The sequence below is a fragment of the Paucibacter sp. KBW04 genome, from assembly GCF_003852425.1.
In the GTDB taxonomy this organism is placed as follows: domain Bacteria; phylum Pseudomonadota; class Gammaproteobacteria; order Burkholderiales; family Burkholderiaceae_C; genus Paucibacter_A.
In genome coordinates, this window is record NZ_QAJN01000008.1 from 285087 (window position 1) to 396136 (window position 111050).

A 111050-nucleotide genomic window follows, 5' to 3' on the forward strand; every position below is an offset into this window, starting at 1 on the left:
GCAGGCGGAGCTGTTTGACCGCGGCGGCGGCATGATTTACGACAGCACGCTCAATCTCACCTGGCTGGCCGACGTCAATTACGCCAAGACCTCGGGCTATGCGGCGGCCCACGCGGGCGGCTCCACCAGCAACGGCACTTACATCGAGCCCGGCGGGCAAATGGGCTGGCATGCGGCCCAGACCTGGGCAGACGGCTTGGTCTACGGGGGCTTTGATGACTGGCGCTTGCCCACCATCAATCCCACCGACAGCAGCTGCGCGGCCCTGGGCGCCTACGGCTGCAGCGGCGGCGAGATCAGCCATCTCTTTGTGGTCGATCTGGGCGAGAAGGCTTTCGAGCCCGTCTATCAGCAGACCGGCGACACGCCCCAGCAAATCGCCAACCAGGCCTTGTTTCTCAATCTGGGCAAGGATGGCAACGGGGTGTTGACCTTTTGGACCGGCAACAACTACAACGGCAACCCCAATCTTGCCTACTACTTCAGTGCCTACCAAGCAGGGCAGAACTTTCAGTCCGCCAATTTCGGCGGGGCCTATGCGATGGCTGTGCGCGTGGGTGATGTGGCGGCGGTTCCCGAGCCCAGCGCGTTGGCTTTGATGCTGGCGGGGCTGGGTCTGCTGGGCTTGCTCAGCCGGCGCCGACTCAAGCCCTGAACTTGACGCGGAACAGCTCCGGGATGCTCATCTCACGTGGGCCGGGGATCAGCTCAAAGGCTTCACCGGCCTGCAGCGTGCCCGGCGTCTTCACGCTCAGGTAAAAGCCGCACCAGCCGCTTTGGCCCATCATCTTGACGGCCTGCTTGAAGCCCATCACCGCGTTGAACTTGAAGCAGGGAAAGCGCGGTTCGCTGACTGTTAACTCGCAGTCGGGGAACTTGAGCACATCGCCGATCCAGACCTGGTTTTCCAGCAGGCCGCTGAGCGTCAGGTTTTCTCCCATCGCACCATGTGGCAAGGCCTCGCTCCAGCCAGCGGCCTTGGCCTGAGCACGCACCGTCTGCCAAAAAGCGTAGTGCTCCAGCGGGTAGGCGTAGACGGCTTTGGCCGTGCCGCCATGCACGCTCAGATCGGCCTGCTCATCACCCGCGACGCCTAGGGCTTGCACGGCCAAACGTTCGGTTTGGCTCTGCTTGCGTATGCCGCTGAGCACGGTCTTGCCGCCCGGCACCTCAAGCGGCTGAGCGGTGGCGGTGTTGAGGCTGATCAGCTGCATGGGGTGGGACTCGCGCAAAAAGTGAATTGCGCGCAAGTCTAAAGCGCTTCAGAAGGTGCCTGGCAGCAAGATGCTCTTGTCCACATTGCGGATCTGGGTGTGGCCGCAAAAAGCCATGGTCAGGTCCAGCTCCTTGTGGATGATTTGCAGCACCTTGTCCACTCCGGCCTCGCCCATGGCGCCCAGGCCGTAGAGGAAAGCGCGGCCGATGTAAGTGCCCTTGGCGCCCAGGGCCACGGCCTTGAGCACGTCCTGGCCGCTGCGTATGCCGCCGTCCATATGCACCTCGATCTGCGAACCCACCGCGTCCACTATTGGACCTAGGGCCTGGATGCTGCTCTGCGCCCCGTCCAGCTGGCGGCCGCCGTGGTTGCTGACGATCAGCGCGTCCGCGCCCGAGTCCACCGCCAGCCGCGCATCCACCACCTCCTGAATGCCTTTGACGATGATCTTGCCGCCCCAGCGCTTTTTGATCCACTCCACATCGCCCCAGTTCAGCGCCGGGTCGAACTGCTTGGCCGTCCATTCGCTGAGGCTGCCCATATTGTCGACACCCTGCACATGGCCCACGATATTGCCGAAGCCGTGCCGCTTGGTGCCCAACATTCCTAGACCCCAACGCGGCTTGCTCATCATGTTGACGATGTTCGGCAGCGTTAGCTTAGGCGGCGCGGAAAGCCCGTTCTTTAAGTCCTTGTGGCGCTGGCCCAGGATCTGCAAGTCCAGGGTGATGACCAGGGCCGAGCAGCGCGCGGCGCGGGCGCGTTCGATCAGGCGCTCGATATAGGCGCGGTCCTTCATCATGTAGAGCTGGAACCAAAACGGCTTTGTGGTCGCCGCCGCCACATCCTCGATGGAGCAGATGCTCATGGTCGAGAGCGTGAAGGGCACGCCAAAGCGCTCGGCCGCGCGCGCCGCCTTGATCTCGCCGTCGGCGCTTTGCATGCCGCAAAAGCCGGTGGGCGCCATGGCCACGGGCATGGCCACGTCCTGGCCGATCATCTGGGTGGCGGTGCTGCGGTTTTCCATATTCACCGCCACGCGCTGGCGCAGCTTGATGCTTTGGAAATCCGCCTCATTGGCGCGGTAGGTGGACTCCGTCCAGGAGCCCGAGTCCACATAGTCATAGAACATGCGCGGCACGCGCTTCTGGGCCAGGCGGCGCAGGTCTTCGATGTTGGTGATGACTGTCATGATCGTGGCTCCTTAGTGGATGACCATCAAGGTAAAGGGCCAGACATAGGCCTGCATGGTCACGTACAAGCCCACCAGGCAAGCCAGGGCCACCGAGTGGAAGAAGACATAGCGCAGGATGTCGCCCTCGTGGTTGAACCAGCGGGTGGCGGTGGAGGCCACGACGATGGACTGCGCGTCGATCATCTTGCCCATCACCCCGCCCGAGCTATTGGCCGCACCCATCAGATTGGGGCTCAGGCCCAGCTGCTCGGCCGCCACGCGTTGCATGCCGCCGAACAAGACGTTAGACGCCGTGTCCGAACCCGTCATCGCCACGCCCACCCAGCCCATCAAGGTGCCGAAGAAGGGGTAGAGAGGGCCGGTGTTGGCGAATGCCAGGCCCAGCGTCGTGTCGGTGCCGGAGTAACGCGTCAGCGTGCCCAGGCCCAGCATCAGCACAATGGTCAGCAGGGAGTAACGCACCATCCACAAGGTCTCGCCAAAGGTCTTGAGGATCTGCAGCGGCCGGTACTTCATCACCAGGGCGCTGATCACCGAGGCCAGCAAGATGCCGGTGCCGGTGGCCGAGAGCAAGTTGAGTGTGTAGACCGCGCTCTCCTTGGTGGGGTGGCTGACCACGGGGGCCATCTTTTCCACCATATTGTGCAGACCAGCCATGGGGAAGGCAGGCGCGAACAAGCTGTTCAGATAGGCCTTCACCGGCGGCAGGCCCCAGACGAAGACGAACACGGTCAAGATGGCCCAGGGTGTCCAGGCGCGGATCAAGGCGCTGGCGGAATGCTGGGGCCGCAGCACTTCCGCGCGGGCTTCGCCGCCATCGGTTTCATGGCCTTTCAGCGAGGTGGAGCGCCACACCTTTTTGGGCTGCCAGACGCGCAGGAAAGCGATCAGGCAGATCATGGAGACGATGGCCGCGATGATGTCCACCAGCTCCGGGCCGATGAAGTTGGACACCAGGAACTGCGGGATCGCGAAGCCCAGGCCCGTCACCAGAATTGCCGGCCAGATTTCCATCATGGCCTTGCGCCCCGCAAAGGCCCAGATCAGCCAGAAGGGCACCAGCAGCGAGAAGAAGGGCAGCTGGCGGCCGATCATGGCCGTCACCTCCATCAAGTCGTAGCCATGCACCTTGGCCAGGGTGATCACCGGCGTGCCCAGGGCGCCAAAAGCCACCGGCGCGGTGTTGGCGATCAAGCTCAGGCCCGAGGCCGCAAGGGGTGAGAAACCCAGGCCGATCAAGATGCCCGCCGTCACCGCCACCGGTGTGCCAAAGCCCGCCGCACCCTCGAAGAAAGCACCGAAGCAAAACGCGATCAGCAGCAGCTGCAAGCGCCTGTCATCGGTGATGCCCGAGAGCGAATCCTGCAAGACCTTGAAGCTGCCGTTCTTCTCCGCCAGCTGTTGCAAGAAGATGATGTTGAGCACGATCCAGCCAATCGGCAGCAAGCCGGTGAAGCCGCCCAGCAGCGCCGCCTTGCCCGCCATCTCCGCCGGCATGCCATAGGCCAGGACGGCAATCGCTAGTGCACTCAGCAAGCCAAGGCCTGCCGCGATATGCGCTTTGATGTGAAGAAAGCCCAGGCAAACCAACATCACCGCCACCGGCACAGCGGCCAAGGCGGTGGAGATCACCATATTCCCGAACGGGTCGTAAATTTGCTGCCAGACCATGTTTTGTCTCCTCAGGTGAAGCGGATGTCACTGAGGAGCGAATGTGTCAGTCTGGCGATTTGGCGGCGTGAAAGCTCTTAGCCCGCCGTTTGAAAAAAATTCAAAATCCGGGTTTGCCCTTGGCTGGGTGAACACCCGAAGGCAGCGCCTCCCGCAGCCAATCCACAAATGCCGCGCATTCCCAGCGCTGCAAGGTGCCGGGCTTCCAGCACAAGAAGTAATGGTGAGGCGAGGGCGCGTTCTTGGGGCTTAGGCGCAAGAGCTGCCCGCTGTCCAGCCAGCTGGCGCCCAGCTGCAGCCGCATCAAGGCCACGCCAAAGCCGGCCACCGCGGCGTCCAGCACCAGGCCAATGTCGTTGAACTGCGAGCCTCCCGCTGCATTGCCGCCAAGGCTGTCATTGGGCTCGGCCAGCGCGATATTGCAGGCGCTGAACCAGCTGCGCCAGGGCTCCAGCGGGCAGCGGATCAGGCGGGCGCGCGAGATGGTCTCAATCGTGTCAAAGCCATCAAACGGCCCCATCTCCTGCAGATAGGAGGGGCTGCAGACGGGCGTCACCTCGTCCGACTGCAGATGCAGGGACTCGCGGTCAGGGAAAGGCCCGGTGCCAAAGCGCAACTCAATGTCCGCGTCCTCCGCCGTCACGTTCAAAAACGGGATGGTCACCTGCAAGACCAGATCAATCTCCGGGTAAGCCGCCCGAAAAGCCGCCAGCCTTGGCAGCAGCAACTGGCGCGAAAAGGTCGGCGTGACGGCCACCCGCAAGCGGCTGCGCCGCCCCTCGGGTACACCGGCTGGCACCTGCTGCAGGGCCGCAATCGCCTCCCGGACCCGGGCCAGATAAGAGGCGCCCTCGGTCGTCAGGCTGAAGTCCAAATTGCCACTGCTGCGCGCAAACAGCTTCACCCCCAAACGCGCCTCCAACTGCCGGATGCGATGGCTCACCGCACTCGGCGTCACGCTCAACTCCTCACTCGCCAAGGTCACGCTGCGCAAACGCGCCAAGGCCTCAAAGGCCAACAAACCTTGGATGGGCGGGATGTGATGGGCGGCGATGGTGGGCTCCGAGGTGTGGCGGGGGTCGGAGCGAGTTTAGGGCGAGCGCGCCGCTTGGCCACAGGGGTAAAACGCGAGCATCGAGCGAGGGCTGCACTTGTTTGCGTTGCCGCCTGACGGTGTCAAAAGCAGGGGCTAGATCTAACCCCTGCTGTGAGCCAGAGCGGTCAATCAATGCTGGGCTTGCTCCGGCGCCAAGCGGCTAGACCACAAGGGCTGTTGTGCCAGTTCCTTGGCGGTGGCTTCGTCGGTGGTCACCGCATATTCGTTACCGCTGCGCTCAACGAAGTAGGCCGAGCGAAAGCGCTGCAGCAGCCCCCCGAGTGCTTGGCGAGCTTGGGTTTCGGGGCCGTTGAAGGTGAGTGTCAGCGTGGTCATGGTCGAGGTTCCGTCAAGAAAAAGGCCGATAACTTCTTGCTACCGGCCTTGTTTGAACGCCAGGGCGCTGGCGCGGTTGACGGGGGAGGTGTTTCAGCTTGTGTCCGTCAAGGCTAGGGCTTTGATGCACTTGAACCTGCCCCAGCCGCAAGTGGTGAGGACGTAGGCACGCAGCTTGCACCCTCTCGAGTCGCGACCGGTGAGTTTTCGAAGCCTTACCTTAGGAGGCCTAGCTTGCGCGGTAGTCATCGACATGTTCAAGCGCCATATGAATTGCCGCTTGAACTGCCGCCCTTGCCTGTGGGCTGTTTTTCCAGCATGACGATCCCGAGAGCAAAGCGCCTTGAGTGAGGATGTCATCCGCATCTGCGTCCGCCAACTGCGCCAGCGACGAGAACCCCATCTGCTCCAGGCGGGCGATCACCGTGGGCCCGACACCTTTGACCGCCAAAAGGCTTTGTCTTTCTTCGGTTGAGAAGCGCATTGTGCCGATCCTGTTTCACTGTCTGGGCGTGTTCATGCCTTCTTACCCGAGGCCAAGAAGGCAACGCTGACCTCCCCACACTCAAAATCTTCATCTTCAAAAATCACCAGATACCAAAACGACTGATCCACTGCACCGAGTTCGGGCTTGAGTTCAGCCACTGGCTTGGCGAGCTTGAGGCGCAGATCGAGTGGCAATTCATCGGCATCGGCCAAGCGCTGGCGGGGCAGGGCTTCCAGCCCGGGGACTTCTTCTCTGAAGTCCAGCAGCACGACCAGATCATTCGTACCGAAATGGCGCTGCGCGCCCTGGGCGAAGTTGAACACCCGTTCGTCAACAAACTCCAGCAGGCGAGGGGGGATGGGCGTGCTCATGAGAATCCTTGGCTGCGGCCCTGAGTTGGCAGATCAGGCCGTTTGATTGAGTGATTGATGTTTTGAAATTGGCGCCAATCGTAGACGAGGCATGCCTGCCACCAAGCAGGGTAATTAGTGCCGCGAGACAATTCCCGCCATGAATTCCCCCGCAACACCTGACCCCGATCCCAAGCCTCAGCCGCCTGTGCAGCCCGACCTCGATGCCTGCTGCGGCAATGGCTGCGATCCCTGCATCTTTGATTTGTACGACTTGGAGATGGACGGCTACCGGCGAGCACTGCGGGCTTGGGCGGCAAGGCACCCTGAAGCTGAGGGGTCGGCGCCGGCCGCCTGAACAAACCGGCGGGTGCTCACGTGGCCTCAGCCGCTTTCTTCCTCCAAAACCCCACATCAATCGCCTGGCTCGCCCCGCTGCGTTCGTTGACGAGCCAGAGCGCTTGGCCGTCGGGGCTGAGGTGGCTGACTTCGCCGGTGTGGCGGCCGGCGCTGACGCGGCGGCCCAGGGCGTTGGCGGGGAAGTTGGGCTGGCGGGCCAACTCCAGCAAAGGCGTCACTTCGCGCGCATCGCCGGCCAGGCGCAGGCGCTGCAGGATGGCGGCGAGCCAGGGGTTGCTGGCGTCGGCCGGTGACAGATAGACGATGACCTTGGCCTGGGCGCGGCTGAGTGCCACATTGATCAGGCGCTGCGCTTCCTCGGTCTGCAAAAAGGGCTGGCTGCCGTCCGCCGGGTCGAAGAGCAGCACCGGCGCCTCACTGCCCTGGGCGCGGTGCACGGTGCTGACCTTGACGGACTCGGGCACGCCGCGCGCCCGCAGGCGCTGGCGGATCAGGGCGCGCTGGGCGCGGAAGGGGGTGAGCACGATCAGCTCCTGGGGCTGCCAGGCGCCGGCTTCGCCGCTGGCGCCCAGGCCCAGCGCGGCGGCCACCGTCGCGGCAATCGCCTCGGCGGATTCGGCGCGCACCGGCCCGCGCTCGGCGGCGGACCAGGCGCCGTCGTTCTTCACCTGATGCACATGCACATGCGTGTCCGCAGCGATGCTGCCCAGGGCGCGGTGGCGGGCCTGGGCCCAGGCGGGCGAGGCTCGCGCATCGGCCGCCACGCGCAGGGCACCGTCGTAGAACAAATCGCTGACCAGCTCGCTGATGGGCCCGGCCATGCGGGACTGCTCGTCCAGCAAGGCGACTGAGGGGCCTCGAAGGGGCTTCTCAGAGAACGCTGATCTACCCAGCCATTTACGCGCAGCCCGGTCGGCGCTGCGCTGCACGGGCGAGAGCTGCTGGGGGTCGCCCGCAAACAGGCGGGCGCGGCCCAGCGGCATCAGGGCCAGGGCGTGGGCGAGGCTGACCTGGCTGGCCTCGTCAAACACCAGCAGGTCAAAGGGCGGCTCCTCATCGGCTGAGAGTTCGCGCAGGGTTTTGAGCGTGAAGGCGGCGCGCGTCGTCGTCATGCTGGCCAGGCGGCAGCGTTGCAGCACTTGCAGGCTGGAGGCGCGCAGCTGCTCGCGCAGATCGGCCACGCGGTCGGCCCAGGCTTTGAGGGCCGCCGCGTCGCGGGCCGTGGGGCGAGCGGCTTCGGCGCGAGCCAGGGCGGCGATCAGGCCTTGGTCCTCGGTGGGGATCAGGTGCTCGCGGCCGGCATAAGCGGCGGCGTCGAAGCGGGTGCCCAGGCGTTGCACGGCGGCGCGGCAATGCTCGCGCCGGCCCTTTTGCAAGGCCTTGTCCACGGCCAGGGTGGCCAGATCCACCGCCTGGTTGGTGGTGGACAGCAGCAGCACGCGGGCCTGCGGGCGCGTGTCCAGATACTCGGCCAGCAGCACGCCCAGGGTGGTGGTCTTGCCGGTGCCGGGCGGCCCCCACAAAAAGGCGCTGCTGTGCTCAACCAGGCTCAAGGCCTGGCGCTGGGCACTGCGCAGCCAGCGAAAGGGCGCGCCGCTCAGGGGCGGGGCGGCGCTGTTGAGCGCCTGCGGCTGAGCCAGATCGGGCAGGCAGGCCAGGGCGCGTTCGGCCCAGGGCGTGTCCCACCAAGCATCGGCCACGGCGTTCAGAAATCGGGTGGGGTAGAGGCGGATCAGGCAGTCTGGCCCTGGCGGCGGGCAGCTGGCGTTTTGCAGCACGAGTTGGTCGTCCTCGGGCACCAGGGCCAGCACGCTGGCGCCGCCCTTGACCGGCGCGCCCCACCAGGCGGAGGCGCCGTCCAGGCTGTCGTCGAGCAAGGTCTGGGCTGAGCTTTGGCCGGGGCGCTGGCCTTCGGCGAACACATAGCCAGGCTCCAGCGTGACGCGCCAGAGCGAGCCCTCGCGCTCGCTGCGCAGCACCTTGAAGTCGTAATACTCGGGCGTGGCCGCCAGCTCGGCGTTCAGCGCCGCCCGCAACTCGGCCAGCAGCACGGGCGGGCTCAGGGTTTTTCGTCAGCGGCCTGCAGCTGGACCTTGACGCCGTAAAGCGCCAGCATGCCCAGCACATGGCCAATGGCCACGCCGGGCTCGCCTGATTCGATGCGGCCTATGGTTTGCACATGCACGCCCAGGAGCGCAGCGGCCGCGGCCTGGCCCTCGCCCGCACGGCCACGTGCCAGTTTGGCGGCTGCCCCCATGTCCTTGATCGCCTGGAGGGCGTCACCGTCAATGTCTACAGAAATCCGTTTACCTTGAGCCATGGGGCGCATTGTCGCCGCATGTGAGCGAGCGAGAAATTGCCGGTGCTCCTAACGCTTCATCTGGGCGGAGATTGGTGCTCAAATCAGGGCGCACCAGGAGATTCAGATGTATATCCACTGGACCCCCGATCTCGAAACCGGCCAGCCCTTCATCGATGCTCAGCACCGTATGCTGCTCTTCCTCTTTCGCAAGATGGATGTGGCGATCAAGACGCGGGCCACGGAGTCCACGCTGAAGAACATCATCGACGAGTTGAAGCGTTTTGTGCGCTTCCACTTTGCCAGCGAAGAGAACCTGATGCGTGAGACGGCTTACCCGCATATGGCCAATCACGAGGCGCAGCACGAGGACTTGCTGGTCAAGCTGGACCTGGTGGCCCAGCGTGTGCTGACCCGCCACGAGTTCCCCGAGGACATGCTCTACTTTCTGAATGAGTGGCTGACTAACCATATCGCCAAGCATGACCAGGACATCGCCCGCCACATCCGCGCGGCCGCGCATCGACCCATCGGCGAATTCGCCTACTTTGAATACCTGGCCACGCCCGGCAGCAGCCACACCGACTTTGGTACGGATGTTTGAAAACAGTTCCAAGATGACGCTGACAACACAAGACGACGCCTGTTCATTGCAAGACTTCAGCAGCCTGAGCGAGGCGGAGCTACGCGCGCTGGACACATCGCTGCAAGCACAGGACAGCCCGCGTTGGGATGCCTTCTACCAAGACCGTGCCAAGCCCATACCCTTCTTCGGCGAGCAGCCGGATGAGAGCCTGGCCGCTTGGCTTGATGACGGGCACTTCCCCGTCAACCGAGGCCGGGCCCTGGACCTGGGCTGCGGCAATGCGCGCAATGCCATCCATCTGGCGCGCAGCGGCTTCCAAGTCGAGGCGCTGGATTATTCCGCCCAGGCCATCGCCTGGGCGCGGGAGCGGGTGGCGGCGTCGGGTACCGAGGTGACGTTGCGGCAGGGTGACTTCTTTGAGCTGGCGCTGCCCGAGGGTGCTTACGACCTGGTCTACGACTCGGGCTGCTTCCATCACATCGCCCCGCACCGGCGCGCTGGCTATGTGGCGCGGGTGCTGCGCGCGCTCAAGCCTGGCGGCCACTTTGGGCTTTGCAGCTTCCGCCCCGAAGGCGGCAGCGGCTTCAGCGACGCCGAGGTCTACGCCCGCCACAGCCTGGGCGGTGGCCTGGGCTATAGCGAGGCGCAACTGCGCGCCCTCTGGTCCCCGGCGCTGCAGCTACGCGAGCTGCGCCAGATGCGCAAACCCGCCGCCGACAGCGGGCGCTTTGGTGAGACCTTTTTGTGGGTGATGTTGGGGCAGAAGCAGGCTTGAGCTGCGTCACTGCAAACGAATCGCCATATCGAAATGCCAGCTGCGGCGGATCTCGATCACGTCGTAATCGCGAGCCAGGGCGGGCGTGAAGGCCGGGTAATTGGCCTGGCTTTGAATGATGCGCTGCACCGCCTCATCAATCGCCGGCACACCGCTGGAGCGGACGAAGGTGATGGATTCAACCGAGCCGTCGGCGCGTATCGCCACCGTCACCAGTGGGTCGACATGGGGCTGTTTGGCCGCCTCGCGGACCATCTCGAAAGTCCGGTTGAGTTGAATCTTGCGCGCCCATGCCTCGGCGTAGAGCACCATCTCGGCATTCGAGTCGATGCGGCCGAATAGGCGGCCCCGGCGCAAGGGGCTGGCCGAGGGGCCGGCCAGCGGACCTTGGCGTTTGGCGGCTGCGGCGGCCTCGGCGGCGGCGCGTTTGTCGGCCTCTTCGTTCAGTTGGCGGCCTATGGCCCTGAGCTTTTCTTCGCGCAAATCGGCTTCTGCTTTGATGGCCTCCAGGCGCGCGGCCTCGGCCCTGGCGGCCTGACTGCGGGCGGCTTCTTGCTGGGCCGCTGCTGCTGCGGCGGCGGCAGCGGTTTGGCGTGCCGCCGCTTCCTGTCGTGCGGCCTCCTGCCGGGCGGCCTCTTGTTTGGCGGCATTGGCTGCTGCCGCAGCTGCCGCCGCGGCTTGTCGTGCGGTTTCTAGCCTGGCCGTCTCTAGCCGCTCGGCCTCGGCTCGCGCTGCGGCCTGTTGGCGGGCCACTTCCTGCCGGGCCGCTTCTTGGCGTGCGGCTTCAAGTCGCGTGGCTTCTGCCCGCGCAGCTTCCAGCCGGCTGGCTTCGACGCGCGCCGCTTCTTGCTGGCGAGCCGCCTCCAGCCGCTCGGCTTCCTGCCTAAGCGCTTCGGCCTTGGCGGCCAGTTGGCGGGCGGCTTCTTGCTTGGCGAGCTCCTGTTTGAGTGCCTCTTGTTTGATCGCCTCTTGCTTGGCCGCTTCCTGCCTCAGTAATTCCTGCTTGGCTGCAGCGGCCTGGCGCTCTGCTTCGAGCTTCAGCAGCAGTTGCTGTTGCTGTTGCTGTTGCTGCAATTGCAGCCTTGCTTGAGCCGCGGCTTCTTCGCTGAGATCGGGTGGGGCGGAGGCTGCGGCATGGGGGCTGGATGCGCTGGGTACCGGGCTCAAGGGCGCGGGCGGCACGACCCAGCTGGCTTGCTCGGTCTTGGCCATGGCAATGACCGGGGGCGGGACGGGCGCCGGTGGCGGGGCAGGCGCAGCGGCTGCTTCGCTGAGTTTTTCCCTTGGCAAGCCTTTGAGCGCAGGCGCTGGGGTCGGAACCGGCGCGGCTTGCTCGGGCTGGGCCTGGGCTTGCACCGTGGTGAGCGGTGCGAGGCGAGCGCTCATCTCGCCTGGGGCGGGCGCTGGCTCGGGTGCGGGGGGCGGCGGATCTGTCTGCGCTGCGGCTTCGGCGGGCAAGGGCAGGGCCGCGGTCGCGCCGGTTCTGGGCGGAACGAGGATCACCCGCAGATCTGGCACCTCGGCTCGCCGCTCTTGCCAGGGCAGGCTCAAACCCGGCAGCCCCATGTCCTGGCCGCCGAAGGAGAGGCTGAGGATCAGCCCGTGCACCGCCAGCGAGACCAGCAGAGCCAGGCCCGGGCGGCGGCGATCCGCGCGTGTGCTGCTCGCACTTGAGTCGAGGGCAAGCGTGCTCATCGAACGTGCAAGTCCAAGCTTGTACGGGCTCGAGGTCTGACCATGGCAAAGAGTCCTGGCAGTGAGCGGCGGGTGAATTGCATGCGCCCCATTGTCAGGTCCAAACGGCGGATTTCTGGTGACGATTCGGCCGTCTTGGCCGCTCGAACAGGGGATGCATTGGCCTCGGCACATCGCTTCTTGTGCTGCTGCGGCGCAGCTGGCATGGCTTGGTCATAATCCGCCCGACGATCTGTGCCTCGCCGCTTGGCCGCGCAGCTCGGCATGTGTATCCAGGCTCGGCGATTGCCAGGTGATCGCCATCGCAGGAGTTCGACTTGGCCCGTGTGTTTCTCAGCTATAGCCGTGTGGACCGCAGCCGTGTGGCGCCCTTGGCGAAGTTTCTACAGGAGCAGGGCCATGTCTTGTGGTGGGACTCCGTTATCGAGCCTGGCGATGAGTTCGTGGGCAGGATTCACGAGGCGCTGGAGGCTGCGGAGTTTGTGCTGGTGGTCTGGACCCGTGCCTCCCTGGCCAGCCGCTGGGTACGCGATGAGGCCGAGGAAGGGCTCAGGCGCGGCATTCTGATTCCCTTGCTCTTGGACGAGATCGAGCCGCCGCTGGGCTTTCGTTCGGTGCAGGCGGCCCAACTGAGTCAATGGCGCCCGGGTGAGGCGCATGCGGAGATGGCGCAGGTGCTCGGGCGTTTGAGCGGTCGGCAGCTGGGCGCTCGGCCAGCGAACCTCCAGCCCAAGCGGCGGGCTTGGGCACTGCCGTTTGCAGCGGTGTCCTTTCGAGGCCAGCGCTGGGCGTGGATAGCCGCTGGGGTGGCCGGTTTGGGTTTGTTGGGCCTTGCTTTCTGGCCCGCAGAGGGCCCCGTCGCGGGGGCGAGCGGCGACAAGGACGGGGCGGGTCAGCTCGCAGACGCAAGCCCACCCGCCAAGGCCGGGTCGGCCGTGGCCGAAACTGCGGCTTCCGCACCCGTTTTGCCCGCGCCGCCGTTGGAGGACATCAAGGTCGAGTTCACAGCTGAGCGCTTTCCCTACGCGGCTGCCGCCGGGAATATGGAGGCCGTGCAAGACCTGCTCAAACGAGGCGCCTCGGTGCAGCAAAGCAATGTGGATGGGCACACGGCCCTGCATCTGGCCGCGCGGGCTGGCAATCTGGAGATGGTGCAGTTGCTCGTCGCCAAAAAGGCCACGATTGACGCCCGAAGCAAGGCCGATGAAACCCCGCTGTATCTGGCTGCCGAAGAGGGGCGGACGGCGGTGCTCAAGTTCTTGCTCGGCAAGAATGCCAACCCGAACGCAGCCGCCTCGCAAGGCGGCGCGCTCTTCACCAGCTACTACGAATCCCCCTTGGCTGCGGCGGTGCGCGGCGGCCATAGCGAGATCGTGCAGCTCTTGGTCGCCAGCGGCGCGGCGGTGAATGCGGAGTCAAGCAGCAATGCGGGCCTGGGTACGCGGGCCTATACCGATCCTTTGACGGCAGCTTTCCGGCGCGGGGACTTGGCCGTGGCCGAGTACCTGCTCAAGCATGGCGCGAAGGCGGAGGACAGTCACCTCATGAGCGCCGTGAATGCGGGCGCCTCCCTCGCCTTGGTTCGTGCTTTGCTGCAGGCCGGCGCAAGTGCGGATGCGCGCGACTATCAGGGCCAGTCTGCCTTGAAGCTCGCCCAGGATGGCAAGCGGGCCGATCTGGTCGCCTTGCTTCGGTCCAGCGGCGCCAAGTAAGACACCAGGAAAGTCCCTTCGCAGCCACGCCCGAGCGCTGGGTTCTGCGCGCATCTGCAAGCCTGCATATACTTCGCATGCGAAATAAATCTGGAGAGCGCCTTGGCCCGACCCCGTCTTGTCTTTTTGCTGGGCAGCGCCCAGCGTCGGCTGCAGCAGTGGATGGCCGCCGAGCAGGCCCGTGCGGCGCGGCAAGGGCAAAGCCCGCCGTCGCCTGTGCAGGGCGGCCTGCTCTTCATCCTGGCCCGGCAGGACGGCGTGACCATGGGCGAGATCGCCCAGCAGCTGGATCTGGCGCCCTCGGCCGTGTCCGGCTTGGTGCAGCGCATGGAGGCGCTGGGCTGGCTGAGCCGGCGGGCCTGCGAGCTGGATGCCCGCACCCAGCGGGTCTGGCTGACCGAGGCCGGGCGCGCGCAGATGCCTGCGCTGCGCAAGGCCTTGGGCCATGTCAACGAGCGGCTGACGCAGTCCTTCAGCGAGGCCGAGCTGCAAACCGTGGCGCGCTGGCTGGAACATGTTCAAAACCTGGGAGTGGATGAATGAGCACGATGAGCCAAGCAGCGAAGGCGCAGCCCAAGCCCGAGCCTGTGGATTTGCTCTGTGCCGACGGCCAGCGCCTGCAAGCCCATTTCTTCGCCGGTCGTGGCAAGCCACAGTCGCTGCCGGTGTTGATCTCGCCTGCGACCGGGGTGAAGCAGCATTTCTACTGGCGCTTTGCCGACTGGCTGGCCGGCCACGGCTACGAGGTGATGGTGTTTGACTACCGCGGCATCGGCCTGTCACTGGAAGGCAAGCTCGCGGCCAGCTCTGCGCAGCTGGTGGACTGGGGCCGCCAGGATCAGGTCGCCGCCCTGCAATACCTGCTCCAGCGCAGCGGCGCCGAGCAGGCGGTGCTGGTGGGGCATAGCGCGGGCGGGCAGATGATTGGCCTGCTGCCCAACCACGAGTGCATCGCCCGCCTGGTGGGCGTGGCCGCTTCCACCGGCTGGTTCGGCGGCATGCGGCCCGCGTTTGCCTTGAAGGCCCGGCTGGGGCTGCGCCTGCTGGCACCCTTGGGCGCGCAAGTCTTGGGCTATGCACCGACCTCGTGGTTAGGTCTGGGCGAGAACCTGCCGGCCGGCGTCGCCCGCCAATGGGGCCAGTGGTGCGCGGCGGGTGGCTACGCCACCAATGCCGTGCGCCTGCAGGCGGCACCGGACTTCCATGCCCAGGTGCGCACGCCCATCACGGTGCTCTATGCCTCGGATGACGATATCGCGAACACGGTGACCGTCCAAGACCTGCTGCGCACCCTGCCTGCGGCCGCCAGCGCGGCCCACAAAATCCACCCGCAAGACCACGGCCTGCAGAGCATCGGCCACCTGGATTGGTTCCGCCAGTCTCATCAAGCGCTCTGGCCCTTGATGCTGAATGCGCTGCGGGGCGAGGCGCTGGCCTGAGTGGCCGTGCCCTCGATCAATCAGCTACTCACTCACTCGGGAATGCCAGGGCCGCGATCCTTCAGCTCCGCGAATTTGGCCGCCATGGTCGGGTTGCCTCGGGTCAGCTTCTTGATCGTCACGTCCTGCGCCTTGTCATTCGCCAGGCGCAGATTCCGGTCGGTGCCCAGGAGCGCGTCCTTGGTCTTTTGCAGGTGGTCGATGGACTTGTCGATCTCTGCAATCGCCTTCTGAAAATGCCCCGAGGCCAGGTCGTAGTTGCGCGCGAAGGCGGCCTTGAAGGTGTCTAGCTCGGTCTCGAACTTGGTGATGTCGATGTTCTGCGCCTTGACCAGGGCCAGCTCTGATTTGTATTTGAGCGAGTTCATCGCCGCATTGCGCAGCAAGGTGATGATGGGCAAGAAGAACTGCGGCCGCACGACGTACATCTTCGGGTAGCGGTGGAACACATCGACGATGCCGGTGTTGTAGAGCTCGCTCTCCGGCTCCAGCAATGACACCAGCACCGCGTACTCGCAGCCTTTTTCATTGCGGTCCTTGTCCAGCTCCTTGAGGAAGTCCTCGTTGCGGTTCTTGCTCGCCGTGCGGTCGCTCTCGTTCTTCATCTCGAACATGATGGAGACGATTTCGGTGCCGGCCTCATCCAGGTCGCGGAAGATGTAGTCGCCCTTGCTGCCTGTGCGTGCGTCGTTGTCTTTCTCGAAATAGGCTTTCGGAAAGGCCGTCGCGCGGATGCGGTTGAACTCGGTCTCGCAATGCTGCTCCAGCGTCTCGCCCACCATCTTGGTGGACAGGCGGGCCTTCATATCGCGCAGGCGCTCGATGGCATCGTCGCGGTCCTTGATCTGCGTCTCATACCTGTCCTTGAGGGACTTCTCCGCCAGTTGCTTCTCCAGCGCGGCACGCTCCAGCCCGTTCTTCAACTCGTCGCGCTCCTTCAGGACCGGGCTGACCGCTTCCGAAATCGCCAGCTGCTGGGTCAGCGCCACCGCATCGAGCTTGGCCTTCAAGGCCTGGATCTCGGCATCTTTGGCGGCGGCTGCTTTTTGCAGCTCGTTCATCAGCAGGGCCTCGGCCAATTTGGACGCGGCCTGTTGGTCTTGCTTGGCCTGCGCGAGCTCGTTCGCGAGGCTGTCGCGTTCCTTTTCGATGGCGCTGGTTGCCTGGGCCACGGCCAGCTTTTGCGCGACCTCCTTGGCATTGAGCGTGGCCTGCAGGCCTTGAATCTCGGCCTCTTTCGCGGCGGCGGCCATCTTCAATTCGCTGGCGAGCTTGGTCGTAGCCAGCTCGACGGCATTGCGCTTGTCCTGCTCCGCCAGCTCCAGCCGTTCATGCAATTGCTGCTCAAACTCACCGTCTCGTACCTGCTTCAAGATGTCGGCATAGCCGGTCTCGTCGATCTTGAAGGCCTTCCCGCAGTGCGGGCACTTGATGTCTTGCATGGTTTGGCTACTCCCGCCCTTGTTCGATTCCGCTCATGCTACGGCCTGAGGCGTCCTTGCCTGTACCCGCCCGCATCATGGAGGCAACAAGATTCGAGCTGTGGCAGCGTCAATTTCACGGCTCAGGCCCTCGATCAACGGTGACGCAGACCGGGCATGCTGCCAGTACAGCGGCACGTCCAAAGGGCTATCGGGTAGCTGGCTGCGGACGGCTCAATCGTCTAGCAAGCCGGCGACGAGGCCCAGGCCTACGCGGAACAGGTCCACCGTCAGGAAGCCAACGGCCGGGGCGGGCGGGCGGCCGTCTTCGCGTTGCGCGCGGGAGCGCTCCTTGGCCAGCGCGACGAGCGCGTCGGCCACGTCGGTTGGCTGGCCCCAGCTCTGCCGCGTCGGCACCTGGGCGTAGTTCTGCAAGGCTTTCTCGACGGCCTGCGGGTCGAGCAGCGACAGCGCCGAGCGGCAGTGCGCGCACGCGTCTTCCTTGCGCAAGTCCACCGGTGCGCCGCAGTTGCTGCAGTTGATGACGCCAACCTTGGCGGCGATGTCTGCGATCTCGGGCTTGGTGAGCTGCCGCACGAAACCTTTCTCGATCATGAAGGAAGAGAAGCTGCTGAAGCGCCCATGCCGGCTCTCGCAGCGGTGCGTGATGTAGCGGCCGGTGCGCACAATGTCGAAGCCCTGCAAGAGCCTGGTCTGGCAATGCGGGCAGCCCAGGCGCTGTGCCAGCGGCTGGTGCTGAGCGTCGCGGTGTCGGTGGATTTCCTTGAACATCGTCGCGATGGCTTCGGGCGCCAGCTTGAGGTTCTCCATGTGGTCGAACCAAAGGCCCTGGCAGGCGAAGCAGAAGTCGATCTCCACCTCGCCTCTGTATTGGCCGGGAAGGACATGCACCTGCATCGCGTCACCGCAGGATGGGCAGGGTCTGGCGAAGGGAGCTGGCATCGTTGGAATAGAGGTGGCGTGCTGGCGCCGATTTTGGCGCCGTTTTGCAACCGAGGGATGTCGCCGCCGGTGATGTCCGGCGCGTGGTGTAAGTTCGCAGCACAGAGAGGCTGAGGTGCGCGGGAGTAGCGCCTCGCGGAGGTCAATCACGAGGGCCCGCTGACGGTCAGCCTCCGCACCAATTGCTTCCGCCAATTCTTCGGTGGATTCCTGGGGTGTGTGGCGCTTTACTTCTTCTTTCCCAGTTATCCCTCTTCTTTCGGCTCGGTTCCACCGCGAGCGAATCGAAAAGTTCAGAGAAGCACGAACAAAGTTCAGAGTTGATTGGTTTTCGACACCCGAACCAATGCCTCCCCGCCCCAAGCCGCCAACAAATGCCGCCCCGGGCATAACTTCATTCGGCAAATGCATAAACCCGGGTTCCCCGCGAGTTACGGCATGGTTACATTGGGGTGACAATCGAAGCTGCGGTGCCTTACCTGGCGCCTAAGAGACTGTTGAAGACCGAAGTCATCCCGCGTCGGCTTTGCCTTTTCTGTGCTTTGAGTCGCCTTTTCCTGGGCGAAGCCATGAGCTGCATTGGGTCAGGCCCGACCTGCAGCACTGACCTTTGAGGTGAGTGCCTGCTGACGAGCTTGACCCAATACGACTTAACTTTGATTGGGAAAGCTATGAACCAGCCCGTGATGGAAGGCCTGCGCTTGAATGTGCCGGCATACGTGAAACACCAGCGTTTGATCGCCTGGGTGGCCGAAGTCGCCGCCCTGACGCAGGCGCGCGATGTCTACTGGTGCGACGGCAGCGAAGCCGAGTACGACCGCCTCTGCGCCCAGTTGGTGGCCGCCGGTACCTTCAAGAAACTCAACCCCGAGCTGCGCCCCAACAGCTATCTGGCTTGCTCCGACCCCAGCGACGTCGCTCGCGTCGAAGACCGCACCTTCATCTGCTCCGCCAAGAAGGAAGACGCCGGCCCGACGAATAACTGGATGGCGCCCGCCGAAATGCGCGAGCTGCTGCAAACCGGTGACAAGGCGCTGTTCAAGGGTGCCATGAAGGGCCGCACGCTCTACGTCGTGCCTTTCAGCATGGGTCCCATCGGTTCGCCCATCGCCCATATCGGCGTGGAACTGTCGGACAGCCCTTACGTGGCCGTGAATATGCGCACCATGACCCGCATGGGTCGCGCGGTGTTGGATGTCTTGGGTGAGGACGGCGTCTTCGTGCCCTGCGTGCACACCGTCGCCGCGCCGCTGGAAGCCGGCCAGGCCGACGTGAAGTGGCCTTGCAACCAGACCAAATACATCGTGCATTTCCCCGAAACGCGCGAAATCTGGTCTTACGGTTCGGGCTATGGCGGCAATGCCTTGCTGGGCAAGAAGTGCTTCGCCCTGCGCATCGCCTCCACCATGGGTCGCGACCAAGGCTGGTTGGCCGAGCATATGTTGATCCTGGGCGTGACCTCGCCCGAGGGCAAGAAGTACCACTTCGCCGCCGCCTTCCCCAGCGCCTGCGGCAAGACCAATTTCTCCATGCTGATCCCGCCGGCCGCTTTTGAGGGCTGGAAGGTCACCACCATCGGTGACGACATCGCCTGGATCAAGCCAGCAGCCGATGGTCGCCTCTACGCCATCAACCCCGAAGCGGGTTACTTCGGCGTGGCGCCGGGCACCAACACGCTGACCAACTTCAACTGCATGGCCAGCCTGAACAAAAACGTCATCTTCACCAATGTCGCACTGACCGACGATGGCGATGTGTGGTGGGAAGGCATGACCGACACCCCGCCCGCCCACCTGATCGACTGGCAGGGCAAGGACTGGACGCCCGCCATTGCCAAGGAAACCGGCGCCAAGGCCGCGCATCCGAATGCCCGCTTCACCGTCTCGGCCATCAACAACCCGGCCCTGGATGCCGAGTGGGACAACCCCGCCGGTGTGCCCATCGACGCCTTCATCTTCGGTGGCCGCCGCTCCACCACCGTGCCCCTGGTGACCGAAGCGCGTGACTGGGTGGAAGGTGTTTACATGGCCGCGACCATGGGCTCCGAGACCACCGCCGCTGCTGCAGGCCAGCAAGGCGTGGTGCGCCGCGACCCCTTCGCCATGCTGCCCTTCATGGGCTACAACATGGCGGACTACTTCCAGCACTGGCTGGACATGGGCAAGAAGCTGCAAACCCTGTGCGCCAGCTCGGGCGCCAAGCTGCCCAAGATCTACTGCGTCAACTGGTTCCGCAAGGGGGCGGATGGCAAGTTCGTCTGGCCCGGTTACGGCGAAAACATGCGCGTGCTGAAGTGGATGCTGGACCGCGTCGAAGGCACGGGCCAGGGCGAAGAGCACGCTTTTGGCGTGACCCCGCGCTACCAGGACATCAACTGGAAGGGCCTGGACTTCAGCCAAGAGCAATTCAACATCACCACCCACATCGACAAGGCGGCCTGGGCCACCGAGATGAAGTTGCACGAGGAGTTGTTCCAGCAACTGGCCTTCCACCTGCCGGCTGAACTGCCCGCTACCAAGGCCAGCATCGAAGCGCGCCTGAAGGCCGAGTAAACCGAGCGGATCGTTTGCACTCGGCAAGAGTGCAAGCGCCCAAGAAAAAGCCCGCCTATTGTTCAATCCAATCGGCGGGCTTTTTTCTGGTCTGGGCGCCGGTTAGGCGCCTTTGTCTTGTCTTAGCGGTGGTTTAGCGGCGGCAGTAAGCGGCGCGCAGTTCGGCAGCGAAGGAGGGCATGCTGCTTTCGTATTCCTTGGCCAGGGCCAGGATTTCGCGTTCGGCGCGGGCATCGGCGGCGGCGGCCATGCGGGCCTTGACCGAAGCGATCAAGCGCAGCCAGACGCGGGCGCCGATGGAGGCCACGGAACCGCCGTGACGCACATTGTTGCGAACGTTATAGCTGAGGGGACGACCGAAGGTTTGGGTAGCGACGCTCATGATGATTCTCTTCCTTGATTTGAGTTCGTTGATCAGAGGACGGGTCGGCGTTATCTGGGCAATCGGACTGCGGTGATGGGTGGTTTCTTGAACCGATGGACGAATTATGGGGTTTACCCTAGGAATGTCGCCAATGAATTGTTTGAATCTAAGATATAAGCAACGCGCATAGCGTCACACAGCCAACCCTAGGAGTCTGTCGGACTTGGAATCCGCCGGCGGAAAATCGGCCGCAGCGTCCCATTTCTCACCGGATTTGCAGCCCCATAGCCTGGCTATGGGGCTGCAAATCCGGCAAGAACTGGCCTCGCTGGGGCCGATTTCCGCTTTCGGCGGCCCAAGTCCGACAGACTCCTAGAAAACTCAGGCGGAGCGGCACGATGAACTTCCTAAATCTGGATCTGAACCTGCTGCGGGTCTTCGACGCCGTGATGGCTGAGCGCAACCTGACCCGTGCCGCCGAACGCCTGGCCATGAGCCAGCCGGCCGTCAGCCATGCGCTCAAGCGCTTGCGCGAAGCCTTGGGCGAAGAGTTGTTCGTTCGCCAGGCCTTTGGCATGAAGCCTACTTCGAGGGCCGAGGGCTTATGGCCCGAGGTGAGGTTGATCCTGCAGCGCCTGCAAACGCTCTTGGTGCCGGGCGACTTCAGGCCCGAGATCGAGGAGTACACCTTCCGCATCGCCATGGCCGACGCCACTGCCGCCCTGCTGCTGCCGCCTCTGGTGGCCCAGCTGGAAGAAGCGCGAGCCCTGGCCAACGTCCATGTGCTGCCGCTGACCACCCGTGATCCGCGCACGCTGTTGGAGCAAGGCGAGGTGGACTTCGCCGTGGGCTACTTCCCCGGCGCGGTGGCGGCCCTGCAATCGCAGGGCAATCAGTCGGCCATACGCCAACACCGCCTGTACGACAGCGAGTACGTCTGCGTGATGCGCCGCGATCACCCCTTGGGCCAGCAGCCGCTGGATTTGGATGCTTACTGCTCGGCCCACCATCTCTTGGTGAGCTTTTCGGGCCGGCCCCACGGTTTTGTGGACGAGGCACTGAATGCCTTGAACCGCAGCCGTCGCATCGTGCTGACGGTGAACCAGTTCTTTACCGCCGGGCGAGTGGTGGCCCAGTCGGATCTGTTGACCGTCTTGCCCGCCACTTTTGTCGAGGCCACGGGCTACCAGTCGCAGTTGCTGGAGCGGCCCTTGCCGGTGGCTTTGTCCAAGGTGCATGTGGATATGTTGTGGCATTTGCGCAGCGAAAGCCGCAGCGCCCAGCGCTGGATGCGCGAGCGCTTGATCGAGGCGGCACGCCAAGCAGGTGCAACAAGTGCGCCATCTGCGGCGACAATTGGGTCATGAGCACCGATCTGACCGAATCCGAGTTCGCTGAACTCGACGAACTTCTTGCCACCACACCGGCACCCTTGCAGCCCCTGGATGCCTCCATGCTGGATGGCTATCTCTGCGGTGTGCTGGTGCAGCCGCGCCTGATCGACATCGATGAATGGCTGCCCAATATCTTTGACTACGACGGCGGCGTGCTGCCCGAAGAAGTCGACCAAACCTGGCTGGCCCGCATTCGCGAGCTGACCGAGAGACGCCACACCGCGCTGAACCGCGCCATGGTGGAAGACGGCTGGTTTGACCCGGTCGTGTTGGATTTGACCGAGCCCGAGGATGCTGAAAAATCGGGAGAAGATGCGACTGCTGTTGCTCTTGACACGGAAGAAGACCCCGACCAGATCGCCGCCCGCGCGACCTACGAGGGCATGAGCCTGATCTCGCGTACCTTGATGCCTTGGGTGGCCGGCTTCCAGCACGCGGCGCTGTGCTTCCCCGAGTTGTCCGAGATGGACGACGATGCGGTGATGACGGCCCTGGCCCGCCTTTACCGCCATCTGCCGGCCGAGACGCCGGAAGAAAAAGAAGTGGTCGCCACCCTGGACCGCGAGCATCCGCTCAAGGATCTGGACGACGCCATCGAAGAGATGGTGGTGACCGTGGCCGACCTCTGCGACCTGACGCAAGAGCAGCGCTACCGCGTCGAAACCCTGCGCCGTGAAGGCCCCAAGCTGGGCCGCAACGACCCTTGCCACTGCGGCTCGGGGCGCAAGTACAAGCAGTGCCACGGGGCCAACTGATGGTTTTGGGGACTGACCTTTGAGCGAAGCGAAAAGCTCTGTCCCCAACTGACTAGAGAGTGATCTCAACTTTGCCCGCCCCTCGTTCGGGTCAGTTGAGCTTCCCCCTTCATGCACCTCCAACTCCTCTCCGACCTCCACCTGGAGACCGAGGCCTTCGACCCTGAGCCGGCCGAGGGCGCGGAGCTATTGGTGCTGGCCGGCGATATCGACAGCGGCTGGCAGGCCTTGCATCGCTTCAAGGACTGGCCTGTGCCGGTCTTGTTCGTGCCGGGCAATCATGAGTACGACCAGCGTGATTTCGATGCGGCCCGGGCGGGCTTGCGCGACTTGTCCGCACAACTGGGCTTCACCCTGCTGGACAACAGCAGCTGCATCCGCAGCGACGCCCAGCGCCGGCGGGTGCGTTTTCTGGGCAGCACGCGCTGGAGCGATTTCGACACCTTTGGCGAAAGCCAGCGCGAGCGCGCCATGCGGGCCGCCGGTTACTTTCAAAAGGTGATGGGCGCCAGCCGCAATGGCTCGCCCTTCGATGCCGCCGCCGTGCGTGAGGAAGGCCTGCGTTGCCGCGACTGGCTGGCCGCCGAGCTGAGCTTGGGCGAGCAGGGCCCGGACTGGGAGGCCACCGTGGTCATCACCCATTTCGCACCCTCGCTGCGCAGCGCCGACCCGCGCTACGGCAAGCAACCGGGCACGGCCAGCTTTTGCAACGATGACGAAGCCTTGCTGCCCGGCGCCCGCCTGTGGCTGCATGGCCATCTGCATTTCCAGAACGACTATCGTGTGCCAAACGCAGATGGCTCATCGACCCGGGTGATCTGCAATGCCCGTGGTCATGCCCGCAAGGGCGAGCCGGCGGGTTTTACGCCACGCGCACGGATCTCTGTTTTTGATTGATGCGGATCAAGCGCAGCGGCTTGAATCCTGCCAGACTGCCCACACGCTAATGGTTTAGCGAAGGAGGCAAAGTCCATGAAGATTCTCGTACCCGTTGACGGCAGCAGTTACACCAAGCGCATGTTGGCCTATTTGGCCGCCCATGATGAATGGCTGGGCGATGCCCACCAGTACACGGTATTGCATGTGGTGCCCGCCGTGCCGCCGCGCGCTGCTGCTGTGCTGGACAAGGAAGTCCTGAAGGGCTACTACGAAGACGAAAGCGAGAAGGTCTTGAAGACCCTGCGCACCTTCTTCAAGAAGCAAAAGATTCAGGCCGAGTTTGTGACCAAGGTCGGCGCGGCCGGTGAGGTGATCGCCGCCACCGCCGAAAAAGGCGACTTTGATCTGCTGATCCTGGGCTCGCATGGCCAGAGCGCCCTGCGCAATCTGGTGCTGGGCTCGGTGGCCACCAAGGTCATGGCCAATTGCAGCACCCCCGTGCTGCTGATCCGCTGAGCGAGTAAGTCGCGCTAGCGATCTGATCAGTTATGCCGCTTGGCGCTCAGCCAGGCCAGTGGTGACTCTTGCGTGCGCGCCAGGCGTTGAGACTCCAGTTCGGGCTCGGCGCTGGCGTAGCGGTAGTCTTCGCTGCCGTCCAGGCTCGCTTCCATGCCGAAGGCAGTGCCCATATCGGCAGGGTCGGCGTCGGGCGAGGTGGCCGGATTGCGGCGGAAAAAACGCAGTGATGGCGTGAATCGCATATCAAACCTCGCTTGTCTCTGAACTACTCCGAGCGCCGCTTTTATTGCGATCTAGTCTTGGCGAGTTCAGTGTGCGACAGACGGCTCGATCTCGAATCCCTAAGCTGGGGGTGAATTTGAGCCTAGTTGGCAAAATGTCACGCGGCCCCCTTTTGTCGGCTGGCGCCCGCTCAAGCCAAGGCCGTCTTGGCCCCCGCCGCCAGGGCTTGACCGATCAAGTCCAGCAAGGCCACTCGGGCCGGCGCGGAGGAGGACTCCGACAAGAGCTTCCACTGATGCCAGAACAGGGCCACGTCCACGCCCACCTCGGGTCGTAGTTGAATCAGCTCGCCCCGGCTCACCAGTTCGCGCACCTGCAACTCGGGCACCACGCCCACCCCCCATCCCATCAGGGCGGCGCGGACAATGCCTTCGCTGGAAGGTACATAGCGCTCCTGCAAGCGCGGGCTGCGCAGGCCCAGGGCCTTGCTGACCCAGAGGGCTGGCGTGTCGTCCTTGCGGTTGTAGACCAGGAATGGCGTGTTGGCGAAGCTGGATTCGCTCAGGCCCGCTGGCAGCCGGGCCTGCAGATAAGCCGGGCTCACCACGGCCACATAGCGCATCACGCCCAGGGCTTGCACCACACAGCCACGCAAGGCCTGGCGCACCGTGCTGACGCAGCCCAAGACCTCGCCTTGGCGCAGCCAGTCGTGGGTGAAGTCCTGGTCGTCCACCACCAACTCCAGGCCAAAGCCTTCTTTCAAACCGGTTTGCACAACGCCGTCCAGGGCAGGCAGCACCCAGGTGGCCAGGCTGTCGGCATTGACGGCGATGCCAATGCGCTCATTGGCCGAAACCCGGCTGCCCAGTTCGCGGGCCATATCGGTACGCATGGCTTGCAGCTGGCGGGCATAGCGCAAAAGCACCTTGCCCGGCTCGGTCAGGCGCAGCGGCCGCGAGCGCACCACCAGCAGCTGGCCGACTTGCGACTCCAGGCTGCGCAGGCGCTGGGAAACGGCGCTTTGGGTGATGGCCAGGCGTTGGGCGGCCCGCTCGAAGCTGCGTTCATCGGCCAGGGCGGCCAGGCAATCGAGGGCGGACGAATCGAGGTCTTTCATAAGTCTGGCTAATGTACGACTAGAGATATGAATCCGCCTTCTAGTTTGCCCTGATCATGGCCACAATCCGCGCCCAATGACACCCGAGCAGCCCCTTCCATTCAATGCGCTGATGCAAGGCTGGCTCACCGGGGCCAGCTTGATCATGGCGATTGGCGCGCAGAACGCCTTGGTCCTGCGCCAAGGCTTGATGCGCAGCCATGTGGCGCCGGTAGTGTTCTTCTGCACCCTCTCTGATGTGCTGCTGATCTGCCTGGGCGTGTTCGGCCTGGGCGCCGTGATCGCCAGCAGCCCCCTGGTCTTGAATCTGTTTCGCTGGGGCGGCGCCGTCTTCTTGATTCTGTACGGCCTGCGCGCCGCCCAAAGAGCTTGGGTCGGCGGGGCCGCCTTGCAGGCGGGCGCGAACGCCGCCGCATTGCGCGCCACCCTGCTGACTGCCGCCGCGCTGACCTTTTTGAACCCCCATGTCTATCTAGACACGGTGGTCTTGCTGGGCACTTTGGGGGCGCAGATCGCCGCCGAACAGCGCTGGGCCTTCGCCCTGGGCGCCAGCCTGGCCTCGCTGATGTGGTTCAGCCTGCTGGGCTTTGGCGCCGCCGCGGCCGCCGATGCCCTGCGCAAGCCCTGGGTCTGGCGCGCCATCGACGCCATGGTGGCTGTGCTGATGCTTGTCTTGGGCTTGCAACTGGCTTTAAAGCCGGTGGCCTGAGCCGAAAAGAATTCTTGAAATCTAAGTCTTTGGAGTTATCGCAATGAAAGTCGTCGTCCTGGGAGCCGGAATCATCGGCGTGAGCACTGCCTGGTATTTGCTGGAGCAGGGCCATGAGGTGATCGTCGTGGACCGGCAGAAAGACGCCGCCCTGGAGACCAGCTTTGCCAACGGCGCGCAAATCTCCGTCAGCTTCTGCGAGCCCTGGGCCAATGCTGGTGCGCCCTTCAAGGTTGCCAAATGGCTTTTGCGCGACGATTCGCCCCTGCTGTTCCGCCCCAAGCTGGACCCCAAGCAGTGGATCTGGGGCCTGTCCTTTCTGACCCAGTGCACCACGGCCGCCTTCGAACGCAATGTGGAGCAGCTCGTCCAGCTGGGCCGCTACAGCCACGCCAGCCACAAGGTTCTGGCGGCCAAGACCGGTATTGAATTTGAGCGCTTGGAGCGCGGCATCCTGCACTTCTTCTCCTCGCAGGCCGACTTTGAAGCGGGTGCGGCCGGTGCCGAGGTGATGCGTCGCCACGGTGTGGATCGCCGCGTCTTGAATCGCGAGGAGGTCTTGAAGGTCGAGCCGGCCTTGGCCGCGTTTGGCGCGAACATCCACGGCGGCACCTTCACGCCCAGCGATGAGTCGGGCGATGCCAAGGTCTTCACCCAGAAGCTGGCCCAGCTCTGCCAAGCGCGCGGCGCCCAGTTCCTGTGGGAACACGATGTGCTGGCGCTTTCCCGCCAGGGCGATGCCATCGACCAAGTGCAGATCGCCTCCTTGCTGACGGGCGCCAAGCAAAACCTCAAGGCCGACGCCTTTGTGGCGGCCATGGGTTCCTACACCCCGGCCCTGGTCAAGCCCTTGGGCGAGTTCCTCAATATCTATCCGGCCAAGGGCTATTCCGCCACCCTGAAGCTCAAGAAGCCCGAGGCCGCCAGCGTGGTCAGTCTCTTGGACGACACCCGCAAGATCGCCATCTCCCGCCTGGGCGACAGCATCCGCATTGCCGGCACGGCCGAGCTGGTGGGCTTTGACACCAACTTGAACAGCCCCACGGCCAAGGTGCGCTGCGACGCCCTGGTGCGCCGTTATGAAGAGCTCTTCCCCGGCGTGGCCGATCTGAGCGAGCGCAATTACTGGACCGGCCTGCGCCCCAGCACGCCGACCAACATCCCCTATATCGGCCGCAGCCGCAAGGCGAGCAATCTGTGGATCAATGCCGGCCACGGCACCCTGGGCTGGACCCATGGTGCCGGCTCCGGCCTGGCCCTGGCCGAGCTGATGGCGGGTCGCCGCCCGGAGATGGACTTCACCTTCTACGGCCCCAAGGCCTAAGCTTCAAAGCCCATGGCCGGGCGCGGGTCGGCTTAGGCAGATCGGGAAAAAAGGCGTCGGCCGCTACAATCCGCGCCCCCTCTCCCGTCTTTCGCGCAGGCTCCTGCCTGCGCCTGCTGCCGCCTCCATGAGTTCATCCGTCCCGCAATCCGCCTCTTTCTGCGCCATTGACTTTGGCACCTCCAACTCGGCCATCGCCATCCCGCGTGCGGCCGGCGGTGCGGCGCAGCTGGACGTGAGCCAGTCGCCCATGGCCCTGGTGGAACTGGAGCCCGGCCATCTGACCATGCCCACGGCAGTGTTTTATTACGTCGACGGCAAGCATGATGCCGACGGCCCGCCGCGTGCCTTCGGCCGCGCGGCCGTGGCGGCGTACATTGAGGGGGCGGACGGGCGCTTGATGCGCTCGATGAAGAGCATTCTGGGCTCGGGCCTGATCGACCAAACCACCGATGTGGGCGGTGGCCGTGGCGTTAAGTATGCCGACATCCTGGCCGGTTACTTGAAGCGTCTGCGCAGCAAGGCTCTGGCCGCCGGCGCCGCCGCGCCGCTGAACAAGGTGGTGCTGGGCCGGCCGGTGTTTTTTGTGGACGGTGAGCCCGCGCGTGACGCGGCGGCCCAGGCCTCGCTGGAGGCGGCTGCGCATGCGGCCGGATTTGACGAGGTGCATTTCCAGTTCGAACCCATTGCCGCCGCCTTCGACTTTGAAAGCCAGTGCAGCAGCGAGCAGATCGTGTTGGTGGCCGACATCGGCGGTGGTACCTCGGACTTTTCCGTCGTCCGTGTGGGGCCACAGCGCGCCCAGCGCCTGGACCGCCGCGACGACATCCTGGCCAATCATGGCGTCCACATCGCCGGTACCGACTTCGACCGCCATGTCGAGCTGGCCAGCGTGCTGCGCGAGTTCGGCTACCGCTCCCTGGGCCCGGAGCGGGTGGGTTCGCCCGCGCGCGAAGTGCCCAGCGGCGTCTACTTCGACCTCGCCACCTGGCATCTGATCAACACCGTCTACAGCCCGCAGCGCGTCGCCGAGCTGCGCAATATGCGCAGCTTCTATGGCAATCTGCAGCATCACCAGCGCCTGATGACGGTGGTGGAAGACCATCTGGGCCATGAGTTAGCGGCGCGCGCCGAGGGCGCCAAGATCGCCGTCTCCGGGGGCGGCGACACCGTCATCGACCTGGGTGTGGTCGAGAACGGGCTGAAGATTGAGCTGTCGGAACAAGTGGCGGTGGCGGCCTTGGATGGCGATATCAACCGCATCGTCCAGGCCGGCCGCGAGACCGTGACCCAGGCCGGCCTGAAGCCCGAGCAGATCAACGCGCTCTATTTCACCGGCGGCTCCACCGGCCTGCGCCTGTTGGCCGAGCGCATCGCGGCCGACTACCCCCAAGCCACCCTGGTGCGCGGTGACCGTTTCGCCTCGGTGGCCACGGGCTTGGGCCTGCACGCGGCGCGCTTGTTTGCGCGCTGATACAGGCGTTTGCCAAGCAAAAGGGCCGCATCATGCGGCCCTTTTGCTTTCAATCGAATTTCAGTAGCGGCCGCGCGGCGGCGGCCCACGCCGCGCCGGTGGGCGCTGAGGCGCGGCGGCGCGAGGCTGTGGGCGGCTGATATCGGCCAGCATCAGCGTGGCGACGACCAAGCCTTCGACCGCTTCGCTTACATCTTTGGGCGGCTCCAGGGTCTCGATCTCTTCCAACAGATCGTCCGCGTCTTCCAGATCCTCGGGGTCCAGATGCATGAAGAGGGTGGCCAGGGGCTCCAGCAGATCGGCCGCGTCCTCGCGCAGCAGATCAGGGAAGACGTCGGTGGCCAGGGCAAAGCCCGCCACCCAGGAGAAGACTACCTCGGAGGGGTTGGCGTCGTCATCGGCCTCTTCGTCTTCTTCGTCGAAGGCCAGCTCAAACACCCAGGGATCGAACCATTGGCGATCGACGATGGCCTGGTTCAGCTCCTGGTAGCGACGCTTGACCAGGCTCAGCAGCTCGCGGCTGTCAAAGCCGGCGGGGGCAGGGCGGCCCTCGCTGTCCAGCACATAGCGCGTCCACTGAAAGGCCTGCACGGCCTTGGGCTGCAGCAGCACCCCGACCAGATAGCCGTCCAGCATGGAAATATCCAGCGGCTCCAGCGGCGCAGGCACGCGGTCCAACATTTGCTCGAGTTGCGCCATCTCCGCCTCGCTGAGCGGCTGAATCTGCGGCTTGGCTGCAGGAGCAGGCTTGGCCGCCTGGGCCGGGCGCGCGCCTGCGTGTTGGCCAGGGCGCTGGCCAGGGCGTGCGCCGCCGGGGCGGCCGGCGGCCGGTCGGTGTTGGGAAGGCGAGCGTGGGGGCTTGGGTGAACTCATGGCCGTATTGTCCCGCCGATTGGGGATGGCCGCGCGTCAACGCCTCTCTAGAGTTCGAGCCATTGCAGCGCTGGCGCTGCTCAGTTGACCCAACGATGTCCTCAACAGGACTTCTTCCGCCCAAACGGCCTGCCTGTTTGGGCGTCTTTTTTGGGCGCGAGCGCAGGCTCAGAAGCCCTTCTTCATGCCCTGCTGCAGATGCGCGATCAGCAGCTTGACCGGCCGTGGCGTCGTGCTGCTCCAGGGGTGGATGGCATAAACAGCGTCGCCGAAAAAGCCCACCGGCCGCCAGTCACTCAAGACCTCGACCAACTCGCCACCTTGCAGGGCCTGGCTCGCGGTGAAGTCGGGCAGGAGTGTCAGGCCCAAGCCGGCCAGGGCGGCGTCACGCAGGATCTCGCTATTGCTGGCGCGCAGCGGGCCAAGGACTGGGATGCGCTGGCGTTGCCCATTCGCTGAGCGCTGCTCAAACAGCCAGACCGCCGGCCCCGGCCGTAAATAAGCCAGGCAGGCGTGCTGGCCCAAATCCTCTGGGTGCTGTGGTGCCGGGTTTGCATGCAGATAGGCTGGGCTAGCCACCAGCAGGGCACGCGAGCTGCAGAGCTTGAAGGCCACATGGGTGTCGGGCGGGGCGCTGGTGTGGCGGATGGCCAGATCAAAGCCTTCCTGCGTCAGCGGCACCAGGCGGTCACTCAGGTCCAACTCGACCCGGATCTCGGGGTAGCGGGTAAAAAAACTGTTCAGCAAGGGTGCCACATGCTGGCGGCCCAGGGCCACCGGCGCGGTGACGCGGATCAGGCCGCGCGCCTGGCCCACGGCGTCGCGCGCTGCGCCCAGGCTGCGGGTGATGTGGGCAAAACTGGCCTCGGTTTCTTCCACCAGGCGCTGGCCGGCCTCGCTCAGGCGCACCGAGCGGGTGGTGCGCGCCACCAGGGTCTGGCCCATGGCCCGCTCCAGCTCGGCGATGCGCTGGCTCACCGCCGCCTTGGACAGGCCCAGGCGCTGTGCCGCCTTGGTGAAGCTGCCCAGCTGGGCGATCACGGTCAAGGCGTGGAGCTGGCCCCACAGCACGTCGTGGCGAATCTCGGGAGCTGGCGTTTTCATGATTGTTCATCTTATCGAACAATCAAATCGGCGAAAGCGGATTGGCAGAAGACCAGGCCCTGCCTAGACTCAGGCCAAACCTGGAGACCTTGATGAGCAACAACCCCACCGCCCCCTACACCAGCAGCGCCGCACTGACGCATTTCATCAACGGCCAGCCGCAGGCCGCGACCTCGGGCCGCAGCCAAGCCGTCTACAACCCGACGACGGGTGCCGTCGCCCGCCAGGTGCAGCTGGCCAGCCAGGAGGATGTGAACGCCGCTGTCGCCGCTGCCCAAGCCGCCTTCCCGGCCTGGGCCGATGCGCCGCCGCTGCGCCGCGCGCGGGTGATGTTCAAGTTCCTGGAGCTGCTCAACCAGCACAAGGACGCCTTGGCCGCCATGATCACCGCCGAGCACGGCAAGGTCTTTACCGACGCCCTGGGCGAAGTGGCGCGCGGCATCGACATCGTGGAGTTCGCCTGCGGCGCGCCCCAGCTGCTCAAGGGTGACTTCACCGACCAGGTCTCCACCGGCATGGACAACTGGACCCTGCGCCAGCCCCTGGGCGTGGTGGCGGGCGTGACGCCCTTCAACTTCCCCTTCATGGTGCCGATGTGGATGGCGCCCATGGCCTTGGTGACCGGCAACTGCTTTATCTTGAAGCCCAGCGAGCGCGACCCCTCGCCCAGCTTGTTCGTCGCCGATCTGCTCAAGCAGGCCGGCTTGCCGGACGGCGTGTTCAACGTCTTGCAAGGCGACAAGCTGGCCGTCGACGGCCTGCTGCACCACCCCGATGTGAAGGCCCTGAGCTTTGTGGGCTCCACCCCCATCGCCCAATACATCTACCAAACCGGCGCGGCGCAGGGCAAGCGGGTGCAGGCTCTGGGCGGAGCCAAGAACCATATGGTGGTGATGCCCGATGCCGACATCGATCAAACCATTGATGCCCTGATCGGCGCGGCTTACGGCTCGGCCGGTGAGCGCTGCATGGCCATCTCGGTGGCGGTGCTGGTGGGCGATGTGGCCGACAAAATCGTGCCTCGCCTGGCCGAGCGCGCCCACGCCCTGAAGATCAAGAACGGCATGGAGCTGGATGCCGAGATGGGCCCCATCGTCACGGCCGAAGCCCGCGACCGCATCGAAAACTACATCGCCACCGGCGTGGCCGAGGGTGCCAGCCTGGTGGTGGACGGCCGCGGTCACAAGGTGGTGGGCTTTGAGAACGGCTTCTTCACCGGTGGCACCTTGTTCGATCACGTCAAGCCCGAGATGCGCATCTACAAGGAAGAAATCTTCGGCCCGGTGCTGGCCTGTGTGCGCGTGAACGACTTCGCCCAGGCGGTGGATCTGGTCAACGCCCATGAGTTTGGCAACGGCGTGGCCTGCTACACCAGCGACGGCAATGTGGCGCGCGAGTTCGCCCGCCGCATCCAGGTCGGCATGGTGGGCATCAATGTGCCCATCCCCGTGCCCATGGCCTGGCATGGTTTCGGCGGCTGGAAGAAGAGCTTGTTCGGCGATATGCATGCCTATGGCGAGGAAGGCGTGCGCTTCTACACCAAGCAAAAAAGCATCATGCAGCGCTGGCCCGCCAGCGTGGCCAAGGGCGCCGAGTTCGTGATGCCGCAAAGCCGCTGAGGCCGGCTCGGCCCGGCAGCAGGCGGGCGAGCAGCGCACACCCCCTGCTTTGAGTGGCGGGCCATCCACAAGCAGGGGGATGGCCGTCTGACTTCGGCTACCCTATGCGATCCGCCAAGGTTGAGGCTAGAGGCCGCTCATGCAAGAAGTCGAAGGCAGCGAGGTTTCCTGCGAACAAATCCACCAATGGTTGGCTGCGGCCAACGCCCAGCGCCAGGCGAATGTCGAGCTGGGTCTGAATCTGGCCAGCCTGGCTTGGGATGCCGCTCGGCTACAGGGTTATCTGGCCGAACATTTGGAGGCGGGCTGCTTGCGCGCCTTTTTCCTGTTTCGGCGTGGCGAGATGCAGGAAATGCTGGCCGCCAGCCACAAGCTGCTGCCCATGTTGCGCGAGCAGGGCAGCACGCCGCGTCTGTGCGAGTTGCTGCGTTGGATGGCCTTTGCCGCCGCTGATCTGGGTTTGTTTGAGGAGGCGCTGGCCTCGGTCAACGAAAGCCTGGCCCGCGCCCGTGAGCTGGGCGACAAACGCCTGATCGCCGTGGCCTTGAACGCGGTGGGCGCCTGCCTGGAGCGCATGGGCGACCCCTGGCAGGCCGAGCGCCTGATGAATGAGGCGGCTGCCTTGCTCGGTGAGGCCGCCAGCGACTACGAGCGCATGGTCTCGCACAACAATCTGGCCACGGTGGCCCTGGGCATGTTCAATCTGCTGCGCCATAGCGAGCAGGCCGAGCATCAGCGCGAGCGCAAGGAGGCCTTGCAACGCGGCAGCCACCATGCCCAGGCCGTACGCCCCCATGCCCTGGCCTTGGGTGAGAGCTATTTGCTGGCGCTGAGCGATGCCAATGGCGCGGAGATCTTGCTGCACCAGGGTGAGCTGGCGGCGGCGCAAGCGCTCTTGAAGGGGGCATTGGCCAATGCTCATGAGTTTGGCTATGTGGCCCTGATCTGGCGCATGCGCTGCACCGAGGCCGAGATCGCCCTGGCCCAGGACGAGGCCGAGCAGGCCATGCGCGTCCTGAGCGAGGTGCTGACCGAATCGGCCGGCCGGGCCAAGGCCAATATCGCGATGCGCTTGCACCATGCGGCCTACCGCGCCTGCAAGCGCCTGGGGCGCATCGAAGCGGCCCTCGGCCATCTGGAGTGTTACCAAGGCCTGGAGCGTGAGCGCAGCGTGACCCAGCTGATGGCCCAGGCGCGCTTTTTCTTCAGCCGTATGGAGGCCGAGCGAGCCCTGGACCTAGCGCCGGCCAGCAGTAGCCCGGTGAGCCGGCCCGCTGCCGAGGAGGACGAAAGCCTCTTGCGCGACCCGCTCACCGGCCTCGGCAATCTGCGCTGCATGGCGGCGCGCATGCCCGGCCTGATCCGCCGCGCCGAGCAGGAGGGCGGTGCCCTGACCCTGGCCTTGATTGATGTGGACCGCTTCAAGTCCATCAACGAGAAGCATGGCTCGGCCGTGGCCGACCGGGTCTTGCAAGAGTTGGCCCAGATGCTGCGCGACAACACCCGCGGCAGCGACCTGCTTCTGCGCTGGGCCGGCGAGGAGTTTTTGGTCGTGCTGCCCGACACGGTGGCCGACCGCGCTTTCGAGGTCTGCGAGCGCCTGCGCCAGGCGGTGGAATGTTTCCCCTGGAGCCAGCTGGCGCCCGAGCTGGATGTGACTCTGAGCATAGGCCTGGCCAATGCGCCGCCCTATGCCACCGATCTGCTGGTGGCGCGTGCCGAGAGCGCCATGTACCGCGCCAAATACCTGGGCCGCAACCGCGTCGCCCTGGCCTGAGCGGGGCTTCGCGGGCTCAGCCCAGATCGCGGGCCTGCACCAGATTGCGGCCCTGGGCCTTGGCCCGGTACATGCCCTGATCGGCGCGGTTCAGCACCGCGTCGGCGTTGGCGTCGCTGGGCTGGGCCTCGGCGATGCCAAAGCTGGCCGTCAGCGGCCAAGACCGGCCCTGCCAGCTGAACTGGCTTTGCTCCAGCATCCAGCGCATGCGCTCCGCCACCAGGGCCGCGCCAGCCAGATCGGTCAGCGGCAGCAGCACGCAGAACTCCTCACCGCCCATGCGGCCCAGCCTGTCGACATCGCGTACCGAATGCCCCAGCACCTCGACCAGGCGCTGCAAGGCGGCGTCGCCGGCCGCATGGCCCAGGCTGTCGTTGAGCTGCTTGAAGTGATCCATATCAATCATCACCAGGGCATAGGGCTTGCCGCGTTGCAGGCGCAGATGTTCGGTCTCGATGGCCTCTTGCAGAGCGCGTCGGTTCAGCACCCGGGTCAGTGGGTCCTGGCGGGTCAGCAGCTGAATCTGCAGGATCAGCTTCATCAGCACCAGAAAAGCCAGGGTGGCATTGATGACCAGATTCATGGCCAGGCTGGACCAGAGAAAGGTCAGATTGGCGCGATCGGCATCCAGCAGATCGGGGGCATAGGCCTCGCCCTGGGAGAAGGTCGCCAGGGCGCGCTGCGCCAGCAGGGCACAGATGATGAAGAGCGGCCCGGACAATAGCGCGCTCAGCCCGGGCTTGACGCGGGTGCGCAGCTGCCGCCAGGTGTCCAGGCCGGCCAGCAAGGCCAGCAGGGCCAGGCCGCTGAACACGATGCGGCTTTGCGGCCGCAAATCCCCCACATAGGGCAGCGTCGCCAGCGCCGCGACGGCGCACAACCAGATGAACAGGCCGCTGCGCCAGGCCAGAGGTTTTTGGCCCAAGGCCGGCATGCCGGCGCGCAAGGCCGCCAGACCGGCCAGAGACATGGCGTCCGAACCCCAAAAAGCCAGCAGATCCGGGGCTACACCGCGCAAGGCATGGCTGGCCAGGGAGCCGGCCAGCAGCAGATTGGACAGGGCCATGCAGGCCGAAACCTTGGGCACCACATTCAGGGAGCTGGCCATGGCGGCCCAGAACACGCTGGCCAGTAACAGAATCAGCACCATGGCGGCCAAAAGCGTGAAGGGGTCGGCGGCGAGCGGGCTGCTGCTCATAGCGTGGCGGCTCGCAGTTCCGGGGCGTCGGCGCAGACACGGTCACGGCCCTGGGCCTTGGCGCGGTAGAGCAGGTCGTCGGCCATGGCCAGGGTTTTGTCGCCCTGGGGGTCGTCTTGCAAACAGGGCATGACGCCAAAGCTGGCCGTCATGGTCAAGGCCTGACCCTGCCACAGCAGGGGCTCGCTGCGCAGGGCCTGGGCCATGCGTTCGGCCACCATCTGTGCATCGGCCAGGGCGGTGTGGGGCAGCAGCAGGCAGAACTCCTCGCCCCCCATGCGACCGAGCTGGTCCAGCGCCCGCATATTGGCGCGCAAGACCTGGACCAGGTGGCGCAGGGCGGCATCGCCGCAGGCATGGCCGTGCTGGTCGTTGATGCGCTTGAAGTGATCCACATCGATCATCACCAGGCAATGGCTCTGGCCGCGTTCCACCTGGGCTTGCAGGCGGCGCAGCTCGGCGCTGAGGGCGCGGCGGTTGAGGGTGTCGGTCAGGCCGTCGCGCAGCGTCATGTGCTTGACCCGGCCGATCAGGCGTGCCACCACCATGCCTACCAGGCTGATGCCTATGCACAACTCGATGAAGAGATCGGTCCAGGCCAGGGGCACGCTGGGCAGGTCTTCACGCAAAAACCACTCACGCCACTGCGGCAGCCAGGACAAGGCCAGGGCCTGGCCCAACATCATCAAGGCCCACAAGGCATAGGGCATGCACAGCAGCAGGGTGACCAGCAGCGGCTGTTCGGCAACCCGGCCCGCCAGCACATCGCGAAAAGCCGTCAGGGCCAGCAAGCTCATGCACAGTGACAGCACAAGCAGGCCCGCATCGGCCTGGCCCAAGCTGCTCAGCAGCAGGCTGCCCAGCACCGCGCCCGCCGTGAGCAGGCCCAGCGTGCTGAAGTGAAAGCGCAAGCGCATCAGCTTGCGCACGCCCAGGGCCAGCAAGGCCATGCTGATCACCAGGGGCAGCTCATTCATCCAAGGCCCCAGGGCTTGGGGCCAGAGCTTGGAGCAGCTGGGACAGTAGAGCCCGGGAATGGAAACGAGGTTTGCGGCAAGCAGCAAGAGGCTGGCCTGGGGAGCGATGCGGAAAAGACGCCCCATCGCCAGCCAGACAAAGGCCATGAAGCCGTTGAACACGGCAATCACCAGCATCAAGGTGTTGGCGTCAAAAGGCGGCATCGAGGAGGAGGGGGCAAACGGGCATGAGCTGCCCCCCATCATCACAACTCAACCCCTTCTGCACAAGAGCGCGGTGAACTGTTTCGTTACGGATTCACGCTCTCTTGAGCCAGGGCTGGATCGGTCGGATTCGCTGGGCCTCGGTCGGCCCTGATAGGCATTAGCGCCGCTCCACCACCACCGTCTCCACCGCCAGGGCTTGGCGCACCCGCTCGGCCGCCTGGCGCGCGTCCTCGCGGCTGGCGTAGGGGCCGGCTTGCAGGCGATGCAGGGCACGGTCCTTGAACACCGCCAGCAGCGGCGCCATCCAGTCGGCCTCCTGCACCAGTTTCTTGCGGAAGGACTCCGCCCCGTCCAGCCGGCTGAAAGCACCGAACTGAATCCAAAAGCCCGGCGCCGCCACCCGCGGCATGGGCGCCGGATTGCCGGCCGAGACCGGCACATCGGCCACCGGGCCGGGCAGGGCGGCCGCAGGCGGCGCTGCCAGCTGCTCGGTGCGGGTCTGCTGGGGGGCGCCGACCGGCTCGGCGGCGGCGTAAACAGGCGCTTCATCCCCGCTGCGCTGCCAGGCGCCGCTGCGAATGTCTTCGTAGGTGATGCGCTCCACCTCCACCTTGGCCACGCCGTGCAGTACGCCCAGCTTGAGGGCGGCGGTGTAGCTGAGGTCGATGATGCGGCCCTTGTGGAAGGGCCCGCGGTCATTGATGCGCACAATCACCTCGCGCCCATTGGCCGGGTTGCGCACCCGGGCATAGCTGGGGATGGGGATGGTGGCATGGGCGCCGGTCATGGCGTACATGTTGTAGATCTCGCCGCTGGAGGTGGGGCGGCCGTGAAATTTCTTGCCATACCAGGAGGCCAGGCCGGTTTCGACCAGGGGCTTGTCCTCGGTGATGGGCTCGTAGCGCTGGCCCAGCACCTCGTAGGGCTTGTTGGGCCCGCCCTTGCGTATGGACTCCAGCTGCGGGCTGGCATTGGGCACTTTGTCCAGATTGGCTGGGATGACGGCCTCGGGGCCGTCTTTGTCGGGGTTGGGCGCCGGGGCGGGGCGTTTGCTGACGGCGCCAGCTGTGGGTTTGCTGGGCGCGCGGCTGGCGCAGCCGCCCAGGCTCAGGGCCAAGGCCAGGCTCAAACTCAGGCCAAGCGGCAGGGAAGGGAAATTTCGCATGGGCGCAAGTATGCTTTGCCCAAGGGCAACGCTAAACAAGTCCCTCGTGCGCTGCGCATCCCCGCTTCGGGCGCCCAACGGCGTTGCAAATCCTCGCCATAGCTGCGGCTATGGCTGTGGTTTGCGCCTTGTTGGTCATCCCGAACCGGGGCGCGCCGCATCACGGGGACTTATTCACCGTCGCCCAAGACTTTCCATCACTGAGCAAGGCAGATTCCGATGACTCACTATGTCTTCCCCCCGGCCGAGCAGGCCAGTGTGGCCGTGCGCGGCAGCAGCGCCCGTTATGCCGTCAGCCGAATTTTCTGCGTGGGCCGCAATTACGCCGCTCATGCCCGCGAGATGGGCAGCGACCCGGACCGCGAGCCGCCTTTCTACTTCACCAAGCCGGCCAGCGCCCTGACGCCTTCCGGCAGCAGCGTGCCCTATCCGCCCGGCACGCAAAACTACCACTACGAGATGGAGTTGGTGATCGCCATCGGCGCGCCGGTTTTCAAAGTTAGGCCTGAGGCCGCGCAGGCGGCGGTCTGGGCCTATGCCGCGGGCCTGGACATGACGCGCCGCGATTTGCAGGCCGAGTCCAAGGCGGCGGGCCGGCCCTGGGACACGGCCAAGGGCTTTGAGCAGTCGGCCGTCATCAGCGAGCTGGTACGTGCCAGCGAGACCGGGCCGCTCACACGTGGCCGCATCAGCCTGGCGGTTAATGGGGTGACGAAGCAGCAGGGCGATCTGGCCGACATGATCTGGAACGTGCCCGAGATCGTGGCCAACCTCTCCCAGCTCTACCACTTGCAGCCGGGTGATCTGATCTACACCGGCACGCCCGAGGGCGTGGGCCCGGTCATGCCGGGCGATGTGATCACCGGCGAGATCGAGGGGCTGAGCAGTCTCTCGCTCACCGTTATCGAGCCCGCCTAAAATTCGCGTCCCTCGCTACCAACTGCCATCGCCCATGTTCAGCCATAACGAAACCCTGGAAGAAGCCCGTGCCCGCAATATCCGCGAGGCGCTGATGGAAGACATCGGGGTGTGCGACTGGACGGCCCAGCTGGTGCCGGCCGGCCGCCGGGTGCGGGCCCATGTGCGGGTGCGCGAGCAGGCGGTGCTGTGCGGGCGCGATTGGTTTGAGGGCGTGTTCCAGAGTCTGGACCGCAGTGCGCGCATCGACTGGTTGTACGCCGAAGGCGCCGAGATGCAGGCCGACAGCATCGTCTGCCGCATCGAGGCCGATGGCCGCGCCCTGCTCTCGGCCGAGCGCCCGGCCTTGAACTTCATGCAACTGCTCTCGGCCACGGCCACCCTGACCCATGCCCATGTGCAGGCGATTGCCGGTGCCAGCACGAATCCGCGCGGCTGCGTGGTGCTGGACACGCGCAAGACCATCCCCGGTCTGCGCCTGGCGCAGAAGTACGCCGTGCGGGTGGGCGGTGGCGCCAATCAGCGCCTGGCCCTGTATGCAGGCATCTTGATCAAGGAAAACCATATTGCCGCCGCCGGTGGCGTGGGCGCGGCCCTGCGTGCCGCCCAGGCCTTGCAGTCCGGCGTGGATATCCAGGTCGAGGTGGAAACCTTGGCCCAGTTGCAAGAGGCGCTGGACGCGGGCGCGGTGAGCGTGCTGCTGGATAACTTCAGCGAACCCATGATGCGCGAGGCCGTGAGCTTGAATCAAGGCCGCGCCTTGCTGGAAGTCTCGGGCGGCGTGGCCCTGGATCAGCTGCGCTGGATCGCCGCCACCGGCGTGGACCGCATCTCCATCGGCCGCCTGACCAAGGATGTGCGGGCGGTGGACTACTCGATGCGGGTGGACGGGCCGCTCTGAGCCGCCGAGCGGCAGCTTATTTGTTGAACCAGTCTTCGTCGGGCAGCCCGGCGAAGACCTTTTTCAAGCCACCGCCCCAGCCCTCGCGCAGCTTGTTGAAGTAGGGGTCGCTGGCGGTGATGCGGTGCGGCTCGGCCGGTGCGAAGCTGTCGGCCTTGTAGAGCAGCATATCGATGGGCAGGCCGACCGAGAGATTGCTGCGAATCGTCGAGTCGAAGGACACCAAGGTGCATTTGGCCGCTTCGGCCAGCGTGGTCTCGATATTCACCACCCGGTCGATGATGGGCTTGCCGTATTTGGACTCGCCGATCTGGAAGTAGGGCGTGTCGTCGGTGGCCTCGATGAAATTGCCCTGGGCGTAGACGTGGAAGATACGCGGGCGCTCGCCCCGGATCTGGCCGCCGACGATGAAGTTGCCGCCAAAGTCCACGCCCTGGCCCAGGCTCTGGGCATTGGCGTCGCGAGCCACGATCTCCTTCACCGTTTTGCCCACCAACTCGGCCACGTCATACATGGAACGGCGGTTGTGGAGATGGTCTTTCTCGATGTCCAGGCGCTGGCGCAGCAGGCTGACGACGCTTTGGGTGGTGGCTAGATTGCCGGCGCTCAGCAAGGTGATCAGGCGCTCGCCGGGCACCTCGAAGATGCTCATCTTCTTGAAGGTGGCGATCTGGTCGACGCCCGCATTGGTGCGTGAGTCCGAGGCGAACAGCAGGCCCGCATTGAGGCGCATGGCGACGCAATAAGTCATAGAACGATGTGGCTACAGCAAAGGGAGAAAGACGGGCCGCCCGGGCCTGAGCCGCCGGCAGCGCGAAGTCCGATTATCCCCGCTTGAATTGAGAAAGCCCCGATCACGCCTGGGTTTGGCCCTGGGCCAGCGTGACTTGTACCGCGGCTTGCATGGCTTCGGCGCCGCCGCCCAAGCGCATGCCACGCACCGGGCAGGCATCGAGATAGTCCAGGCCGATCGCCAGTTTGACGTAGCGTGCATCGGCCAGGCATTGGTTGGAGACATCGAAGCCCAGCCAGCCGCCGCCCTCGGCGGCCGTGCCGGGCAATCGCACCTCGGCCCAGGCATGGCTGGCCACATGCTCGGCATCGGCCGCCAAATAGCCGCTGACATAGCGGGTCGGTATGCCCAGCAAGCGGGCACAGGTGGCGAAGACCTGGGCATGGTCTTGGCACACGCCCAGATGTCGCGCAAAGGCTTCGGCCGCCGGCGTGGCGGCATCGGTGGTGCCGGGGGTGTAGGGCATTTGCAGGGCCAGGGCTTCCAGCAGGGTGAGCAGGCCTTGCATGGGGTCGGCCGCCACGCGCTGGGCATGTTCGGCGGCAAAGGCGCGCAGGGCTGTATCGGCCTGAGTCAGCGGTGAATCGCGCAGGAATACGGCGGGGGGGAAGGGGCCGTCGTCGGCGTCCGGCTGCGGCGCGGCGTCCTCGGTCTCGATCACGCCGCTGGCATGGAGGTGGATCTCGCTGTGCGGCTTGTCCAGGGTCAGCACATGCATTGCATTGCCGTAGGCGTCGAGGCAGCGACTGGCCTTGGCCGGCAGGCTCAGCTCCCACTGCAGGACGCGCTGGCGTGCGCCGTTCACCGGCGTCAGGCGCAGGTACTGGGTGCTGCGCTTGACGGGGCTGGCGTAGCGGTAAACCGTTTCGTGATGGATGGCGAGGTGCACGGTTGCTGCCCTAGTTGGCTTCGAAATAGGCTTCGCGGACGGCGTCGCCCAGCTGTGCGGACTTCTGCAAAAACGTGGTCAGCCAGTGATGGACGCCCAGCTCCAAGACCTCGTCCACCGTCCCATGCTCCAGGCGTAAGGCCATGCGGCCGGCCAGTTGTTTGACGATGCGGCCGGCGTCCAGCGAGCCGCTGCGGGCCTCGATATGGGGCAGGATGTCGCGGATCTCGTCGCAGCAGGCGCGCAGAGAGCGTGGCACATCGGGGCGCAGGATCAGCAGCTCGGCCACCCGGCGCGCGTCCAGCCGGTCGCGGTAGACGGCGTGGTAGGCCTCGAAGGCCGAGAGCGAGCGTAAGAGCGCGCTCCAGGTGTAGAAATCGGGCGCGCTTTCCACGGCGACATTGACCGGCGCCAGATTGGCCTCGGCCGGCTCGATCAGCTGGGACTTCACGTCCAGCAGGCGGGCGGTGTTGTCGGCTCGCTCGATAAAAGTGCCCAGGCGTATGAAGTAATAGGCTTCGTTGCGCTGCAGCGTGCCCTGGGTGGCGCCGCGAATCAGATGGGAGCGTTCCTTCACCCAGTCGTAAAAGCTGGAGACATCGGCCACGCCGCGTTTGGGCATCTGACGCCCTTCCAGCCAGGTGGCGTTGATGGCTTCCCACATCTCGCTGGTGATCTGGCCGCGCACCGCGTGGGCGTTCTCGCGGGCCTGGCGCAAGCAGCTCAGCACCGAGGCGGGGTTGTTCAGATCCAGGGCCATGAAGTTGAACAGGCGGTTCGCTTCCAGGGTCTGATGGCTGTGGTTATAGGCCTCCAAGGTGCCGGTGACGGCCAGCGGTGCGGCCAGTTCGGTCATGGCGCCGCGCGATTGCGGCAGCAGGGAGAGGGAATGGGTCACGTCCAGCATGCGGACGAGGTTCTCGGCGCGCTCGACGTAGCGGCTCATCCAGTACAACTGGGCGGCGGTTCTAGATAACATTTAGGCCTCCTGCCGGGCCGTCCCAAAGGAGGCCTGCGCCCCCTCGGGGGGCAGTGAACGAAGTGAGCGTGGGGGTTTCATGTCAGGCCTCCAGGATCCAAGTGTCTTTGGTGCCGCCGCCTTGACTGCTGTTCACCACCAGAGAGCCTTGTTTGAGCGCCACCCGGGTCAGGCCGCCGGCCACCATGGTGACCTCGCGGCCGGTCAGCACAAAGGGGCGCAGGTCGATATGGCGCGGGGCGATGCCGCTCTCCACAAAGGTCGGGCAACTGGACAGGCACAGCGTGGGCTGAGCGATGTAGTTGCTGGGGTTGGCGCTGACCCGGGCGCGGAAGTCTTCGATCTCGGCTTTGGTCGAGGCCGGCCCCACCAGCATGCCGTAGCCGCCAGCGCCGTGCACCTCCTTAACCACCAGCTCAGCCATATTGACCAGCACATGGTCCAGATCGGTCGGCTTGCGGCATTGCCAGGTCGGCACATTGTGAAGAATCGGCTCCTCACCCAGGTAGAAGCGGATCATGTCCGGCACATAAGGGTAGATGGACTTGTCGTCCGCCACGCCGGTGCCAATCGCATTGGCCAGGATCACATGGCCCTGCTTGTAGACCGAGAGCAAGCCCGGCACGCCCAGCATGGAGTCGGCGCGGAAGGCCAGCGGGTCGAGGAAGGCATCGTCAATGCGGCGGTAGATCACATCCACCCGCTGCGGGCCCACGGTGGTGCGCATGTAGAGGTACTCGTCCTTGACGAACAAGTCCTGTCCTTCCACCAACTCCACGCCCATCTGCTGGGCCAGAAAGGCGTGCTCGAAGTAGGCGCTGTTGAAGGGGCCCGGCGTCAGCACGACGACGGTGGGCTGCTCGGCCACGCTGGCGTGGCGCAAGGTGTTGAGCAAGAGGGTGGGGTAATGGGCCACCGGCGCCACCGGGTAGCGGGCAAACAGCTCGGGGAAGAGCCGCATCATCATCTTGCGGTTCTCCAGCATGTAGGACACGCCGGAGGGCACGCGCAGATTGTCTTCCAGCACGTAATAGCCGCCGTCCGAGTGGCGGATCAGGTCCACCCCGGTGATGTGGGTGTAGATGCCGTGCGGCAGGTCCAGCCCCTGCATGGCGGGCTGGTACTGGGCATTGGCAAACACCTGTTCGGCCGGGATCAGCCCCGCCTTGACGATCTCATGGTCGTGATAGATGTCCCAGAGGAATTTGTTCAGGGCACTGACCCGCTGGCGCAGGCCGGCTTCCAGCATCTGCCATTCCGAGGCGGGCACGATGCGGGGCACGGTGTCGAAGGGGATCAGGCGTTCGGCGCCGGCCTCGTCGCCGTAAACGGCAAAGGTGATGCCCACCTTGTGGAAGAGCAGATCGGCCTCGGCGCGCTTTTTCGCCAGGGCGTCCGGCGTTTGTGCATGCAGCCAATTGGCGAATTGCTGGTAATGGGGTCGGAGGGCGCCGCTGTCCAGCAGCATCTCGTCGTAATGACCCGGGGCGGGAAGGGTGAGCGCATGCATGATGGTAGAAAACTCCGGGGCGTGAAGCTGGCAGGTACGCAAGGCTCTTGCAAGCCCTGTGCCCAGCACCTTTGCCAAAGAAAGGTGAGCCAGCTTGATTGATCCTGGTGCATCGCACCATACGGAATTCAACGTAGGGCGCACACCTGCCCCCTGTTGGTGCGTGTTCGTGGCAGAGCTGCGATTTCTGTGCTGGCAGGGATATGCTTTGGCGCCAAGCTTGGGGCCTCAAACCTGCTTGCAGCCCGCCGAGGTTTTCATGCGTTTCCCTATTTCCACCCCTTTTTATCGCCCCAGCATGCACAGCAGCCCCACCCAAAGAACAAGCAATCCCCAGGTTTTGGACGGCTGCGCTCCGGCGTCTCGACAGGGGGCTTCGCGTGCCAGCGGCGCGGTGTCGGCCGGGCTGTTGGCGCTGATGCTGTCCTCGCTTTGGGTGACAGGCACGCAGGCCCAAGATGTGGCGTCGGTGCCCGCCAGCGCGGTGGCAGCCGCGCCCACCACGGCGCAAGCGCCGGCCGCCCCGGCAAAGCCCAGCTTGTTTGATGCCTTGCTGCCCCAGCCCAGTGCCAAGCCTGGGCCGGCCCAGGGCAGTGAGGGCGTGCCAGCCATGGTGTTCAATCGTCAGATCGCGAGTTTCCGCGCCAGCTTTATGGGCTCGCAGCCCGCCGACCGGGCGCGCCGGGCCCAGCTGGTGATGAATGAGATGCTGGCCCGTGTCGGCGCCGGCGTGGTGACGGTGCGCAAGGAAGCCCAGGGCCGCGTGCTGATGGTGGACGGCGAAATGGTTTTTCTGCTGACGCCGGACGATGTCGATCTTGACCGGCATGAGACCCTGGACGTCGCGGCGGCCGCCGCCAAGCACCAGATCGAACAGCTGATCGCCGAGACGCGCGAGAGCCGCGATGGCAGCCGCCTCTGGCATGCGGCCATCGCCGTGCTGGTCGCGACCCTGATCTTTGCCGGCTTGGTGGCGCTGGTGCTGCGCGGTCGCAATCTGGCCGGTGCCCGCCTGGCGGCCTTGATGAGCAAGACGACCGCCAGCCTGGAGATTGCCGGTGCCCAGCTCCTGCAGCGCGACAAACTCCTGTCCGTGACCCGCTTGGCCGTGCGTCTGGTCAGCTGGGCCATCCTGGCCCTGCTCAGCTATCAGTGGTTGAGCTTTTGCCTGAGTCAGTTTCCCTACACCCGGCCCTGGGGTGAGCAGCTCAGCGGCTATCTGTTTGAGGTGGCCAGACGCATAGGCGGCGGCATTCTGCGCGCCCTGCCCGATTTGTTTGTCGCCCTGGTGATCTTTGCCATCGCGCGAGCCGTCATCAACATCCTCAGCCCGGTGTTCGACCGCGTCGAGCGCGGCGAGGCGACCCTGGGCTGGCTGGACGGCGACACCGTGCGCGCCTCGCGCCGCATCATCAGCATCGCAATCTGGCTGTTCGCCTTGGTGATGGCCTACCCCTATCTGCCCGGCTCGGGCAGCGAGGCCTTCAAAGGCATGTCGGTTTTGCTGGGGCTGATGATTTCTCTGGGTGCTTCCAGCATCGTCGGCCAGGGCGCCAGCGGCATGATTCTGATGTTCTCCCGCACCATTCGGGTGGGCGAATTCGTGCGCATCGCCGATCACGAGGGCACGGTCACCGAGCTGGGCATGTTCACCACCTGCATCCGCACCGGCCTGGGCGAGGAGCTGACCATGCCCAACTCCCTGGTTCTGAGCACGGTGACCAAGAACTACTCGCGCGCCGTGCGCGGCCCCGGCTTCATCGTCGACACCACGGTCACCATCGGCTACGACACCCCTTGGCGCCAGGTCGAAGCCATGCTGGAAGAGGCCGCCCGCCGTACCCAGGGTGTGCTGGCCACACCAAAGCCCCAGGTCTACCAAACGGCCTTGTCAGACTTCTACCCGGAGTACCGCCTGGTTTGCCAGGCCATTCCCAGCGAGCCGCGACCGCGCGCGCTGGTGATCAGCAATCTGCACGCCAATATCCAGGACGTGTTCAATGAATACGGCGTTCAAATCATGTCGCCGCACTACATCGCCGACCCGGCCGAGGCCAAATTCGTACCCAAGAGCGCTTGGTTCACGGCGCCGGCCAAGGTGGACTCGGCTCAATCAACAGCAGGCGCAAAAAAAGGCACTTGAGTGCCTTTGCTGTCCCGAAAAATTTTGGTGCGACCGGCAAGAATCGAACTTGCGCCTAAGCCTTCGGAGGGCCCAATGATATCCACTTCACCACGGTCGCCTGGGTAGAGCGGCATTCTAACCTGCACTGCGCGCCGGTCCATGCAAGTGAGGCGCTCGGTGTGATTTGCGCTGCGTCAGAGTCCGTCAAAAGGGCGGGTAAGCGAGGGGTCGGGAGTCGCGTAAAGCCCACGCGGCGAGGGCATCCGGGGCCCGGACCCAGCGAGTGGCGACGATATAATCTCGCGGTTTTGCGCCCCTTTGTTTATGGGGGCATCGCTTTTCTCCCTGCCTATCTTCAGCAGCCCAAAGCCAAATTCAGGCTGCTGACACGCCAACGAGGATTTCATGAGCGGAACCCCAGACCACGCGAAAGACCACCACGACCAGGACGACGATGGCGCGCACACCGGGCCGATCAAGACGCCCAAGCAGCTCGCATGGGCGGTGTTCTTCGCCTTCGTCATTCCCATCATCGCGATCATCATGCTGGCGAATTACGTGACGACGGACAGCAAGCCTGCCGCCGGCACCGAGGCACTGGAAGCAATGGCCGTGGCGGCCCGCATCCAGCCCATCGGCGGCATCGAGATCAAGGACGCCAGCGGCCCCGCCGTGTTGAAGACCGGCGAGCAAGTGTTCCAGGCGCAGTGCGCTGCTTGCCACGCCACCGGCGCTGCAGGTGCTCCCAAGCTGGGTGATGCCGCCGCTTGGGGTCCGCGTGTGGGCCAAGGTTTTGCGACCCTGGTCGACCATGCGCTCAAGGGCAAGGGTGCCATGGCTCCGCAAGGTGGCGGCGACTTCAGCGACTTCGAAATCAGTCGCGCCGTGGTCTACCTGGCCAACCAGGGCGGTGCCAAGTTTGAAGAGCCCAAGGAGCCTGCGCCTGCTGCTTCGGCAGCGGCCAACTGAGTTAGCGACCCAGTTTTGTTAAAAAAACCGACCTCGGGGTCGGTTTTTTTTCGTCTGGATTTTTCTGTTCCCGGCCCGTCCCACCTAATATGCGATTTCTGCGGTGTGGCGTCGTATGCATCCCATGTGCTTGCGGTTCGAGTGGAGGAAGTGCTTGCCGAAGCTGAAATCTTTTGGATTCAAGCCCGTGCTGGCCAAGAGCCTGGTCTTGCTCTTGTTGCTGCCGCTGGCTTGCTGGGCCCAGGCCCAGTCTGCGGTCGAGCCAGACCAGGGCCAAGCTGCGCAAAGAACCTGGAAGATCTGCCTGGGTGAGGTCTCCATCCCGCCTTTTTTGAACGACGGCAGCGGCGCGCCGGGTCTGAGTGAGCAGCTGCTGCTGGACAGCGCCCGGCTGCTGGGCCTGCACCTGGAATTCCATCGCTTTCCCGGTCGGCGTTGCCGCCTGCTGCTCAAGTCCGGCGAGATGCACGCCATGGCCATGGCACCCACGCCGGAAAACCTGGCGCAGTGGCAGTTCCCCCTGCACGACGGTGGGGTGGACGCCGCCAAGCGGGTGGTGCGACTGAGTCTGGTGGGCATCAAGCGCAGTGACGCCGATTTTGATTGGGACGGCAAGACCTTGCAGGACCCGGCCTCCCAGCTGCGCGTGGGCGGGGCGCTGGCCGGTCGCATGGTGGCCAGCGACATCCTGAAAAAGCTGGGCCTGAAGGTGGATGGCGAATCGCGTTCCACCCGCCAGCTGATGTTGAAGTTGCAGGCGCGGCGCATCGATCTGGCGATCTTGTTCCGCGAGGAGTTGCCCGAGGCCTTGAGCGTGCCGGCCGCGGCCGGCTTGTCCATGCTGTCCCGGCCCCTGCTCGCCACCGACATCTATCTGGTCTCACCCGTCGAGCTGCCGGCCGCACGCCAGGAGCAGCTGGAAGCCTTGTGGGAGCAATTGGCCAAGCGCCGCGAGCTCAGCCAGTACAAACCGCGCTAGCCGGGCTGCGGCGACAGCACGATCTGGAACTCGCTCAGCAGTTCTGCAAAGGGGCGCGCCTGGGGTGCCAGCAGGCCTTGCTGCAGGGCTTCGGCGGCCCACAACATGTCCAGGCTGTGGACCAGGCCCAGGCCCAGCTCGCTGGCGATGAAAAGTCGGTCCTGCTCGTCCAGAAAGCTGGCCCCGGCCGGGGTGGTGAGGCCGGTGTGGCTGCGCAGCAGACCGTCCTTCAGCCAGGACTCGTCCAGGCGCCAGACCCAGGGGGCGGCCTCCAGCTGCAGATAGACGCGCTGCGGGCCGTTCTGGAAGAACCAGCAGCCGGCTTCGTCGCGGGCGTAATTGCGCTGGATGAACTCGCGCAGCTTCTCGTGCGTGACCCGGCTGCCCTTGAGCTGCGGAAAAGGTCCGGCGGCCTGGATGCGCTCGTCCCGCATATACCAATCGCCGCGCGCATCCAGCGCCAGCCAGCCGTAGCAATGCGGCACATTGGGCCATTTCTTCAGGGCGGCTTCGACGATGGCGTCCATGGGCGTGGGAGAGTGAAGAGAGAGAACAGTTCAGAGTGCCTGAGCCAGCCAGTCGCAGACCTGGCGCGGCATGGCAAACACATGGCCGGGCGGCCGGCCTTGCGGGAAGCCCACATGGCCGCCCTGGGCCGGTTGCCACAGTGTGACCCATCTGCCGGCCTCAGCCGCCGTGGGCAGGCAGACGGCAGGGACAAAAGGGTCATTCAGCGCATTCAGCAGCAGGGCGGGGATACGGATCTGCTGCAGATGCGGCTTGGCCGAGGCGCGCTGCCAGTAGTCATCGGTGTCACGGAAGCCATGCAGCGGGGCGGTGAAAAGATTGTCGAACTCGTAGAGATCGCGCGCCGCGCGCAGGCGTTCGCCATCGAACAAGCCGGGGTGCTGGGCCAGCTTGCGCATGGCCTTGGGCAGCATGGAGCGCAAAAACATGCGGGTATAGACCTGGCGGTTGAAGCCCCGGCCGATGGCATGGCCCGAGGCGCTCAGGTCCACCGGCGAGCAGATGGCGCAGACCGAGCGGGCCGTGGCGGCAGCGCTCTCGCCCATCTCCTCGGCCCAGCGCAGCAAGGCATTGCCGCCCAGCGACACGCCGGCCGCCATCAAGGGGCCGGCATGGCCTGCTTTCAGGCGCGCCAGCATCCAGCCGATTTCTTCAAAATCGCCGGAATGATAGGCGCGCGGGGCCAGATTCAGCTCGCCCGAGCAACCGCGGAAATGCGGCATCGCAAAGGCCCAGCCGCGGGCGCGCGCCTGGTCGGCAAAGGCCTGCACATACTGGCTTTGCGAATTGCCCTCCAGGCCATGGAACAGCACCAACAGGGGCTGGCCGGGCAGGGTGGGGGCGTTCAGAAAATCAACGTCGACGAAGTCGCCGTCCGGCGTGTCCCAGCGCTCCCGCCGGAACTGCGGTGGCGGGCCTTGATGGCGTTTGGCGTAGAGGGCAGGCCAGATGGTCTGGGCGTGGCCGCCGGGCAGCCACCAGGGGGCGTGGTAATCCATCCGCCGTGATTCAGTGCAGCACGGCCGGCTCTTCGATCACTTCTTGAATGTCGTGGGCCGTGCCGGGGCTGGCGTGATGCACGGCCAAGCGCCAGCCATAGCCGGTTTTCAGATAGACATTGGTGGCGATCACCCAGGCGCTTTGCTTGGTTCCCGGGCCTTCCGGGCCCTCGACCTGCACCCGCTCCAGCACCTGGTGGATGGCGGTGTCACCGGTGTTGATGCGGCGCACCCGCTCCGGTGTGACCGAGATGGCACCCTGCATGAACACCGTCTCGAAGGCGGCCCTTATCGCACCCCGGCCCACCACGCGCGGTCCGCCGGGATGGACGCAGGAGATGTCCTCCTCGTCCGCCCAGACCTCCATCAACCGCTCAAGATCGGCGTGCTGCAGGGCTTCGTAGAACTGCTGCTCGGTGTCCTCGGGCGAGGCGAGCAGGGCGGCGGTCTGGGCTTTGGGGTTGTGCATGGCGCCAGCAAAGTTCAGTGGTGGCTGTGCAGCACTTCACCGGCCTTCAGCTTGTACACCGTGCCGCAGTAAGGGCACTTGCCTTGGCCCTCGTGGCTGATGTCGATGAAGACCTTGGGATGGCTGCTCCACAGCGCCATCTTGGGATTGGGGCAAGCCACCACGCCGGGGCCTTGCACATCGTGGGCGGTCACTTCAACAACAGACTTGGCGTCGCTCATGGTCGGATTCTTTCAGGGTCAAACAGGAAAAATGGCGGGGGCGCTAGCAGGCGGGGCCGGGCTTTAAACCAGGCTCAGCCAGTGCGCGTATTTGGGGTTGCGGCCGTTCACGATGTCGAAGAAAGCGGCCTGGATTTTCTCGGTGATGGGGCCGCGTGTGCCCACATAGCCGTCGCGGCCCAGCTCGATGCGGTCCAGCTCGCGGATGGGCGTCACTTCGGCGGCGGTGCCGGTGAAGAAGGCCTCGTCGGCGATATAGACCTCATCGCGGGTGATGCGCTTTTCCACCAGCTGCAGGCCCAGGTCTTGGCAGATGTGGAAGATGGTGTTGCGGGTGATGCCGTTCAGGGCGCCGGCCGAGAGGTCGGGGGTGTAGACCACGCCGTTCTTGATGACGAAGAGGTTCTCGCCCGCGCCCTCGGAGACAAAGCCCGAGGCGTCCAGCAGCAAGGCCTCGTCATAGCCGTCTTCCGTGGCTTCCATATTGGCCAGGATGCTGTTGGTGTAGTTGCTGACCGCCTTGGCCTGCGTCATGGTGATGTTGACGTGGTGGCGGGTGTAGCTGCTGGTCTTGACGCGGATGCCGCGTTTCATGCCTTCTTCGCCCAGATAAGCACCCCAGGCCCAGGCGGCGACCATCAGATGGATGGTGTTGCCCTTGGGGCTGACGCCCAGCTTTTCGGAGCCAATCCAGGTCAGCGGGCGCAGATAGCAGCTCTCCAGCGCGTTCTCACGCACCACCTGTTTTTGCGCTTCCTCGACTTGCTCCAGCGTGAAGGGGATCTTCATGCGCAGGATCTTGGCGCTGTTGAAGAGGCGCTCGGTGTGCTCGCGCAGGCGGAAGATGGCCGTGCCTTGGGCGGTTTTGTAGGCGCGCACGCCCTCGAAGGCGCCGCAGCCGTAATGCAAGGTGTGGCTGAGCACATGAACCTTGGCGTCCCGCCAGTCCACCAGCTGCCCGTCCATCCAAATTTTGCCGTCGCGGTCGTCCAAGCCCATGGGGAATCCTTGCTGCCTCACCCCATGCGGGGAAAGCCGAATTCTACGGGGGGCCGCCTGCGCCCAACAAGGCGCGTGCACGCAGGCGCTCGCCGCCCTCAAAGCTTTGTTCGATCAAGGACTGGATCGCTTGCTGGCGCTGGATCTCGCTCAGCTGCTTGTCCTGGCGCAGGCGCTGGATCTGCGCCGCGGCGGCCTTGAGTCGGGCCTGCCAACGGGCTTGGGCGGCGTCCTCTTCCTGCAGACGGCTCAGGGCGGCGGCGTCCAGGCGGCTGCGGTCGATCAAGTCGGTCGCGGCGGTGGGCTTGCCGCCGGTCTCGGCCGAGGCCTGGATCAGGGTTGCGGCCTGGCTTTCCTCCTCGCCGTAGAAGGCGTGGGCCCAGGCCGGGCCGAGCAGGCGGCGCCGGGCTTCTTGCTGCTCGGTCAAGGCCGGCGCCAGCGTGCTCAGGTCTTGCGGATTGACCTTGTTGCGGAAACGGGTCTGCTGAAGCTGCAGGTAGCGCTGCCAGACCGTCATCACCCTCTCGGTATTGGCGGCCGAGAGTTCTTGGCCGGCCAGCTCGCGCAGATAGGCGCCGATTTCGTCCAGCTTGCGCTGGCCCTGCAGCTGCAGCAGATAGTCAAAGCGGCGGCGCAGGGCCAGGCTGGGCTGCAACTCGCCGTTGGCGACCAGACCCCAGCCGCCGTCCAGCTCGGTGCCTCGCAAGACGCTTTGCTGCTGCAGCCAATTTGTAAAGGCGCTGGGCGCTGGCGCGGTCGGCGAGGCTGGGGTGGCGCTTGCCATGGGCAAGGCTTGGGCGGGGCCTGCGCTGGGCTCAGGGGCAGTGTGGGTCCTGAGCTGCACCGGCTCATAGTGAGCCTCGCTGGCCGGGCTCCACAGCCACAAGACGCCCAGCGAGGCCAAGCCCAGGGCCGTCAGGCCCAGGGTCAGAAGTCGGCGCGAGGGGGTTTGTGGCCGGACGCGCATGGCTTCAGAGCCCCATCAGCTTCAGGCGATTAGCCTGGGAACGGTAGAACTGCACTGGGTCCGGGGTGAACCAGCCGCGCAGGCCGAAGGCTTGGTTGACTTCGTCCAGATGGTTCCAGGGGTAGTCGTCGCGCAGCACCAGACCCCAATGGCTGGAGCAGCGGCTGACCAGGCCGTCATTGGCCTCGCCCAGGAAGACCGCACTGGTCAGGCCCAGAAAGCCGTCGGTCACATCCAGCAGATTGGTCACGGCCGCCGTGCCACCCACCGAGTAGTAGCGGATGCCATTGGCCACTTCCGGGCCTTGGCCGCAGGGCGAGGTCGGGGCGCCTTGCGGGAAGCTGGCGTTGAAGCTCTGCGCGCCTGCCGTGTTGAGCGAGCCCAAGGTGCCCATGGCGTTCTGCGGCAGGGTGGGGTTGCCCGAGATCCAGGAAATCGCCTGCCCCAGGGCGGTGGCGATGGAGGCGACCAAGCCGGTGCTGCCGGTCGCGCCCGTCACGTCGGCCACCACATCGGCCACCTTGCTGCCCTGGTGCGGAGTGCCCACCGTGGTGACCGAAGCCACCAGCTCCGGCGCCACCGCCGCCACATAGCGCGAGGTGGTGCCGCCTTGGCTGTGGCCGATCAGATTGAACTTGCTATAGCCGTAGGCGGCCTTGAGCTGGCGCAGCGTGGCCAGCAATTGCTCGCCCCGTTGCTCGTTGGAGTTGAAGGCCGAGACGGCCGGGGTGAAGACCACCGCACCGCTGGCGCGCAGGGTGTCGGGCACGCCGTAAAAGTAATTCACCGGGCCGATGGCGTCGAAGCCCGACATGCCGTGCACCAGCACGATGGGGTAGCGGGTCTGGGCATAGGTATCGGCGGCTTGGACGGCGCTGATTCCGCAAGCACTGGCCAGGGCGATTGCGGCCAGAGCGCCGCGCAGAACAAGAGAGGATGGCTTCATATGTCTCGTCACCTTGCGTCGGGAATAGGGGGTACGCCCAGGGCCGACGCTGCCCAAAGCGTTGACGCATTGGGCGCGAACGATCGTGCTTTTTTGCAGCGTGAAAACCCGGGTGACGTCGCGTGAGCTGTGGCTTTCACGCGGCCTCGGACTAGGGGGTGAGCCTGGGCTCGTGTGCGAAAAATCACAGCCTGTCCCCTGCTTGCGCGACAGTGCTCGCAAGCCCTCAGTCGGGCTTGTTGCCGGCCTGCTCGACCTCGGCTTCCAGGCGCAGCAGACGCCAGCTCTCGACCTTGCCCTTGCTCACGATCACCTCCACGCGGGCGCCGCCGCTGTCTTGCCAACCAAAGGTTTCGGGCGCGCTGCCCAGCTTTTTGCCCAGGCTGCGGGTCATGGCGATCACCTCGGCCACCGGCATGCCGGCCTGCAACTGGGCATTGAACATGACGGCGTTGTCCACCTGGCCCAGCGGGCCTTCCGAGGCCGCCTTCATCAAGCGCATCAGGCGAGAGAACTGTAAGAGCAGCCAGAACACCACCACCGTCAGGGCCAGGATCACACCCTTCCAGCCCCACAGGCCGCCGCCCACAAACATGGCGGCAATGGCCAAGATCCCACCGATCCAGGGGTTCATGCCTTGACTCCTGCGTCCTTGGCAGCGGCCGCTGCTTGTGGGTCGGCCGGGCCATCGCTGCGCGTCCAGCCATAGGAGCGCTCTACCCGGGCCACGCGCACGGCGTAGTGCTCATACCAATCGGCGCGGCCCTGATCGCGTGCCAGTTGATGCTCGGCATGGCGACGCCAGGCGGCAATATCGGCCTCGCTGCGCCAGTAGGACATGGTGATGCCCAGGCCGGTGGCGTCTCGCACGCTCTCGGCGCCGAGATAACCCGTTTGATCGGCGGCAAGTGCCACCATGCGCTCGGCCATATCGCCATAGCCCGCGTCGCCGGAACGCCGCTGGCTGGTGAACATAACGGCGTAATACGGCGTCTCAAAAAGCGCCGCCAAACCGGCCGGCGGCTGCGAAAGATTTTTCTGTTTTGACATGGTCTTGGCGTATTCTTGCGGGCTTGCAGGAGTGCGTGAGCAGCGCCATTGTGCGCGGTTTACAGGGTTCGGCGCCAAGACCGGGCCCTGCACAAACGCTTGGACCGACCCATTCAAGACGCGAGGGGGTTTGCGATGCGAGTGTTGGGGCCATGAGTCGGGGCAAGTCCGATCTTGCCGCGCGTCTGAGCCGTTTCGGCTTGGCTGCTTGGCAGCCCGGTCGGCGCCTATCGCGCCTGCTGCCCTTGCTGGTCTTGTTGGCGGGCCTTGTTTTGACGCTGGGCTATTGGCGCTTTGAATGGCTGCACTCCCACGCCGCGCAGCGCCGCGCCTTCGAGAGCGAGATGCACGGCCTGGGCCAGCGCTTTCTTTTGCAGATGAGCGCGCAGCGCCAGCTGATGCAAGGGGTGCAGGGCTTTTTGCTGGCCCACAGCCAGGCCGATGAGGCCGCTTTGCGGCGCTATATCCAGGCGCTGCCGCTGGACAGCGATTTCGCCGGCCTGCAAGGCTTGATGGTGGCGCGCAGCGGTCCGGCCACGGCCCATGCGCCGAGCTGGGTCCGAGTCGAGCAGATCGAGCCCGGCCACAGCCCCAGCCGCCGCGCCCAGGGCCTGGACTTGATGGCGGTGCCGGCCCTGCAAGACTTGCTGCTGCGTGCCCAGGACCGGGCGCGCCTGACCTACTCTGGCCTGCTCGATCTGCAGACCCTGAAGCTGGGCACCGGCAAGGGCTATCTGCTGGCCCTGCCGGTCTGGTTTGCGGCGCCCAGCGCCGGCCGTCTGGATGGCGGGGCGGCCGAGCCTCCCGCCGCCTGGGTGCTGGCCGCGCTGAACAGCTCGGGCCTGCTGGCCGGCCTGTATGGCGAGATCCCGCCCGGCCTGGCCCTGTCTTTTTACGATGGTGAAGAGGCGAGCGATGCGCGCCTGTTGTTCCGTGGTTCCTCCCTGGCGGCCGGTGAGTCGCTGGCCGCGGCCCAGCAGAGCCAAGATAGGCGGCTCAATCTGGACGGTCAAAGCTGGACGCTGCGCCTGAGCGCCGGCTCTGAGTTTGCCGACCGCTTCGGTGCCAGCGAGCTGCGCGCCGTGCCCTGGGTCGGCGGGTTGTTGAGCGTGCTGCTGAGCCTGCTGGCTTGGTTGCTGCTGACCTCGCGCGATCGCGCCCAGCAACTGGCCGAACGCATGACCAGTGCCTTGCGCGAGAGCGAGCAGCGCTGGGCTTTTGCCCTCGAAGGCGCGGGCGATGGGGTTTGGGAATGGGTTTTGAGCAGCGGCAGCATCCATTGCTCCCTGCGCTGGAAGACCATCATGGGGCTGAACCCCGCCCAGCCCGAGCCGAATCTGAGCCTGCTCTGCGCCATGGTCCACCCGCAGGATCTGCCGCGGGTCAAGGCCGAGTTCCAGCAATGCCTGGACGGCCAGGCCAGCACCTTGGTCAGCGAGTACCGGGTGGCCGGCCCGCAGGGGCAGTGGAATTGGGTGCTCTCACGCGGCATGGTGGTGGAGCGGGACGAGCACCACGCGCCGCTGCGCATGATTGGCACGCTCTCGGACATCAACGCCCGCCGTCAGTCCGAGGAGCGGGTGCGCTTCATGGCCTTGCACGACCCGCTGACCGAGTTGGCCAACCGCGCACACTTTGACGAGCGCTTCCACTTCGCCCTGGCCAATGCGCGGCGTTACAACGAGAGCTTGGGCTTGATCCTGCTGGACCTAGACCGCTTCAAACCCATCAACGACCAGCATGGCCACGCGGTGGGTGATCTGCTCTTGCAGACGGTGGCCAAGCGCATACGCAGCTCGGTGCGCGAGACCGATACCGTGGGCCGCATCGGTGGCGATGAGTTCGTGGTCTTGCTGACCGGGCCGGTGACGGCCGAGACAGCCCAGCTGGTGCTGGAGAAGATCTTCAACCAGGTGGCCCTGCCCATGGAGCTTAACGGGGTCAAGCTGGAGATCACCTGCTCACTCGGCTTGGCGCTCTACCCGCAGGATGGGGCGGACGAGCTGAGCCTGAGCAAATGCGCGGACGACGCGATGTATCACAACAAGCGCGACGGCCGTCGCCTGATGTCGGCCCTGCCGCGCATGCAGAGCGGTTCAGGCTCACAGACCCCGGACTAAATCCATCGCGTCTTCGATGCGCTCCACCGCATGCACGGTGAGGCCCTCGATGGGCTTTTTGGGCGCATTCGCCTTGGGCACGACGGCCACGCTAAAGCCCAGCTTGGCGGCTTCCTTCAGCCGCTCCTGGCCACGCGGCGCGGGCCGCACCTCACCGGCCAGGCCGACCTCACCAAAGGCGATGAAACCACGCGGCAGGGACTTGCCGCGCAAGGAGCTTTGAATCGAGAGCAGCACGGCCAGGTCGGCCGCGGGCTCGCTGATGCGCACCCCGCCCACCGCGTTGATGAATACATCCTGATCCATGGTGGCCACGCCCGCGTGGCGGTGCAGCACCGCTAACAACATGGCCAAGCGGTCCCGCTCCAGGCCCACCGAAAGCCGGCGCGGATTGGGCCCGCCCGCGTCCACCAGGGCTTGCAGCTCCACCAGCATGGGGCGGGTGCCTTCCAGCGTCACCAGCACGCAGGAGCCGGGTACCGGTTCGCCGTGGGTGGAGAGAAAAATCGCGCTGGGGTTGGCCACCCCCTTGAGCCCCTTCTCGGTCATGGCGAAGACGCCGATCTCGTTGACCGCGCCAAAGCGGTTCTTGATCGCCCGCACCAGGCGGAAGCTGCTGTGGGTATCGCCCTCGAAGTACAGCACCGTGTCCACGATGTGCTCCAACACCCGGGGCCCTGCCAGCGCGCCCTCCTTGGTGACATGGCCCACCAAGACCATGGCACAACCGCTGGCCTTGGCCGTGCGCGTCAAATGCGCCGCGCATTCACGCACCTGGGCCACCGAGCCGGGGGCGGAGGACAGGTGTTCGGAGTACACCGTCTGGATGGAGTCGATGACGCAAAACGCCGGTTTCTCGGTCTCCAGCGTGGCGAGGATCTTCTCCAGGCTGATCTCGGCCAGCACCCGCACCTTGTTGCCCGCCAGGCCCAGTCGGCGCGAGCGCATGGCGATCTGCGCGCCCGATTCCTCGCCGCTGACATACAGCACAGGCATCTGGCCGGAGAGATGGTCAATCGCCTGCAAGAGCAGGGTGGACTTGCCTATGCCCGGGTCGCCGCCAATCAGCACCACCCCGCCCGCCACGATGCCGCCGCCCAGCACCCGGTCCAATTCCTCCTGGCCGGTGGGGGTGCGGTCGAAGTCGGTGGCCTCAATTTCTGAGAGCGTGGCCACCGGCTGGCTCTTGGCCAGGGCCTGGTAGCGGTTCTTGCCGCCGGTCGCCTCGGCCACGCCCTCCACCAAGGTGTTCCAAGCCCCACAGCTGGGGCATTTACCCAACCATTTGGCGCTGGTGCCGCCGCATTCCGAGCAGGTGTAGATGGATTTGTCTTTGGTTGCCATGGCGGCATTGTCGCTGGGCCTTGTAAGGAATGGGGCCTTGGCTCGACCAAGCGGGATGCTGCCTCCATCAGAAGTTTCTTCGCCCCCGAGCGCTTGTTTCCAGCGGGGTCTGAGCCTTGTTCAGACTTCTCCGTTGGCCTGGCCGCCGGATCTGATCCAGGGCCTGTCGACGGCACAAGCCCAGCATTTGGCCGATCTGCTGCCCTTTCTGGCCTGCGGCGAAGAGTCGGCCGTGTTCGCCTTCGAAGGCAGCTTGCTGGCGGCCGTGCCTGCCGCGGCGCAAGCGGTTTTGCAAGGCATTGCGAGCGATGAGCGCCGTCATGCCGATTTGCTAGCCCATCTGCGGCAGCTATTGCCTCAGCCGCGCTTGCAGATTTCCTTTGCCCGCCTGGCCTTCTTTTTCCGGCGTTTGCAAGCCTCGCAGGTGGACGAGCACCTGGCTCGGGTGGCGGCATTGGATTTGGCGGTTTGCCGTCTGCTGCAAGTCCTGCTGCATCCCCAGGCCGGGCTTGCGGCGGCACCGGGTCTGCACCGTGCTTTGTGCGAGCTGCGCCAGGACGAGGCCAGGCATGTTCGTCAAGCGCGCAGCTTGGCGCGCCAGCTCGGTTGTTCGGCGCAGCGGCAGGCCGCCTTGGATGAGGCCATGCGCCTGCGCCTGCTGGCCTTGCTACAGCCGGTGGCGGCCAGCTTGCAGTCTTTGAGCCAGAGGCCGGGCGCATGAGGCCCGGGCGTTTGCGTCTGGCTTCGGGGCGGCGGCGTTTGCTGGGCTGGGGGTCGGCTTATCCGGGCCCGGCCATCAGTACCGAGGATTTGTGTCGCCAGGTCTGCGATGGTCTCGGCTATGGCAAGCGCCGCCTGGCCATGGCCTTGGCGCAGCGCCTGGGCGTGCGCAGCCGCCATCTGTGTCGCGACTTTGCCCAGGGCTTGGAGCTGCCGCGTCCGGGCGATCGCAATCCCGAGTTGGCCGCGCGCGCCCTGCGGGCGGCTCAGACGCGCGCCGGCCTGGCGGAGGACGCGCTGGCCTATCTGATCAGCCACAGCTGTACGCCGGCCCAGCTGCTGCCCGGCGGCTCGGCCGAGATTGCGCAGCGCATCGGGCACCAGGGCGCGCATCTGGAGTTGCGTCAGGCCTGCACCGGTTTTGCCAATGCCTTGCAGCTGGCTTTTGCGCTCACCGCCGAGCCGGGCAGTGCGCCGGTGGGCATTGTGGGGGTGGAGACGGGTTCGGTGTTTTTTGATCCGGCCAGCCTGCAAACCCAGGGCGAGCAATGGGTCAATTTTCTGCAGATGGGCGATGGCGCGGCGGCCGTGATCGTTGGCCCCGAGGATGGCGGCCAAGGCCCCCTCTTGCAGGCGGCATTCTTTGGCCAATGCCAGCAAGCGCCGCCGGCCGGCCTGCGTCTGCGCATGGGCGGATCGGACTGCCCGCTGCTGCAAGCCGGGGCTTTGCAGTTTGAGCATGACTATGCCTCGGTGGCCGAGCATGGGCTGTTCTTGTTCGAGCAAGGCCGGCAGGCCCTGGCCCAGGCCGGGTGGTCGCTGGCGCAGGCCGCGATGTGCGTGCCGCATCAGGCCAGCGGATCGCTGGGGCCTTGGCTGGCCCAGCACTGGGGCTTGCCTGTGGAGCGAGTCTGCCAGCATGGGGCGAGCGTGGGCAATCTCGGCAGCGCCAGCATCTGGGCCGCCTTGGATCGGCTGATGAGTGATGCGGCGCTGCCCGCCGGTCCGCTGCTATTTCTGGGGGCCGAGGCAACCCAGTACAGCTATGGCGGTTTCGCGCTTGAACGCGGGGAGCTGGGGGCATGAGCCGGTTTGATTCTTTCGCCGGGATGCGACGCCATGCCCGCATGATTCTGGCCGTGGCGCGCAAGGAGTGGCAGCAGCTGCGGCGCGATCGCCTGACGCTGGCGCTTTTGCTGGGCGTGCCCCTGGCGCAGATTCTGTTGTTCGGCTTTGCCATCACGCTCAGGCCCAGCCAACTGCCCGCCGCTTGGGTGGAGCTGCCGCCCAGCCTCGGCTTGGAAGGGCCGGCGGATGCCGCCTTAGATGCGCAGATCCACAGCGGCTTGCTGGCCCAACTGAACCAAGACCAGGGCTTGCGCTTGAGCACCCAGCCCTTGGCGCCCGCCCAGGCACAGCGCCTGCTGCAGCGGGGCGAGCTGCGCTTGCTCTTGGCCTGGCCGCGTCAGCCTTCGCGTTATCTGCTGCAAGGTCTGGCCCTGCCCATGCGTCTGGAGGCGGATTTGTCCGACCCCTATGTCCATGCCCTGGTCGCGCAGCTGGGCGATGGCTTGGCCCATCGCCTTTCAGCCAAGCTCGCCGAATCGGCAGGGTCAGCCGCGCCGCCGCTGCGACTGCATTTGCAGCCGGGCTTGGACCTCAGCCTTGAACTGCGTGGGCGCTATGCCCTCCCACCCGATTCGGGGGCCTATCTGGTGCCTGCGCTCAGCGGGGTCATCTTGACGCTCACGCTGACCCTGATGGCCGCCCTGTGCGTGGTGCGTGAACTCGAGCAAGGCACTTGGGACAGCTTGCGCAACACGCCTCTGGGTGCCATGCATATCTTGCTTGGCAAACTATTGCCCTATGCCGCGCTGGGCTTGCTGCTGTATGGCTTGATGCAGGCCCTGGCCTTTGTGCTGTTCGACACGCCTTGGGCCAGCCTGGGCTTGTGGGCCGTGGCGTTGGTCTTCATGCTGGGGCAGCTGGGTCTGGGGCTGTGCTTGTCGCTGCTGGCGCGCAGCCAGCTGCAGGCACTGCAGCTTGGGGTGTTTTTCTACCTGCCCTCCATTCTTTTGTCCGGCTTTATGTTCCCTTTTGAAGGCATGCCGGGCTGGGCGCGTGGCCTGGGCGAGTTGCTGCCGCTCACGCATTTCTTGCGTGCCCTGCGGGCCGAGTTGTTTCGCGCCGCCGATGCCGCTCAGGTGCTGAGTTTGGGGAGCCCCATCTTGCTCTTTGCCGGCCTCAGCTTGGGACTGGCCGTCTGGGGCTATCGACGCAGGGTGTAAGTTTTACTGGCGGGCTCACGACTCAATGGCTTCACCCTTTGGAGTCAAAGCACCATGAAAACGAAACCCTTGCTGAATGCCCTGATTTTTGCCGCTGGCTTGCTGGCCTGTGCGCTCAGCCAAGCGCTCACGATCTTGCCCTACGAGGCGGCCGCGGTGGCCAAGGCGCAGGCCGCCGGCGAGCCGCTGGCGCTGCATTTCCATGCCAGCTGGTGCCCAACCTGCCGCGCCCAGTCCAAGACCCTGGAGGCGCTCAAGGCCGAGCCGAATCTGGATCTGACCGTCTGGGTGGTGGATTTCGACAAGGAAGTCGAGCTGAAGAAACAGCTCAAGGTGCGCAGCCAATCCACCTTGATTGTTTACCGGGGCAGCAAGGAAACGAGCCGCCAGATTGGCAGTTCGGCCCCGGACGATATGCGCGCCACTTTGCGCAGCGCCTTCTGAGTCGGAGGGCGGCGATATGTTGGCTTGGTCAGAGTTGGGTCTGAGTGTGTTGGCGGGCAGCCTGACCACCTTGTCGCCCTGTGTCTTCCCCATCTTGCCTCTGGTGCTGGGGAGCGCCTTGCAGCGTAGCCGTGCCGCGCCCCTGCTGATGGGCTTGGGCATGGTGCTCTCCTTTGCCTTGATGGGGCTGCTGCTGGGCGTGGCCGGTGAAGCGCTGAATTTGGACCCGCAAGTCGTGCGCATGGCCTCGGCCTGCTTGTTTGTGCTGTTTGGCCTGGTGATGTGGGTGCCGGCGCTGAACGCGGCCTTCAGTCGTCTGGGTTCACCCTTGGCCAGCCGTGCCGATGCCTTGGGCCAGGGGCTGGATCGCCATTCCCTGCTGGGTGCCTTGCTGACCGGCGCCCTGCTGGGCCTGATCTGGAGCCCCTGTGCAGGGCCTTTGCTGGGCACGGCCCTGAGCTTGGTGGCCAGCGAGGGCGGGGCTGGGCGCGGCACTTTGATCCTGGGTCTGTTCGGGCTCGGCGCTGCGCTGCCCTTGGTGGCGGCGGCCTATGCCTCGCGGCAAGGCTTCGGCCGCGTCCGGCAATGGGTGTTGGCCCACGGCGAGCAAAGCAAAAAGGGGTTTGCCGTTTTGCTGATGCTGATGGGTTTGTTGGTTTTGAGCGGGGCCGACAAATGGCTGGAGACCCAGGTCAACCAGCGCTTGCCCGACGCTTGGCTGAATCTGACGACACGGATCTGAGCAAACCGGGGTGCGAGAATGGCCGCGCGCCGCAGGGGCGCGTGGAGCGCTAGGCATGGACTTCTCGGTTTGGTTGGGTTTTTTTGCGGCGTCTTGGGCGATCAGCCTCTCACCCGGCGCCGGCGCCATCGCCGCCATGAGCTCGGGCCTGAATCACGGTTTCAGGCGCGGCTACTTCACCACCCTGGGCCTGGTGCTGGGCATCTTGACGCAGATTCTGCTGGTGGGCGTGGGCCTGGGCGCGCTGATCGCGGCCTCCAGCCTGGGATTTGCCATCGTCAAATGGGCCGGTGTGGCCTATCTGATCTGGATGGGGGTGCAGCAATGGCGGGCCCCTGCCAAGCCCCTGGTGGCCGAGCAGGACGAGGGCCCGCGGGTGACGCGCCGCCAGCTGGTGCTGCGCGGCTGGATGCTGAACGCCGTCAACCCCAAGGGCACGGTGTTCCTGCTGGCGGTGATGCCGCAGTTCCTCAACCTCAAGCATGAGTTGCTGCCCCAGTACCTGACGATTTCCGCCACCCTGGTGTTCACCGATCTGGTGGTGATGGCCGGCTACACCGCCCTGGCCTCCAAGGTGCTGAAGGCCTTGCGCTCGCCGCAGCAGATCAAGCTGATGAACCGCACTTTTGGCGGCCTCTTCATCGGAGCCGGCCTGCTGCTGTCGGCCTTCAAGCGCCAAGCCTGAGCCGAAAGACTTTTTCCCTCACGCCGCCCGTGCCTGTCCCAGGATAGGCCGGGCGGCTTGCTTTGATCCCTGCTGTTTTTTTTATTGTTTGCGCGCCGCCCATTCATGAAGTCTGAAATCTCCGACCGCTGGCTGTTTTGGGGCCCCACCCTGGTGTGGGCCAGCACCTGGCATGTGATTCTTTATCAGCTGGCCTCCCAGGTGCCAGTGCTCAACTCCGTCGCCTGGCGCTTCGCGCTGGCCGCTTTGTTGTTGGTCGGTCTGGCCATGTGGCGGGGCGAGAGCCTGCGTCTGCCCTGGAGCGCCCACGGCCTGATGCTGGCCACCGGCATCGTGCAGTACGGCGGCAATTACTGGTCGGTCTACGAGGCCGAACGCCACATCCCCAGCGGTCTGGTGGCGGTGCTGTTCTGTCTGATGGTGTTTGGCAATGCCTTGTCCGGCCGGGTCTTTTTTGGCCAGCAGGTCAGCCGGCGCTTCTTGCTGGCGGCCAGCGGCGGGGTGGCCGGGGTGGTGATGATTTTCTGGCCCGAGATTGCCTCGACCGGCGCCCGCCCCACGGCGGCCCTGGGCCTGGGCCTGGGCCTGCTCGCCGTCTTGGCGGCCTGCACCGGCAATGTGCTGACGCTGACCCTAACCCGCCGTGGCCTGCCCCTGGTGCCCATCCTGGCCTGGAGCATGGGCTATGGCGCGTTCTTCCTGATCTTGCTGGCCCTGGGCAGCGGGGTGGGTCTGCAGTTTGATTGGCGGCCGTCCTATTTGCTGTCCTTGCTCTACCTTGCGGTCTTCGGTTCGGTGATCGCCTTTGTGCTCTATTTCAAGCTGGCCCAGCGGCAGGGGCCAGCGCGGGCCGCCCTGACCGGGGTGGTGATTCCGGTCATCGCCTTGATGATTTCGGCCGCGCTGGAAGGCTGGCAGCCCAGCTTGCTGGCGATCCTGGGCATGGCTTTGTGCTTGGGCAGCATCTTTGCTGCCACCCGAAAGTGAGCAGAAATCTCGCTATTGCCCGAGCATGAGGCCTGGGACCCGCGCTGAAATCGGGCCAAACCGCGTATATTCAGCCGGCGTTTTTTCCCCATTTTGGAAGTTCCATGCGTTATCGCCATGCTGTATCGGCCAGCGCGACTTCCCAGAAAGCCATGGTCAAGGTCCGCCAAAGTTGGCAGACCCGTTGGGGCTTTCTGCGCCAGCTGCGTTTTGAGCCCGAGCTGGAGGCGGCCTATCTGAGCCACTCGCAGCAGGGCTTGCGTTATCAAAGCCTGATTGCCTGCCTGCTGGGCGCGGGCATCTGGTTCCTGTTTGTTTGCGTTGACAGTTATCGCCTGCAACTGTTTCAGCATCCCGGCGAGTTCCCTCTGGCCCTGTTGCAGCTGATCTTTGTTCGGGTGCTGGTCCAGGCTTGCCTGCTGATGTGCGTGCTGGCCTGTGTCTGGCCGGTCTTCAAGTACCGGCAGTCGGTGATGGTGGTGGGCGTGATTTATCTGCTGGCCCTGGGCAGCATCACGGCCATCCATTGCTATCAACGCCTGCAGCTGCAGCATGAAAGCAGTGTGCTGATCCTGGTCGTCATGGCCATGTTTTTGCCGCTGGGCCTGCGTTTCACCGCCAGCCTGGGCTTGGCGCTGAGCTTTGTGCTGACGGTCTTTCTGTTCGGCCTGCTGGTGGTGGCCGAGGAGTTTGAAGGGCCGATGTTGCAGCTCAGTCTGCTGCTTCTGATGAGCACGGCGGTGGCGGCCGTGGGGGCCTATCTGCTTGAGTATTCAAACCGCCAACAGTTTCTGCTGCGCCGCGAGCTGGAATGGCAGGCCGATCACGACCCGCTCACCGGCCTGCACAACCGGCGCTTGTTCAGCCACCATCTGGAGGCCTGCATCGGCCAGGCGCGCCGGGACGGGCGCTCGCTGGCCCTGGTCTTGATGGATGTGGACCATTTCAAGCTCTACAACGACAGCTATGGCCACCAGGCCGGCGACCAAGCGCTGAAAGCCCTGGCCGAGCTGCTCAAGGACCTGGCCGCCCGGCCACTGGATCTGGCGGCGCGGGTGGGCGGGGAGGAGATGGCCCTGATCTTTTTTGATGTGGAGGCCGGCCAAGCCCAGGCGCTGTGCGAGCGCCTGGTGCGCGGCGTGCGCGCCCTGGGGATCCCACATACCAGCTCACCGACGGCCTCTTGCATGACCGTCAGCGCCGGTTGCGCCATGCTCGGCGATGAACGTTCGGAAGACGCTCTCTACCAGCGCGCCGACAAGCTGCTCTATCAAGTCAAACACAGCGGCCGCAACGGCTCTTTGCTGGGCCTGCCGCCCCAGGCTACCCAGGCCGGCCCCGGTTTGGGCGTGGCGGCCTGAGCTCTGGCACCAGGGTTTGAGCCTTGTTCAGGGCGTGGACTTGGGTTCTTCGCTGGCACCGTTCCAGCTCAGGCGGGGCAGGTCTTTGTTCTCGGGCACCAGCAGCCACAGCAGCAGATAGACCACAAAGCCCACGCCGTTGCAGAACAGCAAGCCCAGGAACATCAGGCGCCAGATCCAGGAGGCCAGGCCGCTGATCTGAGCCAAGCCACCGCAGACGCCGCCCAGCCAGCGGTCGTCGCGGCTGCGCTGCAAGCGGTTGACGGCGGCGCCCAGTCCGCCGCCGCTGGTCTGGTTGCTATTGCTGCTGCCGAATGCCCTGCCTGTCGCGTTCGCCTGGCCGTGTGGCATGTCACCCAGCAGCCGCGCCTTGGCACGGGCAAACTCTTCGTCGCTGAGCAGGCCGCGTTGGTGCAGATCGGCGAGTTGTTCAAGATCGGTGCTGAAAGACATGAGGGGCTCCTTGACGATTCATGGCTGAGACTCCGCGTGTTGAGAGTCCATGGAACGCAGTCTGCTCCGGCCTAGAAATTGGCGCAGCTCGCTTGCGATGGTCTGCAGCAGGCGCCGTATCAAACGCAATAAATAACGAACCAAATGATCATCTTTCAGCCCCGGGGCTCAGGGCTCAGATGGGCTGTTTCGTCTTTGCAAGGCGTCAAGGATGGTGGGCCATTCGCCTTGTTCGGCTTTCTGGCTCAGATGCTTCAAGTCTTGTCTGAGGGCTTCGCATGAAAAGGGCTGCGGGTTGTCGGCCCTGAGCATCGGGGTGTTGGCGGCACGCCAGGCTTGGGCCTCGCTCAGCGCCGCAGCGCTGTAGGCCAAACTGCCTGGGGGCATCTCCAATTGGGCCGCCAGCTGCATCGCTAGCTCTTGATCAAACAAGCTACGCCCGCCCTTGGAGAGTGCGCGAGTCAGGGTGATGCATTCCTGATTGCGGTTGGCGTCTTGCTTGGCCGCTGCGCCGCAATGCTGGAGCAACCACTGCTTGCGCGACAAGCCTGCGCCCGAGTTGGCGGCTAATTCGGTCAAGCTGTAGAAAATCAGACGAGTCTGCTCTGGAACCTCGGGCGCGGCCACAAGTGTGCGCGAGCCCAGCAGTCCTTCATAACTGTCAAAGCGTTGGGCTCGCAGCAGGCCTTGCCAGGCTTGCTTGAGCTGCACCTGATCCGACTCCTTGTCGAGCTGAACCAGGAGCTGGAGCCAAGCATGGCCATTGTCCGGTTCAAGGCTCGCCCAGTCTCCGGGTCTGAAAGCTTTGCAAGCGTCCCAGATTGCCTCCTTTGGGCGCAAACCCAAGCGAAACAGGCGCGTACCGTCGGTCTCGCACTGAAGTGTGCGCAGCGCAAAGGCGCGCGGGTCCTGGCGCAATTCACTGGCAGGCGGCGGGTGGGCGCTGGCCAGCTCCTCGCTCAGCAAGGCGCCCGCCAGGCGATCCAAGACCAAGGGGCTGCTGCGCAGGCGCTGGACGATGCTTGCGCGTTGGCGCGCAAACTCGGCCTCGTTTTCCGCTCGGCTTTGCAGGGCGGCGCGCAGCAAAGCCTCGAGTTCGGCCAATGAGCGGGGTAGGCGCAGGCTGGGCTCTCCGCAAAATTCAAGCTGGCCCTTGGAGCCGCCCAGTCGCGTGCTATCGACCACCTTAGGCGGTGCAGCGCTTAATGGGGCCGAGGCTGCAGCGGCAGCATGGCCAGGGCTTGCTTCAGGCGTGGCCACTTCGCCCGCCAGCGGCTCGGCGGCTGCTTCCGTTTCGGCCTTGCCCGGGCTGTTGTCGCGCCACACATAGCCCAATACCAGCGCCGCCAGCACTGTGGCGGCAGCGAGCTTCCAGGTGTTTGCCTTGTTCTGCTGGCCCATCGCTTCAGTCAATCACCTTGCCTCGCCCCGCCTTGATGCCGCTGCGCTGGGCCTTGCCCTCCAGGCGGCGCAGCTGGGAGCCGTAGGTCGGCTTGGTGGCGCGGCGGGTCTTGGGGACGTGGGCGGCGGCCTCGGCCATCGCTATCAGGCGGGCCACCGCGTCCAGACGGTTTTGCTCCTGGCTGCGCGACTCCTGCGCCTTGATGATGATGACGCCGTCCTGCGTGACCCGCTGGTCGGCCAGGTTCAGCAGCCTGGCCTTGACCGGGGCGGGCAGGGTGGAGCGGCGGATGTCAAAGCGCAGGTGTACGGCGCTGGAGACCTTGTTGACGTTTTGCCCGCCGGGGCCGCTGGCGCGGATGAAGGAGAAGTCGAGTTCCCAGTCGGCCGGCGTCCAGTTGAGGCCGCTCATCAGATCAATCGGCGTGCTGCACGGTTACCGGCACACGCGGGGCGAGGGCGCACATCAGCTCGTAGCCAATCGTCTTGCCGGCCAGAGCCACCTCGTCGATGGACAGCAGGGCGCCCTTGGGGCCCTGGCCCCAGAGCGTGACCTCGCTGCCAAAACCGGCTTGGGGCAGATCGCTCAGGTCGACCGACAGCATGTCCATCGAGACCCGCCCGATGGTGCACGTGCGTTTGCCATCCACCAGCACCGGCGTGCCGGTGGGGCAGTGGCGGGGGTAGCCGTCGGCATAGCCGCAGGCCACGACGCCGATGCGCATGGGCTGCTCGGCCGTGAAGCTGCTGCCGTAACCGACGGTGTCACCGGGCTGCAGATGCTGGATGGCAATGACTTTGGAGCGCAGGGTCATGGCCGGGCGCAGATCCCAAAAGGCCTGGTCGTGTTCGGGGAAGTCGGGCACACCGCCATAACTCATGATGCCGGCGCGCACCCAGTCGCTGCGCACGCGGCTGTTGTGCCGCAGGGTGGCCGCGCTATTGCTGAGCGAACGCTCACCCGGCAGGTCGGCCGCCACTTTCTCGAACACCGTCAGCTGCTCGGTGATGCCGCACTGGCCCAGGCGCTGGGCGTCGGCATCGGAGAAGTGGGTCATCAGCGAAATCTCGTCCACCTGGGGCAGGGCGTTCAGCCGGGTCCAGGCGGCGCGGAAGTTCTGGGCCGAGAAGCCCAGGCGGTTCATGCCGCTATTGAGCTTGAGGAAGACGCGGTGCGGCTCGTGCGTTTTGTGCATGGCCAGCCAGTCGATCTGCTGCTCGCAATGCACGGCATGCCAGAGCTTGAGGCGGGAGCACAGCTCCAGGTCGCGGGGCTCGAAGCAGCCCTCCAGCAGCAAGATGGGGCCGCGCCAGCCCAGCTCGCGCAGCAGCTTGGCCTCGGCGAAGTCCAGCAAGGCGATGCCGTCGGCGCTGCGCACGGCCTCAAAAGTGTTGGCGATGCCGTGGCCATAGGCATTGGCTTTGACCACCGCCCAGACCTTGGCGTCGGGCGCCAAGGCGCGGGCGCGGGCCAGATTGTGGGCGATGGCGGGGACGTGGATGAGGGCTTCAATAGGACGCGGCATGGGCCGAATTGTGGCATCGGCTGGGCTGCACCGACTGGCGGCGACAAGCCTGCATGCTATAAACCCGCAGCATTCCCCCAGGATGCTGGTGCCCTCACGCCCCGTGTCACCCGCATGCCTCCTTCCCCGCAGTTTTGATTGGGCTCATGAAAAAAGGCTTTTCCATCATCATGTCAGCGCAGTTTTTCAGCTCGCTGGCTGATCAGGCTTTATTGGTCGGCGCGATCGAACTGCTCAAGACAAATGGCTCCCCCGCCTGGCAAATCCCGGCCCTAGGGCCGATGTTTGCGCTGTTTTATGTGCTTTTGGCCCCCTTTGTTGGCGCGTTTGCCGACGCGGTGCCCAAGGGCAAGGTCATGTTCTATGCCAATCTAATCAAGATCATCGGCTGCCTGATGATGTTGTTTGGCGCCCATCCGCTCTTGGCCTATGCCATCGTTGGCCTGGGCGCGGCCGCTTATTCGCCGGCCAAATACGGCATCCTGACCGAGTTGCTGCCACCCTCGCAGCTGGTCAAGGCCAATGGCTGGATCGAAGGCCTGACCATCGCCTCCATCATTCTGGGCATCTTGCTGGGCGGCCAGTTGGTGGGCCCGCACCTAGCGCCCACGCTGCTGGCATTTGATATGCCCTTCATCGACACCGGCATCGACACCCCACCCGAGGCGGCCATCGCCAGCATGGTGATCCTGTATCTGATCGCCGCCGGTTTCAATCTCTACATCCCGCGCACCCAAACCGCTTTGCAGCCCCTGGCCCACAGCCCCCTGGCCCTGGTGCGCGACTTCGCTTCCTGCAATTCGCGCCTGTGGCAAGACAAGCTGGGTCAGATCTCCCTGGCCACCACCACCTTGTTCTGGGGCGCTTCGGGCAACTTCCGCATCATCGTGTTCGCCTGGGCCGCCGCGGCCCTGGGTTACAGCACCACCCAAGCCTCGAATCTGGCCGGGGTTGTGGCCATTGGCACTGCCGTGGGCGCGGTATTGGCCTCGGTTTATATGCGACTGGACCGTGCCACCCGCGTGATCCCGCTGGGCATCTTGATGGGCGGGCTGATCATCGGCCTGAACATGATCACCCATCTGTGGGCGGCGATTCCCTTCCTGATCGTGCTGGGTGTGATCGGCGGCTTCCTGGTTGTGCCCATGAATGCGCTCTTGCAGCATCGCGGTCACAACCTGATGGGCGCAGGCCGCTCCATCGCGGTGCAGAACTTCAACGAACAGGCCTGCATCCTTGCTCTGGGCGCGCTCTACACCGGCATGACCCGCCTGGGCCTGTCGGCCTTCGCCGCCATCGCCATCTTTGGCGGCTTGGTGGCGGTGACCATGTGGGTCGTGCGCCGTTGGCACCAGCGCAACTGTGTCAATCACCGCGAAGAGGTGGAGCGCCTGCTGGTGCTGGCCCGCTGCGACGAGGTGCACTGAAAAAATCCGGCGCAGCTCTGCGCTTACCATGCCTCTCGGAAAACACCGGAGGCGAGGAAGCGCATGGACTTACGCTTGGCTTTGTATCAATGGGCGGGCCTGCATGGCCTGAACGCGGCGCAGCAGGCGCGGCTGGAAGACTTGGCCGGCCTGGGTGCCCAACCGCCCGCCCTGGCGCGGCGTATGCGCCAAGGCCTGGCGGTGCTGGCCGCGGGCTTAGGGGGCTTTGGCCTCATCCTCTGGCTGGCCGCTAACTGGGAAAGTTTCGGCCGCTATGGCCGCTTCGGCCTGCTGCAGGGCTTGCTGGTGGTGATGGGCCTGGGGGCTTGCAGCCTGCGCGGGCGCCAGGCCTCGGCGGCACCCGCCCTGGGCCTGATGGTCTTGCTGTTGCAGGGCGGCTTGTTCGCCTATTTCGGCCAGACCTACCAAACCGGCGCCGACCCCTGGCAGCTCTTCGCCCTCTGGGCCGCCCTGGCCCTGCCCCTGGCTCTGGGTCTGCGCAGCGATGTGCTCTGGACGCCCTGGGCCCTGGTGGCGATGACGGCCTTCTCGCTCTGGGCCGCCAACCGCCTGGGTCATTCCTGGCATTTTGCTGAGGGCGCAGCCCAGATCTATCTGCTCAGCTGGGGCTTTTCCTTCCTGCTCTTGCTGGCCTTGGCCGCGCCCTTGCGAGCCTGGACGGGGGCGGGCGATTGGTCCTGGCGTCTGGCCCTGACTCTGGCCGCATTCAATCTGGGCTTCACCGGCTTGCTGAGCCTGTTCTCGCAGCGGCTGAGTCCGATTTATCTGCTGGCCCTGGGCCTCTTGGGCGCGGGGGCTTGGCTGCTGAGTCGACCGCGCGGCTTTGAGGTCTACGGCCTCAGCCTGGTGACCTTGACCCTCAACGTGCTGCTGATCTGCGGCCTGGGCCGCCTGCTGCTGGAGGGCGGCAGGCATGGTGACCCGATTGGCGAGTTCTTCATCCTGACCCTGGCGGCCGCCGGCCTGCTGGCTCTGTCGGTCAAATGGCTGCTGGGCTTGTCGCGCCGGCACGAGGCCGAGCTGGCTCAAGGAGCTGCGAAATGATGGCTTCGACATCCCAAAAACTTCAGCAACTCTGGTCCGCCGCCAGCGCTGAGGGCTTGCTGCCCCCAGATGCGCAGCCGCCCCAATCCGTCGCCAGCCGGCCCTGGCCGGTGGTTTTGATGACGGGCCTGGGCGCCTGGATGGTGGCCTTGTTCTTGTTGGTTTTGTTGGCCTTGATGTTGAATGACGCGCTGAAGGGAGCGGGCGGCGTTTTGCTGGGTGGCTTGCTGCTGGGCCTGGCCGCATTTTTGCTGCGAGAGGACGGTGCCAAGGCGGGCAGCGCTGCCGACAACAGCGGCTCGCTCTTTCTGCAGCAATTGGCTCTGGCGGGGTTGCTGGCAGGTTTTGCCTTGCTGGCTTTTGGCTTGGCCGAGGGGCTCAAGATTCCCTACCGCTACTGCATGGGCTTGCTGCTGGCCCTGGCCTTGATGTTGCTCCGCCTCTTGCCCCAGGTCTGGTTGCGTGTGCTCTTGGGTGCCGGGGCCGCCTTCTTGTTCTTGCTGATGCTGCAGGCCGGGCGTGATCCATGGGACGCCATGGGCCTCAACAGCGGCCTCGCCTTGATCGCCAGCTTGCATCTGGGCATGCTGGCCTGGCTGTTGATGCTGGGTTCGCAGCATCGGTTTCTGCGTGGCGGGGCTCAGGCTGGTCATGCGGCGGCGCTGGAAAGTTTGGCTGTCGGCTGGCTGCTGCTTTGCCTGGCAGGCCTTGCCTTCAGCTCGGGAACGGCGTTCTTGCTGGCGGGCAATCGGGGTGTCGGGGAGATGGGTGAAATCCATGGCCTGCTCTACGGCCGACGCGCGGGCGGCGGCTTTTTGCAGTTCTGGCCCCTGGTCTCCAGCCTGCTGAGCCTGGCTGCCGCCGCTTGGCTGCTGCGCGCCTGGCCGCTGCTGCGTCAAGCCTGGTGGGTGCTGGCTGCCCTGGGCGTGGCCGTGCTGGCCTACTTCAACCCCTGGCTGGGCGCGGCACTGCTGGCGCTGGTCGTCTGCGCTGTCAGCGGGCGTTGGCGTTTGGCTGGGGCGGCCGGTCTGGCCTGCGTCTGGATGATCAGCGCCTTTTACTACCAGCTGAGCTGGCCTCTGGCCGACAAGGCCCTGGTGCTGGTGGCGGTGGGCGCCTTGCTGGCGGCCGTGGCCTGGTGGGCGCAGCGCGCCGAGGCCAGCCCAGCAGAAGCGCCCCAGCCTGCGCAGATGGGTTCTTCGCACCGGCGCGTCTGGTTGGGCGTGGGCTTGGGTGTCCTGCTGACCCTGGTGGTGGCCAATGTGGGCATCTGGCAAAAAGAGCGTTTGATCGCCCAGGGCCGGCCCATTCTCGTGCCCTTGGCGCCGGTGGATCCGCGCTCCCTGATGCAGGGCGACTTCATGGTCTTGAATCTGCAGGTGGGCCAGCCCCGCTTCGTCGGCGCCAGCGAGGCCCTGGTCGATCTGCTCAGCGAGCAGCCGCGGGTGATTTTGCGGTTGGACGAGCGCGGCGTGGCCGTGGCTCAGCGGCCCGATGAGGGCGGCGCCTTGGCGGCCGACGAGCTGCGCTTGCAGCTGGTGCTGAAGAAGGGCCGCTGGATTCTGGTCACCGACGCCTTCTACTTCAAGGAAGGCGAGGCCGAGCGCTATGCCAAGGCCCGTTTCGGTGAGTTCCGGGTGGACGGCTCCGGCAAGGCCTTGTTGGTGGGCTTGCGTGGGGCGGATTTGAAGCCACTTTGAAGGCTTGGCTTGCTATTCGGGGCTCAGGTCTTGATCTGGCCCCGAACAAGCGGCCTCAGCTGCGCCGTTTGCTGACCGGCTCCACGGTTTTGACCCCGTTCAGCACCGCCTCCACATGCTCGGACCAGGCCCGGGCAATCTTGAAGCAGCCGCTGTGGTTGAGGTGGATCTCGTTGTGCCAGTCGCCGCTGCTGCCGCTGCTGCCGGGCGTGGCTGGGGCCAGGGGCACGGTGGTGGAGTCAAACACATGCAGGCCGGGGAACTGTTCTTTGTCGGCTGCCATGCTTTTCAGCAGCAAGGCCAGGTGGAAGACCATCAGCCGACTCACCGCCGCCCAGTCCGCCGCCGGCAGGGCATAGGCCTTGAGGGCCGGGTAGAGCCAGGGGCCGGATTGGCCCAGACCCACATCCTCGGCACCGGCCGGGCGCGGCATGGGCACGGCATAGCAGTGCATGAACACCGGCTTGCCCACCGAGGCGCCCTGGTCGCGCAGGGTCAGCAGATGGCGCACATTGGTGCGCAGATATTCGCTGTAAGTGGCCCAACCGGGTTCGGAGAAATAGCGCGCCACGCCGGTCGAGGGCGCACCCCATTCGGTTTGGTGGCGCAGCAGGCGCAGATGCAGGGGCACGCGCTCGCCGTCGGCCTGGTGGGCGGGGGTCTGGGCGGCGGAGATCAGGTCATTGCCGCCCATGGACAGCAAGACGCCATCCCAGGGCGGGGCCTCCGGGCTGCTGAGCAGGCGCACGAAATCGGGGGCCGATTCCAGATCGACCAAATGGCTCAGGGCGCCGCCCTTGCCGGCGCAGTTGACGGCGCAGGTGGGGTCTTTGTAGACCATCTCCTGCAGCAGATTGGCGTGCGCCTTGATCTTGTCGTCGGCGGTGGAGAACCAGGAATCGCCCTGGGCCAGCAAGCGCCAGCGAAAGCGTGCCAAGTCGGGGGCGGGATGGGACTGCAAGTCTCCCGGTGTAAAGCAAGCCAGATGATCCAAGTGAGGCTCTCCCTTGTATGTGCAGAGCGTTGCAAGAACAGATGACAGCGAATTCGACGTTAGTCCGGCAGCCCGCCTGGGCCTTCGGCTCAGGCAAAAGCAGCGTGCTATAAACCTCGGGCATTGTTGGCCGACAGGCTTGCGTCTGCCAGCGTTTCGGGTCTTTTTTTGGCGCTTTTTGGGCGCCTTACCCGGCTTTGTTGCGGCCGACCAACCTCTGCTCGCTCCGCCTCCCGCGCTTGCACAACGCCGCCTCTGGGCCGCGTTGTCTTGTAGCTCCCTTGTCGGGCTTTTTCAAGCCCATAGATGTCGCCCCCGCGAGTTTTTTTGATGGCTGTTCTCGCCCTGATGTTCAACGCCCTGATCTGGGGGCTCTCGTGGTGGCCGTTTCGGCAGTTCCAGGCGGTGGGGCTGCACCCCCTGTGGACGACGGTGCTGCTCTATGTTTTGTCCTTGCTGGTAATCAGCGGGGCCAAGCGCCAGGCCTGGCGCGAGTTTCTGCGCACGCCGGCCCTGTGGCTGGTGATGGCCGCCGCGGGCTTGACCAATACCGCCTTCAACTGGGGCGTGGCCACGGGTGATGTGGTGCGTGTCGTGCTGCTGTTTTATCTGATGCCGCTATGGGCCGTGCTGCTGGCCCGTCTTGTTCTGGGCGAGCGCCTGACCCGCCTGGCCGTGCTGCGCATGGCCTTGGCCCTGGGCGGCGCGGCCGTGGTCCTGGCGCCGGCGGGTGGCGGCCTGCCCTGGCCGGCCAGTCTGGCGGATTGGCTGGGCGTGATCGGCGGCTTCACTTTTGCCCTCAACAATGTGATGCTGCGCCGCCAGGCCGGCAGCAGCGGTGAGGCGCGCGCCCTGGCCATGTTTGGTGGCGGGGTGGGCGTGGCCGGGGTGGCGGCCACGCTGATGGCCGGTGGCGGCCTGATCGCCTGGCCCAGTCTGCCCAGTGCCCTCTGGCTCTTGCCTCTAGCCGGCATGGCCTTGCTGTTCTTTTTGTCCAATCTGTCCCTGCAATACGGGGCCAGCCGCCTGCCTGCCAATGTGACGGCCATCATCATGCTGACCGAGGTGCCGGTGGCTGCGCTGTCCGCCCTGTGGCTGGGCGGCGGCGGTTTGGACCTGCAGACCGGCTTGGGCGGGGCCTGCATTCTGGCCGCCGCGCTGCTGGCGGCGCTGGAGCGTCAAGGCGCGAAATAGGCCTGCCTGGGCAGAAATCGGTCGCCCCGGCTACCATCGGCGCCAGCTGATATGGCTGCGAACAACAAGGAGAGCTTGCATGGCCCAGAGCGCGTTTGATTTCCAGGCGGTGTCTATCGATGGCAAACCGGCCGATCTGGCCAGCCAGCGGGGCAAGGTCTTGCTGATCGTCAACACGGCCAGCGCCTGCGGCTTCACGCCGCAATTCAAAGGCCTGGAAACCCTGTGGCAGGACCTGCGCGATCAGGGCCTGGTGATTGTGGGCTTCCCCAGCAATGAGTTTGGCGGCCAGGACCCGGGCAGCAATGAAGAGATCTCGTCCTTTTGTGAGTTGAACTTCGGCGTCAGCTTTCCCATGATGGCCAAGGTCAAGGTCAACGGCGCCGATGCCCACCCGCTGTGGCAATGGCTGAAGGCGCAAAAGCCCGGCTTCCTGGGCACCGAAGGCATCAAGTGGAACTTCACCAAATTCCTGGTGGGCCGGGACGGCCAGGTCATCAAGCGCTACGCGCCGAATGACGCGCCGGAAAAGATCCGCGCCGATATCGAGGCCGCGCTCAAGGCCTGAAGCTCGGGGCTAGCCACAGCCGCCCGTAGCTGCGCCGCAGCTGGCCCTGCGCTTCCGCCTGGGCCAGCAATTGGTTGACGGTCTGGCGGGACAGACTTGCCTGCGCGGCCAGCTCGGCCTGGGTGGCGCGCAGCGCGATCCAGTCCCCCTGCGCCTTGACCCGCTCCGCACGTTGGGCGGCGAGCTGCTGCAAAGCCATTTGAAAGCGCTCGGCCGCTGTGCGGTGCCGGGCCGCTTCCAGCAGCTTGAGATTGCCTTCAAAACGCTGGGCGAAATTGCGCATCAGGGCGCGCGCAAAACCGGGCCAGGCGTCCATCAAAAAGGCATAGGCCTCGGGGCCGATGACCAGCACCCGGCTGGCTTGCCGGGCCAGGGCCTCATAGCTGCTGGGTCGCTCGGTAACAAAAGCGGCCAGGCCGAAGAGCTGCAAGGGCTGCAGCAGCTCCAGCACCGAGACCTCGCCGTCCGGGCCGGTGAAGCGCGCCTCGATCTCGCCCTCCAGCACGGCGTAAAAAGCCCGCGTTGTTTGGCCTTGGCCGAACAGGCTGCGGCCCGGGCTCAGCTTGCGGCTGGGCATGAGCGGCTGGGCTTGCCTGAGCAGGGCTTCGGGCAGGGCCAGCTGCGGGAAGTTGTGGGCCAGTAGCTCGCGCAGAGGGCAAGCAGCTTCGGCGGCGCTGGCGGATTTGAAATGTGCGCTCATTTGTCGGCTACTTTACATTTCAAACTTGGCCGGCCCACTAAGCTGAGGCGCATGAACGATAGCGATCAACTGCAGGTCTGGGCCCGGCGCTTCCGCCACTTTGCGCGAGTGGACTGCCCGCAGGACCCGCTTTATGTGGCGATCTGCGAGGCGATTGCCGACACGCCCGAGCTGCTGGCATTGATGAGCTTGGCCCCGGCCGGCCAGGCCAAGGTCAATCTGCTGTTGGCCGCCATCCACGAACGGATCTTGGCCGATGCGCCGCATCAGTTGGCGGCCTACTTCCCCAGCGTCGGTGGCGCTCGAATGCCAGATCAGGCCTTGCCCGGCCTGCTGCTGGACTTTGTGCGTGCTCAGCGCCCGGCGATTGAAGCCCATCTGCGCCACAGCAAGACGCAGACGAATGAGATCGGCCGCTGCGCCGTGTTGTGGCCGGCGCTGCAACACATCGCTCGCCTGCGGGGCCGCGAGGCCCTGAGCCTGATCGACTTTGGCTGCAGCGCCGGCCTGAATCTGGGCGTGGAGCGCTACCACTACCGCTATTCCAAGTTCAGCCTGGGCGCGGCCCCCGGCCCCGGTGTGCCGGTGATCGAATGCGACTGGCTGGGCGAGGCTCCTGAGCCCAGGCCTCAAGCCTGGCGTTTGACGCAGCGTCTGGGGCTGGATCTATCGCCGCTTGATCTGCGTGAGGCATGGGCCCTGCGCTGGCTGCAAGCCTGCTTGTGGCCGCATGACCGCGAGCGGGCGCAGCGCCTGCAGCAGGCGGTGGCCTTGAGTCGCGGCCATGAGCCCGAGTTGCAGCAAAGCGCGGATGCCTTGGGTCTGCTGGAGCAGCGTCTGTTGCAAGAGCCGGCCTGGGCGGCCAGCCAGCCGGTCTTGTTCAATAGCTGGGTGCTTTACTACTTTGAGCCCGCAGCCCTGGCCCAGCACCGCGCCCGCGTGGCCGAGCTGATCTTGCGGCATGGCCTGGTCTGGCTCAGTGCGGAGTCGCCCTCGCAATGCCCGCCGGGTTTGCGGCCAGCGCCCCTGCTCGGCGGTTTGCAAGAGGACGCCGCCACCTTGTGGACCTTGCAATGGGCAGAAGCTGGGCGGCTGTGCCAGCAAGCCCTGGCCTGGTCGCACCCGCATGGGCGCTGGCTGCAGTGGTTGGCTTAGAGCGGCTAACAAAACTCTCCTGGCTGCGTTGTGTTGCCTTGCCGTACTTTTCGTACTGTCTGCGACAACACGCCTTGCCAGGACCGCTTCGCTGAGCTTTGTTAGCCGCTCTTAGTTCAAACCAAGGTTTAGGCTCTGTGCCGCCCTTGTGAGCTGAGCTTGAAGACCTCCACCATCTCCAGCAGCGATTCCGCCTGGCGCCGTAGGCTTTCGGCCGCGGCGGCGCTTTCCTCCACCAGGGCAGCGTTTTGCTGGGTGGTCTTGTCCATCTGATTGACCGCCTCGCCCACCTGGGCGAAGCCTATGCTTTGCTCGCCGCTGGCATGGCTGATCTCGGCCACGATCTGGGTCACCTGCTCGATGGCCTTGACCACCTCCTGCATGGTGTCACCCGCCTGGTCCACCAGCTCGGAGCCGCGCTCCACCCGCTCCACACTGGCGCTGATCAAGGTCTTGATTTCGCGAGCCGCCTCGGCCGAACGGCCGGCCAGGCTGCGCACCTCGCTGGCCACCACCGCGAAGCCGCGGCCTTGCTCGCCGGCGCGGGCCGCCTCGACGGCGGCGTTCAGGGCCAGGATATTGGTTTGAAAGGCGATGCCGTCGATGACGCCGATGATGTCGGAGATCTGGCGGGAGCTGTCGTTGATGCCGCGCATGGTGTCCACCACCTGGGCCACGACGGCGCCGCCGCGCTGGGCCACGGCCGTCGCGTTCTGCGCGAACTGATTGGCCCGCTGGGCGCCTTCGGCATTGCGCTGGAACACGGCGGTCAGCTGTTCCATCGAGGCCGCCGTCTGCTGCAGGGCGCTGGCTTGCTCCTCGGTGCGTTGGCTCAGATCGCTATTGCCTTGTGAGATTTCGGCCGAGGCGGTAGCCACCGATTCGGAGTTGCGTCGCACGCCGGTGACCACCTGGGCCAGCTTGCTTTGCATGTCTTGCAACTGAGCCATCAGGCTGGAGGAGTCGCCGGGGCGCAGCTCGATGGGCGTGCTCAGGTCGCCGGCCGCCACGCCACGAGCCAAGGCCGCGGCCTCGGCGGGTTCGGCTCCTAGCTCGCTGCCGATGGAGCGCACCATCAGATAGCCAAACACCGAGGTCAGCAGCAGGCCCAGCAGGGTCGCGCCAACCGACAGGGCGCGTATGGTGTTGAAGCGCTGCTCGGCCTCCAGGTACTCGCGCTTGGCCTCGTCGAACTGCAGCTTGACCAGAGCGGTGGCGATTTCGTTCAGCGATAGAAACAAGGGGGTGATCTTGGTGCGCAGCAAATCCGCGGCGGCGATATCGTCTTTGTCCCGCAAGGCCTTCAGCGCGGGGCTCAGAGCTTCTTGTACAAAGCGCTGGCGGCGTGCGGCGAACTCCTTGGCCAGGCCGACTTCTTCCTTCGTCAGCTCGGTGGCCATATAGGCGGCCCAGAGGCGGTCGATGGTGGCCACATTGGCCTCAATGTCGGCGATGTTCCGGCTGATGGTGGCGGTGTCGGCCACCGAGGCGGTGACGGCCAGGCGGTTGGATTGCACCAGCAGCTGGATCTGGCTCAGCTGGTTGACCGGCACCATGCGGTCGTCATAGACCCGGTGCAATGCGCCGTTGGATTGGCTGATGCCATACATGCCCATGGCGCCCAAGATCATCAACAAGAACGAAGACAGACCCAGCAGCAAGAGCAGGCGGGTGGATATCTTTAACTGATTCATGACGACTCCCCAGACGACTTGTTGTCGCTCACGCGCGAACTAACTAGTTACGCGAGCGGGGTTATTTTGGGCGTATGTCGCACGCCCTGGCCTTGTCAATATTTACCCTTGGGCCTGCGCAGAATCGTCATCCGCAGCGGCTGGATCTGCCTTGCTTCAGCCCACTTTGTAGGCGCTGCGCGGGCCTTCAACGCCGGTTTGGCCGAGGGCGGAGACGACCAGGGCGTTCAGGCCCTCGGCCGGGATGACGATGTCGGGCCCGCTCAACAGGCTCCAACGCTCGCCGTGGCGGCACCAGACGAGGTAGCGGCGCGGGCTCTGCTCGGGCACCGGGGCGGGCGTGAAGCCCAGGCGCCAGGCCAGGGGCGGCACTGGCGTTGCGGCTTGAGCCGTGGCCTGCGCGCCGCCGGGGGAGGTGACCGACATCAGCAAGGCCGGTGGCAGGGCGGCGGCGGGTTTGGCCTCCAGCCAGGGCGTGGCCGGCACCAGGGCGGGCTCGGTGTAGACGCTTTTCTTCAGATGATCGGCCAGGCCGCGGCGGTTCTGGCGCAGGGCGATCATGCTGAAGTGGGCATGGCCGCTGCCTGGTGCTTGCGCGCGCTGCAGCTGGATCTGGCCGCTGATCTCCTCGATGGGCCAGCTGTCTGCCTTGTCGGTCACCTTGCTGGTGAAGAGGCCGGGCCAAATATGGCGCTGCAAGGGGTTGAGGCCGCGCCAGCAGTTCAGCAGCACGCCAAAGGCCTGCGGTGGCTGGTTCATGGGCCAGTAGAGCTGGGGCACCAGATAGTCCATCCAACCTTGCTCCAGCCAAAGCTCCACATCGGCGTAGAGCTTGTCGTACTGGCTGAAACCGGCGATGCCGGCCGGGCGCAAGCTGGGCTTGGGCAGGCCGAAGGGGCTGATGCCGAAGCGCACCCAGGGCTTGCTGCTCTGGCGTATCGCCGTGTGGATGCGCTGCACCAGCTGGTCCACATTGCGGCGCCGCCAATCGGCGCGGGCCAGCGTGCCGCCGCCCTGCAGGTAGCGCTGCCAGCTGGGTTCGTCGGGGAAGTCGATCTCCTGCTTGGCGTTGGCTGGCTCGTTGACGGGGTAGGGGTAGAAGTAATCGTCGATATGGATGCCGTCTACCGCATAGCGTTCCAGCACATCCTGGATGACGGCCAGGCTGTGGTCGGCCGCGGCTGGCTCGCCCGGGTCTATCCAGAGCTGGTCGCCGTAGCGCTTGACCCACTGCGGCTGGGTCTGGCTTACATGGCTGGCATGCGGTTCCGAGCGGGCCGTGGACTGGCGGGCCCGGAAGGGGTTGAACCAGGCATGCAGCTCCAGACCGCGCGCATGGGCCTCGCTGATCCACAGCGCCAGGGGGTCGTAAAAAGGCTCGGGCGCCTGGCCCTGCGTGCCGCTGAGGTATTCGCTCCAGGGCTCCAGTTTCGAGTCGTAAAAAGCGTCGGCGCTGGTGCGGATTTGAAAAATGATGGCGTTGAGCTTGAGCGCCACTGCCGTGTCCAGCAAGGCGCGCATTTCTGCCTGCTGCTCGGCCGTGCTCAAGCCCTTGCGGCTGGGCCAATCGATATTCGCCACCGTCGCCACCCAGGCCGCGCGGAACTCACGCGGCACCGGCGGCGTCTGGCCGGCCAATTCGGGCGCTGGCGTCAGGCTCGGCACGGCCGGGCTGAGATGAAAAGGCGATCCGGCGCAGGCAGCCAAAGTGGCCGCGGCGGAGGAGGTCAGGAGGGTACGGCGGGTGAGCATGGGGAGGGGGCTGAGCGGGTGGAACTTCACAGCGAATGCATCAACGACACGAGAGTTCGTTCAAAACCCTATGTGCAGTGCCATCTATTGAAATCGGCAGGTCTATTGCGTTGAAATATTTCCAATAGCTGGTCTATTGCCTGCAATCTTCTCACTGCATGCTACGTCGATCCAAAGTTCGGGCAGTTGCGCGAAGTTTTGCAGCCCTAGTCCGGCCAGAAATTATACCTTTGTCAACTGTAAGGCTTGACAGCTATTGGCAAGGAGAAATACTTTAGACCATCAGGCATCAACAAATTTGCATGGCGGGCCAATCGGTAAGGACGTCATTGCGTATCGATGAATGAGATTCGAAAATGAAAAAACAAATTTCCAGACGAGTGTTTGCACTCTTGCTTGTCAGTTTTATTTTTCAATCGCATGCTGTATTCGCTGGCGAAGAGCCTGAAAAACTACCGCCTGTCACAGTTATCGGAAAGCGACAAACAGTCTTTGAGAGCTTTGGTCTTCGTGGGAGTGTTTCGCTAAGTGGATCAGAAGGTAATCGACCGGCGATACTAGAGAGGGTTGTTATTACAGGCGCGCGACAAAATCCAGGAAGAAACCTGATGGCAAAGTTGATTGCTACAGGAAATTCTGACTTGGTTAGGGATTGCGGCAGTGCAACAAGAAACCCGGTGGTGATTCAGACCGGAGAGAAGTTTAAAATAGAAAAAGACTTTTCCGGAGGTGGGCTTTATGGGTTGGATTTGACGCGAACCTATCGAAGCAAATATGGAAGGGGGTCATTTTTTGGGTCGAACTGGCAGTCAACATATGACTTTCCAAAATTGAGTCCTATGAGGGCGTGCAATCAAAGTGAAGGTCCGCTTGGTTGTGTTCCTCTTAAGGTGAACATGACTTGGCCTGATGGAACAGAATATAGTTTTGACTTGACCCTTGGTGAGTTGCCGGAGCGAGCAATTTATTTGTCTAAAAGATCAGCTGAGGCTGGTACTTTTGAGTACTTTGGTGGCGCTGTTTGGACCTTGACCCGGAATGGTAAAATTTATTTCTTTGATGCGACGGGTTATATTTCTGAAATTGATTCTGAAGATGGGGTGCCACTTGTATATTTTGTGAGAGATCCAGGAAATCCGCAGCGGGTTGTGTCGGTGAATAATGGTCGTGGGCAGCAAATTCAATTTATCTGGAACGGCGGAAAGGTCTCGCAGGTAAAAGATTCGAATGGAAATTCATGGGGGTATACATATAATTCTAATGGAATGTTAACTTCGGTTACTTCTCCTGGTCCATCGCCGGATGTGCGTAGTTACTATTATGAGGGCTCGTATGGAAGTTATTTGCTGACTGGTATTGGAATTAATGGGGTTCGCTACAGTTCATATGTATACGACTCTGATAGAAAGGTCGCAGTTAGTGCCTTGGCAGGAGATGTGGAAGTAGACCAGTTTGCTTACAGCGGATTTGGTACAACGGTCACAAATAAATGGGGAATAAGCACTGACTATTCGTACGAAGCAATTTCAAGCCAGGATGGCTTTGGGTTGAGTGGCGTATCTCGACAGGGTACGTCGGCGTGCGGTGCAGCTCAATCGAAGGTGGTTTATGACCAGAACGGCTATATGGATTATTCATTGGATTGGCGCGGTGTGAAGACGGAGTTTAACTTTGATTCAAATGGAAAACTTTTGTCTAGAACCAGTGCGGCAGGCACTTCCGTAGCGGAAACTGAAGTCTTTAGTTGGCAAGGCGAACTCCTTCAAGGTATTGAATATAGCGATTCGAGCGGAGTTTTTGCAAGAAAGAGCTACACCTATGTACCAATGTCATCTGGTGCGGGTGGAGGTAATTTGGCGAGTGAAACACTGACCGACACATTGTCGGGGCAAAGTCGTCAAGTAATGTACTCATATTCCTACCAGACGGTTGCATATGTTCCATCTCTACGTTCGATTGTCGAAACGAGGACTTCGACTCTGGGCAATGAAGTTGTTACCCAACTGTATGACGCAGCTGGTAATCTCACGTCGTATGTTAATGAAAAAGGACATCAAGTTAGTTGGGGTAACTTTGATGGAATGGGACGGGCACGTCGAGTCGTCTGGGAAAATGGACAGGTAGCCGAAATATCCTTCGATGCAAAAGGATTGAAGACGAGTGAGTTGACTCATCTTCCGACTGGTGATCGTACCGTTTCTTATGTTTATGATCACGATAGAAACATTACTGATATCTATTTTCCGAATGGGCAGGCTACTCGATTTAGATACAATGCTGCTTCAAAGTTAGAGCAGGTTGGGAATGCTCAAAATGAATTTTTGAGAATAGAGCAGCCTGCCGCTTCAATTATTGAAGCTCGGCAGATGACGGTAGGGCGAGCATTGCCGTCTTTTAGTGGTTCAAGTGTTTTTGCTACCTCTGCCAGCCAGTTCGTAAGTACGATTAAGTTCGACGGGGATGGCAGAGCTTGGAGAATTGTTGGAAATAATGGCCAGCAGACCGAATTTGGCTATGACGCCAACGGAAACCTCACCTCCCGCAGCGACGCCGCCGGCCACACCAGCCATTACGAATACGACGCGCAAAACCGCCTGATCACCAGCGTCGCGCCAAACGGTGACACGACGCGCCTGCACTACAACGCCCGTGGCCAGCTGGAATATGTAGACGACCCTCGCGGCCTGCGCACCAGCTACACCTACAACGGCTTTGGCGACAAGCTCTCTCAAACCAGCCCCGACACCGGCACCACCAATTACAGCTACGACAACTGGGGCCGCGTACTCACTGAAACCAAGGCCAGCGGCCAAGTCACCAGCTACGCCTGGGATGCCCTGGATCGAATGGTCTCCCGCAGCTCCGGCGGCGTGACCGAATCCTTTGGCTACGACGCCGGCACCTATGGCAAAGGCCGCCTCACCAGTGTCAGCGATGCCTCCGGTAGCACCAGCTACGAGTACAGCGCCGCAGGCGAGCTGACCAAACAAACCCAGGTCACGTCCGGCCAAACCTTGGTCACCACGTGGAGTTACGACGCTGCCGGCCGCCTCACCGGCATGGGCTACCCCACCGGCTTGTCGCTGAGCTACAGCTACGACGCCTACGGCCGCCTGAGCGGCATCAGCAGCAACCACAGCGGCGGCTGGAGCACCCTGGCCAGCAACTTCCTGTACCAGCCCGCGACCGACCGCCGCTACGCCTGGCGCTTCGGCAACGGCCTGCCGCGCCTCATCACACTGGACACCGACAGCCGCGTCACCCAGCTCGACAGCCAAGGCGCCCACAAGCTCAGCTACGACTACAACAACAACGACACGATCTGGCGCATCAACGACCTCATCTACGGCAGCCAAACCAACACTTTGAGCTATGACGCCAACGACCGCGTCACGGCGGCCAGCAGCGGTGTGATGAACCACAGCTTTGCTTGGGATGCCGCCATCAACCGCAGCAGCCAAACTGCCGCCGGTGGCTACCTCAGCCACAGCGTGGCAGGAAATAGCAACCGCTTGTTGTCGGTGAACGGCGGGCAGTGGCGCAGTTTCGGGTACAACGCAGTTGGCAACGTCACCAGTGAGAGCCGCTGGGACGGCAGCCGCTCTTACGGCTACGACAACTTCAATCGGATGAACTCAGCGACCGTGAATGGAGCCGTCAATTTGTACATCCAGAATGCGTTCAATCAGCGCGTTATCAAGGCCACGCCGTCCACCTACACCCGTTACGTCTACGGCCCAGGCGGTGAACTCTTGGCGGAACTTGGCCCCAACACCACCAGCTATGTCTGGCTGGGCAGTGAGCTGCTGGGCCTGGTTCGCAATGGGCAGTTCTACGCCAGCCATAACGACCATCTGGGGCGGCCCGAAGTGATGACCAACGCAGCAGCCCAAGTGGCGTGGCGTGCGGTGAACACCGCCTTTGATCGGCAGGTGGTGCAAGACTCAATCGGCGGCATGAACATCGGCTACCCCGGTCAGTACTTCGACAGCGAGACGGGGTTGTGGAATAACTGGCATCGCTACTATGACGCGCAGCTGGGCAGGTATTTGCAGAGTGATCCGATTGGGCTGGCGGGTGGCATCAATACGTATACATATGTCGATGGCAACCCGATCAGCTTGATTGACCCCACAGGCGAATTTGGTGTTCCCGGCGCAATCGCTGGCGGAATCATCGGCGGCGTCAGTGGCGGCCTTGGCGCAGCGGCAACTGGTGGCAGTGTTTGGCGCGGTGCCTTGCTAGGGGCGGCAAGCGGGGCATTTGTAGGCGGCACAGGTGCATGGATTGGGGCGTCAATTGCCGGACAAGTAGCCTTGCGTGCGGCGACCGGCGCCGTCGGGAATGCTGTCGGACAGATGCAAGGTGTCGGTGACCCTTGCTTTTCGGGTGTGAACGTTGGCGCGATTGCGGGTTCCGCATTGGGTGGGGCGCTAGGCGGAGTCGTTTCACCAGGCGCTTGGGGCACCAAGTTTGCTGGCTCGATGGGGAGTCAAGTTGCGCAGCGAGCCGCCGCCGGGCTGCCGGGGTCTGGACTTTCGGCAACGGTTAGCTTGGCCGGGAATCGGATGGGCGCAAGCGACGCGAAATGTGGGTGCGGGAAATGAACCCAGACACGCGCTGGAAGGTCTTTGCGGGATTGGGGACTGGGGCCTTCACCTTTGCCCTCTATGCCATCTGGAAAACTTTGCTCTATTTCAAGACAAGTAGTGATACGACGGGTGCTGCAATCTTTGGCTGCGTAGCGGTTTGTCTGCTGTTGGTGGCTGGGCTGCATTGGTACATGGCTGTCGGGTTCAAGGTCGGACAGCTTGACCTCGCGACAGGTTCGATGGCGGCCGCGACTTTGCAGAAAGGCAATCGAGTTGTCATTGATTCGCAAAAGGTGCAATTTGTTCGGAGGCTCGACACCGACGATTCGAGTCTTGCGGCGAATGACCGTTACGTATTCTTCATCTGCGCCAATCGACCGTGGGTGTGCAAAGAGTCCCAGTTCCAGGTTGCCTGATGCTGCTACGTGCCCGGCACACCGAAAGTCCAAATGTGCTCGGAAATTCGCAAATTCGCACGCAAATTCGCAAATTCGGGGTCAGGTCTCAAATATATGGCCCTCGCCCCGCGTTCCTGCTAGATTGCGGCCATGTCTCGTCCATTGCGAATCGAGTTCCCCGGCGCGCTATATCACGTCACTTCTCGGGGTGATCGTCGAGAGGATATCTTTGTCGACGACATGGACCGCGCTCGCTTGCTGGCCATCGTTGCGCAGGGATTGGCGCGCTTCGATGCGGGCATGCTGGCTTACTGCCTGATGGGCAATCACTACCACTTCGTGGTCTATACGCGCCAGGGAAGCTTGTCGGCTCTGATGCGCCACATCAACGGTGTCTACACGCAGGCCTTCAATCGCCGGCATGGCAAGGTGGGGCATCTCTTTCAGGGGCGGTTCAAGGCCATCTTGGTGGACAAAGACAGCTACTTGCTGGAAGTGTGCCGCTATGTGGAGCTCAATCCCGTGCGGGCTGAGATGGTTGCCGGCGCAGCGGATTGGCCGTGGTCAAGTTACCGTGTACATATTGGCCACGCCGAGGCGCCGGAGTGGTTGTGCAGCACGGAGCTTTGGGGCTATTTGTTGGGGCGGGACCCATGCACCGATGCCGACCGCGCAAGGGCGCAGCGTTCCTATGCTGAATTGGTGGCCGCCGGGCGGGAAGTGAAGCTCTGGGATGAGGGGCTGAACCGGCAGATCTATCTGGGCGATGACGAGTTTGCGGGCCGAATGCTGGACGCCGCGCAGTCCGCCGCCAAACGGAGCGCATCGGTTCCCAAAGTTCAGCGCTCGTCAACCCGCAGACTTGCCGAGTGGCTGGCCCGATGTGAGACACGTGAAGAAGCGTATTGGCGCGCCTACACAGAGAGTGGCTTGAGCATGACGGCGATCGCCAAAGAAGTCGGCCTGACTTTGGCCAGAGTCAGCCAATTGATTGCTAAAGCTGAGCGGAATGGACGGGAGAGGTAGATGGGGGGTTTATTTTTGAGACCTGACCCTTGTCACTTGTCACCCTCTTGTCACCCTTGTCACCTTTCTTGTCACCTCTTCTGACCCTTGTCACGCTGGAGCTTCGACACGCCGGCGCAGATCACCGAGAAGATGAACTATCTGAAGAGCAAAAACCTGGGCGGCGCCTTCTTCTGGGAGTTCAGCGGCGATGACAGCAACGCTAGCTTGCTCAAGGCCATCAGCGATGGCTTGAAGTAAGCCAGAGGGAGCGGCCTGCCTTAGTTTGGCACTTGGGCGGTACTCGCCGAGGCAGGCCGCTCGCCCTGTGCTGGCTTGGAGCAAAGCAGCAAGCCCAAAAAGCACAAGCCACCGTTGAGCAAGAGCAACTCCAGGCCCAGCCGGTACTCGCCCAGCCAATGTGCTTGCTGGCTTTCCAGCAGCCAGCACAGGGCCGGTGAGGCCAGGGCGATGAAGGGGGTGGCGGGGTCGCGTGCCTGGCGGCGGCTGAGGATGCCGAAGGCGAACATGCCTAGCAAGGGCCCATAGGTATAGGCCGCGAGCTTGAGGATGAGGCCAATCATGCTGGGGTTGGCGATCCAGTGGAACAGCATGACCATGGCCAGGAACAAGGCGGCAAAGCCGAGGTGCACCCGCTGCCTGATCTTGACCCGGCGCGCCTCATCCCAGTCGGAACGTTTTTGCATGCCCAGCAGGTCGATACAAAAGCTGGAGGTGAGCGCCGTGATGGCGCCATCGGCACTGGGGAAGAGGGCCGAGATCAGGGCCAGCACAAAGACGATCTGCACCCAGGCCGGCAGGTAATGCATGACCACGGCGGTGAAGATCTGATCGCCCCGGGCAGCCAAACCCACCTGGCCGGCAAAGAGGTAGAGCAAGCCGCCCAGAAAGAGAAACAGCGCCACCACGGCCACCATCACGGTGGCCAGCAGCAGCATATTTTTTTGCGCGCCGGCCAAGGTTTTGACGGAGATGTTCTTCTGCATCATCTCCTGATCCAGCCCGGTCATGGCTACGGCGATGGTGGCACCGGCTAGCACCTGCTTGAGCCAGAAGCTGGCGCTATTGGGGTCGCTGACCACCACCTCGGCCAGGCCTTGCGCACGCATGGCGGCCCAGGCCTGGGGCATGTTCAGATCCAGCGCATGCAGCAAGAACGCGGCGCAGATCAGCAGCCCGGCCAGCATGCCGGCGGTTTGCAAAGTGTCGGTCCAGACAATGGTCTTGACCCCGCCCTTGTAGGTGTAGAGCAGGATCATCAAGAGGATGATGGCGGTGCTCACACCAAATGGCAGACCTAAGTCGGCCAGGGCCGCGTCTTGCAGCACCAGCACGACCAGATAGAGCCGGGCGGTCGCGCCCAAGGTGCGCGAGACGATGAAGAAGCCGGCCCCGGTGCGGTAGGAGCGTGGCCCCAGGCGCTGGCCCAGATAGTCGTAGATGGAGCTCAGGCGCAGGCGGTAGTACAGCGGCAAGAGCACGAGGGCGATCAAGACATAGCCAAAGAACTGGCCGATGACGATTTGCAGATAGCTAAAGCCCGTGAGCCCCACCGCGCCGGGCACGCTGATGAAGGTCACCCCCGATAAGGAGGTGCCAATCATGCCGAAGGCCACCAGCAGCCAATGGCTGTCCCGATTGCCGATGAAGAAGCTCTCGCTATTGGCGCCTTTTGATCGCCACAAAGCCAGCATCAGCAGCAGGCCGAAGTAGGCCAGGATGAAAAGGGGCAGCAGTTGGTGGGACATAGGGAGTGAAGAGGATGAAGATTTTTGTAGCGAGCGACTGTCAGGCTAGGCGGACGGAGCGGAGGAACCGGAACGTACTTCAGGTACGTGAGGATTCCGAGCATCCGGCCAACGACGCATGGCAGCCGCGCAGTAAAAAATATTCGTCCTCTCAGTACTTCATGCGCAGGTTGAGGAAGTACTGCCGGCCGTTTTGATGCCAGTAGCCGGGTGAGTTTTCGGTGATGTAGTAGGTGTGGCGGATCGGGTCGTTGAGGTTGTTGGCATCGAAGTGAACGCTGATGTCCGGCGTGAACTTATAGCCCAGCGACAGGGACAAGCTGCCCTCGCCGGCATAGCGGTGTTGGCCGTTGTACTGGGTCACGATGCCGTCGGTGCCTTTGAGTTGGGTGTTGGTGCCGTCGCCGATGAAGCCGATGGCGTAGTCGCTGCGGTAGTTCCAGGCCATGCTGGCGCTGAAGCGATCGTTTTCAAAGAAGCCGCGCAGGTTGTAAGTCACTTTGGAGGTGCCCAGCAGCTCGACCCCGTCCACATCCTTGGACTTGATGTAAGTGCCGTTGGCGCTGAGGCCGAAGCCCAGGCCCAGCGGCAATTCCAGCGCGGCCTCCAGGCCATTGATCTCGGCCGACACGCCCTTGCGGGAGGTGACGGTGTAGGGCGTGATCTTGCCCTGGCTGATGTTGAAGTAGTCCACCACCGAGGTGCCGGTCTTGACGTAGTTGTCCAGCTTCTGGGTGAACACGCCGCCGCTGAGCATGGCGCGTGGCGCGAAGTACCAGGCCAAGGTGAGATCGGCGTTATTGGAGGTGATGGGCTTGAGATTGGGGTTGCCGCTGGAGCCGGTGCCGCGCAGATCGTCGAGGATGACGGCGCCCGCCAGCTCGTTGTAGTTGGCGCGGCCCAGGCTGCGGGTCAGGGCGGCACGGGCCACCAGATTGCTGCTCAGGTCCCAGCGCAGATTCAGGCTGGGCAGCCAATCCTTGCTGCTGGATTTGACCTCTTGCGCCAGATAGCTGCCCAGGCGGGAGCCGACGATGGCCTCGGGCACGCTGCAGGGCTTGAGCGGAGCGCAGGTGGCGGCCGGAATCAGCTGGTAGGAGGTGGAGGCCAGATCGGTCTGCACCAGGCGCAGGCCGAGATTGCCGCTCAGGGCGGCGCTGAGTTCGAACTCGGCCATGGCGTAGGCGGCCTGGGTGTCCTCCTTGACTCGGAAGCCGCTGGTGTAGTTGTGGTTGAGCGTGCGGTCCCAGTTGACGTTCTGGTCGGCAAAGGCCTGCATCTGGCCGGGATCGAAGCGGAAGTAGTTGCGTGGGAAGTCTCCGCTCAGGCCGCTGCTCCAGTTGCCCGGGTATTGGGTGGCGGGTTGCGGTGGGGTGAGCCCTGTCACCAGCAGGCCACCACCGACGGAGGTGAAGGGCGAGGGGCTGATGGGGCCGGCCGCGTTGTCCTGCATGTTGTAGCGGCCTTCCCAGCGGTCGAACTGGCGGTCGTGACGGGTGCTGCGCAGGCCGAAGCGCAGCATGGAGACGGGGCCGGCATTGATCTTGTAGTCGCCGTCGAGGTGGAAGTAACTCTCCTTGTCGGTGGAGAGCACGGCCGGAGCCAGATTGCTCATCAAGGCGAAGTTGCTGACCTGGCTCAAGTCATAGGGTTTGCCACTGGCGTCCTTCAATGCGTACTGAGCGGGCGCGCCGGCGCTTTGCGAATAGCTGACCGAGGCCGGGCTGATCAGGCCGAAAACCAGGCTGGGCTCCGACTGGGTCTCGCCCGTGCCCTTGGTCGTGCCGATGCGGCCGCGCAGGGCGAGCGACTCGCTCAGTTCGATCTTGCCTTCCAGATCGAAGAAGTCGCTGCTGGAGCGGGCGCCTTGGCGGCTGAAATGGTCGAACTGCAGGCCCACGGCCTGGGTCGTGCTGCCGGCAGGTTTGACCAGGTTGGCGGCGGTGATCACATCGCCGTCGAGCACCGGATTGCTGATCTGCCAGCCGTTGCGCACCAGCTGCGAGGGCAGGGCGTAGGCGGAGCTGTTGTAGTTGTCGGCCTTGAGCTCGGCGTGGAAGGCGCTGGCATTGATCTCCAGCCCTTGCTTGTTCTTGTATTGCAGGTCGATGAAGCCGCCCTGGCGTTGGCGCACGCCCTCGAACATGGCGGCGTTCAGGCTGCTGGCCATGCGCTTGCCGGCCAGGCTGGGCTGACCGGCGGCGGTGGCTTGGGCCAGGGTCAGCACATCGTAGGCAAAGATCTCTTGGCCGTCGCGGCGCAGATGGCGGTCTTCCTTGAAGGCTTGCACCAGCACGCCGAAGCTGCTGCTCTCGTTCTTCCAGGCCAGCAAGCCGCTGACCTGGGGGTCGGTCTTGTTGGCCAGGGTGGCGTGGGCCATGCCCACCGAGAGTTCGGCATTCAAGCGCTTGGCGAAGTCCAGGGGCTTGCGGGTGATGATGTCCACGCTGCCGGAAACACCGCCCTCGTTGACGTCGGCACGGCCGGTTTTGTAAACCAGGCTTTGGCCGATCAGCTGCGAGGGCATGAGGCCAAAACCCACGCTGCGGCCACTGCCGGCCTGGTCGCCCAAATGCCAGTCACCGGCACTGAGCGAGTGGCCGTTGATGGTGACCAGGTTCAGATTCGGGCTGGTGCCGCGCACGGCCACCCGCTCGGCCTCGTCCATGGCCAGGGCGCCACCAAACTGCACGTTCACACCGGGCAGACGGGAGAGGGCGTCGGCAATGTTTTTGTCCGGCATCTTGCCCACGTCCTCGGCCGAGACCACTTCCACATTGGTGTCGGCATTGCGCTTGACATTGAGGGACTTCTCTATCGAGGCGCGGATGCCGGTGATCTGCACCTGCTCCATCTTGACGGGCGTCGTCTCGGCGGCTTCGGCCGCAAGGGCTGCGTTGACCGTGCTCAGCAAAACAAGCGTGGCCGCGGCTTGGGCCAGAGGGTGGGGTTGGAAGCGCATAGAGGGTCTCCGTGGGGGTTCGGCGGCTGTGGATTTGTTGTGTACCATTTGTATGCCATTTAAAAGCGCCGCACAAGCTGGTCTGAACCTATAGCCTGAGGTTTTTGCTCCATAAACATTGAAAACAAGCCACTTGATCTAGGGGGTATCGGCTCTTGATCGGCAATCTGAGGCCCTGTGTTGATAGCCTCTGTTGCAAGACCATATAAAGACCATTAGACTGAACTCCAGACTCTTCGAGCCCCTTCATGCTGAATACAGAACGCCTTGATCCCGCCCACGCCGAGCTCGATCTCTATGACTTGCCGCGCCTGATGCAGGCCTTGATCACCAGCCAGCAGCAGGCGGCCGAGGCCGTGGCTGCGGCCCAGGTCCCTCTGTGTGCGGCGGTGGCGGCGGCCCAGCCCCGCATCCAGGCGGGCGGGCGCCTGGTTTATGTCGGGGCGGGCACCTCGGGCCGCTTGGGTGTGCTGGACAGCGTGGAGCTTTACCCCACGTTTTCCTGGCCCAAGCAGCGCGCCCTGTCCTTGCTGGCCGGCGGGCCGCAGGCCATGTTTGTGGCGGTGGAGGGTGCTGAGGACGACGCGGCTCAGGGCGAGCGCGATCTGCAAGGCCTGGGCTTGGGCCCTCTGGATGTCGTCTTGCTACTCGCCGCCTCGGGCACGACGCCTTATGTGCTGGGCGCCTTGCAAGCTGCCCGCGCAGCGGGTGCGCTGACGATTGGCTTCAGCAACAACCCCGGCACGCCGGTGGCCAGCCGGGCCGAGATCGGCATCGTGCTGGACACCGGCCCTGAGCTGATCTCCGGCAGCACCCGGCTCAAGGCGGGCACGGCGCAGAAGATTGCGCTCAATAGTTTCTCCAGTGCCTTGATGGTCAAGCTGAACAAGGTCTACGGCAATCTGATGGTGGATCTGCAACCCACCAATGCCAAGCTGCTCAAACGCGCGGTCACCCTCACCCAGCTGGGCAGCGGAGCCGATGAAGCGCAGGCGCGGGACATGCTGGCGCGCTGTGATCAGAATGTCAAAACGGCCTTGGTCGCCTTGCTAGGCCCTTGCGAGCCTGCCCAGGCGCGGGCGGCGCTGGACAGCGTCCACGGCAGTGTGCGGGCCGCCCTGGCCAAGCTCAACGAGGCCTGATGCGATGAGCACCGCCCCCGGCCACGGGCCTGAACAGATCTTGGGTCTGGGCCTGGACGCGGGCGGCAGCCAGGCGCGCTGGGCCCTGGCTTCGGCGGCCGGTGTGTTGCTGGCCCAAGGCCAGGTGGCGGGCTTTGGCGGCCTGGATTTGCTGGACCCCGCCCGGCTGCGCCTGCTGCAGCACACCCTGGCCGAGCTGGGCCAGCAGCTGCAAGCCCATGGCCGCCCGCAGGCCTTGTGCGCGGGCATCACCGGCCTGGCCGAAGACGCGAACGCCTTGCTGCAGATGCGCCAGCTCTTTGCCCAAGCCCTGGACTTGCCGCTGGAGAGAATCGAATGCGGCTCGGACATGGACATCGCCTACCGCGCCGCTTTTGCCCCTGGCGAGGGCGTGCTGCTCTACGCCGGCACCGGGGCGATTGCGGTGCATCAGGATGCCCAGGGCCAGCTGCAGCGCTCGGGTGGCCGGGGCGCGGTGCTGGGGGACGCGGGCGGCGGCTACTGGATTGCGCGCCAGGCCCTGGCGGCCGTGTGGCAACAAGAAGATGAGCTGCCGGGCAGCTGGGCTCAGTCGCCGCTGGCCAAGGCTTTGTTCGAGCGCATCGGCGGCAGCAGCTGGGCGCAGACCCGGGCCTTTGTCTACGGCGGCGATCGTGGAGCGATGGGCCGCCTGGCCCTGGCGGTGGCCTCGGTGGCGGAGCAAGATCCGCAAGCGCGCGACTTGCTGTTCAAGGCCGGCCAGGAGCTGGGTCAGCTGGCCCTGAGCCTGCTGCATCGGGTGGGGGAGAGCAAGCCGGTGGCCGTGGCCGGACGGGTCCTGCTGCTCCACCCCCTGGTGGAGCAGGGCCTGCGGGCGGCCTTGCCTGCCTCGCTTGAGCTTCGCCTGCTGGACTTGCAGCCACAGCGTGAGGCGGCGCTCAGGTCGGCCAAGTGGGCCGCGCAGCTGGCTAGCGCAGCACATTGATCTCCAGCCGGTAGCGATCGGCCCGGTACAAGCTCTTGGCGTACTCGATCAGCTCGCCCTTGTTCGATTGAGTGCTGCGCTCCACCAGCAGCGAGGGCGAGAAAGGGGCCACGCCCAGCAGGGCGGCCTCGGCCTCGTTCAGCACGGTGGCCTGGATCTGCTGATTGGCGCGCTGGATCTGCAAGCCGTACTGCTGCTCCAGCAACTCGTAGAAAGAGCCCTGGGCCAGGGCCGAGGCGTCCAGACCCGGCAGGCGTGACTGCGCCAGGTAGACGGTCTCCAGCGCCATCGGCTCCTCATCGGCCAGGCGCAGGCGGCGCACCTCCAGCACCGCGGTGCCCGGCACGATCTTGAGTCTTTGCGCCAGCTTGGCGCCCGCCGGCAGGGTGGTGGTGGAGAGCAAACGGCTGGACGGCGTCAGGCCACGTTGCCGCATCTCTTCCGAGAAGGACAGCAGGCGCGCTTCCTTGACGATGGCCTGCTCGACGACGAAGGTGCCCAGGCCCTGTTTGCGCTGCAGCAGGCCCTCGTCTTCCAGATCACTCAGGCAGCGCCGCAAGGTCTCGCGCGCCACATTGAATTGCTCGCTCAACATGCGCTCGGTCGGCAGCTGGGCGCCGCGTGCGCTCTGCTGGATCAGCTGCAACAGGCCTTGCCTGAGTTGCTCCCGTTTGCGACCTCTATCCATGGTCCGTCTCTTGTTTCTTGAAGCCGACGCGGCGGTCGGATTGGAAAAGTCTAGCCCAGGGCCTCATGTCGGCTCGTCTTGCTTCTTGCCAAAGCCTTCCGGCACTCGAATCAGGCTGGCCATGATGAAGGAGGGCACGGTCGCCAGCAAGACCCAGAGGAAGAAGTTCAGATAGCCCAGCTGGTCTTGCAGCCAGCCGCTCCACATGCCGGGGATCATCATCCCTAAGGCCATGAAGCCGGTGCAGATGGCGTAGTGCGCCGTTTTGTGCGGCCCCTCGGCCACCAGAATCATGTACATCAGATAGGCGGTGAAGCCCAGGCCGTAACCGAACTGTTCGACGGCCAGGGCCGTGCTGATGATGGCCAAACTGCCGGGGTGATGCAGGGCCAACAGCACGAAGGCGATATTGGGCACATGCATGGCCAGCACCAGGGGCCAGAGCGCGCGCTTGAGGCCAACGCGGGAAATGACCCAGCCGCCGGTCAGCCCGCCCAGGGTCAGGGCGGTCAGGCCCACGGTGCCATAGGCGATGCCCAGCTCCTTGGTCGTCAGGCCCAGGCCACCGGCCGCCGTGCTGTCCAGCAAAAAGGGCGAGGCCAGTTTGAGCAGCTGCGCCTCGGGAAAGCGGTAGAGCAGCAAAAAGCCCAGGATCACCCAGATGCCGGGCTTGCGGAAGAACAGGGCAAAGACGGCAAGGAAGTCTTGGATCAAATGCCCAGCGCCGCTGCTGCCTTGGCCGCGGGTGTCGGCCGCCGGGCGGGGCAGGCTGAAGAAGTGATAGACCGCCAGGGCGGCGAAGAAGGCGGCCAGCACGCCAAACACCAGGGACCAGGCCATCGTCATGCTGCCGGTGCGCTCTTGCAACTCGCCCGCCAGATAGACCAGGCCGCCCTGGCCGCCGATATTGGCCAGGCGATAGAAGGTGGAGCGCACGCCGACAAAGGCCGCTTGTTGGTGCTGGCGCAGGGCCAGCATATAAAAGCCATCGGCGGCAATGTCGTGCGAGGCCGAGGCAAACGCCATCAACCAGAACACCGCGAGGCTCAGCTTGAAGGCCTGCGGGCCGGGCAGGGTCAGGGCCACCATGGCGAGCGCCACACCGATCAGGAACTGCAAAGCCACGATCCAAGCCCGCTTGGTGTGGAAGAGCTCGATCAGCGGTGACCACAGGGGCTTGATCACCCAGGGCAGATACAACCAGCTGGTGTAGAGCGCGATATCGGTGTTGGAGAAGCCCAGGTTCTTGTACATGATGACCGAGAGCGTCATCACCACCACATAGGGAATGCCTTGGCCGAAGTAGAGGCTGGGGATCCAGAGCCAGGGGTTTTTGGAGTTATCGATTGGGTTCATGAAAGCTGTTGTAAGGCCTGCCGCACGCTGCCCTGGGCAGCGTCCAGGGCGGCGCGCGCCTGCGCCACCGTGGCCTTCAGCTTCAAGGCCACGATGGCGACTTTGACATGGTGTTCGCACTGCGCCAGCACGGCCGTCGCGCTGGCTTCATCGACGCCCGTGGCCCGCATTGTCAGGTCCAGGGCGCGCCGCCGTAGTTTGGCATTGCTGGGGCGCAGGTCCACCATCAAATTGCCATAGACCTTGTTCAGCTTGACCATCAGGGCGCTAGAGAAGGTGTTTAAGGCCATCTTCTGTGCGCTGCCCGCCTTCATGCGGGTACTGCCCGAGATCACCTCGGGGCCGGTGTCCAGCACGATGCCAATGTCGGCCCGCAACACCAGTGGCGTGTCGGGGTTGTTGGCAAAGCCCAGGGTCAAAGCCCCTGCCGCACGGGCCGCCTGCAAGGCCCCCAGCGCATAAGGTGTGGTGCCCGAGGCCGCCAGCAAAAGCAGCACATCGTTGGCGCCGGGCTGCAAGGCGCGCAGATCGGCCGCGCCGCCGGCCTCATCGTCTTCCGCCCCCTCAACGGCGGCAAACATGGCGCCGGGGCCGCCGGCCATCAGGGACAGCGAGCGCTCGCTGGGCCAGGAAAAAGTCGGGTAAAGCTCCACGCTGTCCAGCACCCCCAGGCGGCCCGAAGAGCCTGCCCCCACATAAATCAACCGCCCGCCGGCAGCGATACGCGGCAGGGCGGCTTGCACCGCCGCCGTCAGCGCCGCGCTGGCGGCCTGCACCGCTTGTACCGCCTGCAGCTGATCCTGCACCAGGGCGTCGACCAGGGCTGGCAGGGGGTAGAGATCCAGCTCGGCATGGGTGGGATGGGGCTTCTCGGTGTTCAGCAGCATGGGGATCCACTCGGTGTTGGGGCGCTATCTGGGACGCTACTTGGGGCGCTAGGCGCGAGTCATTTTGAGGCCAGCAGCGGTGGCTCCAAATATTTTTGCTGAGCGTGTAAGGACGGCGCGCTGTGCTGCGACAGAGATTCGGCAGGCGCTCAAGAAAGAGCGGCTGCGATGTTTCCCCACTGTCCAACAATCCTTTCTTTCAACGGAGCCTCACCATGCAAACCACCAACAACACGTCTTCTTCTTCTTCCTTCAAGTCCATCGCCACCGGCCTGAGCCTGGCCGCCGCTGCCGCCACCTTGTTCGCCACCGCCGGCTTTGCCACCGCCGCCCAAGCCGCCGATGAGGGCATGGTCAAGTGTTCGGGCATCAATAGCTGCAAGGGCACGTCGGACTGCAAGACCGCCAAGAGCGAGTGCAAGGGCCACAACAGCTGCAAGGGCCAGGGCTGGGTCAGCAAGAAGTCGGCCGAAGAGTGCAGCAAGGAAGGCGGCAAGGTGATGAAGTAAGCCGGGACCGACGGTAACGCAAGCCCACCAAGGCCTCGTCGCGATCAGCGCTTCTCCGTATGAATACCTCGAACACGCAAACACCTTCGCTCCAATCCACCTCCCTGTTGCAAGGCTTTGGCCTGGGTTTGCGGACCGAGCACTATGCCGAGTTCAGCGCGGATCACAGCGAGGCCTTGGCCTCGGGGCTGCGGCCCGATTGGTTGGAAATCATCTCCGAAAACTATATGGTGCCGGGCGGCAAGCCCTTGCACTATTTGGACCGCATCCGGCGCGATTACCCCATGGTCATGCATGGGGTGTCTTTGTCGATTGGCAGCAGCGATGCGCTGAACCTGGACTATCTGCGCGAGCTGAAGGCCCTGGCCCAGCGGGTGCAGCCGGCCTGGGTGTCCGACCATCTTTGCTGGACCGGGGTGGATCATCAGAACCTGCATGATCTGCTGCCCATGCCTTATACCGAGGCCTCGCTGGCCCATTTGCTGCCGCGCATCGCGCAGGTGCAGGACGTTTTGCAGCGCCCCTTGGTGCTGGAGAACGTGTCCAGCTATGTGCGCTTTGCCGCCGACGAGATGAGCGAGGCCGACTTCGTGGCCGAGCTGCTGCGGCGCAGCGGCTGCCAGCTGCTGTTGGACGTCAACAATGTCTACGTCTCCAGCCGCAACCATGGCTTTGATGCCTGTGCTTACATCGACCGCATGCCGCGAGAGCAGGTGGTGCAAATCCATTTGGCCGGCCATGAGGATCGTGGCGACCTGATTCTCGACACCCATGACGCGCCGGTTTGTGATGCGGTCTGGCTGCTCTACGCCTATACCGTCATGCGTCTGGGCCCCAAGCCCACCATGATTGAGCGCGATGACAAGATCCCGCCGCTGCAGGACTTGTTGCTGGAACTGAACCAGGCCCGTCGTCTGGCGGCCCATGCCCTGGGTTCGGCTCAGGTCGCCCATGCGTCCCTCAGCAAGGAGAGCCTGGTATGAACACGCTCCAGGTTCAGCAGCAAACCATGCGCTTATGTCTGCAGGGCGCCGATGCCCAGCAGGCGCTGAGCCTGGCTCAGACCTTGTTGCAGGACCAAGCCGCACCCGGTCTGCGGGCTTACCGCGAGGCCTATCGCGCCCGTCTGCTGGCGGCTTTGCGCGATAACTACACCGTCTTGCAGCGCCTGATGGGCGATGAAGACTTCGACGCCCTGGCCCTGGCTTTTTTGCAAGCCCAGCCTTCGCAACAGCCGTCCATCCGCTGGTTCGGTGAGGGCCTGGCCGAGTTCATGGCCGGGCCGCTCTACGCAGAGGCCCTGGCTCATCCCGCCTTGATCGATTGCGCACGCATGGACTGGGCCTTGCGGGCGGCTTTTGACGGGCCGCATGCACCCTCATTTACTGCCGAGCGCTTGCGTGAGTTAGCGCCGGAGCAATGGGCCGGTTTGACGCTCACGCTGCAGCCCACCGTGCAGCTGCTACCCATGACTTGGGCGATAGAGCCGGGCTGGCGTTTGCTGCGGGCCTGGGAGCCCGAGTCTGGCGAAGACGCGCCCGACCTGCCCGAGCCGCAGGCTCTTGATCATGTCTTATTGATTTGGCGCCAGGGGCTGGAGACGCGCTGGCGTTCGCTGGATTCGCTGGAGGCGAGCTTGCTGCGGGCGGTGGCGGCGGGGCAGAGCTTTGCTGTGCTGTGTGACTTGGTTGCGGCTGTTCAGCCAGAAGCCGCCGCTCAGCTTGTGGTGCAGGCCTTGGGCGGATGGTTGGCCGAAGGCTTGCTGGCAGAGGCCTAGCGTTAACAACCTTTTTTTCTTGACCGAAGGCCCAGCCGGGAGTTCGCCCCGGCGGGCGACCTTCTTTCTTGGGCGCCCAAGAAAGAAGGCAAAGAAACCGCCCCGAATGCCTGGCCCCTACGGGGTCCGCTGTGGTGCTCGGCTTCAACGGCCCGCGCCGAACTCACTGCGCTACGCTCCGTTCAAACAAGCGGCGCGAGCTAGAACTTGAAGGCGCTGCGCGCCGCCCGTTGAATCCTGCGCTCCTCGCCCAGGCAACACGGGGAACCCCAACCCCACTCGGCTCGCTGCGCATCGCCTCGATGACGCAGCAGCTAACGCTGCATGCGCTTGGCGCATGCAGCCCCTCAAGCCGATGCGTAGCGAGGCGTGACGGTATTCAAATCCCGTTGAGACTGGGTGAGGAGCGGAAACTTCCTTGGGCGTCGCGAAGCGACTTCGTGGACTGACTTCGCGCCCCCTGTTTGAACGGAGCGTAGCGAAGTGAGTTGGGCGCGGCCCAAGGAAGTTGAGCACCGCAACGGACCCCGCAGGGGCCAGGCGTCGGGTCGCCTTCTTTTGCTTACTTTTCTTGGCGAAGCAAGAAAAGTGAGTCGCCTGCGGGGGCGAAATCCCCGCTGGGCTTTGGAAGTCTGCGTACCTGATTACCTAAGCGTCACCCTAAGCTCAACAATCAAACACTCGACTAGCCCGCTAATCTCTCCCACAGCCTCCGCCGCAAGGCCCCCGCCACCTCGCTCGACAAAAAGGGAATGTCCAGCGCCCGAGCGTGCGCACTGCCCCCCTGCGTATCCGCCTGCAAACGCTGCATGCCGAAAATCCGATCGAGGCCTGTGCTGTAGAGCCGCAGACTCTGCAGGCGCTCGGCCGAAACAATCACCCAGCGCTGCGTCAGGACTCCGCTGCGGAACAGCAACACACTGCCGTCCACCTCGGCCCAGGCCGCAAAGCGTGCCCAGGCGAAGGCATGCCAAAGCCATGAACTCAGCAGCAAGACCAGGGCGCCAAACAAGGGCAGGGCGGGCCAGCCGCGCCACAGCGCCAACACCAGCGCCGCCATGACAAGAGGCAGCAGCCAGCGGGCCTGACCGAGTAGGCGCCGCAGCGCCGTGCGGGGATGCAGGGGCTGCCACTGCAGAGCCGGCCAGTCCAGCTGCGGCAGACAAAGCTTGAGCAAGGCTTGGGCCTGGGCCGGGGTGGCGATGGGGGCCAGTTCGTGCAGCTGGCCCGAGCTTTCCAGACCATGCTCCTTGCCCAGCTTGCCGCCGGCCACATGCACCTCCAATTTGCAGCGGCCAAAGCGCCGGTGCAGCCAGCTCTGCACCAGCTCAAAGCGCTGCAAGCGCGGCAGGCGCGCACCGGCCCGCACCTGGGTGAGCAAGCCATAGCGCGCCAGCAGTTTTTCGCCCTCCAACTCCAGGCGGAAGTCGTGATACTTCAGCAAGGCCCAGACCAGGGACAGGCCGCGCAAGAGGATCAAGGCCGCCAACAAAGCCAGCAGCGAGGCCAGGATCAGGCCTTGCCAATGCTGCATCTGCAGCTCATTGATCAGCGTTTGGCGCAACCAGCGCAAGGGCACTTCGGCCGTGTTGAAAAACAGCTTGCGAGCCGCCTCGTTCTGCATCACAGCGCCGGTGAGCAGGGCCACCATCACCATGCCGCGGTTGGAGATCAGGCCCAGGCGCAGCAGCTCGGGCGTGGGCAGATGCAGCAGAGGCTGGGCGGCGGGGGCAGGGCTCGCAGCATCCAGCGGCTTGTGTTCACCGGCGCCGCGCAGCAAGGCCTCCAAGGCCAGGGCTTGCTGCATGCCCAGCACCTTCATCACCGCCTCCGGTTTGCCGCCCGAGGCGGAGTCCAGGCGCAGCTCGGTCACGCCCAGCAGGCGGTGCAGGCCGTTGCGACGCAGATGGATGTTGTGGATGCGGGCAAAGGGCACATGGCGCTGGGTTTTGTCCAGCACGCCGTCGCGGATCAGCAGCTCGCCGGGATGCAATTCGTAGCGATAGACCCAGACCCGCAGACCCGACCACAGGGCTAGGCCGATCAAGGGCAGCAGCGCCCACATCACCCAGGCCTCCTCGCGCCGACCCAGGAAGAGGAAGGCGATCAGGGGCAGGGCCAGCTCCTTGAGTATGCCCGCCATGCCGAACAACCAGGACAGGGGATGCAGCCGCCCTTGCCTTGGGGCGGGCGTGTTCAGCTGGGGCTCACTCATGGCCGGGCGCCGCTTTCAGCCGTGGCAGCAAGGCCTCGCGCAGGGCCTGGGCCTGGGCCAGGGGCAGGCCATGGATGCGGGTCTTGTGGTCGTGCGTGCCTGCCGTGTGCAGGCTCAGGCTGGCCATGCCCCAGCGGCGGTCCAGCGGGCCCTGGCTCACGTCCAGATGCTGCAGGCGCGCCATGGGCACCCAGACCTCGCTGCGCCACCACACGCCCTCGCTGAGCACCACGCCCTCCTCGGGCAACCAGCGCGCCTGGTAGGCGGCAAAGTAGCGAGCTGCGTAGCGCCAGGCCAAGCAGGCGGCCAGCAGAGGCAGCAGGCCTGCGGCCCAGGCCCAGGGCTGGGGCATCCAGATCATGCAGGGCAGGGCGATCAGCCCGGTCGGCACCAGCGCGCCGAGCAAGCTCCAGAGCCGAATCACCTGCAGCAGGGCGGGCAGCTTCTCCAGGGGGCGTTCGGCGCGGTTCAGCGCCTTGATGGCTTGGGCCGCCGTGGGCTGCTCCTGGGGCAGGGGTGAGGCCGTGTTGCTCATGCAGTTCCCTTTGTGTGATGGGCCAAGATTGGCTTGTATTTCTTGTGGGCGCATTCTGCCGCGCCGAGCTCTTGGCGGTGCATATACCTGTGACGTAGAAGTTCAGGCGCTGAGCGAGCAAGAGAATTGCTTAGCATCTGCATCCCCACACCAATCGAAAGTCCTTCTCATGGGCGTCAAGCGCCGTCATTTCATTGCCGCGGGTGCCGGCGGCCTGGCCCTGGGCAGCGCTGCGGCGCAAGCCGCTTCTGCCGGCAAGCCGCCCCATATCGTCTTCATCATGGCCGACGATTTGGGCTGGGGGGATCTCAGCTGCTTTGGCCAGACGGAGTACCAAACGCCCCATCTGGACGCACTCGCCGCTGGCGGCCAACGCCTGCGCCACGCTTATGCCAACTCGCCGGTCTGCTCGGCCTCGCGCACGGCGCTGATCACCGGCCGCTACCAGTACCGCCTGCGGGTGGGGCTGGAGGAGCCCATCCCCGGCCCCAACTCCCCCCACGGCCTGGCGCCCGAGCAGCCCACGCTGCCGGGCCTCTTGCACGCGGCGGGCTATCACAGCGCCCTGGTGGGCAAATGGCATCTGGGCCATGGGCCGCAGTTCGGGCCTCTGAAAGGTGGCTACCAGGAGTTCTACGGCAATCTGGGTGGCGGCGTCGACTACTTCAGCCACAAAGACGGTGCCGATGCCAAGGCCAGGCTGGACTTCTGGGACGGCGACAAGGCCGTGCAGACCACCGGTTACTACACCGATCTGCTCAGCGATCGCGCCGTGCAGATCTTGCGGCGTCATGCCGCGCCGGAGGCCAAGCCCCTGTTTCTGAGCCTGCACTACACCGCGCCGCACTGGCCCTGGGAGGGGCCGGACGACGAGGCCATGTCGCGCCGGATCAAGAGCTTGATTCATCACGACGGCGGCAGCCTGGAGATCTACGGCCGCATGGTGCAGGCCATGGACAGTGGCGTGGGCCGGGTGCTGCGCGCCCTGGACGAGGCCGGGATGGCGGACAACACGCTGATCGTCTTTACCAGCGACAACGGCGGCGAGCGCTTCTCCCGCATGTGGCCGCTCTCGGGCCAGAAGACCGAGCTGCTGGAAGGCGGCATCCGCGTGCCCACCTTGCTGCGCTGGCCGGCCCAGATCAAGCCCGGCGTCAGCGACCAGGTGGCGATAGGCATGGACTGGCTGCCCACGCTTTTGGCGGCGGCCGGCGCACCGGCCTACGCGGCCACCGACGGCATCAATCTGCTGCCCTTGCTCAAAGGCGAGCAAGCGCCGCAGCCCCGCAAACTGTTTTGGCGCTACAAGGCCCAGGGCCAGCGCGCGCTGCGCGAGGGCGAGTACAAATACCTGCGCATCAAGGGCCGCGAGTTCTTGTTCAATGTGCTGCGCGACCCGCGTGAACGCGCCAATCTGGCCAGTCTGGAGCCCGCGCGCCTGGCCACCTTGCGGGCCGATTGGGAGGCCTGGAACGCCAGCATGCTGCCCATCACGCCCGAGGTCTTCACCCACTGGGTGCGGGGCGACAGGCAGGCCGATCGCTACGGGGTGGAAGACGCCGAGCCCAGCGCCAAAGGCGCCGGATCAGCCCCGGTGCAAGGCCGCTAACAACTCATACGAGCGCAATCGGGCGCCCGCATCATGCACCGCGCAGGCGACGATGAACTCGTCCGCCCCGGTGCGGGCCTGGGTCGCGCGCAGGGCCGCACGCACCGTGACCGGCGAGCCGACGATGGACTCGGCCAGCATGCGGGCCACGCCAGCCTTCTCGGCCTCGTTCCAGCGGCCGTCCATGCTGTCCACCGGACGCGGCAAGAGGCCGCGTTGACCGCGCTGCATGCCCAGAAAGCGCTGTTGCAAGGAGGTGAAGAGGTAGGCCGCCTCGGCATCGCTTTCGGCCACCACCACATTCAGGCCCACCATGGCGTGGGGCTTGGGGTGGGCGGCGCTGGGCCGGTACTGGGCGCGATAAATGTCCAGGGCCTGCTGCAACATCTCGGGCGCGAAGTGCGAGGCAAAGGCAAAAGGCAGGCCCAGGTAGGCCGCCAGCTGCGCGCTGTAGAGGCTGGAGCCCAAAAGCCAGATCGGCACCTCGGTGCCCTGGCCGGGGATGGCGCGCACCGCCTGGCCTTCACGGGCCGGGGCCAGATAGGCTTGCAGCTCCAGCACATCCTCGGGGAAGCGGTCCTCGCTAGCACTGCTGAGGTGGCGGCGCAGCGCCCGCATGGTGGCCTGATCGGTGCCGGGCGCGCGGCCCAGGCCCAGATCGATGCGGCCAGGGAAGAGAGTGGCCAGGGTGCCGAACTGCTCGGCAATCACCAGCGGCGCATGGTTGGGCAGCATGATGCCGCCCGAGCCCACGCGGATGCGCTGGGTCGCCGCCGCCAGCTGACCCACCAGCACGGCGGTGGCCGAGCTGGCCACACCCTCCATATTGTGGTGTTCGGCCACCCAGAAGCGCTGGTAGCCCAGGCCCTCGGCATGCTGGGCCAGGCGGATGCTTTGGCGCAGGGCCACGCCGGCATCGCTGCCCTCCACGATGGGGGCGAGGTCGAGGATGGACAGCGGGGGCAGCGTGGATGGGTTCATGTGGGCAGTCTAGGCCGCGGCCGCGCACTGCGCTGCCGCAGGGTTTTTGATGACTTTTTTCACGCGCGGGTTCGTTGACCGCACAAATGCCCTGTTGCTGCGGGCTTTCTCCGGGCTTGATCTGGCCCGCCAGATGCGACGCTAGCGGCAATGATTCTGACCCGACTCGTCCGCTTTTTCCGCGGGGCTAGGCCTCCTGTGCCGCCACCTGTCGCTGCTGTCGCAAGGCCTGCGGCCGCCGCCCTGCGTCCCGCCGTGCCCATGCCAGTGGCGGGTGGGGAGGCCGGTTTGTCCACCGCCGTGGGCGCGCGCCGCCCCCTGGTCTCGGCCAAGGGCGCTTTGGCGGGCTTTGAGTTCCAACTGGGCGAAGCCTTGCTGGCGCGTCTGTTGCAGCGCCGCGATGCGGCAACAGGTGCCGCCCAATGCTCGGCCTTGCTGGCCGCCATGCGCCAATGCATACAGCAAGGCTTTGTGGCTTTGACCGAGCTGCCCTTGGCTTGGTTGCTGCGCTGCGAGCAGCCCGGCGTGGTGTTGCCGGGCATGTATCTGCTGCTGCGGCCTGGCGATGAGATGCCCGCCGCCGAGGCGGCTCAGGCCTTGCTGAGCCGGCTGCGCCAGGCCGGCGCCTTGGTCGGTTGGCGCCTGGCCGATGGGCCCGCCTTGCTGGCTCTGGGCCGGCCGGATTTCATCGTGCCCGATCTGCAAAAGGACAAGCGCGCTCAGGGTGGCGCTGGCGAGATGAGTGATGCCGCCCGCCGCCTCGCCATGCGTCTGGCTGCGCAGAGCTACCCGCAAGCGCCCGGCCTGGCCTTGCTGCTGCTGGACCTGCCCGATGTGGATGCGATGGAGGCCTTGCTGGCCCCGCCCGTGGCCCTGGCCAGCTGCCGTCTGGACGCCAAGAGCGGCGAGCCCGCCGAGGCCGCCGCCCATGCCCTGCCGCCGCAGGCGCGCTCGCTGATGCAATTGTTGGCCCGCCTGGTGCGGGACGAAGACGTGGCCTTGCTGGCTGCCGACATCAAGGCCGATGCAGCCCTGAGCGTGCGCATGCTGCAGTACCTGAACAGCGCGGGCGCCACGCCGGGCCGTGCGCTGGAGTCCATCGAGCAAGCGGTGATGGTGCTGGGTCGCGACGCGCTCTACCGCTGGACCTCGCAGATGCTGATTCGCCTCTCACCCGCCCGCCCGGCGCTGCAGGCCTTGCAGGCCCTGGCCCTGGCGCGCGCCCGTTTGTTGGAGCTTTTGGCCCGCGCCGCCGGGGACGCCAAGCCCGAGGCCTTGTACCTGCTGGGCCTGGCCTCCATCCTGCCCCAGCTCTTGCATTGCAGCCCGGCCGAGGCGGCGGCCATGCTGCAACTGCCTAGCGAGGCCAGTCAGGCCTTGCTGGCGCAAACCGGGCCCTGGGCCGTCTATCTGCAGATCGCCCAGGCCCTGGACGCGGCCGAGACCGAGCAGGTGAGCGCGCTAGCCCAGCCTTTTGGCGGCCTGCAGGCGGTGCAGGCGCTCTCGCTCAAGGCCTGGTTGCCGGCCTGAACTCGCGGCCTCAGAGGCGGGCGTCGTAACTGATCTGATGCTTGGCCCGGCGCTCGGCGCGGATGCCGCCGAACTTCGACAATGTCGGCGCCACCTGACCGCTCACGCTCACAAGCCAGATGAAATCCAGCTCGCAGCGCTGCACCAGGGACTTGTTGGGGTTTTTGGGGTCCAGGCCCTGGCCGTAGAGATTGAGCGCTTGGTCCAGGTCGAAGGTGCTCACGGCCATGGCCGCGCCGCCCGGGGCTGCCGCATCCAGCTTGCTATTCACCAAGGTATTGCCGCTAAAGCTGCTGCCGTCGCTGCGACTGCAATTCAGGTCCACACTGAGGCCGGGAATCAGGCTGGCATCATGCTGCAGCCGCACCCATAGCGTGCCCGTTGAGCGGCCCAGATTGCTGGGGCTGGCGGGTGAGAGCACGCTCAGCGGCTTGGGCAGGGTCACGCTGCTGGCATGCACCTCGCTGCCGCGGATGAAGTTGACGCTGACCTGGGGCTGTTCACTGGCCTCGCGCAACTCGCCGACATAGCGCATGCGGAGCCCATCGGTGTCGGACAAATTGCTGCTCAACCCGCCGCTGCTCAGGCTCAGGTGGTCGCCATTGCTGGGGCGCACCTGGGTCAAGAATTCGCGCCCTTTGCCCAGGTTGGCGTGCACCCGCACGAAGCCGTTCTCCTGCGTCACCACATAGTTGGGGCTGATCTCGCTGGGGGCGAGCGTGGCGGAGTCCACGCAACCCAAGAAGGCGCAGGAGGTGTCCTCGACCATTTCATCCACAAACTCATTGCCAGCGCTACAGGCGCTCAGCAGCAGGGGAAAGGCAAGCAGGGAGAGTCTGAACTTGGGCATGGGCTGGGCGGCAGTGTTTGCTTGAGCCGCGCAATTCTGCGTTAGGGAATGCCGGACTTCAGCAGCGTTTTGGGCAAACAGGCATGATTCACCTCGCCGCAGCAATTTTCCAAAGGTCTGTTCCATGCAAAAGCAAATGCCCCCCATGTCGCGGGTTCGCCGCCTGCTCTGTCTGGCGGCTCTGAGCCTGCCGCTTTGGCCGCTTGCTCCCGCCCTGGCGGCCCTGCCCGTGGGCGCAGCGGCGCCCGACTTCACGACCGAGGCCGCCCTGGCCGGCAAGGCCTTCAAGTTCAATCTGGCCGAGACCCTCAAAAAAGGCCCGGTGGTCTTGTACTTCTACCCCAAGGCCTTCACCAGCGGCTGCACCCTGGAGGCGCATCAGTTCGCCGAGGCGACGGAGCAGTTCGAGAAGCTGGGTGCCACCGTCATCGGCATTTCCAATGATTCCATCGAGACCTTGAAGAAATTCTCGGTCGAGGCTTGCCGTAACAAGTTTGCCGTGGCGGCCGATGCCGGCGCCAAGGTGATGAAGGATTACGACGCCAAGCTGATGCTGATGCCGGGCACGGCCGACCGCATTTCCTATCTGATCAGCAGCGAGGCTCGCATCGTCGCCCTCCATGCCAGCCTGAACGCCGAGGGCCATGTGGCGGCCATGTTGAAGGCCACCCAAGCCCTGGCGGCGAGCAAGGACAAAGCGACCCCGAACAAACCCTGAGCGTGCGAGCAGCGCCTGCCGGCAGGGCTTTTGTCGGTCAGAATGCCCAGCCCCGCTATTGCCAAGGACTTTTTTTTGAGAGCCCCCACCCCTGTTTTTGACCCAGATGCCCACCAAGGCAGCGAGGGTGCCGAGCCTGATCCGATGGGATCCGGCCGCGCCGGCCTGGTCGAAGAGGTGGCCCATGTGCTGCGCCAGCGCATCTATGGTGGCATCTACCGGCCGGGCGAATTGCTGCGCCAGGTGCAGTTGTCGGAGGAGCTGAACGTCAGCCGCACGCCGCTGCGCGAGGCCTTGCGCCTGCTGCAGAGCGAAGGCCTGGTGGTGCCCGAGGGTGCGCGCGGCGTCAGCGTCGTGCGCCTGGAAGGCTCGCGTTTGCTGAACGCCTTTGCCCTGCGTGAGATGCTGGACGGCCTGGCCGCCCGCCAGGCCGCCGAGCGCGGCGCCCACCGCGCCGAGGCCGAGCTGGGCAGCTTGGTGACGCAGCAGCACGCCGCCATCAGCCCCTGGCAGCCGGCCGAATATGTGCGCCTGAATGTGGAGTTCCACGCCCGCGTCATCGAACTCTCGGGCAATGAGTTTTTGCGCGGCCAGATGAGTCTGGTGCGCATGACCTCGACGATTTTTGCGCCCTCGGTGCTGATCAGCCCCGAGCGCGCCAGCTTGGGCGTTGATGAGCATCGCAAGCTGGTGGACGCGATCAAGCATGGCCGCGCCGCCGAGGCCGAGGCGCTCAGCCGCAAACATATCCGCGAGACCATGGCCTGCCTGGCCGAGGACCCCGGCGTGTCGCCCCGCCTGGCCGAGGCTGCCGCCTTCACGGGCGCCGCGGCCGCCACCGCCCTGGCGCTCACCGCGGCCGCCAGCGCCCTCTTGCCCGCCGTGGGCTGGTAGCCACTCAGCCTCAGCCATGCAGAATCGGCCCGCCAGCAGCTTCCCCGCCGCCTCGCTGGCCGATCTCAGCGCCGCCGAAATGCTGGCGGCGTATCAAAGCAAGCAGCTGTCGCCCGTCGAGGTGCTGGAGGCGGTGCTGCAGAGAATCGAGGCCTGGGAGCCCCGGCTGTGCGCGCTCTACGCCGCCGACCCCGAGGCCGCCCGCCGCCAGGCGCGCGCCTCCGAGGCCCGCTGGCTGCGCGGCGAGCCCTTGGGCCGCCAGTTAGGCCGCCAGCTTGGCAGCCAATTTGTGAGCCTGGACGGCGTGCCCCTGACACTGAAGGAAAACATCGCCACCCAGGGTTGCCCGATCCCCCTGGGCACGGCCGCCACCCTGCTGAGCCCGGCAACAGAGGACGCGCCACCGGCTGCGCGCATGCGTGAAGCCGGCGCCCTGCTCCTGGCCAAGACCACCATGCCGGACTACGGCATGCTCAGCTCGGGCCTGTCCAGCTTTCATGCGCTCAGCCGCAACCCCTGGGATCTGAGCAAGAACCCGGGCGGTAGCAGCGCCGGGGCCGCCGCCGCAGCGGCGGCGGGTTATGGCCCCTTGCATGTGGGCACCGATATCGGCGGCTCCTTGCGCCTGCCGGCGGCTTGGTGTGGCATCTTCAGCCTCAAGCCCAGCCTGGGCCGCATCCCCATCAAACCGGCCTATGCCGGGCGGGTGGCCGGGCCCATGACTCGCTCGGTGGCCGATTCGGCCCTGATGATGGCCGTGCTCAGCCAGCCCGATTGGCGCGATGCCAGCAGCCTGCCGGCGCAAGAGCTGGACTGGCGGCTGCCCGATGAAGAGCCGGGCGAGTTTTTGCGCGGCCTCAAGCTGGGCCTGCAGATGGACGCCGGCTGGGGCATGGCGGTGGAGCCCGAGACGGCGGCCGCCGTGCAGGCCGCCGCCCGCCTGTTGCAGGATGCGGGCGCCCAAGTCGAGCCGCTGCCGGCCTTCAGCACGCGGGCCATGATCGAGGGCCTGGACAAGTTCTGGCGCATGCGTTCCTGGCTGGACTTTTGCAAGCTGCCGCCCGAGCGCCAGGCCCGGGTCCTGCCCTATATCCGCGCCTGGATAGAGACGGCCGCAGGCCTGAGCGCGGCCGAGTTGTTCGAGGGCTATAGCCAGATGGCGGCCTTTCGCGACGCGGCGGTGGCGGCCTGCCAGCCTTTTGACTATGTGATCTCACCCGTCAGCCCGGTGCCGGCCTTCGCGGCCGAATGGGCCAGCCCGCTGAACGACCCGGCGCGGCCTTTTGAACACATCGCCTTCACCCTGCCCTACAACATGAGCGAGCAGCCCGCGGCCTCCATCAACTGCGGCTATACCCAGGCCGGCCTGCCCCTGGGCCTGCAAATCATCGGTCGCCGTTTTGACGATGTGGGCGTGCTGCGCCTGGCCGCCGCCTTCGAGCGCCTGCGCCCGGCTCAACGGCCCTGGCCTCTGCCCTAATCTGCAAAATCAGCGGCGCTGGTGCGGCCTTGTGCCAACAAAGTCACGCTTGGGTGTTCTTCCCTTTTTTGTGTCCCGTCAATGAGGGACGGCGATGCGGCCCCTCAGCCCCGGCGTTCGCGGGGTCACCCAGACAATCCACGCTTGTTTTGTCATAGCGCATCCGCCATCATGGCCTGCGCTTTTGGGTCGGCTCGTCGAGGGCAGGCCCGGGGCAAATTCACGAATCTAGATTGAGATTTAACAAGAGGGTCATGACGATGAATAAATACGGTGCTGAGTTTCTGGGCACGTTCTGGCTGGTCTTGGGCGGTTGCGGCAGCGCGGTGTTGGCAGCGGCATTCCCGGGCGTGGGCATCGGCCTGCACGGCGTGTCCCTGGCCTTCGGCCTGACGGTGCTGACCATGGCATTTGCCGTCGGCCATATCTCGGGTGGCCACTTCAATCCGGCCGTGTCGGTGGGTCTGTGGGTGGGCGGCCGCTTCCCGGCCTCGCAACTGCTGCCTTATATCGTCTCGCAGGTGCTGGGCGGCCTGGCCGCCGGTGGTGTGCTCTATCTGATCGCCAGCGGCAAGGCTGGTTTCGATCTGGCCGGCGGCTTTGCCTCCAACGGTTATGGTGAGCATTCGCCTGGCGGCTACAGCTTCCAGGCTGCGCTGGTGACCGAAGTCGTGATGACCGCCTTCTTCCTGCTCATCATCATGGGCGCCACCGACAAGCGCGCACCGGCCGGTTTTGCGCCCATCGCCATCGGCCTGGCCCTGACCCTGATCCACCTGATCAGCATCCCGGTCACCAACACCTCGGTCAACCCGGCTCGCAGCACGGCCGTCGCCATCTATGTGGGCGGCTGGGCGGTGCAGCAGCTGTGGCTGTTCTGGGTCGCGCCCATCGTGGGCGCCGTGCTGGGCGCCCTGGCCTACCGCTTTGTGGGTGGCGAGCAGCAGCGTTAAAACGGGCTTGCCCGTCTGAGAGCCGACCCTTGGGTCGGTTTTTTTGTGGGCGCTCGCCGGGCGCAGGGGCAAGAATGCCCTGGCCAAGCTCGGCTTTTCTCTAATTGGAAGGGCAAATGGCGGTGTTAGATTGGGCGGCCGCGCAAAGGGTTCGTCCGAGCCCCTCATGTCGAGAATGACTGCGCATCGAGGACTGAGCACCATGCCTTTTGACCTGCCAGAACTGCTGGGCCCCTATCTGCTACCGGCGCTGATTGCCGTGCCCCTGGCCGTTGTGGTCTATTTCATCAGCGCCCGCCGTGGCGACGACAACCCGCCGCCGGCGCGTGGTGAGGCCAAGCGCGGCGAGGGCCGCAAGGAGCCGCGCCCTGCGGCGGCGCCCGCGGCCCAGCCCAGCGCCCCCGCGGCGCCGGCCGGCCCGGCCTCCCTGCTGGTGGTGGATGACTCGGCCGTGGCACGTGCCAAGCTGGGCAAGCTTTTTGAGGCGGCCGGCTACCAGGTGACCCTGGCTCGCGACGGGGTGGAAGCCCTGGACCGCCTGGCCGAGCAGCGCTTTGCGGTGCTGGTGACCGATCTGGAAATGCCCAATAAAGACGGCTTCGAGCTGATTGCCGCCGTGCAAGGCAGTATGGAGACCGAGGACCTGCCCATCATCGCCATCACCGGCCACGAAGAGTTGCAGGCGCGGGTCCATCAGGTGCAAGGCCTTTACGGCATCTTCAAAAAGCCCTGGAACGACCGCGAACTGCTCAAACGCGTGGAGACCCTGGCCCGCCTGCCCAAGCCGATCCGCAAGTAAATCGAGCTAGGAGTCTGCGCGGCAGAAGGCGTCGGCTGCGAAGTGG

The 111050-nt window shown here is 64.8% G+C and carries 104 protein-coding genes, 1 tRNA gene and 1 other RNA gene (1 of these 106 only partly in view); 53 read left to right on the forward strand and 53 right to left on the reverse strand.

All coding sequences use genetic code 11. From position 1 onward, the window contains the following. Positions 1–655 carry the 3' portion of a PEP-CTERM sorting domain-containing protein gene (locus DBR47_RS24705; RefSeq protein ID WP_197047016.1) on the forward strand. Its footprint begins 68 nt before the window's first position, so the window shows 655 of its 723 coding nt (coding positions 69–723); its start codon lies off the left edge, out of view; its stop codon occupies positions 653–655. Here the strand turns inward: DBR47_RS24705 and DBR47_RS10995 are convergent. From DBR47_RS10995 to DBR47_RS11025, 7 genes are all read right to left on the reverse strand, one after another. After that, positions 645–1250, reverse strand: a complete 606-nt coding sequence (locus tag DBR47_RS10995) for an MOSC domain-containing protein (RefSeq protein ID WP_370454903.1) — start codon at positions 1248–1250, stop codon at positions 645–647. The two genes, DBR47_RS24705 and DBR47_RS10995, sit on opposite strands and share 11 nt — an antisense overlap. A gap of 12 nt (positions 1251–1262) precedes the next feature. Then, on the reverse strand, positions 1263–2408 hold the full coding sequence (locus DBR47_RS11000; protein ID WP_124449862.1) for an alpha-hydroxy acid oxidase: 1146 nt from the start codon (positions 2406–2408) through the stop codon (positions 1263–1265). A gap of 12 nt (positions 2409–2420) precedes the next feature. Further along, positions 2421–4082 (reverse strand): L-lactate permease, encoded by a 1662-nt coding sequence (locus DBR47_RS11005; RefSeq protein WP_124449864.1) that lies wholly within the window; start codon positions 4080–4082, stop codon positions 2421–2423. A gap of 100 nt (positions 4083–4182) precedes the next feature. Further along, the gene (locus DBR47_RS11010) at positions 4183–5136 is read right to left on the reverse strand and encodes a LysR substrate-binding domain-containing protein (RefSeq protein WP_124449866.1); all 954 of its coding nucleotides are present in this window, start codon (positions 5134–5136) and stop codon (positions 4183–4185) included. 171 nt (positions 5137–5307) lie between these two features. Beyond that, positions 5308–5514 carry a hypothetical protein gene (locus DBR47_RS11015; protein ID WP_124449868.1) on the reverse strand — a complete coding sequence of 69 codons (207 nt, stop codon included), beginning with the start codon at positions 5512–5514 and terminating at the stop codon, positions 5308–5310. Between the two features lie 229 nt (positions 5515–5743). Further along, complete coding sequence (locus DBR47_RS11020; protein WP_124449870.1) at positions 5744–5998, reverse strand: helix-hairpin-helix domain-containing protein; 255 nt, start codon at positions 5996–5998, stop codon at positions 5744–5746. Between the two features lie 32 nt (positions 5999–6030). Continuing rightward, positions 6031–6372 (reverse strand): hypothetical protein, encoded by a 342-nt coding sequence (locus DBR47_RS11025; RefSeq protein ID WP_124449871.1) that lies wholly within the window; start codon positions 6370–6372, stop codon positions 6031–6033. A gap of 139 nt (positions 6373–6511) precedes the next feature. Here DBR47_RS11025 and DBR47_RS11030 point away from each other — a divergent pair, with 139 nt between their 5' ends. Next, positions 6512–6709, forward strand: a complete 198-nt coding sequence (locus tag DBR47_RS11030; RefSeq protein ID WP_124449873.1) for an oxidoreductase-like domain-containing protein — start codon at positions 6512–6514, stop codon at positions 6707–6709. A 16-nt stretch (positions 6710–6725) separates the two neighbouring features. On the opposite strand, the gene DBR47_RS11035 is transcribed toward DBR47_RS11030, so the two are convergent. Further along, entirely contained in the window at positions 6726–8762 is a 2037-nt protein-coding gene (locus tag DBR47_RS11035; RefSeq protein ID WP_124449875.1) for a DEAD/DEAH box helicase, read from the reverse strand. A gap of 8 nt (positions 8763–8770) precedes the next feature. After that, entirely contained in the window at positions 8771–9031 is a 261-nt protein-coding gene (locus DBR47_RS11040) for a helix-turn-helix domain-containing protein (RefSeq protein ID WP_124449877.1), read from the reverse strand. Between the two features lie 106 nt (positions 9032–9137). On the opposite strand from DBR47_RS11040, the gene DBR47_RS11045 reads away from it, so the two are divergent. Both DBR47_RS11045 and DBR47_RS11050 read left to right on the forward strand, forming a co-directional pair. Further along, positions 9138–9614, forward strand: coding sequence for a bacteriohemerythrin (locus DBR47_RS11045; RefSeq protein WP_124449879.1), 477 nt, complete (start codon positions 9138–9140; stop codon positions 9612–9614). 13 nt (positions 9615–9627) lie between these two features. Continuing rightward, positions 9628–10371 (forward strand): class I SAM-dependent methyltransferase, encoded by a 744-nt coding sequence (locus DBR47_RS11050; protein ID WP_124449881.1) that lies wholly within the window; start codon positions 9628–9630, stop codon positions 10369–10371. Positions 10372–10377: 6 nt separating this feature from the next. Here the strand turns inward: DBR47_RS11050 and DBR47_RS11055 are convergent, their stop codons facing one another. Next, the gene (locus tag DBR47_RS11055) at positions 10378–12066 is read right to left on the reverse strand and encodes a TonB C-terminal domain-containing protein (RefSeq protein ID WP_124449883.1); all 1689 of its coding nucleotides are present in this window, start codon (positions 12064–12066) and stop codon (positions 10378–10380) included. A 326-nt stretch (positions 12067–12392) separates the two neighbouring features. On the opposite strand from DBR47_RS11055, the gene DBR47_RS11060 reads away from it, so the two are divergent. The 3 genes from DBR47_RS11060 to DBR47_RS11070 all read left to right on the forward strand — a co-directional run bounded on the left by DBR47_RS11060 (position 12393) and on the right by DBR47_RS11070 (position 15217). After that, on the forward strand, positions 12393–13778 hold the full coding sequence (locus DBR47_RS11060; RefSeq protein ID WP_231512263.1) for an ankyrin repeat domain-containing protein: 1386 nt from the start codon (positions 12393–12395) through the stop codon (positions 13776–13778). A gap of 102 nt (positions 13779–13880) precedes the next feature. Beyond that, positions 13881–14321: a MarR family winged helix-turn-helix transcriptional regulator gene (locus tag DBR47_RS11065; protein ID WP_197047002.1), complete on the forward strand. Its 441-nt coding sequence runs from the start codon at positions 13881–13883 to the stop codon at positions 14319–14321. Then, positions 14318–15217, forward strand: coding sequence for an alpha/beta fold hydrolase (locus DBR47_RS11070; protein ID WP_124449887.1), 900 nt, complete (start codon positions 14318–14320; stop codon positions 15215–15217). The genes DBR47_RS11065 and DBR47_RS11070 overlap by 4 nt, the downstream gene beginning before the upstream one ends. Before the next feature lie 32 nt (positions 15218–15249). Here the strand turns inward: DBR47_RS11070 and DBR47_RS11075 are convergent, their stop codons facing one another. Continuing rightward, positions 15250–16659: a DUF2130 domain-containing protein gene (locus DBR47_RS11075; protein ID WP_124449889.1), complete on the reverse strand. Its 1410-nt coding sequence runs from the start codon at positions 16657–16659 to the stop codon at positions 15250–15252. 213 nt (positions 16660–16872) lie between these two features. Continuing rightward, entirely contained in the window at positions 16873–18012 is a 1140-nt protein-coding gene (locus DBR47_RS25485; RefSeq protein WP_124449891.1) for a zf-TFIIB domain-containing protein, read from the reverse strand. 260 nt (positions 18013–18272) lie between these two features. On the opposite strand from DBR47_RS25485, the gene DBR47_RS11085 reads away from it, so the two are divergent. Next, entirely contained in the window at positions 18273–20153 is a 1881-nt protein-coding gene (locus DBR47_RS11085) for a phosphoenolpyruvate carboxykinase (GTP) (protein WP_124449893.1), read from the forward strand. A 133-nt stretch (positions 20154–20286) separates the two neighbouring features. Here the strand turns inward: DBR47_RS11085 and DBR47_RS11090 are convergent, their stop codons facing one another. Beyond that, positions 20287–20535, reverse strand: a complete 249-nt coding sequence (locus DBR47_RS11090) for a hypothetical protein (protein WP_124449895.1) — start codon at positions 20533–20535, stop codon at positions 20287–20289. Positions 20536–20915: 380 nt separating this feature from the next. On the opposite strand from DBR47_RS11090, the gene DBR47_RS11095 reads away from it, so the two are divergent. From DBR47_RS11095 to DBR47_RS11110, 4 genes are all read left to right on the forward strand, one after another. Then, on the forward strand, positions 20916–21884 hold the full coding sequence (locus DBR47_RS11095) for a LysR family transcriptional regulator (RefSeq protein WP_124449897.1): 969 nt from the start codon (positions 20916–20918) through the stop codon (positions 21882–21884). Continuing rightward, complete coding sequence (locus DBR47_RS11100; protein WP_124449899.1) at positions 21881–22666, forward strand: YecA family protein; 786 nt, start codon at positions 21881–21883, stop codon at positions 22664–22666. The genes DBR47_RS11095 and DBR47_RS11100 overlap by 4 nt, the downstream gene beginning before the upstream one ends. A gap of 111 nt (positions 22667–22777) precedes the next feature. Beyond that, complete coding sequence (locus tag DBR47_RS11105; protein WP_124449901.1) at positions 22778–23563, forward strand: metallophosphoesterase; 786 nt, start codon at positions 22778–22780, stop codon at positions 23561–23563. A gap of 75 nt (positions 23564–23638) precedes the next feature. Next, entirely contained in the window at positions 23639–24061 is a 423-nt protein-coding gene (locus tag DBR47_RS11110; RefSeq protein ID WP_124449903.1) for a universal stress protein, read from the forward strand. 26 nt (positions 24062–24087) lie between these two features. On the opposite strand, the gene DBR47_RS11115 is transcribed toward DBR47_RS11110, so the two are convergent. Then, a complete protein-coding gene (locus DBR47_RS11115; RefSeq protein WP_124449905.1) occupies positions 24088–24306 on the reverse strand; it encodes a hypothetical protein in 219 nt (72 codons plus the stop codon). A gap of 170 nt (positions 24307–24476) precedes the next feature. After that, positions 24477–25403 (reverse strand): LysR family transcriptional regulator ArgP, encoded by a 927-nt coding sequence (locus DBR47_RS11120; protein WP_124449907.1) that lies wholly within the window; start codon positions 25401–25403, stop codon positions 24477–24479. Positions 25404–25515: 112 nt separating this feature from the next. On the opposite strand from DBR47_RS11120, the gene DBR47_RS11125 reads away from it, so the two are divergent. From DBR47_RS11125 to DBR47_RS11135, 3 genes are all read left to right on the forward strand, one after another. Further along, positions 25516–26112 carry a LysE/ArgO family amino acid transporter gene (locus DBR47_RS11125; protein ID WP_231512252.1) on the forward strand — a complete coding sequence of 199 codons (597 nt, stop codon included), beginning with the start codon at positions 25516–25518 and terminating at the stop codon, positions 26110–26112. A gap of 43 nt (positions 26113–26155) precedes the next feature. Then, the gene (locus tag DBR47_RS11130) at positions 26156–27436 is read left to right on the forward strand and encodes a D-amino acid dehydrogenase (RefSeq protein ID WP_124449911.1); all 1281 of its coding nucleotides are present in this window, start codon (positions 26156–26158) and stop codon (positions 27434–27436) included. A gap of 127 nt (positions 27437–27563) precedes the next feature. Beyond that, positions 27564–28910 carry an Hsp70 family protein gene (locus DBR47_RS11135; protein ID WP_124449913.1) on the forward strand — a complete coding sequence of 449 codons (1347 nt, stop codon included), beginning with the start codon at positions 27564–27566 and terminating at the stop codon, positions 28908–28910. A 60-nt stretch (positions 28911–28970) separates the two neighbouring features. Here the strand turns inward: DBR47_RS11135 and DBR47_RS11140 are convergent, their stop codons facing one another. Continuing rightward, on the reverse strand, positions 28971–29783 hold the full coding sequence (locus DBR47_RS11140; RefSeq protein WP_231512253.1) for a YecA family protein: 813 nt from the start codon (positions 29781–29783) through the stop codon (positions 28971–28973). A 168-nt stretch (positions 29784–29951) separates the two neighbouring features. Next, complete coding sequence (locus DBR47_RS11145) at positions 29952–30887, reverse strand: LysR family transcriptional regulator (protein WP_124449915.1); 936 nt, start codon at positions 30885–30887, stop codon at positions 29952–29954. Between the two features lie 92 nt (positions 30888–30979). Here DBR47_RS11145 and DBR47_RS11150 point away from each other — a divergent pair, with 92 nt between their 5' ends. Together DBR47_RS11150 and DBR47_RS11155 are read left to right on the forward strand one after the other, a co-directional pair. Next, positions 30980–32506, forward strand: a complete 1527-nt coding sequence (locus DBR47_RS11150) for a CoA-acylating methylmalonate-semialdehyde dehydrogenase (protein ID WP_124449917.1) — start codon at positions 30980–30982, stop codon at positions 32504–32506. 139 nt (positions 32507–32645) lie between these two features. After that, complete coding sequence (locus tag DBR47_RS11155; protein ID WP_124449919.1) at positions 32646–34283, forward strand: tetratricopeptide repeat-containing diguanylate cyclase; 1638 nt, start codon at positions 32646–32648, stop codon at positions 34281–34283. A gap of 16 nt (positions 34284–34299) precedes the next feature. Here DBR47_RS11155 and DBR47_RS11160 read toward each other — a convergent pair whose 3' ends face one another. The 3 genes from DBR47_RS11160 to DBR47_RS11170 all read right to left on the reverse strand — a co-directional run bounded on the left by DBR47_RS11160 (position 34300) and on the right by DBR47_RS11170 (position 37830). After that, entirely contained in the window at positions 34300–35481 is a 1182-nt protein-coding gene (locus tag DBR47_RS11160) for a diguanylate cyclase (protein WP_124449921.1), read from the reverse strand. Further along, entirely contained in the window at positions 35478–36662 is a 1185-nt protein-coding gene (locus DBR47_RS11165) for a GGDEF domain-containing protein (RefSeq protein ID WP_197047005.1), read from the reverse strand. The genes DBR47_RS11160 and DBR47_RS11165 overlap by 4 nt, the downstream gene beginning before the upstream one ends. A 160-nt stretch (positions 36663–36822) precedes the next feature. Continuing rightward, complete coding sequence (locus tag DBR47_RS11170) at positions 36823–37830, reverse strand: septal ring lytic transglycosylase RlpA family protein (RefSeq protein WP_124449925.1); 1008 nt, start codon at positions 37828–37830, stop codon at positions 36823–36825. A 219-nt stretch (positions 37831–38049) separates the two neighbouring features. Here DBR47_RS11170 and DBR47_RS11175 point away from each other — a divergent pair, with 219 nt between their 5' ends. Beyond that, entirely contained in the window at positions 38050–38748 is a 699-nt protein-coding gene (locus DBR47_RS11175; protein WP_124449926.1) for a fumarylacetoacetate hydrolase family protein, read from the forward strand. Positions 38749–38782: 34 nt separating this feature from the next. After that, positions 38783–39649 (forward strand): carboxylating nicotinate-nucleotide diphosphorylase, encoded by an 867-nt coding sequence (gene nadC, locus DBR47_RS11180; protein ID WP_124449927.1) that lies wholly within the window; start codon positions 38783–38785, stop codon positions 39647–39649. 16 nt (positions 39650–39665) lie between these two features. On the opposite strand, the gene DBR47_RS11185 is transcribed toward nadC, so the two are convergent. The 4 genes from DBR47_RS11185 to DBR47_RS11200 all read right to left on the reverse strand — a co-directional run bounded on the left by DBR47_RS11185 (position 39666) and on the right by DBR47_RS11200 (position 43820). Then, complete coding sequence (locus tag DBR47_RS11185; RefSeq protein WP_124449928.1) at positions 39666–40400, reverse strand: proteasome-type protease; 735 nt, start codon at positions 40398–40400, stop codon at positions 39666–39668. A 103-nt stretch (positions 40401–40503) separates the two neighbouring features. Continuing rightward, on the reverse strand, positions 40504–41331 hold the full coding sequence (locus DBR47_RS11190) for a transglutaminase family protein (RefSeq protein WP_124449929.1): 828 nt from the start codon (positions 41329–41331) through the stop codon (positions 40504–40506). Between the two features lie 10 nt (positions 41332–41341). Continuing rightward, a complete protein-coding gene (locus tag DBR47_RS11195) occupies positions 41342–42310 on the reverse strand; it encodes an alpha-E domain-containing protein (RefSeq protein WP_124449931.1) in 969 nt (322 codons plus the stop codon). An 82-nt stretch (positions 42311–42392) separates the two neighbouring features. Then, on the reverse strand, positions 42393–43820 hold the full coding sequence (locus DBR47_RS11200) for a circularly permuted type 2 ATP-grasp protein (protein WP_124449933.1): 1428 nt from the start codon (positions 43818–43820) through the stop codon (positions 42393–42395). Between the two features lie 259 nt (positions 43821–44079). On the opposite strand from DBR47_RS11200, the gene DBR47_RS11205 reads away from it, so the two are divergent. After that, positions 44080–45963 (forward strand): mechanosensitive ion channel family protein, encoded by a 1884-nt coding sequence (locus DBR47_RS11205; protein ID WP_231512254.1) that lies wholly within the window; start codon positions 44080–44082, stop codon positions 45961–45963. Between the two features lie 25 nt (positions 45964–45988). On the opposite strand, the gene DBR47_RS11210 is transcribed toward DBR47_RS11205, so the two are convergent. Then, positions 45989–46063, reverse strand: a tRNA-Arg gene (locus DBR47_RS11210). Positions 46064–46350: 287 nt separating this feature from the next. Between DBR47_RS11210 and DBR47_RS11215 the strand changes: the two genes are divergently transcribed. Both DBR47_RS11215 and DBR47_RS11220 read left to right on the forward strand, forming a co-directional pair. Further along, positions 46351–46914 (forward strand): cytochrome c5 family protein, encoded by a 564-nt coding sequence (locus DBR47_RS11215; protein WP_124449935.1) that lies wholly within the window; start codon positions 46351–46353, stop codon positions 46912–46914. Between the two features lie 154 nt (positions 46915–47068). After that, positions 47069–47893 carry a hypothetical protein gene (locus tag DBR47_RS11220; RefSeq protein WP_124449937.1) on the forward strand — a complete coding sequence of 275 codons (825 nt, stop codon included), beginning with the start codon at positions 47069–47071 and terminating at the stop codon, positions 47891–47893. Here DBR47_RS11220 and DBR47_RS11225 read toward each other — a convergent pair. The 9 genes from DBR47_RS11225 to DBR47_RS11265 all read right to left on the reverse strand — a co-directional run bounded on the left by DBR47_RS11225 (position 47890) and on the right by DBR47_RS11265 (position 54071). Further along, the gene (locus DBR47_RS11225) at positions 47890–48420 is read right to left on the reverse strand and encodes a DUF2946 family protein (RefSeq protein WP_124449939.1); all 531 of its coding nucleotides are present in this window, start codon (positions 48418–48420) and stop codon (positions 47890–47892) included. The genes DBR47_RS11220 and DBR47_RS11225 overlap by 4 nt on opposite strands. Before the next feature lie 30 nt (positions 48421–48450). Beyond that, positions 48451–49419 carry a YheT family hydrolase gene (locus DBR47_RS11230; protein ID WP_124449941.1) on the reverse strand — a complete coding sequence of 323 codons (969 nt, stop codon included), beginning with the start codon at positions 49417–49419 and terminating at the stop codon, positions 48451–48453. A gap of 10 nt (positions 49420–49429) precedes the next feature. Continuing rightward, positions 49430–49888, reverse strand: coding sequence for a nuclear transport factor 2 family protein (locus DBR47_RS11235; protein WP_124449943.1), 459 nt, complete (start codon positions 49886–49888; stop codon positions 49430–49432). A gap of 14 nt (positions 49889–49902) precedes the next feature. Continuing rightward, on the reverse strand, positions 49903–50109 hold the full coding sequence (locus DBR47_RS11240; RefSeq protein WP_124449944.1) for a zinc-finger domain-containing protein: 207 nt from the start codon (positions 50107–50109) through the stop codon (positions 49903–49905). A 63-nt stretch (positions 50110–50172) separates the two neighbouring features. After that, positions 50173–51108 carry a branched-chain amino acid transaminase gene (locus tag DBR47_RS11245; RefSeq protein ID WP_124449946.1) on the reverse strand — a complete coding sequence of 312 codons (936 nt, stop codon included), beginning with the start codon at positions 51106–51108 and terminating at the stop codon, positions 50173–50175. A 43-nt stretch (positions 51109–51151) separates the two neighbouring features. Next, on the reverse strand, positions 51152–52075 hold the full coding sequence (locus DBR47_RS11250; RefSeq protein WP_124449948.1) for a lipase secretion chaperone: 924 nt from the start codon (positions 52073–52075) through the stop codon (positions 51152–51154). Between the two features lie 4 nt (positions 52076–52079). Then, positions 52080–53021 carry a triacylglycerol lipase gene (locus DBR47_RS11255; RefSeq protein ID WP_124449950.1) on the reverse strand — a complete coding sequence of 314 codons (942 nt, stop codon included), beginning with the start codon at positions 53019–53021 and terminating at the stop codon, positions 52080–52082. A gap of 226 nt (positions 53022–53247) precedes the next feature. After that, complete coding sequence (locus DBR47_RS11260) at positions 53248–53655, reverse strand: hypothetical protein (RefSeq protein ID WP_124449952.1); 408 nt, start codon at positions 53653–53655, stop codon at positions 53248–53250. Next, on the reverse strand, positions 53652–54071 hold the full coding sequence (locus DBR47_RS11265; RefSeq protein WP_124449954.1) for an antibiotic biosynthesis monooxygenase: 420 nt from the start codon (positions 54069–54071) through the stop codon (positions 53652–53654). The genes DBR47_RS11260 and DBR47_RS11265 overlap by 4 nt, the downstream gene beginning before the upstream one ends. A 152-nt stretch (positions 54072–54223) precedes the next feature. Between DBR47_RS11265 and DBR47_RS11270 the strand changes: the two genes are divergently transcribed. Continuing rightward, positions 54224–56191: a diguanylate cyclase domain-containing protein gene (locus DBR47_RS11270; RefSeq protein ID WP_124449956.1), complete on the forward strand. Its 1968-nt coding sequence runs from the start codon at positions 54224–54226 to the stop codon at positions 56189–56191. On the opposite strand, the gene radA is transcribed toward DBR47_RS11270, so the two are convergent. Further along, positions 56174–57535, reverse strand: a complete 1362-nt coding sequence (gene radA, locus DBR47_RS11275) for a DNA repair protein RadA (protein ID WP_124449958.1) — start codon at positions 57533–57535, stop codon at positions 56174–56176. The genes DBR47_RS11270 and radA overlap by 18 nt on opposite strands. 133 nt (positions 57536–57668) lie before the next feature. On the opposite strand from radA, the gene DBR47_RS11280 reads away from it, so the two are divergent. From DBR47_RS11280 to DBR47_RS11315, 8 genes are all read left to right on the forward strand, one after another. Next, on the forward strand, positions 57669–58256 hold the full coding sequence (locus DBR47_RS11280) for a 3-oxoacyl-ACP synthase (RefSeq protein ID WP_124449960.1): 588 nt from the start codon (positions 57669–57671) through the stop codon (positions 58254–58256). After that, a complete protein-coding gene (locus DBR47_RS11285; protein ID WP_124449962.1) occupies positions 58253–59341 on the forward strand; it encodes a 3-oxoacyl-[acyl-carrier-protein] synthase III C-terminal domain-containing protein in 1089 nt (362 codons plus the stop codon). Before DBR47_RS11280 ends, DBR47_RS11285 begins: the two co-directional genes overlap by 4 nt. Next, complete coding sequence (locus tag DBR47_RS11290; protein WP_124449964.1) at positions 59338–60543, forward strand: ABC transporter permease; 1206 nt, start codon at positions 59338–59340, stop codon at positions 60541–60543. The genes DBR47_RS11285 and DBR47_RS11290 overlap by 4 nt, the downstream gene beginning before the upstream one ends. A gap of 54 nt (positions 60544–60597) precedes the next feature. Then, positions 60598–60987, forward strand: a complete 390-nt coding sequence (locus DBR47_RS11295; protein WP_124449966.1) for a thioredoxin family protein — start codon at positions 60598–60600, stop codon at positions 60985–60987. A gap of 16 nt (positions 60988–61003) precedes the next feature. Next, entirely contained in the window at positions 61004–61729 is a 726-nt protein-coding gene (locus DBR47_RS11300; RefSeq protein WP_124449968.1) for a cytochrome c biogenesis CcdA family protein, read from the forward strand. 55 nt (positions 61730–61784) lie between these two features. Beyond that, entirely contained in the window at positions 61785–62414 is a 630-nt protein-coding gene (locus DBR47_RS11305; protein ID WP_124449970.1) for a LysE family transporter, read from the forward strand. A 105-nt stretch (positions 62415–62519) separates the two neighbouring features. After that, positions 62520–63401, forward strand: a complete 882-nt coding sequence (locus DBR47_RS11310) for a DMT family transporter (RefSeq protein ID WP_124449972.1) — start codon at positions 62520–62522, stop codon at positions 63399–63401. A gap of 104 nt (positions 63402–63505) precedes the next feature. Continuing rightward, positions 63506–64762, forward strand: coding sequence for a diguanylate cyclase (locus tag DBR47_RS11315; RefSeq protein WP_124449974.1), 1257 nt, complete (start codon positions 63506–63508; stop codon positions 64760–64762). Positions 64763–64789: 27 nt separating this feature from the next. On the opposite strand, the gene DBR47_RS11320 is transcribed toward DBR47_RS11315, so the two are convergent. The 4 genes from DBR47_RS11320 to alr all read right to left on the reverse strand — a co-directional run bounded on the left by DBR47_RS11320 (position 64790) and on the right by alr (position 68142). Next, positions 64790–65215 (reverse strand): PspC domain-containing protein, encoded by a 426-nt coding sequence (locus DBR47_RS11320; protein WP_124449976.1) that lies wholly within the window; start codon positions 65213–65215, stop codon positions 64790–64792. Positions 65216–65383: 168 nt separating this feature from the next. After that, positions 65384–66628, reverse strand: coding sequence for a hypothetical protein (locus tag DBR47_RS11325; RefSeq protein WP_148090421.1), 1245 nt, complete (start codon positions 66626–66628; stop codon positions 65384–65386). Continuing rightward, positions 66621–67028, reverse strand: coding sequence for an alternative ribosome rescue aminoacyl-tRNA hydrolase ArfB (arfB, locus tag DBR47_RS11330; RefSeq protein ID WP_124449980.1), 408 nt, complete (start codon positions 67026–67028; stop codon positions 66621–66623). Before arfB ends, DBR47_RS11325 begins: the two co-directional genes overlap by 8 nt. Positions 67029–67032: 4 nt before the next feature. Further along, positions 67033–68142, reverse strand: a complete 1110-nt coding sequence (gene alr, locus DBR47_RS11335) for an alanine racemase (RefSeq protein WP_124449981.1) — start codon at positions 68140–68142, stop codon at positions 67033–67035. A 146-nt stretch (positions 68143–68288) separates the two neighbouring features. On the opposite strand from alr, the gene lplT reads away from it, so the two are divergent. From lplT to DBR47_RS11350, 3 genes are all read left to right on the forward strand, one after another. Continuing rightward, the gene (gene lplT, locus DBR47_RS11340) at positions 68289–69569 is read left to right on the forward strand and encodes a lysophospholipid transporter LplT (RefSeq protein WP_124449983.1); all 1281 of its coding nucleotides are present in this window, start codon (positions 68289–68291) and stop codon (positions 69567–69569) included. Between the two features lie 63 nt (positions 69570–69632). Next, positions 69633–70634 carry a DUF2157 domain-containing protein gene (locus DBR47_RS11345; RefSeq protein WP_124449985.1) on the forward strand — a complete coding sequence of 334 codons (1002 nt, stop codon included), beginning with the start codon at positions 69633–69635 and terminating at the stop codon, positions 70632–70634. Beyond that, on the forward strand, positions 70634–72334 hold the full coding sequence (locus DBR47_RS11350; RefSeq protein ID WP_197047006.1) for a GDYXXLXY domain-containing protein: 1701 nt from the start codon (positions 70634–70636) through the stop codon (positions 72332–72334). Before DBR47_RS11345 ends, DBR47_RS11350 begins: the two co-directional genes overlap by 1 nt. Positions 72335–72389: 55 nt before the next feature. Here DBR47_RS11350 and DBR47_RS11355 read toward each other — a convergent pair whose 3' ends face one another. Continuing rightward, on the reverse strand, positions 72390–73295 hold the full coding sequence (locus tag DBR47_RS11355; RefSeq protein ID WP_124449989.1) for a hypothetical protein: 906 nt from the start codon (positions 73293–73295) through the stop codon (positions 72390–72392). A 363-nt stretch (positions 73296–73658) separates the two neighbouring features. On the opposite strand from DBR47_RS11355, the gene DBR47_RS11360 reads away from it, so the two are divergent. Both DBR47_RS11360 and DBR47_RS11365 read left to right on the forward strand, forming a co-directional pair. Then, complete coding sequence (locus DBR47_RS11360; RefSeq protein WP_124449991.1) at positions 73659–74522, forward strand: EamA family transporter; 864 nt, start codon at positions 73659–73661, stop codon at positions 74520–74522. 79 nt (positions 74523–74601) lie between these two features. Next, positions 74602–75090, forward strand: a complete 489-nt coding sequence (locus tag DBR47_RS11365) for a glutathione peroxidase (RefSeq protein ID WP_124449993.1) — start codon at positions 74602–74604, stop codon at positions 75088–75090. Here the strand turns inward: DBR47_RS11365 and DBR47_RS11370 are convergent. Beyond that, the gene (locus DBR47_RS11370) at positions 75080–75790 is read right to left on the reverse strand and encodes a Crp/Fnr family transcriptional regulator (RefSeq protein WP_124449995.1); all 711 of its coding nucleotides are present in this window, start codon (positions 75788–75790) and stop codon (positions 75080–75082) included. The genes DBR47_RS11365 and DBR47_RS11370 overlap by 11 nt on opposite strands. 51 nt (positions 75791–75841) lie before the next feature. Between DBR47_RS11370 and DBR47_RS11375 the strand changes: the two genes are divergently transcribed. Further along, on the forward strand, positions 75842–76945 hold the full coding sequence (locus DBR47_RS11375) for a DUF2332 domain-containing protein (protein WP_197047008.1): 1104 nt from the start codon (positions 75842–75844) through the stop codon (positions 76943–76945). A 128-nt stretch (positions 76946–77073) separates the two neighbouring features. On the opposite strand, the gene DBR47_RS25360 is transcribed toward DBR47_RS11375, so the two are convergent. Together DBR47_RS25360 and DBR47_RS11385 are read right to left on the reverse strand one after the other, a co-directional pair. After that, complete coding sequence (locus DBR47_RS25360; protein ID WP_124449999.1) at positions 77074–78639, reverse strand: methyl-accepting chemotaxis protein; 1566 nt, start codon at positions 78637–78639, stop codon at positions 77074–77076. Positions 78640–78795: 156 nt separating this feature from the next. Next, positions 78796–80391 (reverse strand): glycoside hydrolase family 10 protein, encoded by a 1596-nt coding sequence (locus DBR47_RS11385; RefSeq protein WP_124450001.1) that lies wholly within the window; start codon positions 80389–80391, stop codon positions 78796–78798. 356 nt (positions 80392–80747) lie between these two features. On the opposite strand from DBR47_RS11385, the gene DBR47_RS11390 reads away from it, so the two are divergent. The 4 genes from DBR47_RS11390 to DBR47_RS11405 all read left to right on the forward strand — a co-directional run bounded on the left by DBR47_RS11390 (position 80748) and on the right by DBR47_RS11405 (position 86647). Beyond that, positions 80748–84998 (forward strand): RHS repeat-associated core domain-containing protein, encoded by a 4251-nt coding sequence (locus DBR47_RS11390; RefSeq protein WP_124450003.1) that lies wholly within the window; start codon positions 80748–80750, stop codon positions 84996–84998. Continuing rightward, positions 84995–85399, forward strand: a complete 405-nt coding sequence (locus DBR47_RS11395; RefSeq protein WP_124450005.1) for a hypothetical protein — start codon at positions 84995–84997, stop codon at positions 85397–85399. Before DBR47_RS11390 ends, DBR47_RS11395 begins: the two co-directional genes overlap by 4 nt. A 132-nt stretch (positions 85400–85531) precedes the next feature. Next, positions 85532–86407, forward strand: a complete 876-nt coding sequence (locus tag DBR47_RS11400; protein WP_124450007.1) for a transposase — start codon at positions 85532–85534, stop codon at positions 86405–86407. 87 nt (positions 86408–86494) lie between these two features. Then, a complete protein-coding gene (locus tag DBR47_RS11405; RefSeq protein WP_197047009.1) occupies positions 86495–86647 on the forward strand; it encodes a glycosyl hydrolase family 18 protein in 153 nt (50 codons plus the stop codon). A gap of 20 nt (positions 86648–86667) precedes the next feature. Here DBR47_RS11405 and DBR47_RS11410 read toward each other — a convergent pair whose 3' ends face one another. From DBR47_RS11410 to DBR47_RS11420, 3 genes are all read right to left on the reverse strand, one after another. Beyond that, positions 86668–88155, reverse strand: a complete 1488-nt coding sequence (locus DBR47_RS11410) for a sodium:solute symporter (RefSeq protein WP_124450009.1) — start codon at positions 88153–88155, stop codon at positions 86668–86670. Positions 88156–88167: 12 nt separating this feature from the next. Continuing rightward, positions 88168–88244: non-coding RNA, sX9 sRNA (locus DBR47_RS11415), on the reverse strand. 62 nt (positions 88245–88306) lie between these two features. Next, positions 88307–91117, reverse strand: coding sequence for a TonB-dependent receptor (locus DBR47_RS11420; protein ID WP_197047010.1), 2811 nt, complete (start codon positions 91115–91117; stop codon positions 88307–88309). Positions 91118–91365: 248 nt separating this feature from the next. Between DBR47_RS11420 and DBR47_RS11425 the strand changes: the two genes are divergently transcribed. Together DBR47_RS11425 and DBR47_RS11430 are read left to right on the forward strand one after the other, a co-directional pair. Further along, on the forward strand, positions 91366–92259 hold the full coding sequence (locus DBR47_RS11425) for an N-acetylmuramic acid 6-phosphate etherase (RefSeq protein ID WP_124450013.1): 894 nt from the start codon (positions 91366–91368) through the stop codon (positions 92257–92259). Positions 92260–92263: 4 nt separating this feature from the next. Continuing rightward, positions 92264–93223 (forward strand): N-acetylglucosamine kinase, encoded by a 960-nt coding sequence (locus DBR47_RS11430; protein WP_124450015.1) that lies wholly within the window; start codon positions 92264–92266, stop codon positions 93221–93223. On the opposite strand, the gene DBR47_RS11435 is transcribed toward DBR47_RS11430, so the two are convergent. The 3 genes from DBR47_RS11435 to DBR47_RS11445 form a co-directional block, all read right to left on the reverse strand. Continuing rightward, positions 93207–93911 carry a GntR family transcriptional regulator gene (locus DBR47_RS11435; protein ID WP_124450017.1) on the reverse strand — a complete coding sequence of 235 codons (705 nt, stop codon included), beginning with the start codon at positions 93909–93911 and terminating at the stop codon, positions 93207–93209. The two genes, DBR47_RS11430 and DBR47_RS11435, sit on opposite strands and share 17 nt — an antisense overlap. Before the next feature lie 63 nt (positions 93912–93974). Then, positions 93975–95267, reverse strand: a complete 1293-nt coding sequence (locus DBR47_RS11440; protein WP_124450019.1) for an MFS transporter — start codon at positions 95265–95267, stop codon at positions 93975–93977. Next, the gene (locus DBR47_RS11445) at positions 95264–96151 is read right to left on the reverse strand and encodes an N-acetylmuramic acid 6-phosphate etherase (protein ID WP_124450118.1); all 888 of its coding nucleotides are present in this window, start codon (positions 96149–96151) and stop codon (positions 95264–95266) included. Before DBR47_RS11445 ends, DBR47_RS11440 begins: the two co-directional genes overlap by 4 nt. 218 nt (positions 96152–96369) lie before the next feature. Between DBR47_RS11445 and DBR47_RS11450 the strand changes: the two genes are divergently transcribed. The 3 genes from DBR47_RS11450 to DBR47_RS11460 are packed head-to-tail and all read left to right on the forward strand — an operon-like array spanning position 96370 to position 98440. Beyond that, positions 96370–96663 carry a hypothetical protein gene (locus tag DBR47_RS11450; protein WP_124450021.1) on the forward strand — a complete coding sequence of 98 codons (294 nt, stop codon included), beginning with the start codon at positions 96370–96372 and terminating at the stop codon, positions 96661–96663. A gap of 59 nt (positions 96664–96722) precedes the next feature. Continuing rightward, positions 96723–97646, forward strand: coding sequence for a DUF692 domain-containing protein (locus tag DBR47_RS11455; protein WP_124450023.1), 924 nt, complete (start codon positions 96723–96725; stop codon positions 97644–97646). Continuing rightward, the gene (locus DBR47_RS11460) at positions 97643–98440 is read left to right on the forward strand and encodes a DNA-binding domain-containing protein (RefSeq protein ID WP_124450025.1); all 798 of its coding nucleotides are present in this window, start codon (positions 97643–97645) and stop codon (positions 98438–98440) included. Before DBR47_RS11455 ends, DBR47_RS11460 begins: the two co-directional genes overlap by 4 nt. Positions 98441–99125: 685 nt before the next feature. Here DBR47_RS11460 and DBR47_RS11465 read toward each other — a convergent pair. Next, positions 99126–100655 (reverse strand): PH domain-containing protein, encoded by a 1530-nt coding sequence (locus DBR47_RS11465; protein WP_124450027.1) that lies wholly within the window; start codon positions 100653–100655, stop codon positions 99126–99128. After that, positions 100648–101190, reverse strand: coding sequence for a PH domain-containing protein (locus tag DBR47_RS11470; protein WP_197047011.1), 543 nt, complete (start codon positions 101188–101190; stop codon positions 100648–100650). Before DBR47_RS11470 ends, DBR47_RS11465 begins: the two co-directional genes overlap by 8 nt. A gap of 169 nt (positions 101191–101359) precedes the next feature. Here DBR47_RS11470 and DBR47_RS11475 point away from each other — a divergent pair, with 169 nt between their 5' ends. Beyond that, the gene (locus DBR47_RS11475) at positions 101360–102799 is read left to right on the forward strand and encodes a sulfatase (RefSeq protein WP_124450031.1); all 1440 of its coding nucleotides are present in this window, start codon (positions 101360–101362) and stop codon (positions 102797–102799) included. Here the strand turns inward: DBR47_RS11475 and DBR47_RS11480 are convergent. Then, positions 102776–103765, reverse strand: a complete 990-nt coding sequence (locus DBR47_RS11480; RefSeq protein WP_124450120.1) for an LLM class flavin-dependent oxidoreductase — start codon at positions 103763–103765, stop codon at positions 102776–102778. The two genes, DBR47_RS11475 and DBR47_RS11480, sit on opposite strands and share 24 nt — an antisense overlap. 276 nt (positions 103766–104041) lie before the next feature. Between DBR47_RS11480 and DBR47_RS11485 the strand changes: the two genes are divergently transcribed. Then, positions 104042–105310: an HDOD domain-containing protein gene (locus DBR47_RS11485; protein ID WP_231512265.1), complete on the forward strand. Its 1269-nt coding sequence runs from the start codon at positions 104042–104044 to the stop codon at positions 105308–105310. Between the two features lie 10 nt (positions 105311–105320). Here DBR47_RS11485 and DBR47_RS11490 read toward each other — a convergent pair whose 3' ends face one another. After that, complete coding sequence (locus tag DBR47_RS11490; RefSeq protein WP_124450035.1) at positions 105321–106160, reverse strand: hypothetical protein; 840 nt, start codon at positions 106158–106160, stop codon at positions 105321–105323. Positions 106161–106305: 145 nt separating this feature from the next. Between DBR47_RS11490 and DBR47_RS11495 the strand changes: the two genes are divergently transcribed. The 5 genes from DBR47_RS11495 to DBR47_RS11515 all read left to right on the forward strand — a co-directional run bounded on the left by DBR47_RS11495 (position 106306) and on the right by DBR47_RS11515 (position 111004). Continuing rightward, positions 106306–106878 carry a peroxiredoxin gene (locus DBR47_RS11495; protein WP_124450037.1) on the forward strand — a complete coding sequence of 191 codons (573 nt, stop codon included), beginning with the start codon at positions 106306–106308 and terminating at the stop codon, positions 106876–106878. A gap of 144 nt (positions 106879–107022) precedes the next feature. Then, positions 107023–107772 carry a GntR family transcriptional regulator gene (locus DBR47_RS11500; protein WP_124450039.1) on the forward strand — a complete coding sequence of 250 codons (750 nt, stop codon included), beginning with the start codon at positions 107023–107025 and terminating at the stop codon, positions 107770–107772. Positions 107773–107788: 16 nt separating this feature from the next. Beyond that, positions 107789–109252, forward strand: a complete 1464-nt coding sequence (locus DBR47_RS11505) for an amidase (RefSeq protein ID WP_124450041.1) — start codon at positions 107789–107791, stop codon at positions 109250–109252. Positions 109253–109512: 260 nt separating this feature from the next. Beyond that, positions 109513–110205, forward strand: coding sequence for an aquaporin Z (gene aqpZ, locus DBR47_RS11510; protein ID WP_124450122.1), 693 nt, complete (start codon positions 109513–109515; stop codon positions 110203–110205). 202 nt (positions 110206–110407) lie between these two features. Continuing rightward, positions 110408–111004 (forward strand): PleD family two-component system response regulator, encoded by a 597-nt coding sequence (locus DBR47_RS11515; protein WP_197047013.1) that lies wholly within the window; start codon positions 110408–110410, stop codon positions 111002–111004. The last annotated feature ends 46 nt before the right edge of the window (positions 111005–111050 follow it).

What these genes read in the sequence shown, in the direction of transcription:
- DBR47_RS11100 (WP_124449899.1), top strand. Translation starts at nt 21,881, where the DNA reads ATGAGCACCGATCTGACCGAATCCGAGTTCGCTGAACTCGACGAACTT.
- DBR47_RS11440 (WP_124450019.1), bottom strand. Translation starts at nt 95,267, where the DNA reads ATGAACCCAATCGATAACTCCAAAAACCCCTGGCTCTGGATCCCCAGC.
- DBR47_RS11425 (WP_124450013.1), top strand. Translation starts at nt 91,366, where the DNA reads ATGCTGAATACAGAACGCCTTGATCCCGCCCACGCCGAGCTCGATCTC.
- DBR47_RS11315 (WP_124449974.1), top strand. Translation starts at nt 63,506, where the DNA reads ATGCGTTATCGCCATGCTGTATCGGCCAGCGCGACTTCCCAGAAAGCC.
- DBR47_RS11155 (WP_124449919.1), top strand. Translation starts at nt 32,646, where the DNA reads ATGCAAGAAGTCGAAGGCAGCGAGGTTTCCTGCGAACAAATCCACCAA.
- lplT (WP_124449983.1), top strand. Translation starts at nt 68,289, where the DNA reads ATGAAAAAAGGCTTTTCCATCATCATGTCAGCGCAGTTTTTCAGCTCG.
- DBR47_RS11070 (WP_124449887.1), top strand. Translation starts at nt 14,318, where the DNA reads ATGAGCACGATGAGCCAAGCAGCGAAGGCGCAGCCCAAGCCCGAGCCT.
- DBR47_RS11465 (WP_124450027.1), bottom strand. Translation starts at nt 100,655, where the DNA reads ATGAGTGAGCCCCAGCTGAACACGCCCGCCCCAAGGCAAGGGCGGCTG.
- DBR47_RS11160 (WP_124449921.1), bottom strand. Translation starts at nt 35,481, where the DNA reads ATGAGCAGCAGCCCGCTCGCCGCCGACCCCTTCACGCTTTTGGCCGCC.
- DBR47_RS11370 (WP_124449995.1), bottom strand. Translation starts at nt 75,790, where the DNA reads ATGAGCGCACATTTCAAATCCGCCAGCGCCGCCGAAGCTGCTTGCCCT.
- DBR47_RS11515 (WP_197047013.1), top strand. Translation starts at nt 110,408, where the DNA reads ATGCCTTTTGACCTGCCAGAACTGCTGGGCCCCTATCTGCTACCGGCG.
- DBR47_RS11175 (WP_124449926.1), top strand. Translation starts at nt 38,050, where the DNA reads ATGACTCACTATGTCTTCCCCCCGGCCGAGCAGGCCAGTGTGGCCGTG.
- DBR47_RS11120 (WP_124449907.1), bottom strand. Translation starts at nt 25,403, where the DNA reads ATGAAAGACCTCGATTCGTCCGCCCTCGATTGCCTGGCCGCCCTGGCC.
- DBR47_RS11230 (WP_124449941.1), bottom strand. Translation starts at nt 49,419, where the DNA reads ATGGATTACCACGCCCCCTGGTGGCTGCCCGGCGGCCACGCCCAGACC.
- DBR47_RS11125 (WP_231512252.1), top strand. Translation starts at nt 25,516, where the DNA reads ATGCAAGGCTGGCTCACCGGGGCCAGCTTGATCATGGCGATTGGCGCG.
- DBR47_RS11135 (WP_124449913.1), top strand. Translation starts at nt 27,564, where the DNA reads ATGAGTTCATCCGTCCCGCAATCCGCCTCTTTCTGCGCCATTGACTTT.
- DBR47_RS11345 (WP_124449985.1), top strand. Translation starts at nt 69,633, where the DNA reads ATGGACTTACGCTTGGCTTTGTATCAATGGGCGGGCCTGCATGGCCTG.
- DBR47_RS11005 (WP_124449864.1), bottom strand. Translation starts at nt 4,082, where the DNA reads ATGGTCTGGCAGCAAATTTACGACCCGTTCGGGAATATGGTGATCTCC.
- DBR47_RS11295 (WP_124449966.1), top strand. Translation starts at nt 60,598, where the DNA reads ATGAAAACGAAACCCTTGCTGAATGCCCTGATTTTTGCCGCTGGCTTG.
- DBR47_RS11460 (WP_124450025.1), top strand. Translation starts at nt 97,643, where the DNA reads ATGAACACGCTCCAGGTTCAGCAGCAAACCATGCGCTTATGTCTGCAG.
- DBR47_RS11015 (WP_124449868.1), bottom strand. Translation starts at nt 5,514, where the DNA reads ATGACCACGCTGACACTCACCTTCAACGGCCCCGAAACCCAAGCTCGC.
- DBR47_RS11095 (WP_124449897.1), top strand. Translation starts at nt 20,916, where the DNA reads ATGAACTTCCTAAATCTGGATCTGAACCTGCTGCGGGTCTTCGACGCC.
- DBR47_RS11050 (WP_124449881.1), top strand. Translation starts at nt 9,628, where the DNA reads ATGACGCTGACAACACAAGACGACGCCTGTTCATTGCAAGACTTCAGC.
- alr (WP_124449981.1), bottom strand. Translation starts at nt 68,142, where the DNA reads ATGCCGCGTCCTATTGAAGCCCTCATCCACGTCCCCGCCATCGCCCAC.
- DBR47_RS25360 (WP_124449999.1), bottom strand. Translation starts at nt 78,639, where the DNA reads ATGAATCAGTTAAAGATATCCACCCGCCTGCTCTTGCTGCTGGGTCTG.
- DBR47_RS11090 (WP_124449895.1), bottom strand. Translation starts at nt 20,535, where the DNA reads ATGAGCGTCGCTACCCAAACCTTCGGTCGTCCCCTCAGCTATAACGTT.
- DBR47_RS11490 (WP_124450035.1), bottom strand. Translation starts at nt 106,160, where the DNA reads ATGCCCAAGTTCAGACTCTCCCTGCTTGCCTTTCCCCTGCTGCTGAGC.
- DBR47_RS11320 (WP_124449976.1), bottom strand. Translation starts at nt 65,215, where the DNA reads ATGTCTTTCAGCACCGATCTTGAACAACTCGCCGATCTGCACCAACGC.
- DBR47_RS11200 (WP_124449933.1), bottom strand. Translation starts at nt 43,820, where the DNA reads ATGCATGCGCTCACCCTTCCCGCCCCGGGTCATTACGACGAGATGCTG.
- DBR47_RS11140 (WP_231512253.1), bottom strand. Translation starts at nt 29,783, where the DNA reads ATGAGTTCACCCAAGCCCCCACGCTCGCCTTCCCAACACCGACCGGCC.
- DBR47_RS11375 (WP_197047008.1), top strand. Translation starts at nt 75,842, where the DNA reads ATGAACGATAGCGATCAACTGCAGGTCTGGGCCCGGCGCTTCCGCCAC.
- DBR47_RS11285 (WP_124449962.1), top strand. Translation starts at nt 58,253, where the DNA reads ATGAGGCCCGGGCGTTTGCGTCTGGCTTCGGGGCGGCGGCGTTTGCTG.
- DBR47_RS11300 (WP_124449968.1), top strand. Translation starts at nt 61,004, where the DNA reads ATGTTGGCTTGGTCAGAGTTGGGTCTGAGTGTGTTGGCGGGCAGCCTG.
- DBR47_RS11260 (WP_124449952.1), bottom strand. Translation starts at nt 53,655, where the DNA reads ATGAACCCCTGGATCGGTGGGATCTTGGCCATTGCCGCCATGTTTGTG.
- DBR47_RS11225 (WP_124449939.1), bottom strand. Translation starts at nt 48,420, where the DNA reads ATGGACGCCATCGTCGAAGCCGCCCTGAAGAAATGGCCCAATGTGCCG.
- DBR47_RS11305 (WP_124449970.1), top strand. Translation starts at nt 61,785, where the DNA reads ATGGACTTCTCGGTTTGGTTGGGTTTTTTTGCGGCGTCTTGGGCGATC.
- DBR47_RS11235 (WP_124449943.1), bottom strand. Translation starts at nt 49,888, where the DNA reads ATGCACAACCCCAAAGCCCAGACCGCCGCCCTGCTCGCCTCGCCCGAG.
- DBR47_RS11435 (WP_124450017.1), bottom strand. Translation starts at nt 93,911, where the DNA reads ATGGATAGAGGTCGCAAACGGGAGCAACTCAGGCAAGGCCTGTTGCAG.
- DBR47_RS11030 (WP_124449873.1), top strand. Translation starts at nt 6,512, where the DNA reads ATGAATTCCCCCGCAACACCTGACCCCGATCCCAAGCCTCAGCCGCCT.
- DBR47_RS11195 (WP_124449931.1), bottom strand. Translation starts at nt 42,310, where the DNA reads ATGTTATCTAGAACCGCCGCCCAGTTGTACTGGATGAGCCGCTACGTC.
- DBR47_RS11205 (WP_231512254.1), top strand. Translation starts at nt 44,080, where the DNA reads ATGCGTTTCCCTATTTCCACCCCTTTTTATCGCCCCAGCATGCACAGC.
- DBR47_RS11265 (WP_124449954.1), bottom strand. Translation starts at nt 54,071, where the DNA reads ATGTCAAAACAGAAAAATCTTTCGCAGCCGCCGGCCGGTTTGGCGGCG.
- DBR47_RS11365 (WP_124449993.1), top strand. Translation starts at nt 74,602, where the DNA reads ATGGCCCAGAGCGCGTTTGATTTCCAGGCGGTGTCTATCGATGGCAAA.
- DBR47_RS11495 (WP_124450037.1), top strand. Translation starts at nt 106,306, where the DNA reads ATGTCGCGGGTTCGCCGCCTGCTCTGTCTGGCGGCTCTGAGCCTGCCG.
- DBR47_RS11000 (WP_124449862.1), bottom strand. Translation starts at nt 2,408, where the DNA reads ATGACAGTCATCACCAACATCGAAGACCTGCGCCGCCTGGCCCAGAAG.
- DBR47_RS11185 (WP_124449928.1), bottom strand. Translation starts at nt 40,400, where the DNA reads ATGACTTATTGCGTCGCCATGCGCCTCAATGCGGGCCTGCTGTTCGCC.
- arfB (WP_124449980.1), bottom strand. Translation starts at nt 67,028, where the DNA reads ATGAGCGGCCTCAACTGGACGCCGGCCGACTGGGAACTCGACTTCTCC.
- DBR47_RS11485 (WP_231512265.1), top strand. Translation starts at nt 104,042, where the DNA reads ATGCCAGTGGCGGGTGGGGAGGCCGGTTTGTCCACCGCCGTGGGCGCG.
- DBR47_RS11020 (WP_124449870.1), bottom strand. Translation starts at nt 5,998, where the DNA reads ATGCGCTTCTCAACCGAAGAAAGACAAAGCCTTTTGGCGGTCAAAGGT.
- DBR47_RS11105 (WP_124449901.1), top strand. Translation starts at nt 22,778, where the DNA reads ATGCACCTCCAACTCCTCTCCGACCTCCACCTGGAGACCGAGGCCTTC.
- DBR47_RS11215 (WP_124449935.1), top strand. Translation starts at nt 46,351, where the DNA reads ATGAGCGGAACCCCAGACCACGCGAAAGACCACCACGACCAGGACGAC.
- DBR47_RS11055 (WP_124449883.1), bottom strand. Translation starts at nt 12,066, where the DNA reads ATGAGCACGCTTGCCCTCGACTCAAGTGCGAGCAGCACACGCGCGGAT.
- DBR47_RS11150 (WP_124449917.1), top strand. Translation starts at nt 30,980, where the DNA reads ATGAGCAACAACCCCACCGCCCCCTACACCAGCAGCGCCGCACTGACG.
- DBR47_RS11130 (WP_124449911.1), top strand. Translation starts at nt 26,156, where the DNA reads ATGAAAGTCGTCGTCCTGGGAGCCGGAATCATCGGCGTGAGCACTGCC.
- DBR47_RS11310 (WP_124449972.1), top strand. Translation starts at nt 62,520, where the DNA reads ATGAAGTCTGAAATCTCCGACCGCTGGCTGTTTTGGGGCCCCACCCTG.
- DBR47_RS11290 (WP_124449964.1), top strand. Translation starts at nt 59,338, where the DNA reads ATGAGCCGGTTTGATTCTTTCGCCGGGATGCGACGCCATGCCCGCATG.
- DBR47_RS11165 (WP_197047005.1), bottom strand. Translation starts at nt 36,662, where the DNA reads ATGCCGCCTTTTGACGCCAACACCTTGATGCTGGTGATTGCCGTGTTC.
- DBR47_RS11395 (WP_124450005.1), top strand. Translation starts at nt 84,995, where the DNA reads ATGAACCCAGACACGCGCTGGAAGGTCTTTGCGGGATTGGGGACTGGG.
- DBR47_RS11025 (WP_124449871.1), bottom strand. Translation starts at nt 6,372, where the DNA reads ATGAGCACGCCCATCCCCCCTCGCCTGCTGGAGTTTGTTGACGAACGG.
- DBR47_RS11350 (WP_197047006.1), top strand. Translation starts at nt 70,634, where the DNA reads ATGGCTTCGACATCCCAAAAACTTCAGCAACTCTGGTCCGCCGCCAGC.
- DBR47_RS11400 (WP_124450007.1), top strand. Translation starts at nt 85,532, where the DNA reads ATGTCTCGTCCATTGCGAATCGAGTTCCCCGGCGCGCTATATCACGTC.
- DBR47_RS11170 (WP_124449925.1), bottom strand. Translation starts at nt 37,830, where the DNA reads ATGCGAAATTTCCCTTCCCTGCCGCTTGGCCTGAGTTTGAGCCTGGCC.
- DBR47_RS11045 (WP_124449879.1), top strand. Translation starts at nt 9,138, where the DNA reads ATGTATATCCACTGGACCCCCGATCTCGAAACCGGCCAGCCCTTCATC.
- DBR47_RS11505 (WP_124450041.1), top strand. Translation starts at nt 107,789, where the DNA reads ATGCAGAATCGGCCCGCCAGCAGCTTCCCCGCCGCCTCGCTGGCCGAT.
- DBR47_RS11085 (WP_124449893.1), top strand. Translation starts at nt 18,273, where the DNA reads ATGAACCAGCCCGTGATGGAAGGCCTGCGCTTGAATGTGCCGGCATAC.
- DBR47_RS11110 (WP_124449903.1), top strand. Translation starts at nt 23,639, where the DNA reads ATGAAGATTCTCGTACCCGTTGACGGCAGCAGTTACACCAAGCGCATG.
- DBR47_RS25485 (WP_124449891.1), bottom strand. Translation starts at nt 18,012, where the DNA reads ATGCATTTGCCGAATGAAGTTATGCCCGGGGCGGCATTTGTTGGCGGC.
- DBR47_RS11040 (WP_124449877.1), bottom strand. Translation starts at nt 9,031, where the DNA reads ATGGCTCAAGGTAAACGGATTTCTGTAGACATTGACGGTGACGCCCTC.
- DBR47_RS11075 (WP_124449889.1), bottom strand. Translation starts at nt 16,659, where the DNA reads ATGCAAGACATCAAGTGCCCGCACTGCGGGAAGGCCTTCAAGATCGAC.
- DBR47_RS11410 (WP_124450009.1), bottom strand. Translation starts at nt 88,155, where the DNA reads ATGTCCCACCAACTGCTGCCCCTTTTCATCCTGGCCTACTTCGGCCTG.
- DBR47_RS11420 (WP_197047010.1), bottom strand. Translation starts at nt 91,117, where the DNA reads ATGCGCTTCCAACCCCACCCTCTGGCCCAAGCCGCGGCCACGCTTGTT.
- DBR47_RS11245 (WP_124449946.1), bottom strand. Translation starts at nt 51,108, where the DNA reads ATGGGCTTGGACGACCGCGACGGCAAAATTTGGATGGACGGGCAGCTG.
- DBR47_RS11390 (WP_124450003.1), top strand. Translation starts at nt 80,748, where the DNA reads ATGAAAAAACAAATTTCCAGACGAGTGTTTGCACTCTTGCTTGTCAGT.
- DBR47_RS11115 (WP_124449905.1), bottom strand. Translation starts at nt 24,306, where the DNA reads ATGCGATTCACGCCATCACTGCGTTTTTTCCGCCGCAATCCGGCCACC.
- DBR47_RS11145 (WP_124449915.1), bottom strand. Translation starts at nt 30,887, where the DNA reads ATGAAAACGCCAGCTCCCGAGATTCGCCACGACGTGCTGTGGGGCCAG.
- nadC (WP_124449927.1), top strand. Translation starts at nt 38,783, where the DNA reads ATGTTCAGCCATAACGAAACCCTGGAAGAAGCCCGTGCCCGCAATATC.
- DBR47_RS11475 (WP_124450031.1), top strand. Translation starts at nt 101,360, where the DNA reads ATGGGCGTCAAGCGCCGTCATTTCATTGCCGCGGGTGCCGGCGGCCTG.
- DBR47_RS11240 (WP_124449944.1), bottom strand. Translation starts at nt 50,109, where the DNA reads ATGAGCGACGCCAAGTCTGTTGTTGAAGTGACCGCCCACGATGTGCAA.
- DBR47_RS11250 (WP_124449948.1), bottom strand. Translation starts at nt 52,075, where the DNA reads ATGCGCGTCCGGCCACAAACCCCCTCGCGCCGACTTCTGACCCTGGGC.
- DBR47_RS11255 (WP_124449950.1), bottom strand. Translation starts at nt 53,021, where the DNA reads ATGAAGCCATCCTCTCTTGTTCTGCGCGGCGCTCTGGCCGCAATCGCC.
- DBR47_RS11430 (WP_124450015.1), top strand. Translation starts at nt 92,264, where the DNA reads ATGAGCACCGCCCCCGGCCACGGGCCTGAACAGATCTTGGGTCTGGGC.
- DBR47_RS11500 (WP_124450039.1), top strand. Translation starts at nt 107,023, where the DNA reads ATGGGATCCGGCCGCGCCGGCCTGGTCGAAGAGGTGGCCCATGTGCTG.
- radA (WP_124449958.1), bottom strand. Translation starts at nt 57,535, where the DNA reads ATGGCAACCAAAGACAAATCCATCTACACCTGCTCGGAATGCGGCGGC.
- DBR47_RS11385 (WP_124450001.1), bottom strand. Translation starts at nt 80,391, where the DNA reads ATGCTCACCCGCCGTACCCTCCTGACCTCCTCCGCCGCGGCCACTTTG.
- aqpZ (WP_124450122.1), top strand. Translation starts at nt 109,513, where the DNA reads ATGAATAAATACGGTGCTGAGTTTCTGGGCACGTTCTGGCTGGTCTTG.
- DBR47_RS11360 (WP_124449991.1), top strand. Translation starts at nt 73,659, where the DNA reads ATGGCTGTTCTCGCCCTGATGTTCAACGCCCTGATCTGGGGGCTCTCG.
- DBR47_RS11450 (WP_124450021.1), top strand. Translation starts at nt 96,370, where the DNA reads ATGCAAACCACCAACAACACGTCTTCTTCTTCTTCCTTCAAGTCCATC.
- DBR47_RS11270 (WP_124449956.1), top strand. Translation starts at nt 54,224, where the DNA reads ATGAGTCGGGGCAAGTCCGATCTTGCCGCGCGTCTGAGCCGTTTCGGC.
- DBR47_RS11470 (WP_197047011.1), bottom strand. Translation starts at nt 101,190, where the DNA reads ATGAGCAACACGGCCTCACCCCTGCCCCAGGAGCAGCCCACGGCGGCC.
- DBR47_RS11455 (WP_124450023.1), top strand. Translation starts at nt 96,723, where the DNA reads ATGAATACCTCGAACACGCAAACACCTTCGCTCCAATCCACCTCCCTG.